A 115343-nucleotide genomic window follows, 5' to 3' on the forward strand; every position below is an offset into this window, starting at 1 on the left:
ACATGCTCGCCCAGCCTCGCGCTCAGTTCAAGAGGGTGGTGAGGCCACGCTTACGTTCCGCGTGATCGGCGCAGGCCTTCACCGTGTCGTGGCTCGGTAGGGATTGAGCGGTGCGCGAATGTCGGGTTCGCGGACAGTGATCTGTCGTTCTACGCCTCGCGGCTCTCGTGCAGGTCGTGCACGCGCAACGGGATCCGCGATCGCGGCACGCACCGGCGCCGGCAGCGGCGCGAGCTCCATGTCCTCGACCGCCATGTGCGGGCAGTCCGCGACGCTCGCGGTCGCCGCATCGACCGGCGCTTCGGTGTGCGCGCCTTCATCGCAGTGGTCGATGCGCAGGTGCGCCTTGGTTTCGGCAAGGTTCAGCATGTCAGGTTCTTGGAAGGGTGGCAACCACATCGTTTCGCGAAATGCTCCAAGCGAAGCAAAATGACCTCCAGGCCGTCCTCAAGGAAGAGCAATGAGACACCGTGACGATTCCCCCGACTGGATGTGGTCCAACGCCCTGGCGGCACTGGACCGCATGGAGCACTTGCATCGCGAGCTGTTCCAGCCGCGGCAGTCGCGCGCTGCATGCTGGGAGCCGCCCGCCGATGTGCTGGAGACCGCGCGCGAGTTGCTGATCTATGTCGCACTGCCCGGCGTGAAGGCGCAGGACGTGCGCGCCGTGATCGAAGCCGACGCGTTGGTGGTGAGCGGGCAGCGCGTGCTGCCGCAGGCATTGCGTACTGCCGTCATCCATCGTCTGGAGTTGCCGCAGGGCCGTTTCGAGCGCCGTATTCCGCTGCCGCCAGGGCGGTATTCGGCGGTCGATGTGGGCAGCGACCAGGGGTGCCTGGTGATCCGCCTGGAGAAAGCGTCATGAACGAGAGCGACAGCAAGGCCCGCGGCGAAGGCAGCGGCAGCGAGCCCATCCTGGTGGACTCCAGTGGCCGCGCCATCACGCCGGCAGAGGCCCAGCGGGCCGATGCGGCACCGCCGGCACTGCCCGAAGGGGTGCTGCCCATCCTGCCGATGCGCGACACCGTGCTGTTCCCGGGCACGGTGTTCCCGCTGATGGTGGGCCGCGAGGGCTCCACGCTGGCCGTGCAGCAGGCCCTGCGCGAAGGGCACCCGGTGGGCATCCTGATGCAGCGCGAGGCCGAGGGCGACGCCACGCCGGCCAACCTGCATGCCGTGGGCACCCTGGCCAACATCCTGCGCTACGTGACCCTGCCGGATGGAAACCACCACCTGGTGGTGCAGGGCCTGCAGCGCTTCCGGGTGCAGGAGTATGTGCAGGAGACGCCGTTCCTGGCCGCGCGTGCCGAACCGCTGGACGAACCCGAGGAAGAGGGGCCGGAGCCCGCCGCACGCCTGCTGCACCTGCAGCAACAGGCCATGGAAGCGCTGCAGTTGCTGCCGCAGACACCGCCGCCGCTGGTGGCCGCGGTGCAGCAGGCCAGCGCCGCCGGTGCCTTGGCCGACCTGGTCGCGGCCTACTCGGACCTGGACGCGGGCCAGAAGCAGGACGTGATCGAGACCATCGACGTCGTCGCGCGCGCCGACAAGGTGTCCGCCATCCTGGCCAAGCGCATCGAGGTGCTGCGCCTGACGCAGCAGATCGGCGAGCGCACCAAGAGCACGCTGGACGAGCGCCAACGCCAGGCCATCCTGCGCGAGCAGATGGCGTCGATCCAGAAGGAGCTCGGTGAGGGCGAGGGCAAGTCGCAGGAAGTGGCCGAACTGCGGCAGAAGATTGCCGAGGCCGGCATGCCCGAGGAAGTGCAGGAGGTGGCCGAGAAGGAGTTGCGCCGCTACGAGCGCATGCCCGATGCCGGCATGGAGGCGGGCATGGTGCGCACGTATCTGGACTGGCTGGTGGAACTGCCCTGGGCCGAGCCCGAACCGCGTGACATCGACATCAAAGCCGCGCGCCGGGTGCTCGATGAGGACCATTTCGGGCTGGACAAGATCAAGCAGCGCATCGTCGAGTTCCTGGCCGTGCGCAAGCTCGCACCCAATGGCAAGGCGCCCATTCTGTGCTTCGTGGGCCCGCCCGGCGTGGGCAAGACCTCGCTCGGGAAGTCCATCGCACGCGCCATGGACCGCCCGTTTGCCCACGTCAGCCTGGGCGGCGTGCACGACGAGGCCGAGATCCGTGGCCACCGGCGCACCTACGTGGGCGCGCTGCCGGGCAACATCATCCAGGCCATCCGCAAGGCTGGCGCGCGCGACTGCGTCATGATGCTGGACGAGATCGACAAGATGGGTCGCGGCATTCAAGGCGACCCGTCCGCCGCCATGCTGGAGGTGCTCGACCCGGCGCAGAACAACGTCTTCCGTGACAACTACCTGGGCGTGCCCTTCGACCTCAGCCGCGTGGTGTTCATCACCACCGCCAACACGCTGGAGACCATACCCGGGCCGCTGCGCGACCGCATGGAGATCGTGCAGCTGTCGAGCTACACCGAGAACGAGAAGTTCCAGATCGCGCGCCGCTACCTGGTGCCGCGCGAGCTGGAAGCCAACGGCATCACGGCCGAGCAGGTCGCGCTGGCCGACGACGTGATCTACGCCATCATCCGCGACTATACGCGCGAGGCCGGCGTGCGCAACCTGCAGCGCGAGATTGGCCGCGTGCTGCGCCACGCTGCCGTGCAGATCGCCGACGGCTCGGTCGCGCAGTTGAAGCCAGGTGTGCCTGACCTGAAGGGCATCCTGGGCCCCAAGCGCTTCGAGAACGAGATCGCCATGCGCACCAGCACCCCCGGGGTGGCCACCGGCATGGCCTGGACCCCGGTGGGTGGCGACATCCTCTTCATCGAGGCGACCAGCTACCCCGGCAAGGGCAATCTGATCCTCACCGGCCAGCTCGGCGACGTCATGAAGGAGAGCGCGCAGGCGGCGTTCTCGGTGGCCAAGCACCGCGCGCGCGAGCTGGGCATAGACGAGCAGCAACTCGGCAAGCTCGACATCCACGTGCACGTGCCCGCCGGTGCCACGCCCAAGGACGGGCCCAGCGCCGGCGTGGCGATGTTCACCGCCCTGGTCTCGCTGCTCATCAACCGCAACGTGCGCAGCGACACCGCCATGACGGGCGAAATCAGCCTGCGTGGCCTGGTGCTGCCCATAGGCGGCGTGAAGGAAAAGGTGATCGCCGCCGATGCCGCCGGCATTCAGCGCGTCATGCTGCCGGCGCGCAACCAGCGCGACTTCGAGGAGATCCCGCAGGAGGTGCGCCAGCGCCTGGAGTTCATCTGGCTGACCCAGGTGGACGAGGCCATTGCGGCTGCGCTGGAGCCCGTTGCCGACCGTTCCGCCGGGGGAGCGTCAGGAGCGGCGCAGTGATGGTCGTTGGTGCAGTGCTGCTGGCAGCCGTTGTTGCCGGCCTGATCTGGCTGGCGGTGCGCAGGTTCCAGCGCGGCAACCGGGCGCTGCATCTCCGACCCGCGAAGCTGAAGTCCGAACTCGCCGCCGAGGCGGCACTGGTCGAGAAGTTGTTGCGCATCGTCCGGTCCGGTGACGCAGCCGAAGGTCGCTTGTTCCAATGGCCGTTCAGCGGCAGGGAGGTCGAGGTGCTTGGCGAGGATTCCTATGTCGCCAACGTCCTGGCCGTCACCGGGCCGGCCACGAAGAATGCCGCGACCGCGAACTGTGATGCCGTGCTGGTGCCCTACCAGCCGAGACCGGACGAATGGGCGGTTGCCGTGGCGATCGGCCTGCCTGGCAGCTCCAGCATCAAGGTGGCCGGGCACCTGCCGCCCAGGAAGGTGGGCAGCTTGATGGACGCACTGCAGCGTCGGCAACTCGGCGAGCAGTCGACGTCGTGCAAAGGCATCGCGGGCGCCATGCTCAAGGGCAAGCGGTCGATCGGCTGGGTGCGGCTTCGTCTCGATTGGGATGCCGACCTGCGCGGTGAACAACAGGCCGGTCGGGCCGCGACGTCCTGACCGATCGCCAGCCGCGGCTCAGCCCATGGTGATCCGCAAGGTCGCGGCGATGGTCGGCGGCAGCGCGACGATGGCCAGCAGCATCAGCGCGCCCAGCAGCGACAGGTGCGGCGTAGCCGAGAGGCCGCTTTCCAGCGCGCTGACCGCGAGGCAGCCGAAGACCAGCACCGGCAGCGCCAGCGGCAGGATCAGCAGCACCACCAGGCTGGATGCCGAGCGCAGGCCGAGCGTGAGGGCGGCGCCGAGCAGGCCGAGCAGGCTCAGCACCGGCGTGCCGAGCAGCAGCGTGGCCGCAAGCAGCAGGGAACTGGTGGCGTCTAGATCGAACATCAGCCCGAGCAGCGGTGCTACCAGCATCAGCGGCAACCCGGTCCACATCCAGTGGACGATGGCCTTGCAGGCCACCAGTCCGGTCAGCGGTACGGCGCCGATCAGCCACTGCTCGAGCACGCCTTCGCTGGCGTCGACGCTGAAGGCGTGGCCCACGGTGGCGACGCAGGCCAGCAACGCGCAGGCCCAGATCACGCCCGGGCCGACCTGCCGCAGGGCGGTCGGATCGGGCCCGATGGCGATCGGAAATACCGTGACGACGGCTATGAAGAAGGCCAACGGCAGCAGCGCTTCGCTGGCACGGCGGCGCTGCAGGCGCCATTCGCGCTGCAATGCAAAGCCGTACGGCATGGTCATCACGCCAGCGCCGCTGCGGCGGTCCGCACGGCGCCGGACGGCAGCGGATCGAGGGTCCGGACCTGATCGATCTGGATGCCCGGTTCGACATGGCTGGCGAACACCGCGCAGCCGCCACGCTGCGCATGCTCGGTCAGCAGGGCGTCGAGCGCGCGCATGCCGTCGGTGTCGAGCGCATCGTAGGGTTCGTCGAGCAGCCACACCGGTGCGCCCACCGTCAGTGCCAGGCGTGCCAGCGCCGTGCGGCGCCGCTGACCCTGCGACAGGGTGCGCACGGCTCGACGCTCGAAGCCGTCCAGGCCAAGACGCGACAGCGCCGCGCGCCGGCTGGCCGCATCGCTGTCTATCCCGTGCAACTGCGCCAGGAACGCGAGTGCCTCGCCGACCCGCAGATCCCCGTTGGCGGCGTTGAGGTGACCGATGTAGTGCAGCGACGGTGCGCGCAGGCGGCGCTGGGTCTGGCCCGCCTCGTCGTGCCAGGCGATGCGGCCTTCGCTGATCTCGATCAGGCCGGCCAGCGCGCGCAACAGGGTCGACTTGCCGGCGCCGTTGGCGCCCCGGATCCAGCACAGCGTGCCTGCGGGCACGTCCAGCGAGAGTGGCTCGAACAGCGCGCGCCCGCCGCGCTCGCACACCACCTTGCTCAGGCGCAGGCGTGGCGCCACCGCATGGCTTGGGGCGGGTACTTGCCGGGTTTGGAGTGCAGGCGTGGGGTTGACGGGATGATCGACGTCGGCATTCATCGCGCTCGGCTCCGAAGGCCGTCCGAAGCGGGGATCATTGCACGATTCTATCGACCACCAGTTTGATGTCGCGCCCACCCAGCGGCACGGCTTCGACGCTGCCTTCCAGGTCGCCCGCGCTGGGCGCTGCGTTGCCGCTGCTGGAAATGCGCGCCACCAGGCGGACCTGTTCAAAGCTGGACAGCTTGCGGCCCTCGAGCATCGAGTTGGCATCGTCGAGCAGGAACTCGGCCGGCCAGGCGCCGGGCGACAGGCGCGCCGCGGCAATCGGCAGCGGCGGCCCGCTCATGGCGCGGGCGAACACGAACAGCCAGGCCCGATCCGGCACCCGCGACTGCAGCGCGCTGCTGACCTCGACACGACCGCTGATCGTGGTTGGTGTCTTCAGCGGTGGAGCTTGCTGCGCTCGACCGTCGGCGGGCATCGGCGGGTGGGCTGCGGGCAGCGATGGCATGTTCGGCTGCGCGCTCGCCATCCTGGTCTCGCTGGTCGGCCCGCCCATGGCCGGTGCGCCCGCCGCAGGCGCACCCATGACGGGCGGGCGTGGCGGTACCCGATCGCCCGACGCCATGGCCACCAGCGCGGTGGCGCGCGGGCGGTCCTCGCTGTCGGCGGGGATCAGCGCTTCCAGCCGGCGCCAGTGCTGCAAAGCCAGCGTGTTGTTGCCATGCTGGAACGCGCTGGCGCCGGCCATGGCCAGTGCGTTGAGATTGTCGGCGTCCTTCTCGAGCGCGGCCGCGATCAGCGCGTCGGCCTCGGCGGTGTAGCGCTTGCCTTGCTGCTCGACGACCAGGCTGGCGTGCTCGATCAGGGTGTCGGCGGGTTCGGCTTCGCGTGCGGCGGCCTCGCGGTACGCGCGGCTGGCCTGTTCCGGGCGGTCGACGCTGCGGTAGGTGCGCGCCAGCAGCACCCAGGATTCGGCCGTGGCTTGCTCGTCGCTGGCCAAGCGTTCGGCCAGCCGATCCGCCAGTTCGATCGTCGCCCGCAGTTCCTCCGCCGTATCGGCCGCGGCCTGGGTGGCCACACCGGCGGCGCCGCCGCCGAGCAGGCTGCCGGGTTCGCCGACCGCCAGGTAGCTGCCGATGACACCCAGCGGCAGCACCAGTGCGACCGCCAGCGCCGCCGGCCACGGCCGCGCCGCCGATGGGGTGGCGCTGCTGGGCTGTTGCTGCAACGTCGCATCGGCCTGGGCGTACAGGTTCTCCAGCCGGGCGGTGCGCTCGGCGTCGTCGATCTCGCCCGCCTTGTGCGCAGCTTCGACCTGCTGGCGCGCCGATTCGATCACCGCCAGCCGCGCCTGGTCGGCGTCGGCGCGCGGCGCCCGCTTCTCGCGCAGCAGCGGCCACAGCAGCAGGCCGATCGCCAGGGCCAGGGCGATGACGGCGACGATGACCAGTGCGATCATTTGGGTGGCTCCACGGCCTCGCGCAGGGCATGATCGAGCTGCCGGCGGCGCCGCTCGTCGACCGTGGTGACCGCGGCCGGATCGGGCGCCGTGTCGCGTCGCCGGCTGCGCAGCATCAGCGCCCAGATGCCGAAGCCCAGCAGCAGCAGCAGGAAAGGGCCGCCCCACAGCAGCCAGGTCGCCGGCTCGACCGGCGGCCGGTAGAGCACGAAGTTGCCATAGCGCTCGACCATGAAGTCGCGGATCTGCTTGGCGCTTTCGCCCTGGCTCAGGCGTTCGCGGATCTGGGCGCGCAGATCGACCGCCAGGTCGGCATGGCTGGCGGCGATGGTTTCGTTCTGGCACACCAGGCAGCGCAGTTCCTCGGCGATCTCCATCACGCGCGCTTCCAGCGCCGGGTCGGCGGCGATCGGTGTGGCCTCGCGGGCGCTGCCGGCGGCGGGCAACAGCAGGGCGGCAAGCGCCAGCAGCAGCGCGGCCAGCAGCGTGTGCGCCATGCGTATCGGGGCGGGGTTTGCTCGTGTGTGCATCTCAGGTCCCCTGCAACTTGCGCAGCAGCGGCATCACTTCGTTCTGCAGCACCAGCGGCGTGACCGGGCCGGTGTGCTTGTAGCGCACCACCCCGGCGCGGTCGATGACATAGGTTTCAGGCACGCCGTAGACGCCGAACTCGATGCCGAGCCGGCCGCTTTCGTCGTGGATCGATTCCAGATACGGGTTGCCGTGGTCGCTCAGCCACTTCAGCCCGTTGTCGCGCTTGTCCTTGTAGTTCAGCCCATACAGCTTCACGTTGCCGGTCTGTGCCCACTGGACCAGGGTCGGGTGCTCGACCCGGCAGGCCACGCACCAGGAGGCCCAGACGTTCAGCACCCAGACCTGGCCGCGCAGGTCCTGGGTGCCGAGCTGGCGCGCCGGGTCGTGCAGGGTGGCGGCGCGCACGTCCGGTGCCGCGCGGTCGACCAGCGGCGAGGGCACCTCGCGTGGATTCAGGCGCAGGCCGACGGCGAGGAACAGCGCGACCACCAGAAACACCAGCAAGGGCAGGAAGAACTTCAGCTTCCGCATGGCTTCACCTCGCCGCCGCGCCGGCCAGCTTGGCTGCAGCGGCTGCCTGCCGGCGCCGCACGACGACCCGGTAGCGCCGGTCGGCCGCGGCGCAGAAGCCGCCGAAGGCCATCAGCAGGCAGCCGAGCCAGATCCAGTTGACCAGCGGCTTGAGCTGCGCCCGCACGCTCCAGGCGCCGCCGCCGAGCGGATCCCCGAGCGCGACATAGACGTCGCGCGTGAAGCCGCGGTCCAGCGCCACCTCGGTCATCGGCATGCCGCTGGCCAGGTACACGCGGCGTTCCGGAGCCATGTCGCGCATCACGCGGTCGCCCTTGAGCAAGCGCAATTCCCCTCGTTGCCCCTCGTAATTTGGACCGTTCAGTGGGCGCACGCCGATGAACTCGAGCGTGTAGTCGCCGACGGCGACGGTCTGCCCGGGTTCCATGCGCACGTCCTTGGCGACTTCGTAGCTGTTCACCACCGTGACGCCGGCGATGAACATGGCAATGCCCAGGTGCGCCAGGAACATGCCCCAGAAGCTGCCGGGCAGGGTGCGCAGGCGCTGCATCCACACCCGCCGCGGACCGAGCCGCTGTCCCAGCGCCACCAGTGTGCCGAGCGCGACCCAGGTCGCCAGCAGCAGGCCGAATGCCGTCAGCCACCTGCCGCTGCCGGCGATCCAGGGGCCGAGCACGGCGACCAGCACGCTCACGACCGCGGCCCAGCGCAACTGGCGGGCCAGCGTCGGCACCTCGGTGCGGCGCCAGCGTGCCAAGGGACCGACCACCATCAACAGCATGGCGGGTGCCATCAGCGGCGGGAAGATGGTCTCGAAGTAGGGCGGGCCGACCGAGACCTTGCCGAGTCCGAGCGCGTCGAGCGCCAGTGGGTACAGCGTGCCGAGTGCCACCGAGATCGCGGCGACCGTGAGCAGCACGTTGTTCAGCAGCAGCGTCGCCTCGCGCGAACTCCAGTCGAACTGCGCGGCTTCGCCCGGCTGACGCAACTCGCTGGCACGCAGCGCGAACAGCAGCAGCGCGCCACCGGCCACGCAGGCCAGGAACAGCAGGATGTAGATGCCGCGCGTCGGGTCGCTGGCGAAGGCGTGCACGCTCGACAGCACGCCCGAGCGCACGATGAAGGTGCCGAGCAGCGCGAACGAGAAGGCGCCGATCGCCAGCAGTGCGGTCCAGGCGCGGAAGCCCTGGCGCGCCTCGGTCACGGCCAGCGAATGCACCAGCGCGGTGCCGAGCAGCCACGGCACGAAGGAGGCGTTCTCGACCGGATCCCAGAACCACCAGCCACCCCAGCCCAGTTCGTAGTAGGCCCAGAAGCTGCCGACCGCGATGCCCAGGGTTAGGAAGGCCCAGGCCACCAGCGTCCATGGCCGTGACCAGCGTGCCCAGGCGGTGTCGAGCCGGCCCGACCACAGGGTGGCGACGGTGAAGGCGTAGGCGACCACGAAGCCGACGTAGCCCATGTAGAGCAGTGGCGGGTGCGCGATCATGCCCGGGTCCTGCAGCATCGGGTTCAGATCCTGCCCATCAGCCAGCGCCGGGAAGTGGCGCTCGAACGGGTTCGAGGTCAGCAGCGTGAAGCCGAGAAAACCCGCCGACACGGCACCCAGCACCACCAGCACGCGGGCCAGCATGGCGCGGTCGAGCTGGCGCGAGAACACCGCGACCGCGACCGACCACAGCGCCATCACCAGGCCCCACAGCAGGATCGAGCCCTCGTGGTTGCCCCAGGTCGCGGTGATGCGGTACTCCAGCGGCAGGCGGCTGTTGGAATGCTGGCCCACCAGCGCCACCGAGAAGTCGTTCTGCACGAAGCAGGCGATCAGCAGACCGAACGCGGCGGCGACGAAGATGAACTGCGCCAGCGCCGCCCAGGGCGCCACGTCCATCAGGCGCGCGTCGCCGCGCCGCACGCCCCACCACGGCAGCGCGACCTGCGCCAGCGCGGCCCACAGCGCCAGCACCAGCGCCAGCTGACCCAGTTCTGCGGTCATTGCGGACCCCCTTCCTGGACCACCGTCTTGGCGGTGCGCGCCAGCGCCTCGGCGGCTTCCGGTGGCATGTAGTTCTCGTCGTGCTTGGCCAGCACCTGGGTGGCGGTGAAGCGACCGTCGGCACCCAGCTTGCCCTGCGCGACCACGCCCTGGCCCTCACGGAACAGATCCGGCAGCAGGCCGGTGTAGTCCACCGGCACGTCGCGCGCGTTGTCGGTGACCAGGAAGCTGATCTTCAGCGACTGCGTGTCGCGCACCACGCTGCCCTCGCGCACCAGGCCGCCGATGCGGAACGCCGTGCCCTGCGGCACCGTGCCCTGGTGCACCTCGGTGGGGCTGAAGAAGAACACCAGGTTGCTGCGGAACGCGTTCATCACCAGCGCCACCGCAGCGCCCAAGGCGAGCAGCGCGAACATGATGACCAGCAGGCGGCGATGGCGTGGTTTCATGGATCGATACCTTCATCCAGATCGCTGGCGCCGCGCAGCGCCGACCATAGGTCGATCGCCAGCACCAGCACGAACATCGCCAGCGAACCCAGCACGTAGGGTCCGTGGCCATCGAGACTCAGCCATGCCGGCATCAGGCGGTCCTCCACTGTGCGACCCAGCGTGCGCCGCGCAGGCCTTCCTGGCGCAGCACCAGCCGCCGCGCCCGCATCAGGATCACGGCGCCGACATGGCACCACAGGCCCAGCGTGCACAGCACCAGGCCCCAGGCCATGGTCGGCGCGATGGTCGAGGCGCGGCCGATGTTGATGGTGGCGCCTTGGTGCAGGGTGTTCCACCACATCACCGAGAAATAGATGATCGGCACGTTGACGACGCCGATCAGCGCGCACACGGCGGTAGTGCGTGCGGCGCGGCGCGGGTCGTCGATGGCGCCGTGCAGGGCGATGATGCCCAGGTACAGCAGCAGCAGGATCAGCTCCGAGGTCAGCCGCGCGTCCCAGACCCACCAGGTGCCCCAGGTCGGCTGGCCCCACAGGGCGCCGGTCCACAGGGCCAGGAAGGTCATCATGGCGCCGGTCGGCGCGATCGCCTGCGCCAGCGTGAACGCCAGCCGCGCATTGAAGGCCAGGCCGACCGCCGACCAGCCGGCCATCACCACATACAGCAGCATCGACAGCCAGGCCACCGGCACATGCAGGTAGAGGATGCGGTAGGACTCGCCCTGCTGGGCGTCGGTCGGTGCGATGAAGAAGCCGACCGCCAGCCCCGCCACGCCGAGCAGCAGCGCCAGCGCCCACAGCACGCGCGCCAGCGGCCCGGCCAGCGCATGGAAGCGCGCCGGTGCGGCATAGCGGTAGAGCAGGCTGCCGAAGCTCATGGCTCACTCGGACTCGCGGTGGACCGCCAGCGTGGGTGCGGCTTGCGTGGCCTGCGCCGTGGCGCCGGCTCCGGTCGGCTCAAGCTCGAACACGACGAAACCGCCACCGCGCCACACCAGCGTCAGGCCGGCGACGTCGACCTGGTTGTTGCCGATGAACGGCAGCAGGCGCGCGGCCAGCGTGTCGCCGCTGCTCTTGTCGTTCAGCGCCACCACGCGCAGCATCTGGCCGGGCAGCTTGGTCACGGCATAGGCTTGCTGGCCGCTGTCGCGCAGCCAGCCGTGCACGCCGCGCACCGAGCGGTGCACGTCGCCGGGATCGGTGAAGTCCTGGAAGCCGACCGCCAGCGCATCGGGGTGCATCTGCCCGAGCAGCAGGATGTCGCGCAGATGCAGCACCAGGATCGCCTTGCGATCCGGCACGATGCTGCGCAGCAGGCGCACGCCTTCGTCCTCGCGTGCCACCAGCGCCCGGGTGAAGGTGTCGAAGCGCTTCAGCGCCTGGGCATCGACCTCGCCCCAGAACGCCTGCTCGGTGCGCAACACGGCATCGCGCTGCTGGTTCCAGCGTGCCGGCACGAACAGCGGTTGCGCCAGGTGCTGGTTGAACAGCACGTCGGTCGCGCCCAGCACCTGCAACTGGCGACCGGTGTCCCACCAGCTCAGTACCGGCGTGCCGGCGGCGTGATGCCGCTTGAGCACATCGGCGAGTTCGCGCACTTCCTCCAGCGGCGCCGACAGTTGCAGCAGCGGGTCATCGACCCGGGCCCGCCAGTCCATGCGCACCAGGCCGTCCTGGCCGTTGGCGATGTCGAACTCGGCCAGCACCTTCTGATCGTCGGTCGCGATCACCTGCACGCGCTCCAGCGCCGGGCCCGGCGCCGCATCCGTTGCCGCATCAGGCGCCGGCGTGGCGGCCGCATCGGCCAGCGGCAGGCGTTCGTAGCGGTAGGGGGCGGGCGTGGTGCCGCGCTGCCGCGTCAGGAACAGCGCGCCGGAGGCCAGCAGCGCCAGCACACCCAATACAAGCAGTACACCGCGCAGGCGTGTCATGGCGCGCCTCCTTTCTACTTCTTCCGAACCCAGACTGCCCGACCGGCGGCTCTCGGCAAGCTGGCCGCCGGCTGGCAGGCACTCACGATCACTCGTCGGCGCTGCGATCCTGCGCCTCGCCCTTGCGCTTGCCGCGGCGCCGGCGCACCGGCACCAGGCTGCCGAGCAGCAGGCCGCCACCCGCCAGGGCCAGCCCGGCCGAGGTCAGGTCACCGTGGCCGAGCAGGGCGGTCAGGCCACCGGTCGACTTCTTGCTGGTGTCCTTGTTGAACCAGCCGGCCTTCTTCTGCGTTCCAGCCGCCGCCTCGAGCTTCTGCACGCGCTGCTCCATCTGGGCGCGTTCGCGCAGCACGGTGTCGTACTCGTTGATGATGGTCTGGTCCTTGATCAGGTCCGACCATCCGTGCGAGTAGGTCCAGCCGCCCGGGTTGACGTGCTGCAGGCCCTTCATGTAGCGCGCAATGTGCTGCTCCCACATCTCGGCGAAGGTGCGGTCGACGATGGTCGGGTTGTTGCCCTTGCTGAAGAACAGCGAGTTGAAGGCACCCGGCTCGTCCTTCTCCGGCTCCGGCAGCGCCGGGCGGTTGGTCTTCTGCCCGATCAGCAGGCCGTCGTCATACAGCTTCTGCACCACCTTGCGGGTCTCCTCGACCAGTTTCACGCCTTCCTTGATGCCGGAATCGGCCATGTCGAGGTAGGTGCGGGCGAAGCGCGGGCTGTGGCAGCCGCTGCAGGTGCCGACCCAGGCTTCCTTGCGCTCCTGGAACCAGGGGTGATCCAGGTTGTCGACGATGCTCTGGAACGGCAGGAAGCCCCAGCGCACCTTGCGCGTCACGTTGTGGGTGTACTGGCCCTTGTATTCCATGTGGCAGGTCACGCAGGTCGGGCCGATCTGGCCACCCTTGTCGATGGCATCCTGCAGGCGCGCGTTCCAGTTCCAGTCCTTGCCATGCGTCAGGTAGGCGGTGCCGTGCTTGGACAGCAGGAACTGCTCGTACTCGTTGTGGTCGACACCGTTGTGGCAGGTGCTGCAGGCCTCGGGCTTGCGCGCCTCGGTGGTGGCGAATTCGTGCCGGGTGTGGCAGCCGTCGCACTTGGCCTGGTTGTAGTGGCACATGGTGCAGCTCATCGCCACTTCACGCTGCTCGAGCGCGGCCCAGGAGGCGGTCTCGACGTTGGCGGTCCAGTCCACGGCGTGCGAGGGGTGGCCATCGGCCCATTGCTTCTGCGGCCAGATCTGGGTGTCGCGCTCGCTCTCGGCCTCGGCGAACTGGCGCACGTGGCAGCTGCCGCAGTCGGCGCGGCTGGGCAGCTTCAGTTCCGTCAGGTGGTTGCCGCTGTCCTTGCCGACGCCGATGTGGCAGTCGATGCAGCCGACTTCCTTCAACGGCGTGCCGGCGGCCAGCTTGCCCTGCTCACGCAGGTTTTCCTCCACCTCGGCGATGATGGATTTCTTGTACGCCCGGACGTCGCTTTCCGGCAGCGTGCGAATCTCGTCGAGCCGCGCGTGCACGCTCTTCTCCCAGGACTTGACCCAGCCGTGCGTGACCGCGCTGTGGCATTCCACGCACTGCTCGCGCGTGGACACGATGTCGGGCCCCTGGGACTTGTAGAACAGGCTCGGCGCCATGTACTGGGTGAAGGCGATCGGCTCCCACCACTTGGCGAACTTGCCCTTGTTGAGGTTGGCCTCCCAGCGCTTGGACAGGGCGTCGAACAGCTGCTTGGGCGTGGCCGAGCGATCCAGTTGCAGCGCCTTCAACTGCTCGTCAGGCACCGTGTCCCAGATTGCGGCCGATGCCATCGACGCTGCGAATAACAGCAGTAAAGCTGAAAGTAATCGGGCAAGTGTCTTGCGCATGGCCGTCTCCTCTTCTGGTTGGCTGTTCCTCTCGCTGGTTACGGACGATCTGCGGTCAGCCTTGCAGACCTTCCCCCGAGTTCAATGTAGGCTGCTTGGCGCAGGGTAGAAAGGACCATGCAATGGCACCTCCATGGAGCCATGCGGGTTTCGGGGGGGAATTCGAGGGTTAATCCCTAGAGCTAATGGCCCGGGGCGCGGCGTTTCAGGCCGATGGCGCGGGTGCCGCGGCCAGCAGGCGCTGCTTCAGCAGGCTCAGGCCGGCCCGGATCTCGTCTTCTTCCAGGGCCGCATAGCCGAGCACCACCACGCGCCGGCTGCGCTCGCGGCATTCGGGATCGCCGAGCCAGGAATTGCCGCTTTCCAGGCTGTAGATGCCCACGCCCACCGAGCGCGCGGCGCGCTCGACATCGATGGCCGCCGGCAGCGCCGCCGGCAGCTGCCACAGCAGATGCATGCCGGCCGCGCCGCCGCGCACGGTGTCGCTGTCGAACAGCTCCAGCAAGGTTGCGCGCACGGCATCGCGCCGGCCCGCATAGACCTTGCGCAGCCGGCGCAGGTGGTGTGCGAACTGCTCGCTTTCGAGAAAGCCCGCCAGCGCCGTCTGCGTCAGCAGGGGGGAACCGCTGGTCAGCAGGCCCTTCACGGTCACGGCGGCGCGGCGCAGGCGTGGTGGCACCACCATGTAGCCCATGCGCAAACCGGCCGCCAGGCATTTCGAGAAGGTGCCGAGGTAGATCACCCGGCCCGATTCATCCATGGCCTTGACCGCGGTCGGCGGCACGCTGTCGTAGTAGAAGTCGGAGTCGTAGTCGTCCTCGATCAGATAGCCGTCGTGGGCCTGCGCCCACTGCAGCCATTCGGCGCGGCGTGCCGCGGACAGCGCCACGCCGCTGGGGTACTGGTGCGCCGGTGTCAGGTACATCAGCCGGCACTTGGGCGGCAACTGGCCTGGCTGCGCGCCTTCCTCGTCGACCGGCACCGGGATCAGGCGCGCGCCGAAGCTGGCCAGCACGTTGGCCCCGCCCAGATAGCCGGGGCATTCCATGCCGACCGGCTGGCCCGCCGTGACCAGCAGGCGGGCGACCAGGTTGATGCCTTCCTGGCTGCCATTGATGATGATGATGTCGTCGGCGCTGCAGCTGATGCCGCGCGCCAGGCCGACATGCCGCGCGATCGCCGTGCGCAGGCGCAGCAGGCCGGCCGGATCGCCATAGCTGCCGTCGCTGCTCTGCAGTTCGCTCATGGCATCGTTGATCAGCTTGCGCCAGGCGACCACCGGAAACAGCCGCGCATCGGGGCGCCCGACCCAGAAGTCGTAGCGCAGTTCTCCCGTGTAGGGCGAGCGCGTGGCGTGCAGACGGGCGCCGAACGGCGCGACGGCTTCGCGGCCGATGCTTTCGGCGCCATGATCGGGCAACTGGCGCTCCTGCGCCACCAGCAGATCGGCCGCGCGCTCGGTGACAAAGCCGCCGCGCGGACCACGCATCTCGATGAAGCCTTCGGCGGCCAGGCGCTCGTAGGTCTGCACCACCGTGTTGCGCGATACGCCCAGGTCGTGCGCCAACTGCCGCGTCGCCGGCATGCGCGCACCCGCCGGCAGGCGGCCGCGTACCAGCAGCTCGACGATCTGGTCGAACAACTGATCCTGCAGGCTGCGCCCACGGCGGTTGAGGAGCTGGATCGGCAGTTGCATTGTGATCAGTCAAGATAGCTGATAACGAACCGTAACACCATGCGTGCCCGCCCGCATTCGGCCTGCGGCGCCTGGGGACAAGCGCCGTACCGCCCGGTTGGGCAGCAGGCGAGCCGGTGCAGTGCCTTTATATAATTCGCGCTCGCAGGGCGGGCCGGGGTCGCGAACAGGGCCGTACTCCCTGCGGATCGACGACGGGCGGCACCTTGCGGGTGCCGTTTGTTTTGTGGCTGCGGCGTCTACCCGGTACCCGCGGCGTGGGCCACGCGCTGGCGACCTGGCTGCAGGCCAGGGCGCTTCGGAAAGGTCTGGTTTGGACACCGTTTTGCTGGTCAAGGCCGCGATCATGGGCATCGTGGAGGGCCTGACCGAGTTTTTGCCGATTTCCTCCACCGGCCACCTGATCCTCACGGGCAGCCTGCTCGGTTTTTCGGACACCAAGGCCAAGGTGTTCGACATCGCGATCCAGACCGGCGCCATCCTGGCGGTGATCATCGTGTACTGGCGGAAGATCAGTGCGACCGTGACAGCGCTGCCGAGCAGCCGGCAGGCGCAGCGCTTCGCACTGAACGTCCTGATCGGTTTCCTGCCGGCGGTGGTGCTGGGGCTGCTGTTCGGCAAGGCCATCAAGGCCAATCTGTTCACACCTCAGGTGGTGGCCACCACCTTCCTCCTGGGTGCCTTCGTGATCCTGTGGGCCGAACGGCGGCCGCAGAGCACGGCGCGCATCCATGACGTCGACGACATGACGGCGCTGGATGCGCTGAAGGTCGGCCTGGTGCAGTGCTTCGCCATGATCCCGGGCACCAGCCGCAGCGGTGCCACCATCATCGGCGGTATGCTGCTGGGGTTGTCACGCAAGGCGGCGACCGACTTCTCCTTCTTCCTCGCCATCCCGACGCTGATCGGCGCCGGCGTGTACTCGCTCTGGAAGGAGCGCGCGCTGCTGTCCTGGGCCGATGCGCCGATGTTCGGCGTCGGCCTGCTGTTTTCCTTCCTCAGCGCCTGGGTCTGCGTGCGCTGGCTGCTGCGCTACATCTCCAGCCACAGCTTCGTGCCGTTTGCCTGGTACCGCATTGCGTTCGGCATCATCGTGCTGGCGACCTGGTGGAGCGGCGCGGTCACGTGGCACGATTGACGCTGGAAATGGCGATTGACCGCTTGCCATCTTCGGCCATCCGGCATGAGCATTGACTTTCATGGCTTCGATCGCACTCACCCGTTCGGTGACGTCGCTACGCACCCGAGCGCGCTGCGCTGGTCGCGCCCTGCGGCGTTGTTCGTCCGCGCAGGCGCGAGCCTGCGTCGTCCTCACGCCTTGCCTGGCACGCCCATCACGGCACGCTCGGGCATGCCAACTGCCGTTTCTGGGTTGAACGCATGAACTTCGCCGAAACGCTGGCCTCGCTGCCGCCGATCGGGCACCTGCGCGGGCTGGACATCATCGACGCCCAAGGCGCCGTGGTGCGCCACATTCCGGCCGAGCCGGGCAAGCTGGGCTCGCTGCGCGTCTACAACGCGCTGGCCGAGCGCTTTGGCGGCCGGCTCAGCGCCGAAGCCGTGGCCCAGGGCTTGGTGTGGTTCGCCGAACACGTGGCGGACGCCCGGGCGCATCCCGGATCGCACCCCAACATCGATCTGCTGCTGTGCCAACCCGAGGCGCACAGCGGCTGGCGCCTGGTGCCGCTGCCCGCCTGACGCGACCAGCCGGCCAGGCGGGCCGAGTGCGAACGGCGCGCCCGGCTTTACATTTCTTCAAGCACCAGTCACCGCGTCGTGCGATGGCGCCGTTAGGATGACGCGGCGCGCTGCGCGTGCCGTCGGCGGCGGGGAGATCCGGCATCGGCGGCGATGCGGGCGGCGCGCGGCGCGAGAACAAGATCTAACCATGTCCAGTCCCGATTCACACGACACCACGACCATCCCGCCGCCAGAACCGCCGCGCGGCCGCTGGCTCGGCCGCGTGCTGGCGCTGCTGTTCGTGCTGGCGCTGGCGGGAAGCGCCTGGTGGCTGGTGCAGCGCGCCAAGGCGCCGGCGGTGCCGGCCGCGGGCGCGCCGGGCGGCCCCGGCGGCGGGCCGGGCGGCATGATGGGCAGTGGCGGTGGTGGCTCGGCCACTGTCGGCGTGGCGCGTGCGCAGCAGGGCGAGCTGCCGATCGTCATCAACGCGCTCGGCACCGTGACCCCGGTGACGCAGGTGCTGCTGCGCCCGCAGGTGTCCGGCGTGCTCACCGAAGTGCTGTTCACCGAAGGGCAGACTGTGAGCAAGGGCCAACTGCTGGCGCGCGTCGACCCACGGCCGTTCGAACAGGCGCTGGCGCAGGCGCAGGGCGAGCGCACGCGCATCCAGGCGCAGCTGGCAGCGGCGCGCGTCACCCTGGGGCGCTACCAGACGCTGTGGAAGCAGGACTCGATCGCGCGCCAGGACGTCGACACGCAGGCGGCGCTGGTCAAGCAGCTCGAAGGCCAGGTGCAGAGCAGCAGCGCGAGCGAACAGAACGCGCGCATCAACCTGGGCTTTGCCCGCATCACGGCGCCGATCGGCGGCCGCATCGGCCTGCGGCAGGTCGATCCCGGCAACATGGTCCAGGCCGGTGGCGCCACCGGCATCGCCACGATCACGCAGATGGCGCCGATCGACGTCAAGTTCGCGGTGCCGCAGGACCGCGTGCCCGAGGTGCTGGCGGCGCAGCGTGCCGGCGCCGGCGCGGCTCTGCCGGTGCAGGCGCTGGGGCGCACGCGCGACGAACTGCTGGCCAGCGGGCGCTTCCTGACGCTGGACAACGTGATCGACACCGCCACCGGCACGCTGCAGGCCAAGGCGCGCTTCGACAATGCGCAGGGCCAGCTGTTTCCCAACCAGTTCGTCAACGTGCGCCTGCAACTGGGCGCCACGCCCGGCGTGCTGGTGCCGGTGACGGCGGTGCGCACCGGACCCCAGGGTGACTACGTCTACGTGGTCGATGCCGAGCGCAACGCCCACATGCGGTCCGTCAAGCGCGGTGGCGCGACGGTGGCGCAGGTGCTGATCGCCTCCGGCCTGCAGGCCGGCGAGACGGTGGTCACCGAGGGCGGCGACCGGGTGAAGGACGGCGGCAGGGTCACGCTGGCGGGCGAGCGGCCGGCGGGCCGCGCGGCGGGCGCGGCGCGCGCACCAGGCGGTGCGGCCAGCGCGGCGGCGTCGGCGACGGCCGTCGCAGCGCAGGTGGGCAGTGCCCCGGCATCGGCCACGGCGCCGACCGGTGCGGGCAGCGGACAGGCCATGCTCGATCGCCTGCCGCCCGAGCTGCGCGAGAAGCTCATGGCCATGCCGCCCGAAGAGCGCCGTGCCTACCTGCAGAAGCTGCGCGAGCAGCGCGCCGCCGGCGCAGGGCAGACCGGCGGCGGCAACTGATGGCAGCTGGACCATCGGCCTGAACGCGCATGAACCCGTCCCGCCTGTTCATCCAGCGCCCGGTCGCCACCGGCCTGTTCATGCTGGCGATCGTGCTGTCGGGGCTGCTGGGGCTGCGCCTGCTGCCGCTGGCGGCGCTGCCGCAGGTGGATTACCCGACCATCCAGGTGCAGACGCTGTACCCCGGCGCCAGCCCGGACGTGATGAGCCGCACCGTCACGGCGCCGCTGGAGCGCCAGTTCGGCCAGATGGCGGGGCTGGCGCGCATGGGCAGCACCAGCGCCGCGGGGGTGTCGATCGTGACGCTGCAGTTCGAGCTGGCGCAGTCGATGGATGCCGCCGAGCAGCAGGTACAGGCCGCCATCAACGCCGGCAGTGCGATGCTGCCGGCCGACCTGCCGGCGCCACCGGTGTACGCCAAGGTCAACCCGGCCGATGCGCCGATCCTGACGCTGGCCATCACCTCGGACAGCCTGCCGCTGCCCGAGGTGCAGAACATGGTCAACACACGGCTGGCGCAGCGCATCAGCCAGATCAGCGGCGTCGGGCTGGTCACGCTGGCGGGCGGGCAGCGGCCCGCCGTTCGCGTGCAGGGCAAGCTGGAGGCGCTGGCCAACATGGGCTTGGGGCTGGACAGCCTGCGCAGCGCCATCACCGGCAGCAACGTCAGCAGCGCCAAGGGCATGTTCGACGGCCCGCAGCGCTCGTACTCGATCAACAGCAACGACCAGCTGCTGACGGTGGAGCAGTACCGCGAGCTGGTGGTGGCCTGGCGCGCTGGCGCGCCGGTGCGACTGAAGGATGTGGCGGAGGTGATTCCGGGCTCGGAGAACAGCCGGCTCGGGGCCTGGGCAGGCATTAGGGATGACGGCGTGGCTGGCTCATCGCTCACGCCAGCCATCATCCTGAACGTGCAGCGCCAGCCGGGCGCCAACGTGATCGCCACCGTCGATGCGATCCAGAAGGAATTGCCGGCCTTGCAGCAAAGCCTGCCGCAGAGCGTGCAGGTGCAGGTGCTGGCCGACCGCACGCAGGGCATCCGTGCCTCTGTGCGCCACGTGCAGCTGGAACTGGTGCTGGCGGTGGTGATGGTGGTGCTGGTGATCTTCTTCTTCCTGCACAACCTGCGCGCCACGGTGATCGCCAGCATCGCGGTGCCGATCTCGCTGGTCGGCGCGGCGGGGGCGATGTATCTGCTGGGCTACTCGCTCAACAACCTGTCGCTGATGGCGCTGACGATTGCGACCGGCTTCGTCGTCGATGACGCGATCGTCGTCATAGAGAATATTTCGAGGCACCGCGAGATGGGCAAGTCGCCCTGGCAGGCCGCCATCGATGGCGCGGGCGAGATCGGCTTCACCATCATCTCGCTGACGGTGTCGCTGGTGGCGGTGCTGATTCCGCTGCTGTTCATGCAGGAGGTGATCGGCCGGCTGTTCCGCGAGTTCGCGGTGACGCTGGCGCTGACGATCCTGATCTCGGCCGTGGTGTCGCTGACCCTGGTGCCGATGATGTCGGCGCGCTGGCTGCAACCGCTGGATCAGGCCCATGGTCGCCTGGGCCGCACCATCCAGCGTGCAATCGATGGTGTCATCGCGCGCTATGACAGCGCCTTGCGCTGGGTACTGGCGCACCAGCCGCTGACGCTGCTGGTGGCGGTCGGCACGCTGCTGCTGACGGTGCTGATGTACTGGGCGATCCCGAAGGGCCTGTTTCCCACCCAGAGCACCGGGCAGTTGCAGCTGCGCGTGCAGGCTGCGCCGGATGTCTCGTTCGACCGCATGGCGGCGCTGCAGGCCGCCGCGGCCGAGGCCGTGCTGGCCGATCCGGCGGTGCGCACCGTCAGCTCGGTGGTCGGCGTCGACGCGGCCAACAACACCATGCTCGGCAACGGACGGCTGGTGGCCAACCTGGCGCCGCGCGGCTTCCTGGGTGAGTCGCAACCGGTCATCATGCAGCGCCTGCAGGCGGCCGCGCAAGCCGCGGCGCCCGGCGTGACAGTGCTGGTGCAGCCGACGCAGGACCTGACGGTGGACTCGGAGGGCGGCCCGACCGAGTACCGCTTCGCGCTCGAGGGCGTGGATACCGATCAGGTGAACGCCTGGGCCGTGCGCCTGGCCGAGCGCCTGCGCACGCTGCCCGAACTGCGCGGCGCCAGCACCGATGCCGGTGCCGAGGGCCGGGCAGCGTTTGTCGAAGTGGACCGCGACAGCGCCGCGCGGCTGGGCATCACCGCCAGCAGCATCGACGACGCGCTCTACAACGCCTTCGGCCAGCGCATCGTCTCGACCATCTTCACCGAGACCAACCACTACCGCGTGATCCTGGAGGCGCAGCGCGACGACGCGGCCAGCCTGCATGCCCTGATGAACCTGCCGCTGCGCACCAGCAGCGGCGGCACCACGCCGCTGTCGAGCATCGCGCGCATCAGCGAGCGGCCGGCGCCGCTGCAGGTGACGCGCGTGGCGCAGTACCCGGCTGCGACGGTGGGGTTCGATCTGGCGCCGGGCGTGTCGCTGGGCGCGGCGGTGCGTGTGATCCGGGCGGCGGCCCGCGCCGATGGGCTGCCGCAGGGCATCACACTGCACATGACCGGCTCAGCCGGCGCCTACGAGAGTTCGCTGTCGAACCAGGTGTGGCTGATCATTGCGGCGCTGGTGTGCGTGTACATCGTGCTGGGCGTGCTGTACGAGAGCTACGTGCACCCCTTGACGATCCTGTCGACGCTGCCTTCGGCCGGTGTCGGCGCGCTGCTGGCGCTGTGGCTGACCGGGCACCCGCTGGACGTGGTCGGCATCATCGGGCTGATCCTGCTGATCGGCATCGTGAAGAAGAACGCGATCATGATGATCGACTTTGCGCTGGACGCCGAGCGGCAGCAGGGCATGTCGGCGCGCGACGCCATCCACCAGGCGGCGCTGCTGCGCTTCCGGCCGATCCTGATGACCACGCTGGCGGCGCTGGCGGCGGCGGTGCCTTTGATGCTGAGCTGGGGCGATGGCGCGGAGTTGCGGCGGCCGCTGGGGATGGCGATTTTTGGCGGGTTGGTGTTGTCGCAGTTGCTGACGCTGTTCACGACGCCGGTGGTGTATTTGTGGTTTGACCGCGTGGGGGCCAAGTTTAGAAAACTGGAGATTTCTTCGCATGAGGTGGGGCATGTGGGGTGAAGTTCTGCATGTTTCGTTGGATGCGCTCCTGGCCGGGAATTGCGCCCGGCGGCGCACCTACTTTCTTTTGCTCTGCCAAAAGAAAGTAGGCAAAGAAAAGGCAGCCCCACTGGCCGTGGCCCCTTCGCTTCGCTGCGGGGCAGCCTGCGATGCTCGGTCATGGGGCGGCGCTGCGGAACTCACTTTGCGGCTACGCCGCGCCGTTCGGACAACCGCAGCGAGTCAGATCACGAAGCATGGCTTTGCTGCGCAAGCCATGCCCGCCCCACGCCCTGCGCTTCTCGGCACGGCCAGAGGGGAAGGGAGAAATGCCCCTCGGGCCATCGCTGCGCTCGGCCCAATCAACCAGGAATACGAGGCCGAGCGCAGCGATGGCCCGTATGGTCTTCGGCACCCTTCTGGATGCGCCGAGGAGCGCAGCGGGCGGGGTGAGCGAATGCACCGCAGGATGCATTCGTATCGTGGACTGACTCACCGCATCTGCCTGAACCGAGCGCTGCAAGCGCGCAGTGAGTTATGCGGCGTACCCCGCACGCGAGCACCGCAGGTTGCCCGCAGCGAAGCGAAGGGTCGCAGACAGTGGGGCGCACTTCTTTTGCCTACTTTTCTTGTGCGAGCAAGAAAAGTAGGTCGCCCGCCGGGGCGAAATCCCGGCCAGCAGCGCGACGAGGAGAGAGGACGCCAATGAACCTCTCCCGCCCCTTCATCCACCGCCCCGTCGCCACGGTGCTGCTCACCCTGGGCATCGCCCTGTCGGGTATCGTCGCCTACTTCCTGCTGCCGATCTCGCGCCTGCCGGCGATCGACTTTCCCTTCATCAGCGTCAACGCCAGCCTCTCCGGCGCCAGCCCGGCCGACATGGCGCGCGGCGTGGCGACGCCGCTGGAGCGCTACCTGGGCACCATCCCGGGCGTCAACGAGATGACCTCGTGGAGCAGCACGGGGCAGACCCGCGTGATGCTGCAGTTCGACCTGAACCGCAACATCGACTCCGCCGCGCGCGAGGTGCAGGCCGCCATCAACGCCGCCCGCGTCGACCTGCCGGCGACGCTGCGCAGCAACCCGACCTACCGCAAGCGCAACCCGGCGGCGCAGCCGTTCCTGATCCTGGCGCTGACCTCCGACACGCGCACGCCGGGCCAGATCTACGACGCCGTCAGCAACATCGTCAGCCAGCGGCTGGCGCAGGTGCCGGGTGTGGGCGACGTCGAGCTCGGCGGCGGCTCGCTGCCGGCGGTGCGCATCGAGCTGAATCCGTTCGCGCTGCACGAGCTGGGCGTCAGCAGCGAGGACGTGCGCGCCGCACTGCAGGCCAACAACGCCAACCGGCCCAAGGGCGTGGTGGAGGTGGGTGATGCCCAGGACGGTCGGGCACTGCAGGTGCTGACGCCGGCCCCCGGTCTGCGCGCCGCGAGCTACCGCGACCTGATCGTCGCCTCGCGCGGCGATGCGCAGGTGCGTCTGTCCGAGGTGGCGCGCGTGATCGACAGCGTGGAGGACACGCGCCGGCGCGGCATGTTCAACGGCAAGCCGGCGATCGTGGTCAACGTCACGCAGCAGCCGGGCGCCAACCTGATCGAGACCGCCGACGCCATCCTGGCGCTGCTGCCCGAGCTGCGCGCACAACTGCCGCAGGACATCGCGCTCGACGTCGCGATCGACCGCACCGGGACCATCCGCGCCTCGGTGCACGAGGTGCAGCTGACGCTGCTGATCTCGATCGTGCTGGTGGTGGTGGTGGTCGGGCTGTTCCTGCGCAAGCTGCGCTCGGCGCTGATTCCCGGCGTCGCCACGGTGGTGTCGCTGCTGGGCACCTTCGGGGTGATGTACGCGCTCGGCTACTCGCTCAACAACCTGACGCTGATGGCGCTGACGGTGGCCACCGGCTTCGTGGTCGACGATGCGATCGTGGTGCTGGAGAACATCTCGCGCCACCTGGAACGCGGGGTGCCGCGCCTGGAGGCGGCGCTGCGCGGCGCGCGCGAGGTCGGCTTCACGGTGCTGACCATCAGCCTGTCGCTGGTGGCGGTGTTCATCCCGATGCTGTTCATGGGCGGCGCGGTGGGGCGCATGTTCCGCGAGTTCGCGATGACGCTGTCGATCGCGGTGCTGATCTCGCTGGTGATCTCGCTGACCACCACGCCGATGATGTGCGCCATGCTGCTTAAGCCCGAACCGGCGGCGCGTGAGCGCCGCAGCCTGGCGCAGCGTGGCCGCGGCGCGCTGGCACGCGGACTGGCGCGGATGCAGGGCGCGCTCGAGCGCGGCTATGGCCACGCGCTCGACTGGTCGCTGGCGGCGCCCTGGACCGTGGTCGCGGTGCTGACGGTGGTGGTGGGGCTGAACGTCTACCTGTTCATGGCGGTGCCCAAGGGCTTCTTCCCGGAGCAGGACAACGGCCAGCTGCAGGGTGGCCTGCGTGCGGACCAGAGCATCTCGTCGAGCGCGCTGGCCGACAAGCTGCAGCAGGCGGTCGACATCGTGCGGCGCGACCCGGCGGTGGCCACCGTGGTCGGCTTCTCCGGCGGCGGTGGCGCCGGCGGCGGCTTCCTGTCGGCGGCGCTGAAGCCGGTGGCCGAGCGCACGGAATCGACGCGTGCGGTCATCAACCGGCTGCGCCCGCAATTGAACCAGATCACCGGACTGCGCGTGTTCCTGAATCCGGTGCAGGAACTGCGCATGGGGGGGCGCTCGAGCAACAGCAGCTACCAGTTCACGCTCAAGGCCGACAACCAGCAGGATCTGAAGACCTGGGTCAAGCGTCTGTCGGAGCAGATGAAGCTCGATCCGCGTCTGACCGATGTCGACGACGATCAGAGCGAGCACGGTGTCGAGACCTACATCGAGGTCGACCGCGACCGTGCCGCGCAGCTCGGCGTATCGACCAGCGCCATCAACAGCGCGCTCTACAACGCCTTCGGCCAGCGCAGCGTGGCCACCATGTACGCCGACATGAACCAGTACTCGGTGGTGATGGAATGGGCGCCCGAGTTCGCGCAGTCGCCAGTGACGCTGCGCGACGTCTACGTGCCGGCGGGGCGGGTGGCGACTGCGGCCCGTGATGCGGCCGGTGATGCGGGTGCCACCGGCAGCGTCACGGCCGCCGCTGCGATGCCGGCGAATCCGGCGCTGCGCAGTGCCTCCACCGGCCAGCCGCTGTCGGCGCAGCCGAGCCGCATGGTGCCGTTGTCGGCGTTTGCCAGCGTGCGTGAGCGCGCCGTGCCGACCTCGGTCTGGCACGATGGCGGCGAGCTGTCGAGCACGCTGTCCTTCAACCTGGCCGATGGCGTGTCGCTCGATGACGGCCGGCGCGCGGTGCGCGAGGCCGAGAACGCGATCGGGCTGCCCAACAACGTGCGTGGGCAGTTCAGCGGCGCGGCGGCCGAGGCGCAGAAGCAGCAGTCGGAGCAGCTGGTGCTGATCGTGGCCGCCATCGTGGTGATCTACATCGTGCTCGGCATCCTGTACGAGAGCCTGATCCACCCGGTCACGGTGCTGTCCACCTTGCCGGCGGCCGGCTTCGGCGCCGTGTTCGCGCTGCTGGCGATGCGCATGGAGTTCTCCATCATGGCGCTGATCGGCGTGTTCCTGCTGATCGGCATCGTCAAGAAGAACGGCATCCTGATCATCGACTTCGCGCTCGACGCCCAGCGCGCGCGTGGCTTGAGCGCGGCGCAGGCCGCGCGCGAGGCGGCGCTGCGGCGCTTCCGCCCGATCATGATGACCACGCTGGCCGCGGCGCTGGGCGCACTGCCGCTGGCGATCGGCTTCGGCGAAGGCGCCGCGCTGCGCCAGCCGCTCGGCGTCACCATCATCGGCGGCCTGATCGCCAGCCAGCTGCTGACGCTGCTGACCACGCCCGCGGTCTACGTGCTGCTCGACAAGCTGCGCCGCAAGCGCAGCTACGAGGCGCAGTTGGCGCGCGGAGTCGCCTGAATGCCGTCCATGAACACGAAGTCCCCCTACACCAGCACGACGGCCGGCGTGCACGAACGCCACGGTCGTGCGCGGCTGCTGATCAGCATCGCCGCAGCCAGCCTGCTGGCCGCCTGTTCCTTCGCGCCGACCACGCCGATGGAGCCGCTACCGGTGCCGCTGCACTGGAAGCACGCCGCGCCGGCCGAAGGCTGGGTCAGCGCAAGCCAGGCACGCGCCTGGTCGCAGGGCCAGTGGTGGCTGCTGTGGGACGACCCGGTGCTGCACCAACTGGTGCAGCGCGTCGAGCTCGACAACCAGAACCTGAAGCTGGCGGCCGCCAACGTGGCGCAGGCGCAGGCGCTGCTGCGCCAGCAGCGGGCCGAAGTGATGCCGCAGCTCGGCGGCCAACTCGGCCAGCAGCGCAGCGGCGGCGAGGATCGGCCGACGACCGGATCGGCCAGCCTCAGCGTCAATGCCAGCTGGGCGCCGGATCTGTGGGGCCGCATCCGCAACGCGGTCAGCGCGCAGGCCGCCAGCGTGCAGGCCAGCGAAGCCGACCTGGCCGCGGCGCGGCTGAACGCGCAGGCCAGCCTGGCCGAGGCCTACCTGGCGCTGCGCGCCGCCGATGCCGAGATCGCGCTGCTTCACGAAATCATCGCCGGCTACGAGCGCAGCGCCAGTATCACGCAGAACCGCTACGACGTCGGCGTGGTGCCGCGCACCGACACCTTGCAGGCGCAGGCCACGCTGCGCAACGCCCAGGCCACGCGCGTCGCGCTGCAGCGCAGCCGCGCCGGCTACGAGCACGCGATCGCGCTGCTGGTGGGCCAGGCGCCGGCCGGCTTCGTGCTGCCGGCCGCGCCCTGGGTCAGCGCCGCGCCGGCGGTACCGGCCGAGCTGCCCTCGCTGCTGCTGCTGCGCCGCCCCGACGTCGCCAGCGCCGAACGCGCGGTGACGGCGGCCAATGCGCAGATCGGCGTGGCGCGCAGCGCCTACTTTCCCAATCTCAGCCTCACCGCCAGCCTGGGCGCCGGCGGCGCGCACCTGGCCGACCTGGTGTCGGCGCCCAGCCTGCTGTGGTCGCTGGGCCTGGCGCTGGCGCAGAACATCTTCGACGCCGGCGCGCGCGATGCCCGCGTCGAGCAGGCCCTGGCCGCGCGCGAGGCCGCGGTGGCGCGCTACCGGCAGTCGGTGCTGACCGCCATGAAGGAGGTCGAGGATCAGCTCAGCGCGCTGGCCACGCTGGCGACGCAGACCGAGCACGCGCGCGTCGCCGCCGACGCCGCGGCACGCATCGAGCAGCAGCAGATGAACCGCTACCAGGCCGGCCTGAGTTCGTACACCGAAGTCGTGACCGCGCAGGCCAGCGCCTTGAGCGCGCGCCGCAACCTGCTGCAGCTGCAGCTGCAGCGCCAGCTGGCGGCGGTGGGACTGATCCAGGCCCTGGGCGGTGGCTGGCAGGCACCGTGGCCGCTGGCGCTATCGGAAGCCGGGGTCCACTGAGGGTCTGCACGCCAGCGCCCGGCACGCCGGGCCGGTTTCGGGTCCAATACGCGATTCACGAAGGAACCCCCATGCTGCTCGACGCCCAAGATTCCCAGCTGGTGCTGATCGACTTCCAGGCCCGCCTGATGCCGGCCATCCACGACGCGCCGGCGGTGCTGGCCAACGCCCGGCGGCTGGCGCAGATGGCCCGGCTGGTCGAGGTGCCGGTGTGGGCGACCGAACAGAATCCGGCCAAGCTGGGCGGCACCGACGAGGCGCTGGCGGCGCTGTGCGACCGCATCGTGCCGAAGATGGCATTCAGCGGCGCGCAGGAACTGCAGGCGCTGCTGGCACCCCCGGCGCCGGCGCCGCGCGGCAATGCGCGCAGCCTGCCCAAGCACCTGCAGAAGGCGCAGCCCGAGGCATCCGAACGCGCCACGGTGGTGATCGCCGGCTGCGAAACCCACGTCTGCCTGCTGCAGACCGCGCTGTCGCTGCTGGAAGCCGACTGGGACGTCTGGGTGGTGACGGATGCCTGCGGTTCGCGCACCGAGCGCAACCGCGATGCCGCCTACGACCGCCTGGCCGGCGCCGGCTGCGAACTGGTGACCACCGAAATGGTCGGCTTCGAGTGGCTGCGCGACTGCGAGCACCCGCAGTTCAAGGCGCTGCAGGCGCTGATCAAGTGAATTTCCATCCGCGCACCGGCCTGTCATGGCCGGGTTCGGGTTTTCTCCCGCACCATCACGCCCGCTTCAGGGCATAGTGCGTTCTGTCCAACAAGAACATCCGTGACGGCTGCCTGGCGGTCGTCAAGCACGGAGGTCAAGAAATCATGGTTTCAGCCAAGCAGCGGCGCCTGAGCCGCGACGCCACGCAACTTGCGGCCGCGGTGCCGCAGGTGATCGCGCACCGCGTGACCCGTACCCTGGCGCCGGGCGCGCTGCTCAACGGCCGCGACCAGCGCGAGATGGTGCTGATGAGCGCCGAGAAGGTGGCGGCGTTCTACGAATCCTGGGCCGCGATGTCGGCGCAGACCCTGGCCGCGCAGGGCCAGTTCACCATGTGGTGGATGCAGACCTGGTGGAAGGTGGCGCTGGGCGGCTGGATGAACCCGCCCACCTGGGGCCATCTGTCGTGGAGCGCGCAGCAGCGCCTGCTGAGTTCGATGCTGGACGTGACGCACCGCGGCATCGCGCCGGTGCGCCGCCGCGCGGTCGCCAACGCACGCCGGCTGAACCGCAGCGCACGCTGAGGGCGCCTCGGGCGCCGGTAACCCTGCACGGCGCGTTGGTTAGCGTCAGCTTGTCGCAAGACGTCCGTGACGATAATTAAGAATTCAGAAATCGGATGCCCGCCACCGCACGTGCCGGCGTGGCGGGCGTGGACCGCAGGCCAAGGAGACAAACATGACCAGCTACGACGAGTTCTATCGCCGCTCGATCGACGACCGCGACGCCTTCTGGGCCGACGAGGCCAAACTGATCGACTGGCAGACGCCGCCGCAGACCATCTGCGACTACAGCAATCCGCCGTTTGCCAACTGGTTCGTCGGTGGCACCACCAACCTGTGCCACAACGCCGTCGACCGGCACCTGAAGGACCGCGCCGATCAGCCGGCGCTGATCTTCGTCTCGACCGAAACCGACCAGGAGAAGGTCTACAGCTTCCGCGAACTGCACGCCGAGGTGCAGCGCATGGCCGCGGTGCTGCAGAGCCTGGGTGTCGGCAAGGGCGACCGGGTGCTGATCTACATGCCGATGATCGCCGAGGCGGCGTTCGCCATGCTGGCCTGCGTGCGCATCGGTGCGCTGCATTCGGTGGTGTTCGGCGGCTTCGCCTCCGGCTCGCTGGCCACCCGCATCGAGGACGCCGAGCCCAAGGTCGTCGTCAGCGCCGACGCCGGCTCGCGCGGCGGCAAGGCGGTGGCCTACAAGCCGCTCCTCGACGAGGCCATCAGGCTGTCCAAGCACAAGCCCGGTGCGGTGCTGCTGGTCGACCGCGGGCTGGTGCCGATGCAGCTGGTGGAAGGACGCGACCGCCTGTGGGCGGCCGAGCGCGAGCGGCACCTGCATGCCCAGGTGCCCTGCGAATGGGTCGACGCCACGCATCCCAGCTACACGCTCTACACCAGCGGCACCACCGGCAAGCCGAAGGGTGTGCAGCGCGATACCGGCGGCTACGCGGTGGCGCTGGCCTCGTCCATGAAGCGCATCTTCGACGGCCGCCCCGGCGAAACCTATTTCTCCACCAGCGACATCGGCTGGGTGGTGGGGCACAGCTACATCGTCTACGGCCCGCTGCTGGTCGGCATGGCGACCATCATGTACGAGGGCCTGCCGACCCGGCCCGACGGCGGCATCTGGTGGCAGCTGGTCGAGAAGTACAAGGTGACGGTGATGTTCAGCGCGCCGACCGCCATTCGTGTGCTGAAGAAGCAGGACCCGGCGTTGCTGACCAAGTACGACCTGTCCAGCCTGCGCACCCTGTTCCTGGCCGGCGAGCCGCTCGACGAGACCACCGCGCAGTGGATCAGCGGCGCGCTGCAAAAACCCATCATCGACAACTACTGGCAGACCGAGACCGGCTGGCCGATCCTCACCGTCTGCAACGGCGTCGAGCCGACGCCGACCAAGTTCGGCTCGCCCGGCAAGGCGGTTTACGGCTACAACGTCAAACTGCTCGACGACCAGACCGGTGCCGAGCTGACCGGCGCCAACCAGAAGGGCGTGGTCGCCATCGAGGGTCCGCTGCCGCCGGGCTGCCTGCAGACCGTGTGGCGCGACGATGCGCGCTTCGTCGACACCTACTGGTCGACGGTGTCGAACAAGCTGGTCTACAGCACCTTCGACTGGGGCATCCGCGACGAGGACGGCTACTACTTCATCCTCGGCCGCACCGACGACGTCATCAATGTCGCCGGTCACCGGCTCGGCACGCGCGAGATCGAGGAGGCGATCGCCAGCCACCCGAACGTCGCCGAAGTGGCGGTGGTCGGTGTCGCGGACCAGCTCAAGGGGCAGGTGGCGATGGCGTTTGCCGTGCTCAAGGATGCCAGCGTGCTGAACGACGAGCAGGCGCTGCTCAAGCTCGAGGGCGAAGTGATGAAGCTGGTCGATGGCTCGCTCGGCGCGGTCGCACGGCCGGCGCGCGTGCGCTTCGTCAACGTGCTGCCGAAGACCCGCTCCGGCAAGGTGCTGCGCCGCGCGGTGCAGGCGGTGTGCGAGGGGCGCGATCCGGGCGACCTGACCACCATGGAAGACCCGGCCGCGCTGCAGCAGATCAAGGACCTGGTGGCGGTTCCGGTCTGAACGGCGGCGCCGTGCCGCCCGATGCCGCGTCGTGGCTGCCGCCAACGTCAGGTGGCAGTCACGGTTCGGTGGCACAATCAATTCTGCGAAATTTCCCGGCCCTTCCCAGCCAGTCGCGTCCGCCAACCGGTTCAGCCGTGACGCGGAAGGTTTCACCACCAGCTCCAGCTCCCTGCAGGGGGGCGAAAGGTCAGCGCCAGTCATGAACGAGACGAAATCCGTCTACCAGACGTACCAGGGCAACACCTATCTCTTCGGCGGCAACGCGCCCTACGTCGAGGAGATGTACGAAAACTACCTCTCCAATCCCGGCAGCGTCCCCGATTCCTGGCGCGAATACTTCGACGCGCTGCAGAACGTGCCGGCCACCGACGGCAGCAACACGCGCGACGTGCCGCATCTGCCGGTCATCAACGCCTTCGCCGAGCGCGCCAAGGCCGGCGGCACCCAGGTGGTGGTGGCGTCCGGCGCCGACTCCGAACTGGGCCGCAAGCGCACCGCGGTTCAGCAGTTGATCGCGGCCTACCGCAACGTCGGCGCCCGCTGGGCCGACCTCGATCCGCTCAAGCGCGCCGAGCGCCCGCCGATTCCCGAACTGGAGCCGTCCTTCTACGGCTTCACCGACGCCGACATGGAAACGGTGTTCAACACCAGCAACACCTTCTTCGGCAAGGACACCATGACGCTGCGCGAGCTGCTGAACGCGCTGCGCGAGACCTACTGCGGCACCATCGGCGCCGAGTACATGTACGCCACCGACCAGGCCAAGAAGCGCTGGTGGCAGCAGAAGCTGGAGAGCGCGCGCACCAACCCGCAGCTCAATGCCGAGCAGAAGAAGCACGTGCTGGACCGGCTGACGGCGGCCGAGGGGCTGGAGCGCTTCCTGCACACCAAGTACGTCGGCCAGAAGCGCTTCTCGCTCGAGGGCGGCGAGAGCTTCATCGTCGCCATGGACGAACTGGTCAACCAGGCCGGCAAGGCCGGCGTGCAGGAGATCGTGATCGGCATGGCGCACCGTGGCCGCCTGAACGTGCTGGTCAACACGCTGGGCAAGATGCCGGCCACGCTGTTCGCCGAGTTCGACCACACGGCGCCGGAGGATCTGCCGGCTGGCGACGTGAAATACCACCAGGGTTTCAGTTCCGACGTGTCGACGCCGGGCGGCCCGGTGCACCTGAGCCTGGCCTTCAACCCTTCGCACCTGGAAATCGTCAACCCGGTGGTCGAGGGCAGCGTGCGCGCACGCCAGGACCGGCGTGGCGACGAGGAAGGCGATACCGTGCTGCCGGTGCTGGTGCACGGCGATGCGGCGTTCGCCGGCCAGGGCGTGGTGATGGAAACGCTGGCGCTGGCCGAGACGCGCGGCTACTACACCGGCGGCACGGTGCACATCGTCATCAACAACCAGATCGGCTTCACCACCAGCGACCCGCGCGACACGCGCTCCACGCTGTACTGCACCGACGTGGTGAAGATGATCGAGGCGCCGGTGCTGCACGTCAACGGCGACGATCCGGAAGCCGTGGTGCTGGCCACGCAACTGGCGCTGCAGTACCGCCAGGAGTTCAACAAGGACGTGGTGGTCGACATCGTGTGCTACCGCAAGCTCGGCCACAACGAGCAGGACACGCCGATGCTGACGCAGCCGCTGATGTACACCAAGATCGGCCAGCACCCCGGCACGCGCAAGCTGTACGGCGACAAGCTGGTCACCCAGGGCGTGCTGCCCGAGGGCGGCCCCGAGCAGATGGTGGCCACCTACCGCGCCGCCATGGACGCCGGCCGCCACACCGTCGACCCGGTGCTGACCAACTTCAAGAGCAAGTACGCCGTCGACTGGACGCCGTACCTCAACCAGAAGTGGACCGACGCCGCCGACACCGCCATCCCGCTGGCCGAGTGGAAGCGCCTGGCCGAGCGCATCACCACCGTGCCCGAGGGCTTCACGGTGCACACGCTGGTCAAGAAGGTGCTGGAAGACCGCGCCGCCATGGGCCGCGGCGACATCAACATCGACTGGGGCATGGGCGAGCACATGGCCTACGCCAGTCTGGTGGCCAGCGGCTACCCGGTGCGCCTGTCGGGCGAGGACTGCGGCCGCGGCACCTTCGTGCACCGCCATGCCGTGCTGCACGACCAGAAGCGCGAGAAGTGGGACGAAGGCAGCTATGTGCCGCTGCAGAACGTGGCCGACAACCAGGCGCCGTTCGTGGTCATCGACTCGATCCTGTCGGAGGAGGCGGTGCTCGGCTTCGAATACGGCTACGCCTCCAACGACCCCAACACGCTGGTGATCTGGGAGGCGCAGTTCGGCGACTTCGCCAACGGCGCGCAGGTGCTGATCGACCAGTTCATCGCCTCGGGCGAGGTCAAGTGGGGCCGCGTCAACGGGCTCACGCTGATGCTGCCGCACGGCTACGAGGGCCAGGGCCCCGAGCACTCGTCGGCGCGCCTGGAGCGCTTCATGCAGCTGTCGGCCGACACCAACATGCAGGTGGTGCAGCCGACCACGGCGAGCCAGATCTTCCACGTGCTGCGCCGCCAGATGATCCGCCCGCTGCGCAAGCCGCTGATCATCATGACGCCCAAGAGCCTGCTGCGCAACAAGGACGCCACCTCGCCGCTGGCCGAGTTCACCAAGGGCGGTTTCCAGACCGTGATCGCCGACCATGGCGAACTCAAGGTCGACAAGGTCAAGCGCGTCATCGTCTGCTCGGGCAAGGTGTATTACGACCTGGCCAAGAAGCGTGAGGAAAAAGGTGCCGACGACGTCGCCATCCTGCGCGTCGAGCAGCTCTACCCGTTCCCGCACAAGGCGTTTGCCGCCGAGCTGAAGAAGTACCCCCACGTGACGGACATCGTCTGGTGCCAGGACGAGCCGCAGAACCAGGGCGCCTGGTTCTTCGTGCAGCACTACATCCACGAGAACATGGCCGCGGGCCAAAAGCTCGGCTACGCCGGCCGTGCCGCCTCGGCCTCGCCGGCGGTGGGTTATGCGCACCTGCACCAGGAGCAGCAAAAGGCCTTGATCGACGCTGCCTTCGGTCGCCTGAAGGGATTCGTGCTGCAGAAATGACCGGGTCGGCACTGGGCGTTCGGCGTTGAGCGTCCAATGTCCACCAAGTTCAACGCCGATCCCTGAACACACTCATACAAGAACTGGAAAATTCAAAATGGCTATCGTCGAAGTCAAAGTTCCCGAACTGTCGGAGTCCGTGGCCGAGGCCACGCTGCTGCAGTGGAAGAAGAAGCCCGGTGAGGCTGTCAAGGTCGATGAGATCCTGATCGAGGTCGAGACCGACAAGGTGGTGCTCGAAGTGCCGGCGCCGGCCGGCGGCGTGCTGAGCGAGATCGTCGAGCCCGACGGCGCCACCGTGGTCGCCAGCCAACTGCTGGCCAGGATCGACACCGAGGCCGTCGCCGGTGCCGCCGCGCCTGCGCCCGCAGCTGCCGCGGCCGCGCCTGCCGCCAGCGCGGCTCCGGCAGCGGCCGCCGCACCCGCCACGGGTGGCAGCATGGCCGGTGTCGCCATGCCGGCCGCCGCCAAGCTGATGGCCGACAACCAGCTCACCGCCGGCAGCGTGCCCGGCACCGGCAAGGACGGCCGCGTCACCAAGGGCGACGTGCTGGCCGCCGTCGCCGGTGGCGGCGCCCAGGCGCCGGCCGCGATCCCGACCGGCGTGCCGACCAAGGCGCTGCCGCAGGTGGCTGGTCCGGCCACGCCCGATCTGGGTGACCGCCCTGAACAGCGCGTGCCGATGACGCGCCTGCGCGCCCGTATCGCCGAGCGCCTGCTGCAGTCGCAGGCCACCAACGCCATCCTGACCACGTTCAACGAAGTGAACATGCAGCCGGTGATGGACATGCGCAAGCGCTTCCAGGACAAGTTCGAGAAGGAGCACGGCGTCCGGCTCGGCTTCATGAGCTTCTTCGTCAAGGCGGCGGTGCATGCGCTGAAGAAATTCCCGGCCATCAACGCCAGCGTCGACGGCAACGACATCGTCTACCACGGCTATTTCGACATCGGCATCGCGGTCGGCTCGCCGCGCGGCCTGGTGGTGCCGATCCTGCGCAACGCCGACCAGATGAGCTTTGCCGACATCGAGAAGAAGATCGCCGAATACGGCAAGAAGGCCGCCGACGGCAAGCTCAGCATCGAGGAGATGACCGGCGGCACCTTCTCGATCAGCAACGGCGGCGTGTTCGGCTCCATGATGTCGACGCCGATCATCAACCCGCCGCAGTCGGCCATCCTGGGCGTGCACGCGACCAAGGAGCGTGCCATGGTCGAGAACGGCCAGGTGGTGGTGCGCCCGATGAACTACCTGGCGCTGAGCTACGACCACCGCATCATCGACGGCCGCGAGGCGGTGCTGGGTCTGGTGGCGATGAAGGACGCGCTGGAGGATCCGGCGCGCCTGCTGTTCGATATATAAGCAAGAGGAAAACACGGCCCACTTCGCGGGCCGTGTCCTCGTGGGCGGGCTTTGCCCGGTTGGAAGATATTCATCATGAGCAACAAACAATTCGATGTGGTCGTCATCGGCGCCGGCCCCGGCGGCTATATCGGCGCCATCCGCGCGGCGCAACTGGGCATGAGCGTCGCCTGCATCGACGAATGGAAGACCGCCGATGGCAAGCCGGCGCCAGGCGGCACCTGCACCAACGTCGGCTGCATCCCGTCCAAGGCGCTGCTGCAGAGCTCGGAGAACTACGAGCATGCCGGCAAGCACTTCGGCGAGCACGGCATCAGCGTCAGCGGCCTGAAGATGGACGTGGCCAAGATGATCGCCCGCAAGGACGCAGTCGTGAAGCAGAACAACGACGGCATCCTGTACCTGTTCAAGAAGAACAAGGTGACCTATTTCAACGGTCGCGGCAGCTTCGTCAAGGCGGTCGATGGCGGTTACGAGATCGCCGTCGCGGGCGACAAGCCCGAGACGCTGACGGCCAGGCAGGTCATCGTCGCCACCGGCTCCAGCGCGCGCGCGCTGCCCGGCGTGCCGTTCGACGAGCAGGTCATCCTCAGCAACGACGGCGCGCTGCGCATCGGTGCGGTGCCGAAGAAGCTGGGCCTGATCGGCTCCGGCGTGATCGGCCTGGAGATGGGCAGCGTGTGGCGCCGCGTGGGGGCCGACGTGACGGTGCTGGAGGCGCTGCCGACCTTCCTCGGCGCGGTCGACGAGCAGATTGCCAAGGAAGCCCGCAAGGCCTTCGACAAGCAGGGCCTGAAGATCGAGCTGGGCGTGAAGGTCGGCGAGGTCAAGGTCGGCAAGAAGGGCGTCAGCGTGGCCTACACCAACGCCAAGGGCGAGGCCGCGAGCCTGGAAGTCGACAAGCTGATCGTCTCGATCGGCCGCGTGCCGAACACCGAGGGTCTGAACCCCGAGGCCGTGGGCCTGAAGCTGGGCGAGCGCGGCGAGGTCGTGGTCGACGACGACTGCCGCACCAACCTGCCCGGCGTCTGGGCCGTCGGCGACGTGGTGCGCGGCCCGATGCTGGCGCACAAGGCCGAGGAAGAGGGCGTTGCCGTCGCCGAGCGCATCGCCGGCCAGCACGGGCATGCGGACTTCAACCTGGTGCCCTGGGTGATCTACACGAGTCCGGAGATCGCCTGGGTTGGCCGCACCGAGCAGCAGCTGAAAGCCGATGGCGTGAAATACAAGGCGGGCGTGTTCCCGTTCATGGCCAACGGCCGCGCGCGTGCGCTGGGTGACACCACCGGCATGGTCAAGTTCCTGGCCGATGCCACGACCGACGAGATCCTGGGCGTGCACATCGTCGGACCGATGGCCAGCGAGCTGATCGCCGAGGCCTGCGTGGCCATGGCCTTCCGCGCCTCGAGCGAGGACATCGCGCGCATCTGCCACGCGCACCCGAGCTTGAGCGAGTCGACCAAGGAAGCCGCGCTGGCGGTGGACAAGCGCACGCTGAATTTCTGAAAGCCGATCGGGCCGCCCGCGCCGCTTGGGGCGGTGCGCGGCCCTGGCGTGACCCGGTACCGGCAGATCCCTCTTGAGCAGCGTACGTCAGGCCTACGAGGCCGAGTTGAAGGCGCGGGGCTACCGCAGCGACCCGGCGCAGCTGCGCGCCGTCGCGGCGCTGCAGCGCTGCGCCGACGAGTGGGCGGCGTACAAGGTCAAGCGATCGAACGCCTTCAAGAAGCTGATCAGCCACCCGCCGATTCCCAAGGGCGTCTACATGTACGGCGGCGTCGGCCGGGGCAAGAGCTTCCTGATGGATTGCTTCTTCAACGCCGTGCCGATCCGCCGCAAGGTGCGGCTGCACTTCCACGAATTCATGCGCGAGGTGCACCGCGAGCTGGCCGGCCTGCAGGGCACGGTGAATCCGCTCGACGAGCTCGGCAAGCGCATGGCGGCCAAGTTCAAGCTGATCTGCTTCGACGAGTTCCACGTCGCCGACATTACCGACGCCATGATCCTGCACCGCCTGCTGGTGGCGCTGTTCGAGCATGGCGTGGGCTTCGTCACCACCAGCAACTTCAAGCCCGACGAGCTGTATCCGGGCGGCCTGCACCGCGACCGCATCCTGCCCGCCATCGAACTGCTGAACGCGCGCATGGAGGTGGTCAACGTCGACCATGGCGTCGACTACCGCCGACGCACGCTGGAGCAGGTGCAGCTGTACCACCAGCCGCTGGGCGCGCGCGCCGACGCGGCCATGACCGAGGCGTTCAACCAGCTCGCCGCGATCCAGGACGAGGATCCCGTCCTGCACATCGAATCGCGCCAGATCCGCGCCCGGCGCCGCGCCGGCGGCGTGGTCTGGTTCGATTTCAGGGAGCTGTGCGGCGGCCCGCGCTCGCAGAACGACTACCTGGAGATCGCCAGCCAGTTCCACACCGTGCTGCTGTCCGACGTGCCACAGATGTTCGTGCGTCACGCGTCCGAAGCGCGCCGCTTCACCTGGCTGGTCGACGTGCTGTACGACCGGCACTGCCAGTTCATGCTGTCGGCCGCCGTGCCGCCCGAGCAGCTCTACACCGAGGGCCCGCTGGCGCACGAGTTTCCGCGCACCGTGTCGCGCCTGACCGAGATGCAGTCGGCCGAATACCTTGCGCTGGAGCATCGCACCGTCGATACTCAGCTGACGTGATCCATCGGCCTGTCCTCATCCTGCTGGCGAGCGTGCTCGCCGCCTGCGCGCCGCTGCACAGCGCCGAGCAGCGCGCGCAGGCCGAAGCACAGGCCGAGCAGGCGGCGCAGCTGCTGCGCGCCGAGGCACCGGTGAGCAGCGCGGCACTGGCACGCTGGCTGATGCAGCAGCGCGCGCGCGTCGCACAGGCGCGCAGCGTCGCCCAGACCCGCTACGAAACCGAGGAAACGGCCTGCTGGCGCCGTTTCGCCGTCAACGACTGCCTGCGCAGCGCGCGGCTGGAGCGGCGCGCCGCGCTGAGCGAGTTGCGCCAGCAGGAACTGACGCTGAACGAGATCGAGCGCCAGCGCCGCACCGCCGAGCGCCTGCGCCAGCTGGACGAGAAGCAGCAGCGCGCGACCGGGCGCTGAGCCGGTTTCCGCCGTGATGCCCGCAGTGGACAACAACCTGCATTCCCCCGAGCGCCAGCTGATCGACCTGCGCATCGAGCATGCCGGCCTCGATGCGCGCATCGACCGCCTGGCCGAGCAGTCGCCGCTCGACCAGCTGCTGCTGCAGCGCCTGAAGAAGCGCCGGCTGGCGCTGCGTGACCGCATCGCCCGGCTGGAAGCGGCGCTGGACCCCAAGCAGCCGGCATGACGGCCTTGCAGCGCGCGGTGCAGGCGGCCTTCGACGCCGGCGGCCCGTTGGCGCGGACCAGTGAGCTGTTCCATCCGCGCGCCGGCCAGACGCAGCTGGCGCTGGCGGTGGCCAAAGCGGTCGAGGACGGCGGCGTGCTGGTGGCCGAGGCGGCCACGGGCGTCGGCAAGACCTTCGCCTACCTGGTGCCGGCCCTGCTTTCGGGCGAACGCGTGCTGCTGTCGACCGCCACCAAGACCCTGCAGGATCAGCTGTTCGGGCGCGACCTGCCACAGCTGGCGCAGGCGCTCGGCCTGCCGCTGCGCATGGCGCTGCTGAAGGGGCGCAGCAGCTACCTGTGCCTGCACCGGCTCGGCCTGGCGCGCCAGTCGCCGGACGCGCAGGAGCCGCGCGTGCGCCAGGCGCTGGCCAAGGTGGAGCGCTGGGCGCAGACCACGCGCACTGGCGATCTGGCCGAGCTGACGGGGCTGGATGAGCGCTCGCCGGTGATCCCGCTGGTCACGTCAACGCGCGAGAACTGCCTCGGCGCCGACTGCCCGCATTTCCGTGAATGCCACGTCAACCTGGCGCGGCGCCAGGCGATGGCGGCCGACGTGGTGGTGATCAACCACCACCTGTTCTTCGCCGACCTGGCGATCCGCGAGTCGGGCATGGCCGAGTTGCTGCCGACGGTGCGCGTGGTGGTGTTCGACGAGGCGCATTCGCTCAACGAGACCGGAATCCAGTTTCTTGGCCAGCAGCTGGCGACCGGGCAGCTGCTGGACTTCACGCGCGACCTGCTGGCCGTCGGCCTGCAGCAGGCCCGCGGGCTGGTCGACTGGACGGCGCTGGCCGGCGCGCTGGAGCAGGCCACGCGTGAGCTGCGCCTGACGGCGAGCGCGACCCGCGGATCGGTCCGGCTGCGCTGGGTCGACGCGGCGCCCGAAGGCGTCGATGCACACGCGTGGCAGCGCAGCCTGGCCCGGATCGACGAGGCGCTCGGCGCCACGGCGGCGGCGCTGGACACGGTGAGCGAGCTGGCGCCCGACTTCGTGCGGCTGCGCGAACGTGCGCTGCTGCTGGCCGAACGTGCCGAGCGCTTCGCCGTGGCCTGCGAGCCGGCGCTGGTGCGCTGGGTCGAGGTCGGCACCGGCCTGCGCCTGATCGAATCACCGCTCGACATCGCCGACGCCGTGCGCACGCGCCTGCTGGCGGCGCCCGACGCCGAGGAGCGCTCGCGCGCCTGGGTGTTCGTCTCAGCCACGCTGGGCGATGACGCGCGCCTCTCCTGGTTCACCGAGCCCTGCGGCCTGCAGGATGCCGAGGTGCTGCGCATCGGCAGCCCGTTCGACTACGCACGCCAGGCCGCGCTCTACGTGCCGGCGCAGATCGTGCGGCCGGGCGACCCGGCGCACAGCGGCCAGGTCGCGCAGCTGGCCGGCGATGCGGCCGTGCGCCTGGGCGGCCGCACCCTGGTGCTGACCACCACGCTGCGCGCGCTGCGCCACATCGGCGAGGTGCTGGCCGAGCGCTTCGGGCCGGGTTCGGGGCTGGAGGTGCTGGTGCAGGGCCAGTTGCCCAAGCGCGTGCTGATGGAGCGCTTCCGGCAGGGCAGCACAGGGGGGCAGCCAGGCTGTGTGCTGGTGGCGTCGGCCTCGTTCTGGGAGGGCATCGACATGCCCGGCGAGGCGCTGCAGCTGGTGCTGATCGACAAGCTGCCGTTCCCGCCGCCGGGCGACCCGCTGGTCGAGGCACGCTGCCGCCGCCTCGAATCCGAGGGCCGCAGCGCGTTCTCGGGTTACTCGGTGCCCGAAGCCGCCGTCGCGCTCAAGCAGGGCGCCGGCCGCCTGATCCGGCGTGAAACCGACACCGGCCTGCTGGTGATCTGCGACACCCGCCTGATCCAGATGGGCTACGGCAAGCGCCTGCTGGCCGCGCTGCCGCCGATGCGGCGCCTGGGCACGGAGGCGGAATTCGATGCGGCGCTGACGGCGCTGCTCGACGCTTCACCAGCGCAAGACGAAACGGTCGAGTAAACCAGGATCGAACGGCCGCGGAGCAGGCCAGTCCAGCGAACGCCGCGGACGGACCTGCGCCGGCCGCTGGCGTTGTCTCCCTTTGCGCAGCAAGAAGGGGGAAGCCGCGTCAGCGGCACAGGGGGATGCTCCGAATTCTGGGGAAGCGCCGTCAGGCGCTCAGGGGGTTGTCACCAAAGCTGCCACCACGGCTTGTCCGGCCCCCGGAAGCCGCGCGCCAGGTACTGGCTGTTGGGGTAGTTCTGGTCAAGCACGCGCCGGGCATCGTCGCGCAAGGCGGTCATCTCCAGCTTGTCGTAGGACTGCACCAGGATGTAGAGCGCCTCTTCAAGCGCCGGCGCGTCGCGGTAGTCGGCGATCGCCTGTTGCGCCCGGCTGATGGCGGCCACGTAGGCGCCGCGCGTGTAGTAGTAGCGCGCCACGTGGACGTCGTACTGCGCCAGCGCGTTCACCGTGTAGCGCATGCGCGCACGCGCATCCGGTGCGTAGCGCGAATCCGGGAAGCGCTTGACCAGTTCGTCGAAGGACTCGAAGGCCTCCTTGGCGGCCTTCTGGTCGCGCTCCGACAGATCCTGGCGCGCCAGGAAGGAGAACAGCCCCAACTCGTCGTTGAAGTTGATCACGCCCTTCATGTAGAGCGCATAGTCGATCGCCGGGCTAGCCGGGTGCAGGCGCATGAAGCGGTCCAGCGTGGCCAGGGCCTCGGCCTTCTGGCCGTCCTTGAACTGGGCGTAGGCCTTGTCGAGCTGCGCCTGCTGCGCCAGCGGTGTGCCGGCGGCGCGGCCTTCCAGCGCCTCGTAGAGCGGGATCGCCTTGTCGAAGGCGCCCGAGTTCAACTCGTCCCTGGCTTCGGCGTGGATCCGGTTGGGGCTCCAGCCGGCGGTCTTGTCCACCGGCTTGGATGAGCAGGCCGACAGCAGCGCCGCCAGCAGCAGCGCGGCGGCACCAGCGGCCGATAATCGGGCACCTCGCATCAGTGGCAAACCTCTTGAGTCAAGCTCGTCCGATTATATCGACCACCCCCCTGCCCGACGCCGGGGTGGCGGCGGCCTGGGAGGCCGACGAGGAGGGGCTGGAGCCCACGCCGGCGGCCGAGCTGCGCAGCCTGGTGGTGCCGGCCGAGCTGCACGGCACGCGGCTCGATCGCGCCCTGGCCAGCCTGGTGCCCGAGTTCTCGCGCAGCTATCTCAGCCAACTGGTGGGCGATGGCGCCGCGCGCGTCAACGGCACGGCGGCGGGCAAGCCGGCGCAGAAGGTGCGCGCCGGCGATGAGCTGCTGATCGAGCTGCGGCCGACACCGATGAGCCAGGCCTTCGTGCCGCAGGCCATGCCGCTCGATCTCGTGTACGAGGACGAGCACCTGGCCGTGATCAACAAGCCGGCCGGCCTGGTGGTGCATCCGGCGCCGGGCCACTGGAGCGGCACCCTGCTGAACGCGCTGCTGGCGCAGGGCGAGTGGGCGGCGCGGCTGCCGCGCGCAGGCATCGTGCACCGGCTCGACAAGGACACCAGCGGCCTGCTGGTGGTGGCGCGCACGCGCCCGGCCATGGATGCGCTGGTGGCGCGCATTGCGGAGCGGCGGGTCGCACGCGAGTACCTGGCGCTGGCGCACCGGCGCTGGACCGGTCCGGCCGAGCGCGTGGTGGATGCCGCCATCGGGCGCGATCCGCGCAACCGGCTGCGCATGGCGGTGGTCGATCTGCAGCGCCACCCGGGCAAGCCGGCGCAGACCAGCGTCGCGCTGCTGGGCAACGCCGAGCAGGGCTGCCTGCTGCACTGCCGCCTGCATACCGGCCGCACGCACCAGATCCGCGTGCACCTGGCGCAGCTGGGGCATCCGCTCGTCGCCGACGTACTGTACGGAGGCACACCGGCGGCCGGTATGACGCGCCAGGCCTTGCACGCGTGCCGGCTGGCGTTCGAGCACCCGGTGAGCGGGGTCGCGCTGGATTTCCAGGCGCCGCCGCCGGCCGATCTGGCGGCGGCGCTGCAGGCCTGGGGGCTTACAATCCCAAATGGCGGAATGACCCGCGCGGCCTGAGGCCGGGCGGCAGCAAGGGCGGCCAACCAGATCGGTACCCAGCCATTCCGCCATTGCAGCCGCGTGCGCGGCGTTCCGATTTCGTCGTGGGGTCAGGACGGCTGACCGGCCACCCCGCAGGCCACATCCCTTTGCATCGCCCGACGCCGTGAATTCAACGGAAGCCAAGCGCATCCTCGAAACCGCGCTGATCTGTGCCCAGCAGCCCATGCCCGTGCGCGAGCTGCGCGTGCTGTTCGCCGACCAGCTTGGCGCCGACACCGTCAAGAACCTGCTGCTCGAGCTGCAGGACGAGTGGACGCAGCGCGGCGTCGAACTGGTGCAGGTGGCCAGCGGCTGGCGCTTCCAGAGCCGACCCGAGATGCGTGAGTATCTGGACCGCCTGCACCCCGAGAAGCCGCCGCGCTACACCCGCGCGACGCTGGAAACCCTGGCCATCATCGCCTACCGCCAGCCGGTGACGCGCGGCGACATCGAGGACATCCGCGGCGTCACCGTCAATTCGCAGCTGATCAAGCAGCTGGAGGACCGCGGCTGGGTCGAGGTCATCGGCCACCGCGAGACCGTGGGTCGCCCCGGCCTGTACGCCACCACGCGCCAGTTCCTGGACGATCTGGGGCTGGAATCGCTCGACCAGCTGCCGGCGCTCGAATCGGCCTCGGAGCAGGCTGCCAGCATGTTCGAGACGCTGGGTCCGGTGGCGAGTGAGCCGGCAGACGCTGACCCAGGTGTCGATGAACCGGCTGTGGACGCGCCGGCCAGCGGCGCCGCAGGCGATCAGGCATTGCAGCCCGAGCGCGACACAGCCGAGCCGCCGCCAGCAGTGGCCGAGCCGGCGGCAGCGATCGATGAGATACCGGAGGCCACCGGCATTCGCCTCGCCAGCGACGATGCCGTTACGGCCGACGCCGATGCTGCCGACGCCACGACGGCGGCGCTGCCCGTGGAAGCCGCCGCCACATCACGGGCCCTGGCCGACCCACCACCACCCGACCCCGACATGCCATGAACGCCGACGAGCCGACCGCGCCGCAGCCCGCAGCACCCACCGACGAACCGATCCCGGCCACTGTGCCGCCGTCGCCCGACGAGCAGTTGCCGGAAGCCGCGCCGGGCGCGGATGAATCGGCGCCGGCGGCCGAGGCTGGCCCAGCCACCGGCGCGTCAGAAGCCGAGCAGCCGGTCGGCTTCGACGACCTGGTCTCCGGCCGCTTCGACAGCGACGCCGAGGCCGCGCCGACTGCCCCTCCCAAGCGCGTGCTGCTGCCGCAGCCCGAGCAGCCGAAGCTGCACAAGGTGCTGGCCCAGGCCGGCCTGGGCTCGCGACTGGAGATGGAGCAACTGATCCTGCAAGGGCGCATCTCGGTCAACAACCAGCCGGCCCACATCGGCCAGCGCATCCAGTTCGGCGACCAGGTCAGGATCAACGGCAGGCCGATCAAGCTGCGCATCGCACCGCCGCCGGCGCGCGTGCTGGCCTACCACAAGCCGGCCGGCGAGGTGGTCACGCACGACGACCCGCAGAACCGCCCGACCGTGTTCCGCAAGCTGCCGCGCCTGCAGCAGGGCAAGTGGCAGTCGGTCGGCCGGCTCGACCTGAACACCGAGGGCCTGCTGCTGTTCACCAATTCGGGCGAGCTGGCCAACCGCCTGATGCACCCGCGCTTCGGCCTCGAGCGCGAATACGCGGTGCGTGTGCTGGGCGCGCTGACCGAGGAGAAGAAGCAGCAGTTGCTGGACGGCGTGGCGCTGGACGATGGGCTGGCGCAGTTCGGCTCGATCAAGGAAGAGGGCGACAGCGAAGGCGCCAACCAGTGGTACCGGGTGACCATCTCCGAGGGCCGCAACCGCGAGGTGCGGCGCATGATCGAATCGGTGGGCCACGCGGTCAGTCGGCTGATCCGCATCCGCTACGGCGCCATGATGCTGCCGCGCGGCTTGCGGCGCGGCATGTGGATGGAACTGGGCGAGCGCGACATCCGGGCGCTGGGCGAAGCCTCGGGCACACCGGAGCGGGTGCTGCGTGGCGCGCCCGAACCCCGGCCGCAGCCGCAGGACAAGCAGCGGCGCGGCCGCGGCGACCGCGCACGCGGCGCCGGGCCGCGACCCAATGTGTCGGGCGGCCGGCCGCAGGGCGACGGGCCGCGCCAGGCCACCGGCGGCCAGCGCCGCCGCGATGGCGGTGCCGGTGCGCAGCCGGATCCGATGAAGACCTCGCTCGGCTACATCGGTGCCGACAGCTATGCGCGCCAGCGCGCGCAGCGCGGTGCATCCGGTGGCCCCGGACGCGGCGGCCCGGGCGGCGGCAAGCGGCGCGGCGGCGGTTCGGGCGGCCGGCGCGGCTGACGCATCGACCTTCCAGGGCCGGCGCGCATCGAGGGCGCCGGTTAAAATCAATGGCTTTGCCTCGTGCGGCAAACGCCTTTCACATCAATCAGGAAAACCCACTCCATGGCTATCGAACGCACCCTCTCCATCATCAAGCCCGACGCCGTCGCCAAGAACGTGATCGGCCAGATCTACGCCCGCTTCGAAGGCGCAGGCCTGAAGATCATCGCCGCCAAGATGGCTCACCTGTCCGAGCGTGAGGCCGGCGAGTTCTACGCCGTGCACAAGGAGCGTCCCTTCTTCAAGGACCTGGTGTCCTTCATGACCTCCGGCCCGGTGATGATCCAGTGCCTGGAAGGCGAGAACGCCATCGCCAAGAACCGCGAGCTGATGGGCGCCACCGACCCCAAGAAGGCCGACAAGGGCACCATCCGCGCCGATTTCGCCGACTCGATCGACGCCAACGCCGTGCACGGCTCTGACGCGCCCGAGACGGCCGCCGTCGAAGTCGCGTTCTTCTTCCCCGGCCTGGCCATCTACAGCCGCTGATCGACGCTTGCCGGCGGCCTGGGCGCAGCGCATGACCACACCCGTCAACCTGCTCGACCTCGACCTGGAGGGCCTGGCCGCCTATTGCGAGTCGCTGGGTGAAAAGCGCTTCCGCGCCACCCAACTGTTTCGCTGGATCCACCAGCGCGGCGTGTCCGACTTCGACCGGATGAGCGATCTGGCCAGGTCGCTGCGCGAGAAGCTGGCCGGCCAGGCCGTGGTGGCGGCGCCGCCCGTGATGAGCCAGCACGAGTCGAAGGACGGCACCATCAAGTGGCTGTTCGACGTCGGCGGTGGCAATGCCATCGAGGCCGTCTTCATCCCCGAGGATGATAGGGGCACGCTGTGCGTGTCCTCGCAGGCCGGCTGCGCGGTCGGCTGCCGCTTCTGCTCGACCGGGCACCAGGGCTTCAGCCGCAACCTGACGACCGGCGAGATCGTCGCCCAGCTCTGGTTTGCCGAGCATTTCCTGCGCCAGCACCTCGGAACCGAGGAGAGGGTCATTTCCAACGTGGTGATGATGGGCATGGGCGAGCCGCTGCAGAACTACGACCGTCTGCTGCCGGCCTTGCGCGTGATGCTCGACGACCACGGCTACGGCCTGTCGCGCCGGCGCGTCACGGTATCGACCTCGGGCGTTGTGCCGATGATCGAGCGGCTGGCGCGCGACTGCCCGGTGGCGCTGGCGGTGTCGCTGCATGCGCCCACCGACGAATTGCGCGACCACTTGGTGCCGCTGAACCGCAAGTACCCGATCGACGAACTGCTGCGCAGTTGCATCGCCTACCTGGCGAGTGCGCCGCGCGACTTCATCACTTTCGAATACTGCCTGCTCGATGGCGTCAACGACGCGCCTGAGCAGGCCGAGGCGCTGGTCGAGCTGATGCGCCGCTACGCCGCCGACGGCCTGAAGGCCAAATTCAACCTGATTCCGTTCAACCCGTTCCCGCAGTCGGGCCTGAAGCGCTCGCCGATGGCGCGCGTGCAGGCCTTCGGCAAGCTGCTGAACGAGGCCGGCATCGTCACCACCGTGCGCAAGACGCGCGGCGACGACATCGACGCCGCCTGCGGCCAGTTGGCCGGCGACGTGCAGGACCGCACCCGCGTGCACGAGCGCATGGCGCGCCAGCGCACCGTGGTGCTGCACCCGGTGCGGCCGGCGTCCGGGCCGCGCTAGGAGGGTGACGATGCTGCAGGCGAACTTGGGTTGGCGCGGATTCAGGCTGCTGGCGCTGCTGTTCGGGCTGCTGAGCCTGTCCGGCCTGCTGCTCGGCTGCGCCAGCCCGCCCGGTGCCGACGATGCGTCGGCCGGCCTGCTGACTGTCTCCGACGACAGTGAGGCGCGCAAGCGCGCCCAGGCGCGGCTGGCGCTGGCGGCCGGCTACTACGAGAACGGCCAGTACACGATCGCGCTGGACGAGCAGAAGAAGGCCGTGCAGGCCGATCCCGGCTTTGCCGATGCGCACGACCTGGGGGGCCTGATCTACATGGCGCTGGGCGACGGCCAGCTGGCGCAGCAGCAGTTCCAGCGTGCGATCGCGCTCAACCCGCGCGCCGCCAACGCCTGGCACAACCTGGGCTGGCTGCAGTGCGAGCAGGGCCAGCACGAACGGGCCACCGAGTCGTTCGAGCGCGCGCTGGCGGTGCCGAGCTACCCCGAGCGCGCACGCACGCTGATGGCGCAGGGCATCTGCCATGCGCGTGCGGGCGATGCGGCGCGCGCCGAGGCGACGCTGATGCGTTCCTATGAGCTCGATCCGGGCCATCCGGTCACCGGCTACAACCTGGCGCAGCTGCTGTACCGGCGCGGCGACGTCGGCCGCGCGCAGTTCTACATCCGCCGCCTCAACAACAGCGAGCTGGCCAATGCCGAATCGCTGTGGCTCGGCATTCGGGTCGAGCGGCGGCTGAACAACCGCCAGGCCATGGAGCAGCTGGCGGCCCAGTTGCGCCGGCGCTTCCCCCAGTCGCGCGAGCTGCTGGCCTATGAACGAGGAGCTTTCGATGAGTGAAGCAGGCGCCACCGAAGTGGCTGCCGGGGGCCTGGCGCCGAGTGCAGGCGCGCCGTCGGCCGGCAGCATGCTGCGCCAGATGCGCGAGGCGGCCGGCGTCGATCAGACCTTGCTGGCCAGCGCCATGAAGGTGTCGCTGGCGAAGCTGGAGGCGCTGGAGAACGACCGCCTGGACCAGCTGCCCGACGTCACCTTCGCGCGCGGCCTGGCGGCGGCGATCTGCCGTGCCTTCGGCGTCGACCCGGCGCCGGTGCTGGAGCGCATGCCGGTGTCGGCGCCCGGCCTGCGCCCGCAGCACGGCAACATCAACCAGCCGTTCAAGCGCAGCGGCGACCGGCCGGCGTCGATGCTGTCGAGCAGCTTTTCCAAACCCCTGCTGATCGCCGTGGCCGGCCTGCTGATCGCTGCCGCGGCGCTGTGGCTGCTGCCGACGCTGCCGATCCAGCTGGGCGGCGTCGAACCCGAGTCGCCGCCCGTGGCCGCCGACGGCACGGTGCAGGAAAGCGCGACGCCGGTCGCCGAACCGGTGCCGGCCGAGCCGCCGGTTGCGGCGACGGCCGAGCCGCCGGCGCCCGTGCCCGCGCCCGTGGTGCCCGAGCCGGCGGAGCCGCCGACGCCGACCGAGGTGCTGAGCTTCGCCGCCACCGGCGAGACCTGGGTCACGGTGCGTGATGCGGCGGGCAAGCCGCTGATCAATCGCGCGCTGGCCAAGGGCGAGGTCATCGCCCTGAATGGCGAGTTGCCGCTGTCGGTCACCGTCGGCCGCAAGGATGCGGTCACCGTGAAGGTCAAGGGCGAGCCGTTCGACATCAAGTCGCTGGGGCGCGGCACGGTGGCCAGATTCCAGGTGCAGTGATGAGTGTGGATGCCTTGAACACCGTGGCGCGCGAGGACGCGCCGATCGAGATCGTGCGGCCGGCGCCGCGCCGCACGCGCCAGGCCCGCGTGGTCTGGGGCAAGCGCGTGGTCACCGTGGGCGGCAGCGCGCCGGTGCGCGTGCAGTCGATGACGAACACCGACACGGTGGATGCGATCGCCACGGCCATCCAGGTCAAGGAACTGGCCGTGGCGGGTTCCGAGCTGGTGCGCATCACCGTCAACACCCCCGAGGCGGCGGCGCAGGTGCCCTACATCCGCGCGCAACTCGACCGGATGGGCATCGACGTGCCGCTGATCGGCGACTTCCACTACAACGGCCACCGCCTGCTGACCGAGTTCCCGGACTGCGCGCAGGCGCTGTCCAAGTACCGCATCAACCCCGGCAACGTAGGCCGTGGCGCCAAGCACGACCTGCAGTTCGGCCAGATGATCGAGGCCGCCCTGAAATGGGACAAGCCGGTGCGCATCGGCGTCAACTGGGGCAGCCTGGACCAGGACCTGCTGGCCGGCCTGATGGACGAAAACGCCCGGCGGCCGGAACCCTGGGAGGCGCGCCAGGTGATGTACGAGGCGCTGATCCAGTCGGCCATCGGTTCCGCAAGCCAGGCGGTCGATCTCGGCATGGATCCGGCGCAGGTGATCCTGAGCTGCAAGGTCAGCGGCGTGCAGGACCTGATCGCGGTCTACCGCGAACTGGCGCGCCGTTGCGATTACCCCTTGCACCTGGGCCTGACCGAGGCCGGCATGGGCACCAAGGGCACGGTGGCGTCGACTGCTGCCATGGCGATCCTGCTGCAGGAAGGCATCGGCGACACCATCCGCGTCAGCCTGACGCCGCAGCCGGGCGAGGCGCGCACGCAGGAGGTGCTGGTCGCTTCCGAGATCCTGCAGTCGCTCGGCCTGCGCGCCTTCGTGCCCAGCGTCACCGCCTGCCCGGGTTGCGGGCGCACCACCAGCACCGTGTTCCAGGAACTGGCCAAGCAGATCGACGACCACCTGCGGGCGCAGATGCCGGTCTGGCGCGAGCGCTACCCCGGCGTCGAGAAGCTGAAGGTGGCGGTGATGGGCTGCATCGTCAACGGTCCCGGCGAATCGAAGCACGCCGATATCGGCATCAGTCTGCCTGGCACCGGCGAGGCGCCGGCCGCGCCGGTCTACATCGACGGCCAGAAGGCCATGACGCTGCGCGGCGAGCACATCGCCGACGAGTTCCACGCCATTGTCGAGCGCTACATCGAGCAGCGCTTCGGACACACCGACGGCCAGTGACTGGCCGCTCGCCGCGGCGGGTCACGAGCGATTGAACGACGCCAGCGCTGGGATGCGCGCTGGGGCTTTCACTGGGTGCCTACTTGACGCCGGGCGAGGCCGGCATCACCGGAGCCGCGGCGGTCGTGGTGCCGGGGCAGCTTTTCTGGACCATGGTCTTCTGAACGGCCTCGTACTCGCCCTTCAGCCGCCCATACTCGGCCTCCTGCTCCTTGGTGCCGCCCAGCGCGAACAGCGCCGGCCAGAACAGGATCACACCCACGCCGGTGATCTTCTTGTCGTTGCTGGCCGCTTCATCCAGCCGGCCACCCAGTTGCTTGACGCGGGCGCCGATGCGCAGCGACTCGGCGGCGAGCTGGTTGCAGTCGTACGCCTGGTACTGCAATGGCGAGACTTCGACGGTGGCGACGTCCTTGGATGCGGTGGAGCAGGCGCCGAGCCCGACGGCCGTGATGACCATCACCGACAACAGAGTCTTCTTCATCTTCTTCCTCCGAACAGGATGGGATGGTCGCGCATCGTAAATTTCGTAACGACGGCCAACAATCTGCCATTCGATATAGGAGGGTGCGGATGCCCGGGGGGCGGGCAAGGATTCTTGTGGCGTGGCTGGGCGGGTGGCGTGTCAGCTTGTGATGGCCGACCGTTGCGGATCGTCCGGTTTGCCGCCGCTGTGCCCGGCTTGCGGCTGGCTTCTGGTATCGTCGCGCACGCCGCGCCGTCGACGCGCGCCGCCGAACTGGAAAGCGCCGGACACCGCCGGGACTGATGCTTTCAAATACCCCAGGTATGAGCAAACCTCACCAGATCACCGCCATCAAGGGCATGAACGACATCCTGCCGCCGGACTCGGCGCGCTGGGAATGGCTGGAACACGTGGTGCGCCGCGTGATGGCCGCGCATGCCTACCGCAACGTGCGCACGCCGATCATGGAGCTCACGCAGCTGTTCACGCGCGGGCTGGGCGAGGTCACCGACATCGTCGAGAAGGAGATGTACTCGTTCCAGGACCGGCAGGACAAACACGGCGACGCCGACCACCTGTCACTGCGGCCCGAAGGCACGGCCGGGCTGGTGCGTGCGGTCGCCGAGCACAACCTGCTCTACGACGGCGGCAAGCGGCTGTACTACCTGGGCCCGATGTTCCGGCGCGAGCGCCCGCAGCGCGGCCGCTACCGGCAATTCCACCAGGTCGGCGCCGAGGCGCTGGGCTTCGGCGGGCCGGAAGTCGATGCCGAGATGATCCTGCTGGCGGTGGCGCTGTGGCGCGAGCTGGGAATCACCAACTGGCGGCTGGAGCTCAACAGCCTGGGCCAGCCCGACGAACGGCGCCAGCACCGCGCAGCGCTGATCGCCTACTTCGAGCAGCACCAGGAACAGCTTGACGAGGACGCGCGCCGGCGCCTGCACAGCAACCCGCTGCGCATCCTCGACACCAAGAACCCGGCCATGCAGGCCCTGGTCGAGGGCGCGCCCAAGCTGATCGACTACCTGGGAGAGGCTTCGCAAAAGCACTTCGCCGCCGTGCAGGCCATCCTGCAGGCCAGCGGCATCGAGTGGCGCATCAACCCGCGCCTGGTGCGCGGGCTCGACTACTACAACCTGACGGTGTTCGAGTTCATCACCGAAAGCCTGGGCGCGCAGGGCACCATCTGCGGCGGCGGGCGCTATGACTACCTGATCGAGCAGATCGGCGGCAAGCCGGCACCGGCGGTGGGCTGGGCGCTGGGTGTCGAGCGCGTGCTCGAGCTGCTCAGGGAAGAAGGTGTGCAGGTGCCCGAGCCGGCGCCCGACGCCTACGCCGTCATCACCGGTGCCGATGCCGTGGCGCCGGCCATGCGCTGCCTGCAGGCGCTGCGGGCGCAGGGCGTGGCGGTGCAGATGCACGCCGCACCCGGTGCCGGCGATGCCGGCATGGGCAGCATGAAAAGCCAGTTCAAGCGCGCCGACGCCTCGGGTGCGCGCTATGCCCTGATTTTCGGTGCCGACGAGCTGGCTGCCGGCGAAGTCACCGTCAAGGCGCTGCGCGATGGCGGCGGCGCGCAGGTACGCCAGCCGCTGGCCGATCCGGCGGCCTGGGCCGGCAGCCTAAAATCCCCGGCTGATTCCAAGCACTAATCATGGCGACACAACACCTCGACCTCGAAGAACAGGAGCAGCTTGACCAGCTCAAGCACTTCTGGAACCAATGGGGCAACCTGATCACCTGGTTGCTGATTGTCGTGCTGGGCGCGTACGCGGCCTGGAACGGCTGGCAGTACTGGGAGCGTCGCCAGGCAGGCCTGGCGGCAGTGCTGTACGACGAGCTCGAACGCAGCGCCCAGGCCGGCGAGCTGACGCGGCTGGAGCGCGCGCTGGCCGACATGAAGGACAAGTACGGCGGCACCGCCTACGCGGCGCACGGTGCGCTGTTGGCGGCCAAGGTGCTGTACGAGAAGGACAAGCCGGCCGAGGCCAAGAGCGCGCTGGCCTGGGTCGCCGACAAGGCGCCCAGCGATGGCTTGAAGGCCATCGCGCGGCTGCGCCTGGCCTCGGTGCAGACCGGCGAGAAGGCCTATGACGAGGCGCTGAAGACGCTGTCGGCGAGCTTTCCGACCCAGTACATGGCGCTGGCCGCCGACCGGCGTGGCGACGTGCTGCTGCTGCAGGGCAAGCGCAGCGAGGCGGCAACCGAATTCGGCAAGGCCTATCAGGGCCTGGGCAGCGACAGCGGCGACTACCGCCGCCTGGTCGGCATCAAGCTGAACGCGCTCGGCATCGACCCCGAGGCCGGTGCCAAGGCCGGGGCGACGTCATGAGGCGCGCTGGCCGCGGACCGCTGAGCCGGCTGGGCCTCGGCGCCGCGCTGGCCGCGGTGACGCTGCTGGCCGCCTGCGCTGGCGGCTCGCCGCGACCGACACCGGCCGAGCTGCCGGCCAACATCGCCATGATCGGCGTACGCCAGGCCTGGACGGCGCGCGTGCCGGCGGTGACCTACCCGCTGCAGCTCAGCGTGCAGGGCAACCAGGTCGCGCTGGCGGGCGGCGATGGCAGCGTGATCACGCTGGACGCTGGCACTGGCCGCGAGACCGGCCGCGCCAGCGTCGGCGCGCCGCTGTCGGCCGGGGTCGGCAGCGACGGCCGCGTGCAGGCCGTGGTCACCCGCAGCAACCATGTGGTGGCTTTAGCGGGCGGGCGCGAGTTGTGGCGCCATCGCCTGGCGACGCAGAGCTACACCGCGCCGCTGGTGGCCGGCGGGCGTGTGTTCGTGCTCGGCGCCGACCGTTCGCTCACTGCGCTGGATGGCCGCAGCGGTGCGCCGCTGTGGAAGCTGCAGCGTCCGGCCGAGCCGCTGGTGCTGCGTCAGGCCGGCGTGCTGCTGCCGTTCGGCAACACGCTGCTGGCCGGCATGGCCGGCCGGCTGGTGGCTATCGATCCGGACAACGGCAACGTGCGCTGGGAGGCGCCGCTGGCATCGGCACGCGGCACCAACGACGTCGAGCGGCTGATCGACCTGGTCGGCGGCGTCAGCCGGCAGGACAGCGTGGTGTGCGCGCGCGCGTTCCAGGCTGCGGTCGGCTGCGTCGACGCCGCCAGCGGCAACCTGCGCTGGACCCGTCCGGCCGGCGGCGCCACCGGCGTGGCCGGTGACGGGCAGCGCCTGTACGGCACCGAATCGGACGGCCGCGTGCTAGCCTGGCGCGCCGACACCGGCGACCGGGCCTGGGTCAGCACATTGCTGCAGTGGCGCCAGCTCACCGGACCGCTGGTGCTGGGCCGCTCGGTCATCGTCGGCGATGGCAACGGCCTGGTCCACATGCTGTCGCGCGAGGACGGCAGTCCGCTCAACCGCCTGAGCACCGACGGCTCCGGCATCGCCGCGACGCCGGTGGTGGCCGGCAACACGCTGGTGGTGGTGACCCGCAACGGCGGCGTCTACGGCTTCGTGCCGGAGTAAGCGCTCGAGGCGCTGACGCCCTTTCTCCCTGAAAGGGGATAACGCGGGTGGCCAGGGAAACCCCGGCCACGGCGTTTCCGTGTGGCCTGCTCCACGGGGCCACTTGATTTTTCGGGCCTGCTGCGCGGCCTGGCAGTGGGCGGTATAGGACAATCCTGCGCATGAAACCCGTTCTGGCCATCGTCGGCCGCCCCAACGTCGGCAAGTCGACGCTGTTCAACCGGCTCACCCGGAGCCGCGACGCGATCGTGGCCGATTTCGCTGGGTTGACGCGCGACCGCCACTACGGCCAGGGCCAGCTCGGCAAGCGCGGCTATATCGTGATCGATACTGGTGGTTTCGAGCCGACGGCCGAGTCCGGCATCTTCAAGGAGATGGCCAAGCAGACCCGCCAGGCGGTGGCCGAGGCCGACGTGGTGATCTTCGTGGTCGACGCGCGCGGCGGCCTGTCGGCGCAGGATCACGACATCGCCGACTACCTGCGCCGCCTGGGCAAGCCCAGCCTGCTGGTGGCCAACAAGGCCGAGGGCATGCGCGAAGGCACGCAGCTGGCCGAGTTCTACGAGCTCGGCCTGGGTGAGGTGATCCCCGTGTCCGCGGCGCACGGGCAGGGCGTGCGCAGCATGCTGGAGGCGGCGCTGGACCAGCTGGATCTGCCGGACGCCGAGAGCGATGACGAGGTGGCCGACGATGGCGTCATCCGGCTGGCGGTCGCCGGCCGCCCCAACGTCGGCAAGTCGACCCTGATCAACACCTGGCTGGGCGAGGAGCGCCTGGTCGCCTACGACCAGCCGGGCACCACGCGCGACGCCATCACCGTGCCGTTCGAGCGGGCGGGGAAGAAGTTCGAGTTGATCGACACCGCCGGCCTGCGCCGCAAGGGCCGGGTGTTCGAGGCGATCGAGAAGTTCTCGGTCGTCAAGACGCTGCAGGCCATCGAATCGGCCAACGTGGTGGTGCTGCTGCTGGATGCGACCCAGGGCGTGACCGAGCAGGATGCGCACATCGCCGGCTTCATCCTCGATGCCGGCCGCGCCGTGGTGCTGGCGGTGAACAAGTGGGATGCGGTCGATGCCTACCAGCACGAACTGGTGCAGCGCTCGATTGAATCACGCCTGGCGTTCCTCAAGTTCGCCGAGCTGCACTTCATCTCGGCCATCAAGCGCCAGGGTCTGGGGCCGCTGTGGGGCTCGATCGCCAAGGCGCACAAGGCCGCCACCGCCAAGCTGCCGACGCCGCAGCTGACCCGGCTGCTGCTGGAGGCGGTGCAGTTCCAGGCGCCCAAGCGCGTCGGCATGTACCGGCCCAAGCTGCGCTACGCGCACCAGGGCGGCATGAACCCGCCGGTGATCGTGGTGCACGGCAATTCGCTCGAGGGCGTCACCGATGCCTACAAGCGCTTTCTTGAAGGGCGCTTCCGCCAGGCCTTCGAGCTCACCGGCACGCCGCTGCGTGTCGAGATGAAGACGGCGCGGAACCCCTACGCCGAAAAGGACTCGTAAGCAGCGCCCATGGCGGCGAATACACGGGCTTGCAGCCGAATTTCGCCAATCTGTCACCTGCCTGTCTCTTGCGCTGGGGCGGCTCACCCCCATGTGGTAAGTTCCCATCCTCTCAACCAACAACGTCTCGAACACGGAGAATATCGTGAGCAATAAAGGGCAGCTTCTACAAGACCCGTTCCTCAACACCCTGCGCCGGGAGCACATCCCGGTGTCGATCTACCTGGTGAACGGCATCAAACTGCAGGGTCAGATCGAATCCTTCGACCAGTACGTGGTGCTGCTGCGCAACACCGTGACGCAGATGGTCTACAAACACGCCATCTCGACCATCGTGCCGGGCCGCGCGGTCAATTTCCAGGCGCTGGCGGAGAACCAGGCGGCCGAGACCAAGTAAGCCGCTGGACTCGCCCGCGCGCCTGACCGATCCCCGGTCGTCGGGCGGGCACGACAGCCCGTATCCGCATTGCTGAACGACACGACATCCGAACACCCCGCCGCCGTGCTGGTGGGCGTGGACTTCGGCGTGCCGCACTTCGACGATGAGCTGGAGGAACTCGGCCTGCTGGCCGAGACCGCCGGCCTGCACCCGGTCGCGCGCCTGACCTGCCGTCGCAAGGCGCCCGACGCGGCGCTGTTCGTCGGCAGCGGCAAGGCCGAGGAAATCCGCCTGCTGGCCGAAAGCGAAGGCGCGCAGGAAGTGCTGTTCGACCAGGCGTTGAGCCCGGTGCAGCAGCGCAACCTCGAGCGCGCCATCGGCCTGCCGGTCAATGACCGCACCCTGCTGATCCTGGAGATCTTCGCGCAGCGCGCGCGCAGCCACGAGGGCAAGCTGCAGGTCGAGCTGGCGCGCCTGCAATACCTCAGCACGCGCCTGGTGCGCCGCTGGAGCCACCTGGAGCGCCAGCAGGGCGGCATCGGCGGCCGCGGCGGGCCGGGCGAGACGCAGATCGAGCTCGACCGCCGCATGATCGGTGATGCCATCAAGCGCACCAAGGACCGCCTGGTCAAGGTCAAGCGCCAGCGCCAGACCCAGCGGCGGCTGCGCGAGCGGCGCGAGACCTTCGCCATCTCGCTGGTCGGTTACACCAACGCCGGCAAGTCGACGCTGTTCAACGCGCTGGTCAAGGCGCGTGCCTACGCCGCCGACCAGCTGTTCGCCACCCTCGACACCACCACGCGCCAGCTGTATCTGGGCGAGGCCGGGCGCTCGGTCTCGCTGTCTGACACGGTCGGCTTCATCCGCGACCTGCCGCACGGCCTGGTCGAGGCCTTCGAGGCCACGCTGCAGGAAGCCGCCGACGCCGACCTGCTGCTGCACGTGGTCGATGCGGCGAACCCGAACTTCCATGAGCAGATGGCCGAGGTGCAGCGCGTGCTGCACGAGATCGGTGCTGCCGAAGTGCCGCAGCTGGTGGTGTTCAACAAGCTCGATGCCCTGAGCGCCGAGCGCCGCCCGCGCGCGCTGCAGGGCGAGATGACGCACCTGGGCCGTCGCCTGGACCATGTGTTCGTCAGCGCGCGCAGCGGCGAAGGCCTGCCGCTGCTGCGTGCCGAACTGGCCCGGCGCGTCGAGGCGGCCGCGCAGGCGGGGCCGGCGATCCCTGTTCCAGACCAGCGCCTGGTGTCGATTGGGCACAATGATGGGTTGCACAGCCGAGACACTGACGAATGAATGACCGTTTCAGCGCCCCGCGTCCGGCCCGAGGGCCGTCGCGCCTTCGGGGCATGTTCAACCTGAACGATCCGCGCTGGGGCCGTGGCGAAGACGCGTCCGGCCAGGACGACCAGCGCCCGGACGACCAGCCGCCGCCCGAGCCGCCGCGCCAGCCGCCGCAGGACCCGCGTGGCCGTGGCCCGAACCAGGGCCCGCCCGACCTCGATGAGCTGTGGCGCGACTTCAACCGCAAGCTGAGCGGCCTGTTCGGTGGCCGGGGCGGCCGCGGCGGTATCGGCGCTGGCCGCGGCGGCGGAGGCTTCCAGCCGCCCGACATGAAGAACGCCGGTCTCGGTGCCGGCGTGATCTCGGCCATCGCGGTGCTGATCTGGCTGGGCTCGGGCTTCTTCATCGTGCAGGAAGGCCAGCAGGCCGTCATCACCCAGTTCGGCAAGTACCATTCCACCGTGGGTGCCGGCTTCAACTGGCGGCTGCCGTTCCCGATCCAGCGGCACGAGACCGTGCGCGTGACCCAGATCCGCTCGGTCGACGTCGGCCGCGACGCCATCATCCAGGCCACCGGCCTGCGCGAATCGGGCATGCTGACCTCGGACGAGAACATCGTCGAGATCAAGTTCGCGGTGCAGTACCGCCTGAACGACGCGCGCGCCTACCTGTTCGAGAGCCGCAACCCCGACGACGCCGTGGTGCAGGCCGCCGAGAGCGCGGTGCGCGAGGTGGTCGGCCAGATGAGCATGGACACCGCCATGGCCGAGGAGCGCGACCAGATCGCGCCGCGTGTACGCGAGCTGATGCAGACCATCCTGGATCGCTACAAGGTTGGCATCGAGGTGGTGCAGGTCAACATGCAGCAGGGTGGCGTGCGTCCGCCCGAGCAGGTGCAGGCGGCGTTCGACGACGTGCTGCGCGCCGGCCAGGAGCGCGAGCGCGTGAAGAACCAGGCCCAGGCCTACGCCAATGACGTGGTGCCGCGCGCGGTCGGTACCGCCGCGCGCCTGACGCAGGAAGCCGAAGGCTACAAGGCCCGCATCGTGGCGCAGGCCGAAGGTGATGCGCAGCGCTTCACCTCGGTGCTGACCGAGTACCAGAAGGCGCCGCAGGTCACGCGCGACCGCATGTACCTGGATGCCATGCAGCAGATCTACCAGGGCGTGAACAAGGTCATCATCGACAGCCGCTCGGGCGGCAATCTGATGTACCTGCCGCTCGACAAGATCATGGCCGCCGCGGGTGGCAGCGCACCCGCCGCCGCACCGGCCCAGAGCACGCCGGCGCCGGCGCCGGCCGCCCAGAACCCGGCGCCGGTCGACGCCCGTGCGCGCGATGCCGCGCGCAGCCGCGAACGCGAAACCCGCTGACAGGAGATGAAAGCCGCGTCATGAACAAAGTCGGATTCATCGGCACCACCGTCATCGTCGTGCTGGCGCTGCTGGCCTCCACCATGTTCGTGGTGGACCAGCGCCAGTTCGGCATCGTCTACCAGCTCGGCCAGATCCAGAAGGTGATCACCGAGCCGGGGCTCAACTTCAAGCTGCCGCCGCCGTTCCAGAACGTCAACTACATCGACAAGCGCCTGCTGACGCTCGACAGCATGGACACCGAGCCGATGCTGACGGCCGAGAAGCAGCGCGTGGTGATCGACTGGTTCGTGCGCTGGCGCATCACCGATCCGGGCGCCTACATCCGCAACGTCGGCCTGGATGAAAGCGCTGGCGCCATGCAGCTCAACCGCGTGGTGCGCAACGCCTTCCAGGAAGAGGTCAACCGCCGCACCGTGCGCGAGCTGATCTCGACCCGGCGCGAAGCCGTGATGGCCGACGTCAAGCGCGAGCTGATCGAGGTCGTCAAGGGCGAGAAGCCCTGGGGCATCGACATCGTCGACGTGCGCATCACGCGCGCCGACTACGTCGAGTCGATCACCGAGTCGGTGTACCGACGCATGCAGGCCGAGCGCGAGCGCGTGGCCAACGAGCTGCGCGCCACCGGCGCCGCCGAGGGCGAGCAGATCCGCGCCGACGCCGACCGCCAGCGCGAGGTGACGGTGGCCAACGCCTACCGCGACGCCGAGAAGGTGCGCGGCGAGGGCGATGCCACGGCGACCCGCATCTACGGCGAGGCCTTCGGCAAGGATGCGCGCTTCGCCGAGTTCTACCGCAGCCTGGATGCCTACAAGGCCAGCATCGGCCAGAAGGGTGATGTGCTGGTGGTCGATCCGGCCTCGTCCGACTTCTTCCGCAACCTGCGCGGCGCGCCCGACAGCCGCTAGCGGCACGGAAAGCCGATCGCGTGGACGGCGACACGCTGCTGGCGGCGCTCGGCCTGGCGCTGATCATCGAGGGCCTGCTGCCCTTCCTGGCGCCGCGCGGCTGGCGCCAGGCCTTCACCCAGCTGCTGCAGATGCAGGACGGGCAGATCCGTTTCTTCGGCTTGCTGGCACTCGCCGGCGGGTTGGCATTGATCTGGCTGGCGACCTGAGTTTCCGGACTGAAGGCCGCGGAGCAGGCCGAACCGGCGACAGCCGTGGCCTCCACTCGCGCCGGCCACTGGCTGTGTCGCTCCGCCCACAGGAGGGGGCAAGCACCATCAGGCGCTCAGGGGGGTGCTCCCTATAATCACGTTTTTAACAGCCTGCGCGAAAGCTGCTGCCCGTCATGTCCGCCTGGCTTCTGCCGGATCACATCGCCGACGTCCTGCCTTCCGAAGCCCGGCACATCGAGGAACTGCGCCGCCAACTGCTCGACACCGCACGTGGCTACGGCTACGAGTTGGTGATCCCGCCGCTGATCGAGCACCTGGAATCGCTGCTCACCGGCGCCGGTGAGGCGCTCGGCCTGCGCACTTTCAAGCTGGTCGACCAACTGTCCGGCCGCTCGCTCGGCCTGCGCGCCGATACCACGCCGCAGGTGGCACGCATCGATGCCCACCTGCTGGGTCGCCAGGCCGTCACGCGCCTGTGCTATTGCGGCCCGGTGCTGCACACGCGACCCGAGCGTCCGCACGGCACGCGCGAGCCGCTGCAGTTCGGCGCCGAGATCTACGGCCACGCCGGGCGCGAGGCGGACCTGGAAATCCTCACGCTGGCGCTCGACTGCCTGCGCGCCGCCGAGGTCGGCGAGGTGTCGGTGGACCTGGCCGACGCGCGCATCGTGCGCGCGCTGCTGGCCGGCGTGATGGTCGATCCGCAGGTGCTGACCGAGGTGCACGCCGCGCTGGCGGCCAAGGACGCCAGCGAGCTGGCGCGGCTGACGCGCGATTTCCCGAGCACCTCACGCGCGGGCCTGCGCACCCTGGTCGGGCTGTACGGCGGCGCCGAGGTGCTGGACGAAGCCGAATCCGCGCTGGCCGGCGTGGCGGGGGTGCCGGCGGCGCTGGCCAACCTGCGGTGGCTGGCGTCCTCGCTGGACGGCGCCGCAGTGAGCTTCGACCTTGCGGATGCGCGTGGCTGGGGCTACTACACCGGCGCCCGCTTTGCCGTCTACGCCGAGGGCGCGGGCGACGCGCTGCTGCGCGGCGGCCGCTACGACGGCGTCGGCGCCGTGTTCGGACACAAGCTCGACCGCGAGCGCCCGGCGGTGGGTTTCAGCCTCGACGTCAAGCAGCTGGTGCGCGTGGCCGCCAGCCGGCCGCTGCGCGCCGCCATCTGCGCGCCCTGGGGCGACGCGCCCGGCCTGCTGGCCGCCGTGGCGGCGCTGCGCCGCCTGGGTGAAACCGTGGTCTGCGTGCTGCCGGGCCAGGAAGAGCAGATCGATGAATTCCATTGCGACCGCGAACTGATCGAAGTCGGCGGGCAGTGGGTGGTGCAGGCGATCGGATAACGCATGGCCGATGACAGATAACGAATGACGAAGCGCCGATGCGCGCAGGACCATCCGTCATTCGCCATGGATGCCGCGCAGCGGCGAAGCCGTTTCTCATCCAACACACGAATCAACAGGAACCCAGAGCAAGAGATGAAACCCACCAATGGACGCAACGTCGTCGTCGTCGGCACCCAGTGGGGTGATGAAGGCAAGGGCAAGCTGGTCGACTGGCTGACCGAGAGCGCGCAGGGCGTGGTGCGCTTCCAGGGTGGCCACAACGCCGGCCACACGCTGGTGATCGACGGCGTCACCACGGCGCTGCACCTGATCCCGAGCGGCATCATGCGCGCCGGCGTGACCTGCTACATCGGCAACGGCGTGGTGCTGTCCTGCGCCAAACTGCTGGAGGAAATCGAGGGGCTGGAGAAGGCCGGCGTCAAGGTGCGCCAGCGCCTGCGCATCAGCGAAGGCTGCCCGCTGATCCTGCCGCTGCACGCGGCCATGGACGTGGCGCGCGAGGCTGCGCGCGAGAGCGGCGGCAGCGAGAAGATCGGCACCACCGGGCGCGGCATCGGCCCGGCCTACGAGGACAAGATCGCCCGCCGCGCGCTGCGCGCGCAGGACCTGAAGCATCCCGAGCGCTTCGCCGCCAAGCTGCGCGACCTGCTGGCACTCTACAACCACGAGCTGACTGGCTTCCTGAACTCGGGCCAGATCGCCTTCAGCGAGGCGCTGCAACCCTACCTGAAGGACGGCGTGCTGCAGTTCGAGCCGATCTACGACGAGGCGATGCGCCAGGCCGAGGCGATCAAGCCGATGCTGGCCGACGTCTCGCGCGAGCTCAACGAGGCGCACCAGCACGGTGCCAACCTGCTGTTCGAGGGTGCGCAGGGCACGCTGCTCGACATCGACCACGGCACCTACCCCTTTGTCACCTCCAGCAACACCGTGGCCGGCAACGCGGCGGCGGGCGCCGGTGTGGGCCCGAGCCTGCTGCACTACGTGCTGGGCATCACCAAGGCCTACTGCACGCGCGTCGGTGGCGGGCCGTTCCCGACCGAGCTCGACTGGCAGACCCCCGGCACGCCCGGCTACCACATGAGCACCGTCGGCGCGGAGAAGGGCACCACCACCGGACGCAGCCGCCGCTGCGGCTGGTTCGACGCCGCGCTGCTCAAGCGCAGCGCGCAGGTCAATGGCCTGTCGGGACTGTGCATCACCAAGCTCGACGTGCTCGACGGCCTGAAGGAACTGCAGTTGTGCACCGGCTACGAGCTGGACGGCGAGCAGATCGACATCCTGCCGCTGGGTGCCGACGACATCGCGCGCTGCAGGCCGATCTACGAAACCATGCCCGGCTGGAGCGAGAGCACCGTCGGCGTCACGCGCTACGAGCAGCTGCCGATCAATGCGCGGCTGTACCTGCAGCGCATCGAGCACGTCACCGGCGTGCCGATCCACGTGATCTCGACCAGCCCGGACCGCGACCACACCATCATGGTGCGGCATCCGTTCCTGCCCTGACGCCGCGCCACAGCCCTCGCTTCGTGCGATGCCAGCCCATCAACCACCTGCCAGACCAGCCATTCACTCAGGAGCGCACCCGATGTTGACCGAAGACGGCAAGCACCTTTACGTCAGCTACGACGAGTACCACAACCTGATCGAGAAGCTGGCGATCAAGGTGCACCTGTCGGGCTGGCGCTTCGACACCATCCTGTGCCTGGCGCGCGGCGGCATGCGGCCGGGCGACATCCTGAGCCGCGTCTTCAACGTGCCGCTGGCCATCATGTCGACCAGTTCCTACCGGGCCGAGGCCGACACCGTGCAGGGGCACCTCGACATCGCGCACTACATCACCACGCCGCAAGGCCAGATCGCCGGCAAGGTGCTGCTGGTCGATGACCTGGCCGACACCGGCATCACCCTGCAGGCGGTGGTCGAGCGCCTGCGCACCAACTACAAGCCGATCACCGAACTGCGTACCGCGGTGATCTGGACCAAGGGCAGTTCCAGCTTCAGCGCCGACTATTCGGTCGAGGACCTGCCCACCAACCCCTGGATCCACCAGCCCTTCGAGGGCTACGACAACCTCACGCCGGACAAGCTGCTGGCGAAGTGGAAGGTGTAAAGCGGCGTCGGTAACCTGGGCAGCCGGGTCCATCGGCGGCCCGCGCGCACCAGACCCTGATGCCAGCGGGTTTGCGCATTCCAGGGACAATGGCTCGTCGGCGCCCGGTCCGACCGCTTCGATCCGGCAATGCGGTCGTACGGTGCCTGTACGGACTCTGCCATGCTGCTGCTCGATGCCCTCAGTCCCGCCCCGCGCTGCGTGCGCATGTTCCTGGCCGAGAAGGGCTTGGTGCGGCCGATGCGGCAGATCGACGTGTTCAGCGGTGAGAACCGCGAGCCGCCCTACCTGGCGCACAACCCGGCGGGGCAGACCCCGGCGCTGCTGCTCGATGACGGCAGCTGCATCGCCGAGTCGGTGGCGATCATGGAGTACCTGGAAGAGCTGCACCCCGAGCCAGTGCTGATCGGCGCCACGCCACGGGAGCGTGCCGCGACGCGCCAGTGGCAGCGCCGGGCCGAGCTGAACATCACCGAGAACATCCACAACGCCTATCACTACGCCGAGGGCCTGGCGCGTTTCGAGGACCGGATACCGGTTGCGCCGGAAGCGGCGGCGGGGCTTAAGCAGGTGGCGCAGGACCGCATCGCCTGGCTCGACGCGATGCTGGGCGACATGCCGTTCCTGGCTGGCGAGCGCTTCACGCTGGCCGATATCTGGCTGTACGTGTGGCTCGACTTCGCCGGTTCGGTCGGCCAGCCGTTCGACCGCGCACTGCCCAGGCTCGGGCCCTGGTTCGACCGCGTGGCTGCCCGGCCCTCGGCCAGTGCCAGCCTGCATCCCGGCTGCAAGCCGGGTGGGGTGCGCGGCTGATTCTGCCCGCTTCCCCGTGCGGTATCAGTCGCCGCCGGCGTTGGTGCCTTCGGCCGGCTTGCGCGCACGCGCCAGCAGCGGCTCCAGCAGGTCCATCGGCAGCGGAAACGCAATCGTGCTGGTGCGGTCGCCGGCCACCTCGACCAGCGTCTGCAGGTAGCGCAGCTGGATCGATTCGGGTTGCTGCATCAGCGTCTGCGCCGCCTGCATCAGCTTCTCGGAGGCCTGCTGCTCGCCCTCGGCGTTGATGATCTTGGCGCGGCGCTGGCGCTCGGCCTCGGCCTGGCGCGCGATGGCGCGGATCATGGTTTCGTCCAGGTCGACCTGCTTGATCTCGACCGTCGACACCTTGATGCCCCAGGCGTCGGTGTGCTGGTCGAGGATGAGCTGGATGCTGCGGTTGAGCTTGTCGCGCTCGCTCAGCATCTCGTCGAGCTCGTGCTGGCCCAGCACCGAGCGCAGCGTGGTCTGCGCCAGCTGGCTGGTGGCTTCGCGCGCATCCTCGACCTGGATCACCGCCTTCTCCGGATCGATGATGCGAAACAGGATCACCGCGTTGACCTTGACCGGCACGTTGTCGCGCGAGATCACGTCCTGCGGCGGCACGTCCATCACGATGGTGCGCAGGTCGATGCGCACCATCTGCTGCATGACCGGGATCAGCACGATGATGCCGGGGCCCTTGACGGCCTGGAAGTGACCGAACAGGAAGATCACGCCGCGCTGGTATTCGCGCAGGATCTTCAGCGAAGACAGCAGGATGGCCAGGACGACCACCACGATGACGGCGGCGGCGGGAAAGATCATGACAGCGTCTCCTCTGATGGGGTTGCGGGGCGCACGCGCAGCACCAACCCCTGCATGCCGGTCACGGCCACGCGCTGGCCGTGCGTGAGCGGCGTATCGGTCACGGCCTGCCATTGCTCGCCGTGCACGTGGACGAAGCCCTCGCGGTCGAAATCGGCGACGACGCGGCCGACCGCGCCGATCATCTGTTCGCGCCCGCTGACCACCGGGTGCCGGCGCGAGCGCAGCGCCATCCAGACGATGCCGGCCAGCACGCCAGAGGCCGCGATCGCCATGCCGACCACGGTCGGCAGCGCCAGGCCATAGCCGGGCATGTCGCTGCGCATCAGCACCACCGAGCCGATGACGAAGGAGATCACGCCGCCGATGCCGAGCACCCCGTAGGTGGGCAGGAACAGCTCGGAGGCGATCAGGATCACGCCCAGCAGGATCAGCCCCAGGCCGGCGAAATGCACTGGCAGCATCTGCAGCGCGTACAGCGCCAGCAGCAGGCAGATCGCGCCGACCACGCCGGGCAGCACCACGCCCGGGTGCGTGCCTTCGATCACCAGTCCGGCCAGGCCGACCAGCAGCAGCAGGTAGGCCACCGACGGGTTGGCGATCACGGCCAGGAACTGGCTGCGCCAGTCGGGCTCGATGCGCTCGACGGCGGCGCCGCTGGTGCGCAGCGTGAGCGCGCCGGCGGCGGTCTGCACGCTGCGGCCGTCCACCGCGGCCAGCAGGCTGGAAACGTCGGGCGCGGTGAGGTCGATCACCTTCAGCTTCAGCGCCTCCTCACTGGACACGCTGACCGCCTCGCGCACCGCCTTCTCGGCCCAGTCGGCGTTGCGGCCGCGCTGCTCGGCGAGCGCGCGGATGTAGGCCACGGCATCGTTGGTGGCCTTGCGCATCGCCGTGTCTTCGGCGGGCGCCTGCGCGGCCTGCTCGCCGCTGGCGCCGGGCATCGGCCGGGTGGCGCGGCCGATCAGCGAGATCGGCGTCGCCGCGCCGATGTTGGTGGCCGGCGCCATGGCGGCGACGTGGCTGGCGTAGAGGATGTAGGTGCCGGCGCTGGCGGCGCGCGCACCCGGCGGCGAGACGTAGCCGACGACCGGCACGCGTGAGGCCAGGATCGCCTTGATGACGTCGCGCATCGAGTCGGCCAGCCCGCCCGGCGTGTCGATCTCCAGCACCACCGCCTCGGCCTGCTGCTGGTTGGCCTGCTCGATGCCGCGCACCACGTAGTCCGCGCTGGCCGGGCTGATGGCGCCGTCGATGCGCAGCACGACGGCGTTCGGCGTCGCCGACCAGGCCAGCGACGCGAACACGCACAGGCTGCACGTGACCAGCAACTGCATGATCCAGCGGAACCATTCGTATCGCCATGCCATCATGCGCCCATCAAAGCACGAATGCGCGAAGCCCGCAATCAGGCTTCGCCGACAGGGTTGTTGTCGTGGCTGCCAGGATCGCGGCGCTGGATGGCGGCGATCGCTGGTCGAGCAAGCCGGCCCGGCGCAGCCACGGGCGCTGGCATACCATTGCCGCATGACCGATTCCCGCACCGCCCTCATCCACCACGACTACCAGCCGCCGGACGGCTTTGCCGCCCCGCAGCCGGGCGTGTTCAAGGCTTCCACCGTCATCTTCCCCAGCGTCGCGGCCATGCGCCAGCGCGACTGGAAACACAAGAACGGCTACACCTACGGCCTGCACGGCACGCCGACCACCTTCCTGCTGGAGGAGCGCATTGCGGCGCTGGAAGGCGGGCTGCAATGCGTGCTGGTGCCCAGCGGCCTGGCGGCGATCGCCAACGTGGCGCTGGCGCTGCTGAAGACGGGCGACGAGGTGCTGATTCCGGACAATGCCTACGGTCCCAACAAGGCCCTGGCCGAGGGCGAGCTGGCGGCCTGGGGCATCACGCACCAGTTCTACGACGCCATGAATCCGGCCGACCTGGGTGCGCGCATCAACGAGCGCACGAAGCTGGTGTGGCTGGAGGCCGCCGGCTCGGTGACGATGGAGTTTCCCGACCTGCGCGAGCAGGTGCGCATCTGCAAGGCGCGCGGCGTGACCAGCGCGCTCGACAACACCTGGGGCGCCGGCCTGGCATTCAATGCCTTCGACCTGGACGGGGCGGGCCTGGGTGTCGATGTGTCGGCGCATGCGCTGACCAAGTACCCCAGCGGCGGCGGCGACGTGCTGATGGGCGCCGTCACCACGCGCGACGAAGCGCTGCACCTCAAGCTCAAGCTGACCCACATGCGGCTGGGCTTCGGCGTCGGCGCCAATGATGCCGAGGCCGTGCTGCGCGCGCTGCCCAGCATCGCCTTGCGCTACCACGCGCAGGACCGGGCGGCGCGCGAGCTGGCGCGCTGGTGCGCCGGGCAGCCGCAGTTCGCGCAGGTGCTGCACCCGGCGCTGCCCGAGGCGCCGGGCCACGCGCACTGGCGACAGCTTTGCGGCGCCGCCGATGCACGCGGCACGGGTGCGGCGGCGGGCATCTTCAGCGTGCTGGTCGATGCGCGCTACGGCATCGCGCAGGTCGATGCCTTCTGCGACGCGCTCAAGCTGTTCAAGCTCGGCTACAGCTGGGGTGGACCGGTCAGCCTGGTGGTGCCCTACGACCTGGCGGCCATGCGGCCCGGCTGGCCGGCGCACCTGCAGCGTGGCACGCTGGTGCGCTTTTCCATGGGGCTGGAAGCGGTCGAAGACCTGCGGGCCGACCTGGCGCAGGCGCTGGCGGTTGCGGTGCCTGCCTAAGTCCCGTCTGATACGTGGTTCTTGATGTCTTGACGTCGATGCCGAACGCTGGGTGGATGCGCGGGTTCTGATGGACTCCCTGTCGCAAATCGTGCTGGGCGGCGCGGTCGCCGCCGCCATCGCGCCGCCCCGGCACCGCCGTGCCGCGCTGCTGGCTGGCGGCGCGCTCGGCACCCTGCCGGATCTGGATGGTTTCGTCATCGCGCTGTTCACCGACGATCCGGTGCAGCTCATGACGCTGCACCGTGGTGCCTCGCACTCGCTGCTGGTGCTGCCCTGGGTCGGGTGGTTCATCTGGCGGCTGTTCCGCCGGCGCGGTGGCCGGGTGGCCGAGGCACCGCACGCCTGGCTGTGGGCCATCATGGCGGTGCTGATCACGCACCCGCTGCTGGACGCCTTCACCGCCTACGGCACGCAGCTGCTGTGGCCGCTGCCGCTGCCTCCCATCTGGTGGTCGACCGTGTTCATCATCGATCCGCTCTACACGCTGTGGCTGCTGCTGGCCTGCGTCGTTGCCTGGATCGGGCGCGAGCGGCTGCTGGCGCGCCGGGCGCTGCTGGCCGGGCTGCTGCTGTCGACCGCCTACCTGGGCTGGTCGGTGCTGGCCAAGTCGGCGGTCGAGCGCGCGGCCGCGGCGGCGCTGGCGCCGCTCGGCCTGCAGCATGCGCCGCGCTTCTCGATTGCCACGCCGTTCAACACCCTGCTGTACCGCGTGGTGGTGATGACGCCGGACGGCTACCTGATCGGCGACCGGTCGCTGGTGGCCGACCGCGGGCCGATGCGCTTTGCTGCCCATTCGTCCGACACGGCGGCCTTGCAGGCAGCCAGTGGCATCGCGGCCGTGCAACGGCTCAACTGGTTCAACGGCGGCAGCATGCGCGCGCAGCAGCGCAGGGACGTGCTGGTCCTGAGCGACCTGCGCATGGGTCTGGAGCCGGCCTACAGCTTCAATTTCGCGGTGGCTCGCCGACAGGGCGCACGCTGGGAGGCCATGCCGCCGGAGCGGGCGCCCGTGGGTAAGGGCGCAGCGCTGTTTTCGCGCGCCGGCGTCGGTGACGTCTGGCGCCGCACCTGGCGGCGCATCTGGAACGAGCCGGCCGGCTAGGGTGTCCGCCGGTTGCCATCCGGACCGGCTGCCGCTATGCTGCGCCGCCACCGCCCTTGCAACCGATCGCCGTTATGCCGAACAGTGCCCCGGAACCTCCCCCTGCACCGATCCCGCCGGCGCCGCAACCGCCGAGCGGCAGCAGCTACCAGCCCTACGTGCCGCCGCCGTCCACGGTGCCGCAGGCGGTGATGCAGCCGCTCGGGCTGATTGATCCGCTGCGCTGGCTGGCCAAGGGCTGGCGCGACTTCAGCGCCGCGCCCGGCATCGGCCTGTTCTACGGCGTCTGCTTCTGGCTGATGGCGGCGCTGCTGGCGCTGGTGTTCCGCAATCGGCCCGAGTACGTGATGTCGATCGCCTCCGGCTGCCTGCTGGTGGGGCCGTTCCTGGCGCTGGGCCTGTACGAGGTCAGCCGCCGGCGCGAACAGGGCATCCAGCCGACCTTGAGCAGTTCGCTGACCTGCTGGGACAAGCACATCCGCAGCATGGGCATGCTGGTGCTGGTGCTGATCGTGCTGGAACTGCTGTGGGGCCGCGCCTCGCTGGTGGTGTTCGCGGTGTTCTTCAACACCGGCATGCCGTCGACCACCGGTGTGCTGCAGGCCATCTTCAATCCCGAGAACCTCGAGTTCGTATTGGTCTACCTGATGGTGGGCGGCATCTTCGCGCTGCTGGTCTATTCGACTGCGGTGGTGTCGATCCCGATGATCCTGGACCGGGACACCGATGCCATCAGCGCCGCCATTACCAGCATCCGCGTGATGTTCGCTAACCCGCTGGTGATGCTGTGGTGGGGCTTGCTGATCACGCTGTTGATCGCGCTGGCGGTGCTCAGCTGGGGTCTCGGTTTTCTCCTCATCGGGCCGCTGCTGGGCCATGCCAGCTGGCACGCCTACCGCGGCGCGGTGCGCTGGCAGGGGCCGGCTGCGCCCGTGCCCAGCGCCGGGCCACCACCGGCGCCGACGCCGGCTCCCGCGCCCGCGTGATGCCCGGCGACTCCGAATCGGGCCTGTGGCAGCGGCTGCTGCGCTGGTGGCAGGACCGCCGGACCGATCAGCGTGCCGGCGAAGGCAGCAACGGCGTGGACTGGCTGGAAGAGAAAGATGAAGCGGGCGCAGCCGGGGAGGCTGGCGCGGACGCGAACGGCAACGGTGGTGATGGTGGTGATGGCGGCGGAGATGGCGGCGGCGACTGAAGCGGCACCGCGCGCAACCGCGGTTGCCGCTCATCTCACGTAGTGCACCCCGCTGAACCGGCTGCGAAAGGCAGCCACCTCGTCGGCGACTGAAGGCGGCGCATCGGCCTGCAGCGCCCGCTCGATCAGCCGTGCCAGCGCGGGCATGTCCGACGGCCCCATGCCGAGCCGCACGATCTCCGGCACGCCCAGGCGCAGGCCGTTGACGTCGCCTGCTACCGGATCGATCGGCAGGCCGATGCCGCAGGCCAGCAAACCCGAACGGGCCATGTGGCGGGCCGCACGCTGCCCGCCGCTCCAGCGTGCGGCCCGCAGCGCCAGCTGGTGCGAATCGGTGGCGCCGCGCCCGATCGCGTGCACCGGCAGGCCGAGCGCGTGCAGCGCCTGGGCCAGCGCGCGCGCCGTGTCCTGCATCGCGCGTGCGTAGTCCTGCCCATGCACGCGCCAGTCGATCAGGCTGCGCGCCAGCGCCGCCACGCGGCCGGCGTCGAAGTTGGCGGTGAGGCCGGGGTAGGCGATGGCATCCAGCCGTTCAGCCAGCTGCGCCTCGTTGGTGACGATCAGGCCGCCCGCCGGTCCGCCCAGGCTCTTGTAGGTGCTCATGGTCATCACGTGCGCGCCTTCATCGAGCGGATTCTTCCAGGCGCGGCCGGCGAACATGCCCGACAGGTGCGCGGCGTCGAACATCAACCAGGCGCCGACCTCGTCGGCGATGGCGCGCAGGTCGGCCACCGGGTGCTCGAACAGGTTCAGGCTGCCGCCGGCGGTGATCAGCCGCGGCCTGGCCTCGTGCGCCAGCCTGCGCAGCGCGTCGACGTCGATGCTGTAGCGCTCGGCATCGATCGGCGCCGCGATGGTGTCGAGGCCGAACCAGCCGGCGGCGCCGGCGCGGTGGTGGGTGACGTGGCCGCCGATGTCGGGCGGCGGCGCGATGATGCGGTCGCCGGCGCGGCAGCAGGCCATGAACACGTACAGGTTGGCCAGCGCGCCGGAGGCCACGCGCACCTCGGCGTAGCGGGCGCCGAACACCTCGGCCGCCAGCTCGGCCGCCATCACCTCGATCTGCTCGATCGCCTCCAGCCCGACCTCGTACTTGTCGCCCGGGTAGCCAAGCGAGGCACGTGTGCCCAGGCCGCACGACAGCAGCGCCTCGGCCCGCGGGTTCATCACGTTGCTGGCCGGATTCAGGTTGATGCCGCGTTCGTCGTGGATGCGGTGGTTGTCGGCGATCAGCGCATCGAGCTGCGTGATCAGCTCGGTGGCCGATTGCGCCTCGGTGCACTGTGCCAGCGCCTGCACCGTGGACTCGGACGGCGCTGGAACCCAGGGGCGGACGGCGAGTTGCGGCATGGTGTGGCTCAGAAGATGTGAATGGATCGGGCGTGGTCGAGCGGATCGTCAAAATGGTGCCCATCGAGGCGCAAAGCGCAGACGTAGCTCGTGCTACGGCGAGCATTTGCAACGACGAGTGGCGCAGTTTTGGCGGTACGAGCGGCCATGACGGGTTCGTTCATACCTTCTCAGGCCGCGGCGGCGGCCTCGGATTCGGACTGGAGAATGGCGACGGCGGCCCGCGCCAGCGCCGGCTGCGAGCGGTCGGCCAACGGCACCGGCAGCGCCTGGTCGAAGCGGCTGAAGTTGCGCCGGGTCGAGGCCGCATAGCCGGGATCGTAGTGGCGCGCCAGCAGTTCGCGCACCACGGTTTCGGTCTGGCCGGCCGCCACCTTGGCCTTCCAATCGTCGATGACGGCGTGGCCGCGCAGTGCCACCAAGGTGTCGAGCCGCTGGCAGAAGAACTCGGGGTCGCTGACGAAGAAGGGGTAGTCCTCCAGCAGCAGCGCCACGCGCTCGTCATCGGACAGTTCGATGCGCAGGCAGGGGCTGGCGCGCATGGCCTCGACCAGCGCATCGGGCAGGGTGCGGTTGCCGACCTTCTTGCTCTCGGCCTCGACGTACACCGGCCGGGCCGCGTCGAAGTCGCGCAGTGCCTGCCACACCAGCGTCTCGAAGCGCTTTTGCGACGGCTGCGGCTGGCCGGGGATCAGGCCCAGCACCGAGGCGCGGTGGCTGGCCAGCGCCTCCAGGTCCAGCACCTGCGCTCCGGCGGCGGCGAGCGCGTGCAGCAGCCGCGTCTTGCCCGAGCCGGTAGGCCCGCACACCACGCGGTAATGCAGCCGCGCCACCTGCCGCGGCAGGTCGGCGCGCAGGGCGGCCCGGAACGCCTTGTAGCCGCCCTCGACCAGCGTCACGCGAAAGCCGATCTGCCCCAGCACCAGCGCCAGCGCGCCGCTGCGCTGGCCGCCGCGCCAGCAGTACAGCAGTGGCTGCCAGCTCCTGGGCTGGTCCATCACCGCGCGCTCGATGTGGGCGGCGATGTTGCGTGCCACCAGCGCGGCGCCGAGCTTGCGCGCCTCGAACGGGCTCGCCTGCTGGTACAGCGTGCCGACGCGCGCACGCTCGTCGTCGTCCAGGCTGGGCCAGTTGACGGCGCCGGGCAGATGGTCGAGCGCGTATTCGCTTTCGCTGCGGGCGTCGATGACGGCATCGAACCCGTGCAGCCGCTGCAGCGCGTCGGCGGCGGTGATGCCCTGGACGCTCACCGCAGCAGCTTCCGCAGCTCGGGCCACACATTGCCCAGGATGATCGGATGCGCCTCGGCGGTGGGGTGGATGCGGTCGGGCTGGAACAGCTTGAGCGCATCGGGCCGGTCGGCCACGCCCTGGAGGAAGAACGGCACCAGCGCGGCGCCTTCGGCCTTGGCCACCTTGGCATACAGCGCGTGGAAGCGCTTGCCGTAGTCGGCGCCGTAGTTCGGCGGCATGTGCATGCCGGTCAGCAGCACCCTGGCGCCCGCCTTCTGCGCCGCCTGCGTCATGGCGGTCAGGTTGGCCTCGGTCATGTCGAGCGAGAGGCCGCGCAGCGCGTCGTTGCTGCCGAGCTCGATCACCACCACCGCCGGCTGGTGGTTCTTCAGCAGCGCTGCCAGGCGCGAGCGGCCGCCCGAGCTGGTGTCGCCCGAGATGCTGGCGTTGACGACCCGGGCGGCGATCTGCTCGGCCGCCAGCTTCTGCTCCAGCAGCGCGACCCAGCCGCTGCCGCGCGCGATGCCGTATTCGGCGCTGAGCGAATCGCCGACGACCAGGATCGTCTTCGGCTCAGCGGCCCACGCGATCGATGCCGATGACCCGGCGATGCCGGCGGCGACAGCGGAGCGGATAAAGTTGCGGCGCTTCAAACGAAAACCTCTTCATGACGGAACCCACGCCCGGCCACGCGCCCGACGCCCCTCGCTCCCCCATCGTCGCGGTGGAGCATGTATTCAAGTCGATCACCGACTCCACCGGCACACTGGATATTCTGCGCGATATCCACTTCAGCCTGGCGCCGCGCGAAACCGTGGCCATCGTCGGCGCGTCGGGTTCCGGCAAGAGCACGCTGCTGTCGATCATTGCCGGCCTCGATACCCCGACGCGCGGCACCGTGCGTCTCGATGGGGCCGACCTGTTCGCGGTTTCGGAGGACGAGCGCGCCGCCATCCGTGCGTGCAAGCTCGGCTTCGTGTTCCAGAGCTTCCAGCTGATGGGCAACCTGAGCGCGCTGGAGAACGTGATGCTGCCGCTGGAACTGGCCGGCCGCCGTGACGCGCGCGCCGCCGCCACGGCGATGCTGGCGCGCGTCGGGCTGTCGGAGCGGCTGAACCATTACCCCAAGGTGCTGTCGGGCGGCGAGCAGCAGCGCGTGGCGCTGGCGCGCGCTTTCGTCGTGCAGCCGGCCGTGTTGCTGGCTGACGAGCCGACCGGCAGCCTGGATTTCGCCACCGGCGAGAAGATCATGGAGCTGATGTTCGAGCTCAACCGCGAGCAGGGCACGACGCTGGTGCTGGTCACGCACGACCGCGCCATCGCCGCGCGGTGCGCGCGGCAGCTGACGGTGGAAGCCGGACGCATCGCCGACGACAGCAGCCGGGAAACCGACTGAGGCGGCATGTCGCGAGGCGGGTGCTGGCCGCGCCAACTCGCCGCTCCGATCAGATGGGCGCTGACAGACGGTGTGGCGCTGCTTGTCGATTCACTCGACGCGCCGCACCACGCTGACGCCGCGCTCCTGCCACAGCGACTCCAGCTTCATCGGCTCGTCCAAACGCTGCAGCCGGTCGGTTCGGGTGAAGGCCAGTTCACCCGGCGCGGGCACGCCCTGCGGCACGGCTTGCCGCAGGTAGAAGCCGGTGCTGGGCCAGTGCGTCTGCCATTGCACGGCCTGCACCGGCGCACCGGGCTGCGTCGCCATCCAGCCGCGGGCGAACTCGGCGCCGCGCTTGATCGGGCCCTGCAGCGCCTCGCCCCACCAGGGCGCGCCGAAGCCTGCCGTGGCCAGCGTCAGTGCCCAGGCGGCGAGCGCGAAGCGCGGCAGGAAACTCCATCGACGTGTCGCCAGCAGCCCCAGCAGGGCAACCGCCGCCACGGCGTAGGCGAGCAATGGCCCCCAGGGCGGTGGTGCGCCCTGCAGCAGGGCGGCGTACAGCGGGTTGCGGACGTCGATCCAGCCGGAACCGAGCAGCCACGGCAGCAGCGCCAGCGTCAGCAGCAGGGTGACCAGCCCGGTCCACAGCACGGCGCGCAGGGTGCGACCGGCCTGGTCCCATACCTGCACCGTCAGCAGGGCCAGCGCCGGCCCCGCATACAGGCTGTAGTGCGGCAGCTTGGTGCCAGACAGGCTGAAGAACGCCAGCACGAAACCGGCCCAGACCAGCAGGTAGCGCGTGTAGGGCTCGCGCCACAGGCTGCGCAGGCGCACTAGCACCCCCAGCCACAGCGGTGACCAGGGCAGCCACATCAGCGGAGTCACCAGCAGGTAGTAGCCCAGGCTGCCACCGTGGCCCTCCATCGGGCCGGAAAAGCGGCCGACGTTGTGCTTGAGGATGAAACCTTCGATGAAGGCCATGCCGTGGCGCTGCCAGGCGTAGGCGTACCACGGCAGCGCCACCGTCAGCATGATCAGCCAGGCCCAGGGGTCCGACAGCGCGCGGCCCAGCGCGCGCCAGTCGCGCCGCGAGGTGGTCCAAAGGCCGAGCGCGGCGGCCGGGATCAGCAGCGCCACCGGGCCCTTGGTCAGCAGCCCGAGCCCGATCCACAGGGCCGAGCGGCGCAGCGGTGCGCGCGCGCCGTGCTCCAGGTGGCGCCACAGGTCGAGCGCACTCAGCATCAGCAGCAGGTTGAGCAGTGCGTCGGCGGTGGCCGCGCGCGCCAGCGCCCAGGGGCCGAGCGCGGTGACCATGATGGCGCCTGCCAGCAGCGCCTTGTCGCGTCCCATGCGCGGCACCACGAAGGCCACCAGCGCCAGTGCCGAGAGCCAGGCGCACAGCGCCGAGGGCAGCCGCACCGCCCACTCGCTCGGGCCGAACAGTGCCATGCTGGCAGCCTGCAACCAGTAGACCAGGATCGGCTTGTCGAAGCGCGGTGCGCCGTTGAGCGTGGTGTGGCCGAAGTCGCCGCTGGCCAGCATTTCGCGCGTGGCCTCGCTGAACGCGCCCTCGTCGACGTCGTACAGCGGTGCGTCAAGCCCCAGCAGCAGGGGCAGCGCCAGCGCCAGGGCGTACCCGGCCCAGCGCCAGCCGCTGCTCGATGCCGGGGCTGAACGGTCAGGTGGTCCGGGGACCGCGGCGGTGCTCATTCGGTGCCCGCGTCTGGCGGGGGTAGGCGACTCATCGACCGGGCGCCAGTTCCTGTCGCGTCGCCGGCTGCGCAAGCGGCGCCCGTGCGGCGCGCCAGCGCAGGGCGCCGCTGATCGCGGCCACAGTGACGACCAGCCACTTGGCCCAGCCGCCCTCGGGATAGCCGGTGTTGGTGAAGGTCCAGATGAGCGCGCAGCCGAGCTCGAACAGCGCCACGCCGCGCTGCTGCACCGGCCGGGCAAACCAGGCGGCCCAGGAAGCCCGGCGCTCCAGGGCGGCTGCCAGCGTCGCCGCCAGCATGCCCAGGCCGCTGCCGACCAGCACGTCGGCGGGCCAGTGCGCGCCGACCGCCACGCGCGACAGGCCGATGGCGAGGCCGAAGCCCAGTGTCAGCGGCAGCAGCGGCAGGGTGAGCACGGCGTGCTGCTCCGAGCGCCGCACATGCGACCAGATGAACCACAGCAGGCAGGCACCCGCCACGGCGGCCAGGGTGTGACCGGAGGGCATCGAGCCGGCGTGGATCACCGGCTTGCCGATCACCATCACCTGCTCGTGCGGCAGTGCGGCCATCGGGCGGGCCGAATGCCAGAACTCGCGCGGGATGCGGGTGAACAGCGTGCTCAGCAGGATGCAGGGCGCCAGCAGGGCGGGGCCGATGCCGGATCGCCGGTCCGCCGCCAGCACCAGCATGCTGATCGGCCAGCCGAAACCCAATACCGTCAGCCCGGCCCAGAACGATGCCGAACTGGCGGCCAGACCATGGTTGAGCGTCTTGAACAGCGCCTGGTTGGCCGGCTGGGTCGACAGCAGCAACCCAGCGCCGGCGGCGAGCAGGGCGAGCATGGCCCAGCGCCACAGTTCGGGCGGCGCGTCGGCGCGGGAGGTGAGGGGCATGTAAGGGTTTGGCAAGCACCGTGCGTCGATATGCGCGTGCGGCGTTCACCCCGGCACTGTGCATGGCCATCATGAAAGTATTCTTAAGATTCTGTGACGTCAGGCCGTTGGCGCGGATTTACAACTGGAATGCCAGCGTCGCCACGATGCCCTCGCCGATGTCGCGCAGCCAGCTCGGCGGCCTGGCTGAGGCCGGCTCGCCCGCGGCGGCGGTGCTGACGATCCAGCCGGCCAGCCAGTCGATCTCGGTGCGGCCGTAGAAGGCGGCCATGGCTTCGTAATTGATGAACAGGCTGCGGCTGTCGAGGTTGGCCGAGCCGCACAGTGCCAGCACGTCGTCGACCACCACCGCCTTGGCGTGCAGCATGGTCGGCAGCAGGCGCACGTCGGCACCGGCCTCGACCAGCGTGCGCAGCGCGCGGCCGCGCGCCCAGTCGGCCAGCCGGTGGTTGGAGTGCGCCGGCAGCAGCAGGGTGATCTGCAGGCCGCGCTTGGCGGCTAGCACCAGCGATTCCAGCAGGCCCTCGTCAGGCACGAAATAGGGCGTCGCCAGCAGCAGGCGTTGCTCGGCGTGGAAGGCCGCCGACAGCAGCAGCGCGTGCAATGTGTCCTCGTGGAAATCCGGCCCGCTCGGCACCCACTGCGCCAGCGCCAGTTCGGTCGGCAGCTCGGCCTCGGGCGGGCCGTCGGTCGGTGGCGGCGGCAGCGGCGTGTCCTCGTCTTCCGCGTCCTGGCGCGCGAAGCGCTCGGCATAGCCCAGGCGCAGCGCCTTGCGGGCGCCGCGCGCCAGGCGCCAGTCGCCATCGAACAGCGCCTGCGCCTGCGCCGCCAGCGCGCCTTCGGCGACGAAGCTCAGGTCCAGCCAGGCCGCTTCGCCGGTGCGGCCGATGAAGTACTCGTTGGCGATGTTGCGGCCGCCGCTCCAGACGTGTGCGCCGTCGACGATCATCAGCTTGCGGTGGTTGCGCAGGTTGACGCGCCCGCGCCCCGGCAGGCCGAGCGCCGGCACGAACAGGCGCGTGCGCACGCCGGCCGATCTGAGCAGCGCGTCGTGGCTGCGCGCGCTCTTCAGGCTGCCGATGCTGTCGATCAGCAGCCGCACCCGCACGCCGGCACGCGCGCGTGCGGCCAGGGCGGTGGCGACGGTGGCGCCGACCTCGTCGTCGGCCAGCACGTAGGTGCACATGTCGAGCGTGCGGCGCGCCGAGCCGATCAGTGTCTGCAGTTCGGCCAGCGCGGCCTCGCCCTCGGCCTGGAAGCGCACCGCCGCCTGCGGCCGGGCGCCGGCCACGCCCAGCGCCGCCAGCAGGCGCGTGGCCCACAGGGGCGCCAGTGCCGCCCACGGTCCGGCCGGCGCGGGCTGGCGCTGGGTGCGCGGACGCACCGACTTGCGGGTGCCGAACACCAGGAACAGCGGCAGGCCCAGGTAGGGAAAGGCGGCGATGCCGATCACCCACGAGAGCGCCGCGTAGGGGTGGCGGCGCTGGCGCCGCATGCGCGTGACCACCACGTAGGTGAGCAGCCCGGCGGCGACGAAGGCCAGGTGCTCGAGCGGCGTCAGGGCAGGCAGGCGGATCATCGGGCGGCGGATACGGAATGCGCGGCGGTGACGTGCTGGCGGCTCATGCCTGCGGCGGCTTGCGGTCTGCGCGGCGCAGGGCACGGGCGCCTGTGTCCGCGCGCGATGGCTCGATCTGCCCGGTACCGTCTGCCGGACTGGCGTCCGTGGCGCCGAAGTGCGCACGCAACGCGGCCAGCAAGGCCTCGGTGTAGGCGGGCAGGTGCTCGCCGGCGCGCACCAGCGCGTGGCGTTCGCGCCAGCGCCAGGCGTCGGTCAGCTCGATCAGCGCCAGTCCCATGCTGTCGAGGTTGCGCCGGGCGGCGCTTTCGGGCACCACGCCGATGCCCACGCCGCCGCCGATCATGCGGCACATGGCGTCGAAGCTGGACAGCTGGATGCGCAGCTTGAGCGGATGCCCAAGCCCCTCGGTGATCCGCGTCAGGTAGGCCTGCAGCGTGCTGCCCGCATGCATGCCGATGTAGTCGTGCGACAAGGTATCGGCGAAGGCGATCGACTTGCGCCGCGCCAGCGGGTGCCGGCGCGCGGCCACCAGCACCAGGCGGTCGGTCGAGAAATGGATGGCGCGCAGCCCCGCGGTGTCGACCTCGCCGGCGATGATGCCGACATCGGCCTGGCCCTCGCGCACGCCGCGCGCGATGTCGGCGTTGGGCTTTTCCTGCAGTTCGATGTTGATGCGCGGGTTGGCGGCCAGGAAGGCCGGCAGCAGTTCGGGCAGGAAGTCCATCACCGCCGTGGTGTTGGCGAACATGCGCAGGTGGCCGCGCAGGCCGCCGCCGTATTCCCGCAGTTCGGTGCGCAACTGCTCGGTCTGGCGCAGCATGCCGCGCGCATGGTGCAGGAAGGCCTCGCCGGCCGGCGTCAGGCTGACGCCGCGCGCCTCGCGCTGGAACAGGGCCAGGCCGGCCTGCTGCTCCAGCGCCTTCACGCGCGCGCTGGCCGCCGCCAGCGACAGGTGCTGGCGGGCGGCAGCGCGGGTCAGCGCGCCTTCCTCGGCGGCGCGCACGAACAGGCGCAGATCGGTGAGGTCGAAATGCATGGCGGACATGGGCAAGCCTCGCGTGGAGCAGGAGCGCCTGGGTATCGTGGTGGATGCCGAACCAGCCACAAGCCTTCGGATTATCCGAAACCTTGTTATCGAAATAGCCGATTGTGCATTTGTCGAATGCGGGTGAACATCGGGACATGGAGACAAGCACACAACAAACACTCGATACCGATGCCATCGCTCACCTGCAGCAATGGATCGGACGCTGCGAAGCACTGCACGACGACATTGCCGCCGCCCCGCTGCGCGGCCTGTCGGCCACGCTGGATCGCGACGATCCCGCACCGCAGCGAGGCACCGTCGTGCCGCCGCTGGGCCACTGGCTGTATTTCCTGCCGCAGGCGCCGCAAAGCCAGATCGGGCCCGACGGGCACCCGAAGCGCGGCGGCTTCCTGCCGCCGGTGCCGCTGCCGCGCCGCATGTGGGCCGGCGGCCGCCTGAACTGCGAGCCGGGCAACCCGCTCAAGGTGGGCGATGCGGCGCACAAGATCTCGAGCATCGAATCGGTCAAGCACAAGAGCGGCCGCTCGGGCGAGATGATCTTCGTGCTGGTGCGCCATGAGGTGCACAACGCCCAGGGCCGGTGCCTGACCGAGGAGCAGGATATCGTCTATCGCGCGGCCGCCCAGCCGGGTGAGAAGGCGCCCGAGCCGACGCCCGCCGCTACCAGCGCGCCCTGGCGCCGCCAGATCACGCCGGATGACGTGCTGCTGTTCCGCTATTCGGCGCTCACCTTCAATGGCCACCGCATCCACTACGACCGCCAGTACGTGACCCAGGTCGAGGGCTATCCGGGCCTCATCGTGCACGGCCCGCTGATTGCCACGCTGCTCACCGACCTGGTGCGGCGCCGCGTGCCGGACGGCTTCATCAAGCGCTTCGAGTTTCGCGCCGTGCGGCCCACCTTCGACCTGCATCCGTTCTTCGTCAATGGCGTGCCATCAGCGGACGGCAAGAGCGTCAAGCTGTGGGCGCACGACCATGAAGGCTGGCTGACCATGCAGGGTTCGGCCGAACTGGCCTGAAATCCGGCGTCTGCAAGGCGCTGCAAGTCCCCCGTCAACCTCCAGAGAGAAAGCCAATCCATGTCCACTGCCGCTTCCGACAACTACCAGGATATCCGTGACGCCGTGCGCGCGCTGTGCGCCCAGTTCCCCGACGAATATCACCGCAAGATCGACGAGGTGCGTGGCTATCCCGAGGAGTTCGTGCAGGCGCTGACCGAAGCCGGCTGGATGGCGGCACTGATCCCGCAGGAGTACGGCGGCTCGGGCCTGTCGATGGCCGAGGCCTCGGTGATCATGGAGGAGATCAACCGCTCGGGCGGCAACTCCGGCGCCTGCCACGGCCAGATGTACGTGATGAACGCCATCGTGCGCAGCGGCAGCGAGGAGCAGAAGCAGAACTACCTGCCCAAGATCGCCAGCGGCGAGATGCGCATCCAGTCGATGGGCGTGACCGAGCCCACCACCGGCAGCGACACCACCAAGCTCAAGACCACGGCCGTGAAGAAGGACGGCCGCTGGGTCGTCAACGGCCAGAAGGTGTGGATCAGCCGCATCCAGCACAGCGACATGATGATCCTGCTGGCCCGCACCACGCCGCTGGCCGAGGTGAAGAAGAAGTCCGAGGGCCTGAGCTGCTTCCTGGTCGACCTCAAGAGCGCCATCGGCAACGGCCTGACGGTGCAGCCGATCCTGAACATGGTCAACCACGAGACCAACGAGCTGTTCTTCGACAACCTCGAGATCCCGGAGGAGAACCTGCTCGGCCCCGAGGGCAAGGGCTTCAAGACCCTGCTCGACGGCCTCAACGCCGAGCGCACCCTGATCGCCGCCGAATGCATCGGTGACGGCTACTGGTTCATCGACCGCGCCAGCAAGTACGCTAACGAACGCGTTGTTTTCGGCCGCCCGATCGGCCAGAACCAGGGCGTGCAGTTCCCGATCGCCGAGGCCTTCATCGAGGTCGAGGCGGCCAACCTGATGCGCTGGAAGGCCTGCGAGAAGATCGACGCGCACCAGAACGCGGGTGCCGAGGCCAACATGGCCAAGCACCTGGCCGCGAAAGCCTCGTGGGAAGCGGCCAACGTGTGCCTGCAGACCCACGGTGGATTCGGGTTTGCGTGCGAGTACGACATCGAGCGCAAGTTTCGGGAGACGCGGCTGTATCAGGTGGCGCCGATTTCGACCAACATGATCTTCAGCTATGTGGCCGAGCACCTACTGGGCCTGCCGCGGTCGTTCTGAAGGGGCCCGGCGTGCGTGGGTTCTCGACTCCCTCACGCTACTGGGGGATGACTCGGGCGTTGGCTGTTCCGTCGTTCCCGCGAAGGCGGGAATCTATGGGTGCTTGATGGGGTTGGATAGGCTGCTGACCGGGAATTCGCCCCGGCGGGCGACCTACTTTTCTTTGTCTCGCAAAAGAAAAGTAGGCAAAAGAAAGGCGACCCCACTGGCCGTGTCCCCTGCGCTTCGCTCCGGGGCAGCCTGCGATGCTCAGGCATGGGGCGGCACTGCGAAACTCACTGCGCGGCTACGCCGCGCCGTTCGGACAACCGCAGCGAGTCAGAGCACGAAGCATGGGCATGCTTCGCTGCCCATGCCCGCCCCATGCCCTGCGCTTCTCGGCACGGCCAGAGGGGGTGGCCAATCCGCACGGACCGTCGCTTCGCTCGGCCTGTTCTCCCATTACCGCAAACACAGCGAGGCCGAGCGTAGCGATGGCCCGTACAGGTTTCAATTCCCCTCTGGATGCGCCGAGGAGCGCAGCGGGCGGGGTGAGCGAATGCACCGCAGGATGCATTCGCATCGTGATCTGACTCGCTGCGGTTGTCCGAACGGAGCGGCGAAGCCGCGCAGTGAGTTCTGCGGCGCACCCCGCACGCGAGCACCGCAGGTTGCCCGCAGCGAAGCGGAGGGACGCAGCCAGCGGGGCGCACTTCTTTTGCCTACTTTTCTTGTGCGAGCAAGAAAAGTAGGTGCGCCGCCGGGCGCACATCCCGGCCAGCAGCGCATCCTCCACCAGCAAGCAACCGTCACAGACAAATGAACAACCCCAGACCCCTCGACGGCATTACCGTCATCTCCCTCGAACACGCCATCGCCGCCCCCTTCGCCAGTCGCCAGCTGGCCGACCTGGGCGCACGCGTGATCAAGGTCGAGCGCCCCGGCGTGGGCGACTTCGCGCGCGCCTACGACACCCGCGTGAAGGGCGAAGCCTCGCACTTCGTCTGGACCAACCGCAGCAAGGAAAGCCTCACGCTCGACCTGAAGAACCCCGACGCGCTGGCCGCGCTGATGGACTTGCTGCAGGGTGCCGACGTGCTGCTGCAGAACCTGGCACCGGGCGCTGCCGCGCGCATGGGCCTGTCGTGGGAGGCGCTGCACGAAAAGCACCCGAAGCTGATCGTCTGCGACATCTCCGGCTATGGCGAGGATGGCCCGTACCGCGACAAGAAGGCCTACGACCTGCTGATCCAGAGCGAGGCCGGCTTCCTGTCCATCACCGGCACGCCCGACACGCCGACCAAGGCCGGCTGCTCGATGGCCGACATCGCCGCCGGCATGTACGCCTTCACCAGCATCCTGTCGGCGCTGCTGCTGCGCGCCAAGACCGGCGAGGGCAGTCACATCGACGTCTCGATGCTCGAATCACTGGGCGAATGGATGGGTTACCCGATGTACTACGCCTACGAAGGCGCCACGCCGCCGCCGCGCACCGGCGCCGCGCATGCCAGCATCTATCCGTACGGCCCGTTCCCGGCCGGCGACGGCGGCACCGTGATGCTGGGGCTGCAGAACGAGCGTGAGTGGAAGGTGTTCTGCGAAGTGGTGCTGCAGGACGCGGCGCTGGCGCAGGACGAGCGTTTCGATGCCAATTACAAGCGCAACAGCAACCGCGACGCATTGCGCGCACTGATCGTGGAAGCGTTCGCCAGGCTGAGCACGGCCGAGGTCGAGGCGCGGCTGGATCAGGCGCAGATCGCCAACGCGCGCATGAACGACATGGCTGGCCTGTGGGCGCACCCGCAACTGAAGGCGCGCGAGCGCTGGCGCCAGGTCGAGTCGCCGGCGGGCGAGATTCCGGCGCTGCTGCCGCCCGGCCGCAGCAACGCCTTCGACTACCGCATGGACGCGGTGCCGCGGGTGGGCGAGCACTCGGAAGCGATCCTGCGCGAACTGGGTCGCAGCGCCGAGCAGATCGAGGCGCTGCGCGCGGCCAAGGCGATCTGACCCCCGGCGGGACTGCGCTTTTTTCGCGATCTCTAGACTCACTGGTACCACGAGGGTCATCCATCATGAGCACTGCATCGCCCGCCGCCGAACTGGCGGCCTTTGCTGCCGAACTGCGCTTCGACGCCATTCCCGAGCCGGTCGTGCGCTTCACCGAGAACCTGCTGGTCGACTGGTTCGGCTCGGCCGTCGCCGGCCATGGATCGCGGCCGGTCGAGAGCATCGCCCGCTTCGCGCAGAGCATGGGGCCCGCCGACGGACCGAGCGAGGTGCTGATCAACCGGCGCGGCAGCTCGCCCTGGCTGGCGGCGATCGCCAACGCCGCCGCCTCGCATCTGGCCGAGCAGGACGACGTGCACAACGGCTCGGTGTTCCACCCGGCCACGGTGGTGTTTCCGCCGGCGCTGGCGGTGGCCCAGGCCATCCGCGCCAGCGGCCAGCGGCTCATCGCGGCCAGCGTGGCGGGCTACGAGGTCGGCATCCGCGTGGGTGAATTCCTGGGCCGCTCGCACTACAAGGTGTTCCACACCACCGGCACCGCCGGCACGCTGGCCGCCGCCGCTGCGGTGGGCAACCTGCTGGGGCTGGACGGCAAGCAGATGCTGCACGCCTTCGGCTCGGCCGGCACGCAGTCGGCCGGCCTGTGGGAGTTCCTGCGCACCGCTGCCGACAGCAAGCAGCTGCACACGGCGCACGCGGCCGGTGCCGGCCTGATGGCGGCCTTCCTGGCGCACGACGGCTTCACCGGTGCGGCCGACATCTTCACCGGCGCCAAGGGCATGGCGGCCGGCATGAGCAGCGACGCTGACCCGACCCGCCTGACCGATGGCCTGGGCACCCGCTGGGCCACGGCCGAGACTTCGTTCAAGTGGCACGCCAGTTGCCGCCACACGCACCCGGCCGCCGATGCGCTGCTGCAGGTGATGCAGGCGCACGGCCTGAAGCCCACTGACATCGCACAGGTGGTCACACACGTGCACCAGGGCGCGATCGACGTGCTGGGGCCGGTGGTCGACCCGAAGACCGTGCATCAAAGCAAGTTCAGCATGGGCACGGTGCTGGCGCTGGTGGCGCAGCACGGCCACGCCGGCCTGACCGAGTTCGACCGTGATTACCGCAGCGCACCAACGCAGGCGTTGCGTGACAAGGTGACGATGGTGCTCGACGAGGAGGTCGACGGCGCCTACCCGCAGCGCTGGATCGGCAAGGTCACGGTGACGACCACCGACGGCCGCACCCTGCACGGCCGCGTCGACGAGCCCAAGGGCGATCCCGGCAACACGCTGAGCCGCGACGAGCTGGCGGCGAAGGCGCTGCGGCTGGCTGCGTGGAGCCGCGGAGCCGACGCGGCGGAGATGCAGGCTGCCGTCGATGCGCTGTGGCAGGTCGCGAGCTGGCCGCGCGTCGGCCGCCTGCTGCCGGTGAAGGCATGAGCGCGCTGGAGCACCCGCTGGCGACGGCATGCAGCCTGCTGTTCGTTCCGGGCGACCGCCCGGAGCGTTTCGCCAAGGCGCTGGCCAGTGGCGCCAGCGCTGTCATCATCGACTGGGAAGATGCGGTCGCGCCGAACGCGAAATCCGCTGCGCGTCAGCAACTGGCGCAGGCGTTGCCCCAGCTCGACGCCGCCGAACGCGCCCGCTTGGCGTTGCGCATCAACGCCGCCGGCACGCCCTGGCATGCCGATGACGTCGCTGCGCTGGGCGCGCTGGCGGCGCAGGGGCTGCGGGCGGTGGTGGTGCCGAAGGCCGAGCAAGCCGCGGCGCTGGCGCCGGTGGCTGCGGCGCTGGGGCCGGGCGGGGTGCTGCTACCGCTGATCGAATCGGCGGCCGGGCTGGACGGCGTGCGCGAGATCGCTGCGGCGCCACAGGTGGCGCGGCTGGTGTTTGGCCATCTCGACTTGCAGGCCGACCTGGGCCTGGCCTGCGGACCGGATGAAGAGGAACTGGTGCCCGTGCGCCTGCAGTTGGTGCTGGCCTCGCGCCTGGCTGGCCTGCCGCCGCCGGTGGACGGTGTCAGCACCGAGACCAGGGACCTGGCGCTGGTGCAGTCGCATGCCGCCCGCTCCTTGCGCGGCGGCTTCGGCGGCAAGCTGTGCATCCATCCGGCGCAGGTGGCGGCGGTGCACGCGGCGTTCGCGCCGTCGGCTGAACAGGCCGAATGGGCGCGCCGTGTCGTCGCCGGTTTCGAGGCCGCGCAGGGCGGCGTGTTCAGCATCGACGGGCGCATGGTGGATGCGCCGGTGGTCAAGCTGGCGCAGCAGGTGCTGGCGCGGGCCGAACGGCTCGGAGTGGCCGCGCATGGCTGAGCAGCGCCTGCAGCGCTCCGAGCTGGCGGTGCCGGCGACCTCGGAGCGCTTCTTCCTCAAGGCGCGCGACGGCGACGCCGACGTGATCTTCCTGGACCTGGAGGACGCCGTCGGCGACCGGCATAAGGAGGCCGCGCGCGCGACGGCGATCCGCGCGCTGCAGCAGATCGACTGGCGCGCCAAGACCATGGCGGTGCGGGTCAACGGCTTGGACACGCCGTGGGCGCTGCGCGACATCGTCGACGTGGTGTCGCACTGCCCGCGGCTCGACCTGGTGTTGCTGCCCAAGGCCGCGAGCGCCTTCGACGTGCGCTTCGTCGAGCAGATCCTGACCTTGATCGAGCGCGAGCAGGGGCGCGGCAAGCGCACCGGCATCGAGGTGCTGATCGAGACCGCGCGCGGCGTCGCGCACGCCGAGGAGATCGCCGCCGCCTCGCCGCGGCTGGAAGCCATGATCTTCGGCGTCGGCGACTACACCGTCGACATGCGCACCCACGACGTGGTGTTCGGCAAGCCGAGCGCGCGCTATGCGGTGCTGACCGAGCCGGCTGCGGACGGCATGCGCGCCGCGCACTGGAACGACCAGTGGCATTTCGCGATGGCGCGCGTGGCCAACGCCTGCCGTGCCCACGGCCTGCGGCCGATCGACGGCCCGTATGCGGACTTCGGTGACACCGACGGCTACCGCGCCTCGGCGCGGCGTGCGGCGGCGCTCGGCTTCGAGGGCAAGTGGGCTATCCACCCGTCGCAGGTGGCGCTGGCCAACGAGGTGTTCTCGCCCGCAGCCGAGGAGATCGCCTGGGCGCGGCGCATCGAGCGCCTGCTCGATGAGGCGCAGGCGCGCGGTGACGGTGCGGTGGGCGATGGTGGCGTGCTGATCGACATGGCGCACGGCAAGCTGGCGCGCGAGCTGCTGCAGCGTGCCGCCCTGATCGAGAAGGCAAGCGAACAGGCGGTGCGCGCATGAGCGAGACAGTGCAGCACGGCGCTGGCGCAAGGACCGACAGCGCGCAGTTGCCGCTCGAAGGCGTGCGCGTGCTCGACATTGCGACCTTCGTTGCCGCGCCGTTCGCCGCCACCGTGATGGCCGACTTCGGCGCCGACGTGATCAAGATCGAGCAGCCCGGCGAAGGCGATCCGCTGCGCAAGTTCGGCACCCCGGTTGAGGGCGCCGATACGCTGGTGTGGCTGTCGGAGGCGCGCAACAAGCGCTACATGACGCTGGATCTGCGCACGCCCGAAGGTGCCGACATCTTCCTGCGCCTGGTCGCGCAGGCCGACGTGGTGATGGAGAACTTCCGTCCCGGCACGCTGGAGCGCTGGGGCCTGGGCTACGAGCGGCTGGCGGCGGCCAATCCGCGCATCGTGCTGCTGCGCGTCAGCGCCTACGGCCAGACCGGGCCGTTCCGCGAGAAGCCCGGCTTCGCGCGCGTGGCGCACGGCTTCGGCGGGCTGGCGCACCTGGCCGGCATGGCCGACGGCCCGCCGGTGGTGCCGGGATCGACCTCGCTGGCCGACTACATCTCGGGCCTGTGGGGCGTGATCGGCGTGCAGATGGCACTGCGCGTGGCCGAGCGCAGCGGGCGCGGGCAGGAGGTCGACATCGGCCTGTACGAATCGATCTTCCGCCTGCTGGACGAACTGGCGCCGGCCTACGCGATGTTCGGCGAGGTGCGCGGGCGCATGGGCGCCGACGTGCCGCACGTGGTGCCGCACGGCCATTGGAAGACGCAGGACGGCCAGTGGGTGGCGCTGGCCTGCTCCAGCGACAAGATCTTCGAGCGCCTGGCACGGCTGATGGAGCGGCCCGATCTGGTCAATACGGACCGCTTCCGCACCGGCGCCCAGCGCCTGGCCGGCCGTGCCGAGGTGAATGCGCTGATTGCCGACTGGATCGGCCGGCAGCCGCTGGCCGAGGTGCTGCGGCGCTGCGACGAGGCCGGCGTGCCCTGTGGCCACATCATGGCGATCGACGACATCTTCGTCCATCCGCAGTATGTGGCGCGCGGCAACCTGCAGACGGTGCACGACGAGCGTGCCGGCGAGGTGGTGGTGCCCGGCGCGATCCCGCGGTTGTCCCGCACGCCGGCGCGCTTGCGCCACCTGGGCGGCGCGCTTGGTGCCGATACCCGGCAAGTCCTGCAGCAACTGCTCGACATCGGTGAGCTGGAATTGCGCCAACTGAAGGATCGAGGCGTGGTCTGACTATGATCGACCGGACAGGGCGCACGAGGCAACGCTCGGGTTTTTACCCTTGGCGGGCGGTACTGCGGCGCCAACAATGGTCAGCGCATCTGATTTCGTGTGTTTTTTTTCGTTCTTGAAGGAGTCGTTATGAAGAAACTGATCCGCACCGGCCGCCGTGGCCTGCTGGCCGCCGCCTCGCTGCTTGCCTTGACGGCACTGCCGTTCGGCGTCGCCGCGCAGGCACCCATCGTGATCAAGTTCAGCCACGTGGTGGCCGAGCAGACCCCGAAGGGGCAGGGCGCGCTGAAGTTCAAGGAGTTGGCAGAGAAGAAGCTGCCGGGCAAGGTGCAGGTCCAGGTGTTCCCCAGTTCGCAGCTTTTCGGTGACGCCAAGGAGATGGAGGCGCTGCTGCTCGGCGACGTGCAGCTGATCGCGCCCTCGCTGTCGAAGTTCGACCGCTACACCAAGAAGATCCAGCTGTTCGACCTGCCGTTCCTGTTCGACGACATCGCGGCGGTCGACCGTTTCCAGGGCAGCCCGGCCGGCCAGGAGCTGCTGAAGTCGATGACCAACCGCGGCCTGCTGGGCCTGGCCTACTGGCACAACGGCATGAAGCAGCTGTCCACCGGCAAGGATCAGCTGACCCGGCCTGAGCACGTGAAGGGGCTGAAGTTCCGCATCCAGGCTTCCGACGTGCTGGAGGCGCAGTTCCGCGCGCTCGACGCCAACCCGCAGAAGATGGCCTTCGCCGAGGTCTACCAGGCGCTGCAGACCGGCGTGGTCGATGGGCAGGAGAACACCTGGTCCAACATCTACTCGCAGAAGTTCCACGAGGTGCAGAAGACCATCGCCGAGACCAACCACGGCGTGATCGACTACATGGTGGTCACCAACGCGAAGTGGTGGAACGGCCTGGCGCCGGACATCCAGAAGGGCCTGTCCGAGGCGATGGCCGAAGCCACCGCGCATGCCAACAAGATGGCCGATGACTTCAACATGCGCGACAAGGACCTGATCGCCAAGGCCGGCAAGGCCAAGATCCAGCCGCTGTCGAAGGAGGACGTGGCGGCTTGGCGCAAGGCGATGGAGCCGGTGTGGAAGAAGTTCGAGGGCGCGATCGGCAAGGATCTGATCGACGCGGCCCTGAAGTCCAACAAGTGATTCCGTCCAGATAGCAACAACAAGCTTGGGGCTGGCCAGGTGCCAGCCACATACTCATCATGCGTTGGTACGACAAACTCGAGGAGGGGCTGCTCGCGCTGCTTCTCGCAGGGATGACCGTGCTCACCTTCGTGCAGGTGGTGGCGCGCTACGTGTTCAACTACAGCTTCGTGTGGGCCATGGAGCTCACCGGGGTGCTGTTCGCCTGGCTGATCTTCGTCGGCATGAGCTACGGCGTGCGCGTCGGCGCGCACATCGGCATCGACGTCATCACGCGCCGGCTTGGCCAGGGCACGGCACGCGTGGTCGGCATAGTCGCGGCAGCGCTGTGCTTCGTCTACGCCTGCATCCTCGCCTATGGCGGCTGGAATCTGATGACACGAATCAAGGAGGTCGGCATCCTGATGCAGGACCTGCCGATCGAGCAGTGGATTCCACGCGTCGTGCTGCCGGTGGGATTCGCCCTGCTGGCCCTGCGTTTCCTGCACATCTTCTGGCGCCTGGCGACGGGGCAGAGCGCGCACCTGCTGGGCGACGAGGCCGAGGACGCACTCAAGATGCAGGATGAACTCTCGGAGTCCCAGCCATGAACACCGTCGTGCTTTTCGTGCTGCTGTTCGTCTTCATGTTCATGGGCGTGCCCGTGGCGGTGTCGCTCGGCCTGTCCTCGCTGGTCGTGATCATGGCGTTCGCCGACGATTCGCTGGCCTCGCTGGCGCTGAAGATGTACGAGACGTCGGAGCACTACACGCTGCTGGCGATTCCGTTCTTCATCCTGGGCGGCATGTTCCTGACCACCGGCGGCGTGGCGCGGCGCATGATCCGCTTCGCCAACGCCACCGTCGGCCACCTGCGCGGCGGCCTGGCGATGGCCTCGGTGATGGCCTGCATGCTGTTCGCCGCGGTGTCCGGTTCGTCGCCGGCCACGGTGGTGGCGGTGGGCTCGATCGTCATCGCCGGCATGGTCCGGGGCGGCTACCCGAAGCCGTTCGCGGCGGGGGTGATCTGCAACGCCGGCACGCTGGGCATCCTGATCCCGCCCTCGATCGTGATGGTGGTGTACGGCGCCGCCACCGAGACCTCGGTCGGCGACCTGTTCATGGCCGGAGTGGTACCCGGCATCCTGCTCGGCCTGCTGCTGATGGTGGCGATCTACTGGCGCGCCCACAAGCTCGACCTGCCGCGCCAGCCACGCGCGTCGTTCGGGGAGGTGGTGACGGCGGCGCGCGAATCGCTGTGGGGCCTGCTGCTGATCTTCATCATCCTGGGCGGCATCTACGGCGGCGTGTTCACGCCGACCGAGGCGGCGGCGGTGGCGGCGGTGTACGCGTTCCTGATCGCGGTGTTCGTCTACCGCGACATCAAGTGGAGCGGCGTGCCGCACGTGCTGATCGAGTCGGCCAAGGTGACGGTGATGCTGATGTTCATCGTCGCCAATGCGCTGCTGTTCGCGCACGTGCTGACCACCGAACGCATCCCGCAGATGATCGCCGAGACCATCATCGGCATGGGCATGGAGCCGTGGCAGTTCCTGATCGTGGTCAACATCCTGCTGCTGGTGGCCGGCATGTTCATGGAGCCGACCGGCATCATTCTGATCCTGGCGCCGATCCTGTTCCCGATCGCCATGCGGCTGGGCATCGATCCGGTGCACCTGGGCATCATCATGGTGGTCAACCTGGAGATCGGGCTGGTGACGCCACCGGTCGGCCTGAACCTGTTCGTCACGTCCGGTATCACCAGCATGTCGGTCAGCGATGTGATTCGCGCTGCCTTGCCCTGGACGCTGCTGCTGCTGGCCTTCCTGGTCATCATCACCTACGTGCCCTGGATCTCGCTGGCGCTGCCGAACTTCTTCAAGTAAGGCCGGGCGGCCCCGGTTCGGGGCCGTCCCTTGCTTGCATCGCCGGGCGAGGTGCCCGGCGATGTCGTTTCAGCGTGACCCCGGGGCCGGCGTCTTGGGCTGGTAGTCGCAGCAGGCCGCCACCGCGCATTCCCAGCAGCGCGGCGTGCGCGCCACGCAGACGTAGCGGCCGTGCAGGATCAGCCAGTGGTGCGCATGGTTCAGGTACTTCCCGGGCACGCGCCTGAGCAGGCCTTGTTCCACCTGCAGCGGATTCTTCCCCGGCGCCAGGCCGGTGCGGTTGGCGACGCGGAAGATGTGCGTGTCGACCGCCATGGTCGGCTCGCCAAACGCCACGTTCAGCACCACGTTGGCGGTCTTGCGGCCGACGCCGGGCAAGGCCTCGAGTTCCGCGCGCGTGCCAGGCACCTGGCCGCCGTGGCGCTCGACCAGGATGCGGCAGGTCTGCATCAGGTGTTTCGCCTTGCTGCGGAACAGGCCGATGGTCTTGATGTGGTCCTCGAGCCGTTCCTGGCCCAGATCGATGATCTGCTGCGGCGTGTTGGCGACCGGAAACAGCCGCCGCGTGGCCTTGTTCACGCCGACGTCGGTGGCCTGCGCCGACAGCAGCACGGCGGTGAGCAGCTCGAACACGCTGGTGTATTCGAGCTCGCTGGCCGGCAGCGGGTTGGCGGCCTGCAGGGTGGCGAAGAAGGTCTCGATCTGGGCGGGGGTCATGCGCGGCAGTGTACTGAAGCGATTGGCGACAATAAGGCGTCCAACCCAAGAACTGCACCATGAGCCTGCCCTTCGCCCAACGCCTCGACAACGTCGAAACCTCCGCCATCCGCGAGCTGTTCAAGCTGCTCGGCAAGCCCGGCATCATCAGCTTTGCCGGCGGCTTTCCCGACAGCGCGATGTTCGATGTCGACGGCATTCGCGAGGCCGCCAACAAGGCGTTGGCAGATGAGCCTGGCGCGGCCCTGCAATACGGTGCCACCGAGGGCTACCAGCCGCTGCGCGAGCAGCTGGCGAAGTTCATGCAGAGCAAGGGCGTGGCGGAGCTGGCGCCAGAGCAGCTGATCGTCACCACCGGCAGCCAGCAGGCGCTGGACCTGCTGGGCAAGTGCCTGGTCGATCCGGGCAGCAAGGCGATCGTCGAGGGGCCGACCTTCCTGGCCACGATCCAGTGCTTCCGGCTCTACGGTGCCGAGCTGGTCAGCGCGCCGATCGATGGTGATGGTGTGCAGGTGGATGAGCTGGAGCGGCTGATCCAGCAGCACCGGCCGAAGTTCGTCTACCTGATTCCCACCTTCGGCAACCCCAGCGGCGCCATGCTGAGCCTCGCGCGGCGCAAGCGCGTGCTGGAACTGGCGGTGCAGTACCAGACGCTGATCGTCGAGGACGATCCCTACGGTGATCTTTATTTCGATGCGCCACCGCCGCCCAGCCTGCTGGCGCTGAGTGCGCAGGTGCCGGGCAGCCGCGACTGGCTGGTGCACTGCGGCAGCTTGAGCAAGGTGCTCTCGCCCGGCCTGCGCGTGGGCTGGATGGTGGCGCCGCCCGAGCTGCTGGCCAGGGCTACCATGTGCAAGCAGTTCAGCGATGCGCACACCAGCACCTTCGCCCAGGCCACCGCCGCCCAGTACCTGGCCGCCGGCCGCATGCCGGCCACGCTGGCGCGCGTGCGCGAGGTCTACGGCGCGCGCGCCAGGACCATGGGCGCTGCGCTGCGCAGCGAGCTGGGTGACGCGATCGACTTCGTGCAGCCACAGGGCGGCCTGTTCGTGTGGGCACGCCTCACGGGTGCCGGCGGCAAGCTGGGCGATGGCAACGTCTTTGCCAAGCGGGCGATCGAGCAGGGCGTTGCCTTCGTGCCCGGCGCGCCGTTCTACTGCGCCAACCCGGACACCAGCACGCTGCGGCTGTCCTTCGCCACCGCGGCCGAGGACAAGATCCGCGAGGGCATCGGGCGCCTGGCCAGGGCACTTAATCAGGACTGAGCGGGCCTTCGAGCCGGCGATGATCGCGGTCTTGCAATCGCCCGCGCAAACCCCCATGTGAGCGGCATGAAGACATTGCAAGCCCCCACCCGAACTGCCGTCGTGCTGGCGCAGTTGCTGGAGCGGCTGGATGCCAGCCGCGAAGCCGTCGACGCCCACCAGTACCGCACCGTGGCCGCGCGCCTGGCCGCCATGCTGGCCGACCCCGAGGTCGACTGGCAGCCGCTGCTGGCGCAGAGCCCGACCGCCACGGCCCTGTATGAAAACCTGCACTATGCGGATGCCGGCCTGTGCCGGGCGCCGCTGGATGCGGCCATGCGTGCCGAACTGAGTGCGCGTGAGTTGATCGAGGCCGCGCGGCGCAAGCCTTCGCCCGACACCGCGGCGCCGGACGCCGCACCCGCCGCCTGAACCGGAAGCACGCCATGAGCGAAACACTGCACATCGTCTGCCCGCACTGCCACACCACCAACCGCGTGCAGAAGGCGCAGCTGGCCAGCGCGCCCGACTGCGGCAAGTGCAAGCAGGCGCTGTTCACCGGCCATCCGGTGGCGCTCGACGACGAGGCGGCGTTCGAGCGCCACGTCACGCGCAGCCAGATCCCGGTGCTGGTGGATTTCTGGGCGCCCTGGTGCGGCCCCTGCCGCATGATGGCGCCAGCCTACGAGCAGGCCGCTGCCTCGCTGGAGCCGCATGTGCGCGTCGCCAAGGTCGACACCGAGGCCGCGCAGGCGCTCGGCGCGCGCTACAACATCCGCAGCATCCCGACCCTGGCGCTGTTCGTCGACGGCCGCGAGGTCGCGCGCCAGCCGGGCGCGCTCACCAGCCCGGCGCAGATCGCGCAGTGGGCGCGGGCGCAGTTGCCGCGTTGAGGGCGGCGGGCACGGCTGGTCTGCCGCCGGGCCGTGGCGCTGGCACAACGCAGTGCGTTTGCCGACATCATCGTTCTGCCTCGTCCAGGACCAGATCCGTGGGGAGTTGCCGGATAATTGATGCTTCGAAACAACGAAATGCGCAGGAGGCGGTGATGGATTTCACGTTCAAGACAAACTGGGTTTCCAGGCTGGCGCGGCCGGCACTGGCAGTGGCGTTGCTGGGCAGCGGGGCGGCTTGGGCGCAGCCCGTCTCCAACCCCGGGTTCGAGACGGGAGCGTTGCCCCCTTGGGTTGCCACGTTTGCTGGAGGCAGCAATGGCGCTTTTGTCGGTACCTCACAGGGGGCGGTTTTGCCGCACACGGGCAGCTATTTCGCCTGGGCTTATGACAACGACGGCATCGGCAGGCTGTCGCAGAACGTCACCACCGTCGCGGGAGGCACCTACACCGTGTCCGCCTGGGTGGCGCGGACAAACGTGGATCCCGCCAACGTGGCCAGCATCCGGCTGGGCGCGGCCAACACGCCAGTGGCGTGCACGATGGGGGCGGCCGGGGTCTGGGCGCAGTGCACGGGCAGCTTCACGGCGGCGGCCGCGTCCGAGCGCCTGGATCTGCTGTTCGGGACGGCGTCCGGGGCCGGAACCATCGCGTTTGACGACGTGACGGTCACACAAACCGGTGGCGCCGCGGCGGTGCAACCCGTGCCCACGCTGAGCGAATGGGTGCTGCTGGCGCTGGCGGCGGCGGCCGGCGGCCTGGGCCTGCGGCGGCTGCGTCGAAACGGCTGAGCGCGCCAGAGGCGGCTCAGACGGGCGTGCGCGCGGGCGCACGCTTTTTTTTTGGGCTCAGCGCTTGACCTCGTCCACCAGCGCGCGGAACTCGTCGATGTCCTCGAAGCTGCGGTAGACGCTGGCAAAGCGCACGTAGGCCACCTTGTCGAGCTTCTTCAGCTCGCGCATCACCAGTTCGCCGATGCGGCTGGATGCGACTTCGCGCGCCGCCAGGTTGAGCAGCTTTTCCTCGATGCGCTCGATGGCGGCGTCGATCTGCTCGGTGCTGACCGGGCGCTTGCGCAGCGCCAGGTCGAGCGAGGCCTGCAGCTTGGCGCGCACGTAGGGCACGCGGCGGCCGTCCTTCTTGACCACGGTGGGGAAGCTGACGTCCGGCCGCTCGTAGGTGGTGAAGCGCTTGGCGCAGTGCGCGCACTGGCGCCGCCGGCGGATGAAGCCGCCATCGTCCGAGACGCGGCTGTCGACCACCTGGGTTTCGGTGTGGGCGCAGAAGGGGCAGCGCATGGCTTGATGGCGGAGTGACTGCGCGGCAGGCGCGGCTTCAAAGGTGATGAAATGAAAATGACCGGGACGGTGCCGGTCATTCTGTCACGCTCGCCGCTTTGGCGGCGTCATCTCGTCACTCAGCCGCCGTAGACCGGGAACGCCCTGGTCAGCTCGGCCACCTTGGCGCGCACGGTGGCCAGGTTGGCTTCGTCGCGCGGGTTGTCGAGCACGTCGGCCACCAGGTTGGCGGTGGCGCGCGCCTGCTCGTCCTTGAAGCCGCGCGTGGTCATGGCCGGGGTGCCGATGCGCACGCCGCTGGTGACCATCGGCTTTTCGGGGTCGTTCGGGATCGCGTTCTTGTTGATCGTCATGTGGGCGCTGCCTAGCACGCTTTCCGCTTCCTTGCCGGTGATGCCCTTGGGGCGCAGGTCGACCAGCATCACGTGGCTCTGCGTGCCGCCGCTGACGATGCGCAGGCCGCGCTCGGTCAGCGTCTCGGCCACCACCTGGGCGTTCTTCTTCACCTGCAGCGCGTACTGCTTGAATTCGGGCTGCAGCGCTTCCTTGAAGGCGATTGCCTTGGCGGCGATGATGTGCATCAGCGGGCCGCCCTGCAGGCCGGGGAATACGGCCGAGTTGATGGCCTTCTCGTGCTCGGCCTTCATCAGGATGAAGCCGGCGCGCGGACCGCGCAGGCTCTTGTGGGTGGTGCTGGTCACCACGTCGGCGTGCGGCACCGGATTGGGGTAGCAGCCGCCGGCGATCAGGCCGGCGTAGTGCGCCATGTCGACCATGAAGATGGCGCCGATGTCCTTGGCCACCTTGGCGAAGCGCGCGAAGTCGATCTCCAGGCTGTAGGCACTGGCGCCGGCGATGATGAGCTTGGGCTTGTGCTCGTGCGCCTTGCGCTCCATGGCGTCGTAGTCGATCGCTTCCTTGGCGTCGAGCCCGTAGCTGACCACGTTGAACCACTTGCCCGACATGTTCAGCGACATGCCGTGCGTCAGGTGGCCGCCCTCGGCCAGGCTCATGCCCATGATGGTGTCGCCGGGCTTGAGGAAGGCCATGAGCACGGCGATGTTGGCGCTGGCGCCGCAGTGCGGCTGTACGTTGGCGGCCTCGGCGCCGAACAGCTGCTTCACGCGGTCGATGGCCAGTTGCTCGGCCACGTCGACGTGCTCGCAGCCGCCGTAGTAGCGGCGGCCGGGGTAGCCCTCGGCGTACTTGTTGGTCAGCTGGGTGCCGGCGGCGGCCAGCACGGCGGGCGAGGCGTAGTTCTCGCTGGCGATCAGCTCGATGTGGTCTTCCTGGCGCTGATGCTCGGCCTGGATGGCGGCCCAGATCTCGGGATCGGTGTTGGCGATGGTGTGGGTGGAACGGTTGAACACGGCAGTCCTTCGAGAAGGTGCTCCCTTGGTGCGGCAAGGGCTGCCCAGGCGAACGGCTGAACACGCCACGAGCGCCACGCGCAAGGGCGGTGCGCTTCCCCGTGGTGGTCGGCGGTCGATACCGCCAGTGGTCCACGTCGGCACCGCAAGAATAACGGCCGGTGCCTATCGCCAGTCGCGCACCGGGCGAGTTTATCCGACCGCCGGACGGCCAGCCGGCGACGCGGAATCCCGTGTAGAGCGCCGGGCGCTTGCGCCGGCGCGGTGCTCAGAGCGTGGCGACCTTGACCGGGGTGCGGTCGCTGCTCGGTGCGGCTGGCTCGCTCGGCACCGTCGCGGCGCGCAGCGCCGGCGTGTTGTCGTTCAGCGAGACCGACTTGCCCCTGGCGACCTGGTTCAGGCGCGCGTGCTCGCCCAGCACCTTGGCCGCATAGCCGCCGTCGGACGCCAGGTTGGCGGCGCCCACGTACCACTTCAGGCCGGCCTCGACCGAACCGGCGCGCGTGATGTATTCCTTCAGGATCTTCACGCCCACACGCAGGTTGGACTTCGGATCGAAGGCGGCGTACTGGCCACCGAAGTGCTGGTACTTGTCGGTGTGGATGTGGGTCATGACCTGCATTAGGCCCTGCGCGCCGACCGGGCTTTGCGCGAACGGGTTGAAGCTCGACTCGATTGCCATCACCGCCAGCACCAGGGTCGGTTCGACCCGGTTGGCGCCGCCGATCTCGTAGGCTTCCGCCACCAGCGCGGACACCGGTTCCGGCGCGACGCGGTATTTCTTGCTGATCCACAGCGCGACGTTGGCCTGCTCGCGCGGCAGGTCCTTCGGGTTGGCGGCGGTGGCACGCTCGATCGCCGTCGGCTCGGGCGTGATGCCGAGTGCCGCCACCTGGCGCGCGCTCAGCCATTCGGCCAGACGCTGCTCGCCCTGCTGGCGCAGGTCGGGCCGGGTGCCCAGCAGGGCCACGCTGACGACGACGACGATGCCCACCAGGGCCAGGCCGTTGTGCGTGATCTCAAACAAACCTTCGGCGACATCGCCGAGAAAGGTCTTCAGGCCGCGACCCAAGGCGGCCAGTGGTGCAGACGCTGTCATAGCGCTCCTTCGCATGATGCGAGGCAGTAGGCAGCCAGTCGGGAACGTCGTTCTCGAACGAGGACGATGTCCTAGAAGCTGGCGACTGCGGGTCGCATCCGGGGGTCCAAGAGCCGCGTTGCTTGCGCCTGTGACAACTGGCGCCTGGTCGAATCTAGGGCAATGCGGCGTGCCGGAATCGGCGGAAAAACTCTCAAATGTCTACTGAATCAATCGAGAACATGGCATTCTAGGGTCGCAGCAAATATAGGGTCAACCCTAATAATTGGAGTCCAGATTCTATTTTTGGCATAAGAAATCGCCTACAGAGCCCGCTTGCTCGCATCTTCGGAGCAGCATCGGCCACGCGCGTCGGCGTCTGCAAGACAAGGGTTGGACTGATTGAACATGACAATCCGCGGGCGGCAACAATTGATATTCACCACTGGCCCGCGGGGCCATGCTGACCTACAGTGAAGTCGTCCAAGCTACTTGGACTCAGGGCTGACAGAAGCCGGTCCGCGGTAGTCGATACCGCGACATGGCCCCTCTCCAGCCGTTGATCGAAGGCAATCTTTTGCCTTCCCGCAGCCGGAAACAACAAGCTTTCCGATGCGGAACCAGGCAGACCACGACGCTTTTGTCACGCTGCCTGAAAGCCCGGCGGGCAGGCTGCAGGCCGAAACGCCGGGCTTTCTCGCGTCTGGAGCCAGCGTCGGCTTGGGAGTTGACCGGCGCGGTCTTGTCGTCGCCGGCTCGGCCGACGCGTTGATCGGGCTGAGGCGACAATTCACAGCGTCATGTCCGGCCCATCGCAGTCTTCCGCTCCCGACGTCCCCGACGTTTCCGCGCCCGGGCTCGCGCCCGCCGCCATACCTGCGGCGCCCCCAGCGCCCGCCACCGCCGTTCACAAGCGGCGCTGGCTGCCCGCCAATCGCTGGCTGCGCGGCACGCTCTACGGCGTCGCCAGCCTGTTCGGGCTGTGGCTGCTGAGCTGGCTGGCGCTGCCGCCGCTGCTCAAGTGGCAGGGCGAGAAGATCGCCGGCGAACAACTGGGCCGCGCGGTGCGCATCGGGGCCGTCGAGTTCAAGCCCTGGACGCTGGAGCTGAGCCTGCACGACGTCGCCGTCGCCGGCGCCGATGGCGCGCCGGATCAGTTCAGCATCCAGCGCATCCATGGCGACCTCGAGCTGGAGTCGATCATCCGCCTGGCGCCGGTGCTCGATGCGGTCCAGATCGAATCGCCGGCCCTGCGCCTGACGCACCTGGGCGAGGGCCGCTACGACATCGACGACATCCTGGCCAGGCTGGCCGAGCGCCCGCAGCCATCCGAACCGGGCGCGCCGGCGCGCTTTGCGCTCTATAACATCGAGCTGAAGGATGGCCGCATCGACTTCGACGACCGCAGCGTCGGGCGCCAGCACGAGTTGCGTGATCTGCAGCTGACCTTGCCCTTCATCAGCAACCTGCCGGCGGAGCGCCAGATCAAGGTGCAGCCGCAGCTGGCCTTCGTCGCCAACGGCAGTGCCTTCAATTCCAGCGCCGAGGCGCTGCCGTTTGACCCCTCGCGCCAGACCGATGCGGCGTTACGTCTGCGTGAACTGGACCTGGCACCTTATTTGGGCTACATCCCGGCGGGGCTGCCGATCCGGCTCAAGGCCGCCATGGTGGATGCCGACCTGCAGCTCGGCTTCGAGCAGACCCCCAAGCCTTCGCTGCGCCTGGGTGGCACGCTCACGGTGAGCGGGTTGAAGTCGGTCGACGCCCAGGGTGCCGACGCGCTGGCCTTCGACGGACTCAAGCTGCAGCTGGGCGAGGTGCGGCCGCTGGAACGCAGGCTGCACCTGGCCGCGGTCGAATTGAGCGGCCCGCAGCTGACGGTACGGCGTGACCAGAGCGGGCAGATCAACCTGCTGGTCGCGCCGGGCGCCGAGGCGGCGGTGCTGCCTGCAGCCCCTGCGAGTGCGGCCGCCACTGCCGCGCCGGCCGCCCCCGCAGCCAGCGCAGCGAAGGTTGCGGCGGCACCCGTACCCGGTTGGGAAGTCGCCATCGACAAGCTGAGCGTGCACGGTGGCACGGTCGACTTCCTTGATGACAGCACCGCGAACGGCGACACGCCCGCCGCCGCGCTGCGCCTGAACGAGTTCGAGCTGCAGGCGGCGACCATCGGCTGGCCGTTCGCGCAGCCGCTCAGCTTCAGCGGTTCGGCGGCGCTGGTCGGTACCGAAGGGCTGACGCCCACCGTGCCGGCAGCCAGCCCGCCGCGCACGGCTCAGGCGCGGCGGAAGACCCGGCGCAAGGGCAAGCCCGACCCGGTGAAGCCCGTGCCCGAAGCCACCGTCACGGCGCGCCCCAGCGTGCCGTCGATCGAGTTCCAGGGCAGCGCCGGCGCGCAGAGCGCCGAAGTCAACGCGCGTGTCGCCGGCATCCCGCTGGCGCTGGCAGCGCCGTATCTGGCACCGCACCTGGTGCCGCGGCTGACCGGTGACCTCGATGCCCACGTTGGCCTGCAATGGGCGCCGCCCAAGGCCAGCGACCTGCCGCATGAGATCAAGATCGCCGCCGAACAGCTGACGCTACGCCAGCTGATGCTGGCCGATGCGCCGAGCAGCGCCGATGCCAGGCCGGCTGGCGGGGCGCGTGCGGTGCCAGCGCGCAAGCGCCGCGACGGCGGTGACGGCCCGCTGGCCAGCATCGACCGGATCGATCTCAGCGACGTGCTGGTCGATCTGCGTACCCGTGCCGTCAGCGTCGGCAGGCTGGGCCTGCAGTCGCCGCGCACCGTCATCTCACGCGATGCCGACAAGAAGTGGATGGTCGAAGCCTGGTTGCGCCAGCCGGCCGGCGACGACAAGCCGGCCGACGCACCCAAGCCACGCACAGGCCCCAACACCGACTTTCCCTGGAAAGTGGTGGTGAATGAACTCGCGCTGGTCGATGGCACCATCGGCTGGCATGACGGCGTACCGGCCAGCCCGGTCGAAGCCGAGCTGACGCAACTGCAGCTCGATGTGAAAAAGATCGACCTGAGCGGCAAGCAGGCCGTTCCGGTCAATCTGTCGGCGCGCATCGGTGCCGGCCGTGCCGAGCCGGGGCGGCTGTCCTGGCGTGGCCAGTTCGGCCTGACGCCGGTTGCTGCGCAGGGCGCGGTGGAGGCGCAACGGCTGCCGGTGCATGCCTTCGAGCCTTATTTCGGTGACGCGCTGAACGTCGATCTGCTGCGCGCCGATACCAGCTTCAAGGGCCAGGTGGCGTTCACGCAGACGGCGCAGGGCCCGCGCGTGCGCGTCAACGGCGATGCCAGCGTGGAAGAGCTGCGCACCCACAGCCGGCCCGGCACTGCGGCCGCCCCGGATGCGCAGCAGCCGCCCGCCGCCGAGGCCGGCGCGGGTTCGAGTACCCGGCGCGACCTCGGCGGCACCAGCACGACCACGGCCCAGGCAGCGGCGCGGCCGGTGGCGGCGGGCAATGGCGCGCGCGGCGGCCTCGGTGAGGAACTGCTGAGCTGGAAGGCGCTGCGCCTGGGCGGGCTCGACGTCCAGCTCGAACCCGGCAAGCCGGCGCAGATCGAGGTCAAGGACACCCTGCTGTCGGATTTCTACGCGCGCCTGATCATCCATCCCAACGGCCGCATCAACCTGCAGGACGTGATGAAGTCGGCGGAAGGCGATGCAGCCAGCGCGGCGCCGCCGCCAGCGACGACGGCGCGCGCACCGGCGCCGTCGATGATGCCGGCAGCCGGCGAGTTCAGTGGCGAGGCGGCGTCGGGGAGCGCGCCGCCGGCCAGCGCGGCGCCGCCGGTGGTGCGGCAGGTGGATCCGATGGCGCCGGTGATCCGGGTCGGCCCGGTGCGGCTGGCCAACGGCAAGGTGTTGTTCTCCGATCGCTTCATCCGTCCCAACTACTCGGCCGACCTGACCGAACTCAACGGCAGCCTGGGCGCGTTCAGCTCGATCGCTCCGGCGGGCGCACCGCAGATGGCCGAGTTGCAGCTCACCGGTCGCGCCGAAGGCACGGCGGCGCTGGAAGTCAGCGGCCAGCTCAACCCGCTGGCCAACCCGCTGGCGCTGGACATCAAGGGCAAGGTCACCGACCTGGAGCTGCCGCCGCTGTCGCCGTACTCGGTCCGCTACGCCGGCCACGGCATCGAGCGCGGCAAGCTCAGCATGGAGGTCGAGTACGAGGTGCAGCCCGACGGGCGTCTGACGGCCAGCAACCGGCTGGTGCTGAACCAGCTCGAGTTTGGCGAGCCGGTGCAGGGCGCGCCCGCCAGCCTGCCGGTCAAGCTGGCGACCGCGCTGCTGGCCGACAGCAAGGGCGTGATCGACCTCGACCTGCCGATCAGCGGCTCGCTGAACGATCCGCAGTTTTCCATCGGCCCGATCATCTTTAAGGCCGTGGTCGGCCTGATCGGGCGCGCCATCACGGCGCCCTTCACCCTGCTGGCGCGCGCGCTCGGCGGCGGCGGAAGCGATGACCTGTCGCACGTGGCCTTCGCGCCGGGCAGCGCGCAGCTCGGCCCGAAGGCGCGCGAGCAGCTCGACAAGATCGCCAAGGCGCTGGCCGACCGCCCGCAGCTGAAGCTGACCGTGGTCGGCACCGCCAGGCTGGACGTCGAGCGTGCCGGCTACCGGCGCGAGCGGCTGCAGGCGCTGGTGGCGGCGGAAAAGCGGGGCGATGCCGGCAGCAGGACGACGGACACGCCGGCGTCCACGGCATCGGCGCCACAGGTGCCGGCATCCGCGGCCAGCGCGCCGGCCTCGGCCGCACCCGGGGTGGCGGTTTTTGACGCCGAGTACCCGGAGCTGCTCAAGCGCCTGTACCGCCGCGCCAACATTCCGGAGCGGCCACGCAACGCCATCGGCATGCTGCGCGACGTACCGGTGGACGCGATGGAGACCATGCTGATGGCGCACATCGAGGTCACCGAGGACGCCATGCGCCAGCTGGCGGTGCAGCGCGGCACGGCCGTGAAGGACTACCTGGCCGGCAAGAACCTGCCGGCCGAGCGCCTGTTCCTGGGTGCGGCGCGCACCGGTCAGGCCGCCGCCCAGGCGGGCAGCGACGCTGCTTCCGCGGCGGCGCCGGCAGAGCCGGGCAGCGCCGCGCCGCCCAAGCAGACGCCGTGGTCGCCGCGTGCTGAACTGGCGCTGGCGGCTCGCTGAAGGCGTCGACAGGCCCTGACGCGAAAACCGGGCGAAAATACGGTGTTGCGGCGCGCCACGTCGGCGCGCCTTGCTCTTGTCTGAAACTGTCCCAAAGCATGTTCCCCTTTTCCCGCGATTCCAAAGACCCGCAGCCCGAGCAGCCGGCCGCCGCACCCAAACCGGCCGAGGCCCACCCGCTCGATGCCTTGACCGGCGGCGTGTTCTCGGCCGCGACCTCGGGCGAGCGCGCCCAGCGCGTGCGCGAGTGGCTGGCGACCGAGCCGACGGCCGAGCAGATGCAGGAAGTCTTCAAGGAGCTTTCGGCCAAGGATAAGGGCGCTTCGAAGGCGCTGCGCGAGAAGCTCGACGAGTTGCGCCGCGCCAAAGGCCAGGAAGCCGTGGCCGCCGAATGGCAGGCCAAGGCGCAGGCCCTGCTGCAGGCGCCGCGCCTGAACATCGCCGATGCCATGGCCTGGCAGCGCGATGCCGCCCGCGCCGGCGCGCCGCTGTCGCGCGAGCCGTTGGCCGGCCTGCGCGCCGAACTGGCGCAGCGCATCAAGGCGGTGGAGGACGTGCAGCAGCGCCTGATGGTGCAGCGCGAGGCGGCCGTGCTGCTGGCCCAGCGCATCGAACTGCTGTCGACCAAGCCGCTGGCCGATGCCCAGGCGCAGCAAGCCGGCCTGGCCGGCGATGTCGAGCACTGGCGCGCGCAGGCCGCCGAACTGGCGGCCGACCCGCACTGGGGCAGTGTCGATGCACGCTACGCACCGCAGCTGGAAGCCGCGCAAAGCCAGCTCAGCGCGGTGTGGGACGCCTTCGCAGCCGCGCTCACCCAGGCCACCGCGGCGGCGCAGGACGCCAGCGCGCCGCTGCCGCCGGTGCCGGTGTGGGCCGACGAGTTGCGCGCCGCGCGTGGCGAGGCGGCGCCCGAGCCTGTTGCCGACAAGCTCGCCAAGCCGAAGATCGACCCCGAGCAGCGCGCCGCCGCCAGCAAGGCGGTGGAAGCCGGTGTGATGTTGCTGGAGCAGGCGGTCGCCGCCGGCCATACCAAGAACATGCACAGCGCGACCAACGCGCTGCGCGCTTCGCTCAAGACGCATGGCCGCCTGATCGACGACGCGCTGGAAGCGCGCGTGCATGCCGCCCTGGTCTCCGCCGGCGAACTGGAAGGCTGGCAGCGCTGGAGCGCCGACAAGGTGCGCGAGCAGCTCGTGGCCAAGGCCGAGGCGTTGCTGGTCAAGCGCCGGATCAAGGGCGTCAGGGGCGCGCCGGTGGCGAAAGACGAGTCGGGGGTGCCCGAGGCGGCTGAGGCCGCAGCGCCCGCGGCGCCCGAACCCACCGCCATCACCGAAGCGCCTGCTAGTGCTGCGGCGGAAACACCTGTGCTCCGTGAGGAAGCCGCAGGAGCGCCTGGCAGTGAAGCGGCGCCTGCGGACGCACCGGCGCCAGCGGTCGATGCCGGCAGCGAAGCCCTGTTGCAGGAAGAAGCCGCCACCCCCAGCGCCGACGCCGCCGATGCAGCGGCCGAGCCAGAAGCCGAGCCACCAGCCGCCGCACCCGCCGTCGAACCCGGATACGAACTGGTCCCCGCCATGGGCGGCCGCAAGCTGCAGGACGCCATCCGCAAGCTGCGCGAGGAGTGGAAGACCGCCGACCAGGGCGGCGCGCCCAACCACGCGCTGTGGAAGCGCTTCGACCGCGCCATCAACGCGGCGCACCGCTTCGTCGAGGAATGGATCACCGAGGTGCGCGCCCAGGCGGCCCAGCACCGCGAGCAGCGCCTGGCGCTGATCGAGCAGGTCAAGGCCTGGAGCGCCGGCCAGCCGGGCGGCGAGGGCACCGACTGGAAGGCCTTCAACCGCCAGATCCACCAGTTCTCCGAGCGCTGGCGCAATGCCGGCCACCTGTCGGAAAAGCAGTTCGCCGAACTGCAGCCGCTGTGGAAGGAGGCCATCCACCAGGCCGCCGTGCCGCTGGAAGTCGAGCAGAAGCTGAGCACCGGTCGGCGCCAGGCCTTGATCGCCGAGGCGGAACAACTGGGTGCCGCGCCGCAGCTGCGCATCGACGCCGTCAAGGCGCTGCAGCAGCGCTGGCAGACCGAGGCGCAGGCGGTGCCGCTCGACCGCAAGCAGGAACAACGCCTGTGGGACCAGTTCCGCAAGCCGATCGACGAGGCCTTCAACCGCAAGAGCGCCGAGCGCGAACGGCAGCAGGCCGCGATGAGCGCGCACGACCGCGCCGTGCTCGAGGCCGCCAAGGCGCTGGAAGCCGCTAACGCCAGCGGTGACGTGCAGCAGATCCGCGCCGCCATGGCGGCGTTGGAGGCGGCCACGCGCGGCGAGGCGCCGGTTGCTGCTGAGCCGAAGACCGACGTGGCAGAACCTGAGGCGCGTCCGGAGGCAGCGCTCGACGCCGCTGAACCGGAATCAAGCGATGCGGTTGCTCAGTCGCCGGACGGCGAGGCGAGTGACGACAGCGCTGAAGCCGCACCGGCTCCAGCACCGAAGGCGGTGCCCGCCAAGCCGTTGGTCGCCATGCGCGGCGACGACCGCCCGGGCGCGCGTCGCGCCGAACCGGCGGCGCCTGGTCGCGGAGGCGGCAAATTCGGCGACCGCCGCGATGGCCGACCCGGTGGCCGGGATGCGCGCGGCGGTCCCGGCGCCGAACGAGGCGGCCGCTTCGGCGATCGCCGTGATGGTGGTCGCTTTGGTGACCGTGGTCCGCGCGACGACCGCAATCCGCGTGGACCGCGCCTGGGCGACGCCGCCTTCCGCGCCCAGCGCGACGCAGTCGAGCAGGCCCAGGCGCAGTTGCGCAAGCTCGCCGCGCAGGCGCACGGCGAAGCGCTGACCCAGTTGCTGGGCGCCTGGCAGCAGCGCCAGCCCGATCAGGTGCCGAGCGCGCAGGAGTTGGGCCGCGCCGTCACCGGTGGCACCCGCAACACCTGGGCCCAGGCGTTGCAGGCGGCCCCGCAAGGCAATGCCGCCGAATCGATGCTGCGGCTGGAGATGGCGGCCGAGGTGCCGACGCCGGCCGAGCATCTCGACGCGCGCCGTGCGCTGCAGCTTCAGCTGCTGACGCGCCGCAACAACCCGGCCCCCACGGAAACCTGGAGTCAGGATGCCGCCGCCGTGCTGGCCGCGCCGCATGACGAGGCGACCGCGCGGCGCCTGCAGAATGCGCTGAAGGCGCTGCTGCGCAAATAGGTTGGCGGTGTGCGCAGCGAACCCGAGCACGACGGCGCCACCCAGCCGCTGCCGCTTGTCGGGGTTCATTTCATTCACCTCCAACCTGCCCGCGTGACCCGTCGTGCAGGTCGGAACCGCACAGCGATTCCGATGCGGGCCTGACGTTACCCCCGTGATCCCCCGCTGGCTCGAACACCGCATCCCGCCGCCGGTCATCGACCTGAGCTGCGCGGGGCTGATGTGGTGGCTGTCCACGCTGGTGCCGGCAGCGCAACTCTGGCCACGCGGCGGTGCCTGGTGGGTGTGGGTGCTGGCGGCGGGCCTGGCGCTGGCGGGTGGAGCCGTTTCGCTGGCCGGCCTGCGTGAGTTCGCCCGGGCGCGCACCACCTTCAACCCGCTCGCGCCCGACCGTGCCAGTGCCCTCGTCACCACCGGGATCTACCGCTTCACGCGCAATCCCATGTACCTGGGCATGCTGCTGGTGCTGATCGGCTGGGGTCTGTGGCTGGGCAACGCCGCCGCGCTGGTGGTCGGGCCGCTGCTGGCCGTGCTGAGCTTGAACGCGCTGCAGATCAGGCCGGAAGAGCGCGTCATGCAGGCGCGCTTCGGCGAGGTCTACACGCGCTACCGAGCGCGCGTGCGGCGCTGGCTTTGAGCAGGGTTCAGGCGACCGGGTAGGTGCCGGGGCGGAAGATGCTCTTGTCCACGGTCTCGATGCGCGTGTGGCCGCAGAAAGCCATGGTCAGGTCGAGCTCCTTGTGGATGATTTCCAGCGCCTTGGTCACGCCTGCCTCGCCCGCGGCGCCCAGGCCCCACAGGAAGGCGCGGCCGATGTAGGTACCACGCGCACCCAGCGCCCAGGCCTTGAGCACGTCCTGGCCGCTGCGGATGCCGCTGTCCATGTGCACCTCGATCTGCTGGCCGACGGCATCGACGATGGCGGGCAGCGCGGCGATGGCCGAGGGCGCGCCGTCGAGCTGGCGGCCGCCGTGGTTGCTGACGATCAGGGCATCGGCGCCCGAATCCACCGCCAGGCGCGCATCCTCCGGCTCCATGATGCCCTTGATGATGATCTTGCCGCCCCAGCGCTTCTTGATCCACTCCACGTCGCCCCAGTTCAGGCTCGGGTCGAACTGGTCGGCGGTCCAGGCGCCTAGGTTGCTCATGTCGGTCACGCCCTTGACGTGGCCGTGGATGTTGCCGAACTTGCGCCGTGAGGTGCCCGCCATGCCCATGATCCAGCGCGGCTTGGTCGCCAGGTTGATCAGGTTGCCGATGGTCGGCTTGGGCGGGGTGGACAGCCCGTTCTTGATGTCCTTGTGGCGCTGGCCGAGGATCTGCAGGTCCAGCGTGATCACCAGCGCGCCGCAGCCGGCGGCCTTGGCGCGGTCGATCAGGCGCTCGATGAAGTCGCGGTCGCGCATCACGTAGAGCTGGAACCAGAAGCCCTTGCCGGCGTGTTCGGCCACGTCCTCGATCGAGCAGATGCTCATGGTCGAGAGCGTGAACGGCACGCCGAATTTCCTTGCTGCGCGCGCGGCGGCGATCTCGCCGTCGGCGTGCTGCATGCCGGTCAGACCGGTCGGCGCCAGCGCCACCGGCATCGTGACCGGCTCGCCGATCATGGTGGTGGCGGTGCTGCGGCCTTCCATGTTAATGGCCACGCGCTGCTTGAACAGGATGCCCTGGAAGTCGGCCTGGTTCGCTCGATAGGTGCCCTCGGTCCAACTGCCGGAATCGGCGTAGTCGTAGAACATGCGCGGCACGCGGCGCCTGGCCAGCAGACGCAGGTCTTCGATGCAGGTGATCTTGCTGAGGTCGGTCACGGTGGCTGTCCTTGCTGAACGAGGCGTTATGGTAGCGCTACGCGCGTACTGGCTAATCCGACTTACCGCGTTCGTTTCAGCTCTAAGAGTGGACGCCAAGCCCCGCAGAAATGCTTGCCAGCCCCCCCCGCTGTTGGGCGACTAGATGCCAACTGGAGCAGGAGCAGCCGGACAATCAACGCGTATAGCGCTGTCTTGTAAGCTGCCGCGACAGTTCTGATGCGGCTCCAGGGTTGCGACCGCTGCATGCTCCACCAGCGGCAAACTGGGGCATGTGTCGGCCGCCACGATCCGATAGTTCTGATTGTCGAGCGACAACTCAACGTCGGTGTATGGCTGCTTGTTACGCTCGCCATCCGTTACCGCCGTGCTCTTGTACTGATAGCGGCATACCAATGTATTGGAGCCGGCCATACCCGCCAGCCGTACCCAACCGCTCCATGACTCCCCTTCGTCAGCCGGTACGACGCAGATGTAGTATCGATAGTCAACGATCACTGTGCCTTCGATATTCTGGTTGATGGCGCTACCGATGCGGCAGTTCACGTCTGTCCGTATCTCGTTGACCGGAGCGCCAATATTCTGCACTACGACATTACTTGGCCAGGCAATGGACGTTCTCGCGCGAGATACGTAGCCGGCCACGACGTAACCAGTAACTTCATCGCAATCGGTGTCATTGATCTGACCAGCCGACGTAATCTCCTTGCGGCATTGGTGCACCACGGAGCCACTCTCGTTGCTAAAGATGATCGAGTAGCCGCCAGCTGGGTCGTTGTATGCACTCCTGTTGCCACCCAGATCGACTGCAGGAAACGGGATGTTGAGGTGACGGTTTTTTGGCATCTTGATCTGAGTTGCTCCGCCCAATGGAGGAGTAAAACCCAAACCACCTGTCATGGCCAATTCCATCTTTGCGATGACCGAGCTCAGTATGACGGACTGCCCCTGACCGGCACGATCGGTCCATGACACCGTCACTCGCAGCGGCCGCAGGGTATCCGTGCCCTCGCCCCCCAGTTTCAGGGTGCGCGTGTACTGTGTATTGGCATAGTCGACATAGTCGATGATGTCGGACCTGCTTTCAGGCAGATCGTTCCAGCCAAAATGACTCCATGACCAAGCGACGGGTGGATCGGCTGTAGGGTCGCTGACCGAAGCGATCTGATGAAATGAGCGCACCGCCTCGATGCGCTCCTGCGCCAGTCGTGTGGCTTCACCACGATGCCTAGATGCATCGGCCTCACGCGTCAGGGTGGATTGCAGACCAGCCAATCCGAGCAGACCTGCAGACACCACCACCAAGGTGACCAATGCTTCCAGGATACTGAAGCCCCCCTGTCTTGCTCCTGACGGAGCCGAACGAATAGGCCTGCGTGTGATGCGCCTCATAGCTGACTCCAGTCTCTCCAACTGCCCGGCACCTTGACCATGCTGCCGCTGGCGCGACGCGCATTGGCGAGAATCCCGTCGCTGTACTTGATGGTTCCGTTGCCATTGCTCTTTTGGTCCTTGCACGTGGCGATGGCGCCATTGATGTCTGCGTTTCCGGTGCCCAGATCGTTCAGATTTGAACTGTTCGAGAAAATCATGGCGTTGATGGTGATGTTGCCGTTGATGTCGAATATCTTGGGCGTGACGATGATGACTGGATCGGACTCAGTGCCGAGCGTGGGGTTGCCGTCGGGCCCGATAGGAAATCCTGAACTGTTGTTGAACCACACCCCGTCGGGGTAGTAGAGTGCACGCGCACCTTCCGCATAAGCCTCTTTGGTTTTCTTGCCGCAGTCGGTAGAGTTCGAGCACGAAATCACCGTCGTTGTCGGCGAATCCCGGTATTGCTCGATGGTGGAACCGAAAAAACTCTGAAATACCGCCGATTTGCTGCAATCCGGGTCGCTGGCAGACAACTCGGCCAAGGATGAGTCTCCAGGTACCAGTGCGTTCTCGATGGGTACACCCGGTATGGTTATCAAGGTCACGCTGTTCTTGATATCAACGGGCTCGCCCAGTGGCTTTTCGCCGATGGATGTTCCGGCATTGACCAACATTCCGTTCGACGCCACCGAGGTGTTGACGATGTTGTAGGAACCCCCGGGCTTGCATGAACCGCCGCAGGTCAACGGCGCAAACGGACCGCCCACCATGCCTGGTCGCAGCTTGACAGCAACCGATGCAATCGCCATGGCATCCGCGTTGCCAGAGTTTGCAGGGGTATCAGGCGTTGGCGGGGTGCAGACATCAACTGCGGCGGTGCAGCCAACGGCAGTGATCCGTACGGTTTCCCAATGGAACTTGTTCGGATCCTGAGTATCGGCGTTGTCTTTCTCGGGTTCGAAGTGGACAGTAAAGTGCGGTGCGCTGCCGCTGTGAGCCGGGTCATTGGGAGGGGTATCCGGATCGTTTGTTGGAGGACAGCTGCAGTTCAGACTGCCATTTCCAGGATCAATGCTGCAGCCTGGCAGTGCAGTGCGGTACTTAGGCTTATCGGCTTCAGTGGCGGTCACCGGTAGGCCACTTATTGGGTCTGTGGGAAATTTGACATAGCGCGCGCGGAACGAGTCGCTGGCAGTGACGTCATCCCCACAGGTTGTGTTGATCTTGCTGCCATGGTTGAGCATGCCGATCGCCCACTCAAGGCCTGCCTCGGCCATCTCGTGGGCGCTGGCGGCACGCATCTGATTCGCAGAGGTGCGCTGCTCGAAGATCACGCTGCGGTTCAGGTACAGCACGACGATGGAGGCGGCAAGCAGCAGCAGTGTCGTGATCGCGAGAGAGCCGACGCCGCGCTGTCTGCAAGGGGCCGCGTTGATGGGAATTCGGTGGGTGTTCATCATGGGTCGCTTTCAACTGCAGTTGCCGACACGGTCGTTGCGCACGCGTACCGCCGTTTCCAAGCGCCGCTTCACGTTGGCGTCGGATGGCGCCTCAGCTTCGATGGTGATGTCGTAACGTCGCTCGGTCAGGCACTCGGTGTTCGGGGTTGCCGCCGGAATCTTCTGCATGCCGATGTCGATCTTGTTCTTGGATTCGATGATGTTGAAGCTGATGACTTTGGCCACCGCCGGATCGGTCAGATCCTGGGTGGTCTGACCGATCGTCATGCGGATGCGGTAGTCGTCGGTCAGCGCGAACCCGGCGGCACTGGCGGCACCGGCCGGCGCGTCAAACTGATAGGAAATATCGCTGGTGCCATCTAGAGTGATGCCTTGGTGGGGGTTGTTGTCAACGCTGCCCATCTTGGGGACCGCTTGATCCCAATAGCTTGCTCGTCGCAAGTCTCTCGTGATCAGTTCCGCCGCGGAGCGCAGGTTCTGGTTCAGCCGCGCCTCCAGCAGCAGGCGGCGGCTGGCGTCGAGGTTGGAGAGAAACAGGCTGGTGGCGCCGACGATCAGCAGCAGGCCGATGGCGATGCCGACCAGCAGTTCGACCAGCGTCAGGCCGTACTGGCTTCGCTGCGGGTGTCTGCGGCGCGGTTGCTTGGTTAGGTTGTGGGGCATCGCGCGTAGCCTCCCCAATCGCTGGTTGGAGCGCAGATCAATGTGCGCCCCATGGTGTTGACGACGACATTGAGCTGATTGCTCACGACCGAGTTGCTGATGGTGAAGGTCGCCGCCGCCGCGCTCAGGCCGCGGAACGCGGTGAAGGTGACGGTGCCGGCCGTCATGCTGGTCGATGTTGGCAGGCTGGCGACGTTCTTGATGGTGGTGTCGCCCCTGGCGATGGCGTAGCTACCCGTGGTGGCAGTCAGTCTGACATCCGCGTTGTGGCTGATGGATTCGGAGTGGGCGAACTGGAGATCCGCGCTCAGCTCGTTGGCCAGCCCCTCGACCCGCCGCCGGTTGATCAGGTCGTTGAACGATGGCACGGCGATGGTCAGCAGGATGGCGGCAATGACTACTACCACCATCAACTCGATGGCGGTCACGCCGAGTTGCTGCTTGCGTGTCATTTTTTCCAGCATCCGTCGGGCGTGTAGGAGATATTTCCCTTGTCAGCAACCACTTTCATTGGCGTGCAATTGCTATCTTTGGCCTGGCTGCCCTGAGCTGTCGCAGTAGCGGTATAGCCGGTGGCTGATTCGCCGGAAACTGCCAGCGTGTAGTACCCACCGGGTGTCGGTGTGGACGGCTTGGGTGCCCGTAGATCGTCCAGTGAGCCAGCGTAGGTGGTCTCATCGGACCGATAACGCTCCTGCGCCTGCTGCAAGGCGCCGAGCGCTGCAATGGCTTCGGAACGCCGCGCCTTGCGGATCGAGTCGGTGTACGCGGGGTAGGCGATCGCGGCCAGGATGGCCACGACGGCGACCACGATCATGAGTTCGATCAGGGTGAAACCTGATTGCATGCGCAAGCTACGCTGTGCCGCGCGGCGATGTTGTTCTGCTCCCATGGCGTGAAGTGTGCCAAATTGCATCCAACATGTGAATAGTTGTGACGCCGGTTATCGGCGGAAACTGACCGCTCGTCTGGCAACTGTGGCCAGTGCTCGCCGGACGCGATCGAGATGGCCTGAGCAAGCTGGATGGTCCGTGGTCAGCACGAAGGCAGACCGCCAAAGCGCTGCCCCGGCGTGCACAGGCGGGTGCGGCCCATCAGATTGGTGATGGCATGCACGGTGTGGCCGCGCGGCGTGGAGAAGGCGACGGTGCCGGTGGGCGTGAAGGTGCCTCGCATCGGGTCGATGCGGCGCTCGGCGGTGCCGTGGTTGCTGATGGTGACGCGTGCATCGGGCGCGAAGTGGGTCACGAGCAATGGTGGTTGGCCGTTGTCGCAGACGCTGCCGGAACCAAGGCAGGAACAGGTGCCGTCGCCACTGCGATAGATCGCGTAGCACGCGCCTGCATCAGCGCTCTCGACCTTGATGCGCACGCCCTGGCCGGTTTGCACGGCTTGCGAGCGCGCCCACTGCAGGTGGCTGGCGTACTGGTGGGCAGCGCCTTCAAGTCGGCGCTTGTCGGTGAAGTCCTGGTAGGACGGGATGCCGACGGCCGCGAGGATGGCGAGTACCGCGACCACGGTCAGCAGTTCGATCGCCGTGATGCCGCGGCTGGCGAGCAGGTGTCTGGCCTGACGGATCATCCGGCACCTCCCTGGTGGATTGCAGTGACTGGTTCACTGGCAATCTAGGCCGGGCAGGTGTGGGGTGGGTCACCCGCACAGGGGATGCTTGAGTGGTGAATATTGCCCTTGCGCGGCGCAGCGATCTTGGGTGGGGTTGCTGCAGTTTGCCGAATCGGTCCGTTGCAAGGGCAGGAGGCAGGGCCGTTCCGTCATTCCCGCGCGAGCGGGAATCCATGCCACGTCGGGAAAGCCGGTGGACTCCCGCTTGCGTGGGAACGACAGGAGAAGCCGTCTCGAAACGAGGCCCGACTCAGCCGCGCGCCATCGTGCGCAGGGTAACGAACTCTTCGGCGCTGGTCGGATGGATGCCGATCGTGGCGTCGAACTGGGCCTTGGTGGCGCCGCATTTCAGTGCCACAGCAAAGCCCTGCACGATCTCGCCGGCGTCGGCGCCGACCATGTGCAGGCCGACCACGCGGTCGCTGGCGGCATCGACGATGAGCTTGACCAGGGTGCGCTCGCTGCTGCCCGACAGCGTGTGTTTGAGCGGCTTGAAGTCACCGCGGAACACCTGGATGGCGCCGAAGCGTTCGCGCGCCTGCTGCTCGCCCAGGCCCACGGTGCCGATTGGCGGGTGCGTGAACACGGCGGTGGGGATGTTGTCGTAGTCCATCGTGCGCGCCGACTGCCCGGGCGCAGGGCCGAACAGGTGGTCGACCAGCACCATGGCCTCGGCCAGCGCCACCGGGGTGAGCTCCATGCGGCCGACCACGTCGCCGAGCGCGTACACGCCAGGCACGCTGGTGGCGAAGTGCTCGTCAACCTCGATGGCACCGCTCTCGGCCTGCCGCACGCCCAGCGCCTCCAGGCCCAGGTTGCGGACGTTGGCGCGGCGGCCCGTGGCGTAGAGCACGACGTCGGCGTCGAGCTGGGCGCCGTCCTTCAGCGTGAGGCGGCGCGTGCCGTCGGGCAGCGCCTCGATGCGCGCGACGTCGGCGTTGACGCGCACGTCGACGCCGTGCTTGCACATCTCGTCGGCGGTGAAGGCGCGCACCTCCTCGTCAAAGCCACGCAGGATCTGCTCGCCGCGGTACAGCAGGGTGACTTCGGCGCCGAGGCCGTGGAAGATGCTGGCCATCTCGCAGCCGATGTAGCCGCCGCCCACCACCACCAGGCGGCGCGGGAGCACCGGCAGGTCGAACATGTCGTCGGAGGTGACCACCAGGTCGCAGCCGGGGAACTCGGGCACGAAGGGCGTGCCGCCGGTGGCGATGAGGATGTGCCGGGCGCTGTGCCGCGTCGTCTTGCCGTCATCGCTCGTGACCTCGACCGTGTGGGCATCGAGCAGGCGGCCGTGGCCTTGCAGGCGCAGCACCTGGGCGTTGGTCATCAGGCCTTCGTAGATGCCGTTCAGGCGCGTGATTTCCTTGGCGCGGTTGGCCTTGAGCGTGGCCCAGTTCAGCGTGGGTGGCTGCGCGATCTCCCAGCCGTAGCCGGCGGCCTCGGTGAAGCCCTCGGCGTAGTGGGCGCCGTAGCTGTAGAGCTTCTTCGGGATGCAGCCGACGTTGACGCAGGTGCCGCCCATGCGCCCGCTCTCGGCCATGCCGACGCGCGCGCCGCGCTGCGCCGCGAAACGCGCCGCGCGCACGCCGCCCGAGCCGCCGCCGATGACGAAGAGGTCGTGGGTGTGGTCTGCCATGGTGTTCCTGGGTCCTGTGTGGGGTGTCGGTAGGCGCGGCGGAAGCCGCGAAGGGTGGTGGTGTTTGCGGCTGCCGCCGCGCCTACAGGAGTATCTGCAAGTGTAGGCAAGCCGGGTTGGTTGGGGCGCGGTCCTTGTCGGGTCTTGCTGTGCTCAACCGCAACCTGCATATTCGATGCTCAACCCCTTGGTCAACGCGCCGCCGCGCCGCGCACCTCGATGTGGCGCTCGTCGTGCACGCGGCCCTGTACGTCGCGCAACTGCACCAGGTGGCGGCCGGGCCAGGGCAGCCATTGGGCTTGTTCGCCGCGGCCGATCTCGCGTGCGCCGATCCACCAGTGCAGGCTGGCGGACGCGGCGCCACCGGTGTCGGCGCGCAGGCTCAGGCGCTGGCGTGCGGGCGGGATGTCGGGGTCGAGTGCCAGGATGGTGCCGTCCTGCGGCGTGGTGATGCGCGCTGGTACCGCTGACGCCGTGGGCTGCAGGCCCTCGCCCGTGGCGCCGGATGCGGTCAAGGTGCGGGGTGCGTCGCCGTCGACGGCGAACAGGGTCTGCTCGGTGCCGGGCAGGAACCATTCCCGGCGCGCCGCTTCCAGCCCGTCGCCGAAGCGCACTGGCGCCTCGATCAGCCCGGCCGGCGGGCCTGGTGCGCGTGAGGGCATGCGTGCGTGCAGATGGCGCATCAGCGCGGCCCACACCGGCGCGGCGCCGCTGGTGCCGCTGACGTCCCACATGGGGGCGCCGCCGGCATTGCCGATCCAGACGCCGACGGTGTAGCGCTCGGAGAAGCCGACGGCCCAGTTGTCGCGCATGTCCTTGCTGGTTCCGGTCTTGACGGCGCTCCAGAAACGCGTGGCCAGGATCGAGTCGGTGCCGAAGGTGGGCGCGCGTGCGTTGCGGTCGGCCATGATGTCAGTGACGATGAAGGCAGCGGCGGGGTCGAGGATCTGGGCGCAGTTGGATGCCTGGCCCCGACCCTGACCCGTCCCCAGCGGGGGCGGGAGTGGGGCTTGCAAACGCACTTCGCACAAACGCCCGCCATTGGCCAGCGCCCGGTAGGCATTGGTCAGCTGCAGCAGCGGCACCTCGGGGCTGCCCAGCGCCAGGCTGTAGCCGTAGTAGCCGCCGCCCTCGCGCAGGCCGATGCCGAGCGCCTGCAACTGGCGCGCGAAGGCGTCGGGCGAGACCATCACCAGCGCGCGCACGGCCGGCACGTTGAGCGAGGCCGCCAGCGCGGTGCGCGCCGACACCCAGCCCTTGAAGCGGCGGTCGTAGTTCT

99 protein-coding genes and 1 riboswitch (1 of these 100 running past the window's edge) are annotated in these 115343 nt (G+C 69.1%); of the genes, 62 read left to right on the forward strand and 37 right to left on the reverse strand.

The features are described 5' to 3' along the window. Positions 1-78 precede the first annotated feature (78 nt). On the reverse strand, positions 79-369 hold the full coding sequence (locus PK606_RS03185; RefSeq protein ID WP_324560606.1) for a phage gp6-like head-tail connector protein: 291 nt from the start codon (positions 367-369) through the stop codon (positions 79-81). A gap of 91 nt (positions 370-460) precedes the next feature. On the opposite strand from PK606_RS03185, the gene PK606_RS03190 reads away from it, so the two are divergent. From PK606_RS03190 to PK606_RS03200, 3 genes are read left to right on the forward strand one after another with little or no spacing between them, the layout of a single operon-like run. Continuing rightward, positions 461-865, forward strand: a complete 405-nt coding sequence (locus PK606_RS03190; protein WP_324560609.1) for an Hsp20/alpha crystallin family protein — start codon at positions 461-463, stop codon at positions 863-865. Next, entirely contained in the window at positions 862-3330 is a 2469-nt protein-coding gene (lon, locus tag PK606_RS03195) for an endopeptidase La (protein ID WP_324560612.1), read from the forward strand. The genes PK606_RS03190 and lon overlap by 4 nt, the downstream gene beginning before the upstream one ends. After that, positions 3330-3932 carry a hypothetical protein gene (locus tag PK606_RS03200; protein ID WP_324560614.1) on the forward strand — a complete coding sequence of 201 codons (603 nt, stop codon included), beginning with the start codon at positions 3330-3332 and terminating at the stop codon, positions 3930-3932. The genes lon and PK606_RS03200 overlap by 1 nt, the downstream gene beginning before the upstream one ends. A gap of 18 nt (positions 3933-3950) precedes the next feature. Here the strand turns inward: PK606_RS03200 and ccmB are convergent, their stop codons facing one another. The 12 genes from ccmB to pdxR form a co-directional block, all read right to left on the reverse strand. After that, positions 3951-4619 (reverse strand): heme exporter protein CcmB, encoded by a 669-nt coding sequence (gene ccmB, locus PK606_RS03205; RefSeq protein ID WP_324560617.1) that lies wholly within the window; start codon positions 4617-4619, stop codon positions 3951-3953. Continuing rightward, positions 4619-5362 (reverse strand): heme ABC exporter ATP-binding protein CcmA, encoded by a 744-nt coding sequence (gene ccmA / locus PK606_RS03210; RefSeq protein WP_324560620.1) that lies wholly within the window; start codon positions 5360-5362, stop codon positions 4619-4621. The genes ccmB and ccmA overlap by 1 nt, the downstream gene beginning before the upstream one ends. A 34-nt stretch (positions 5363-5396) precedes the next feature. Beyond that, on the reverse strand, positions 5397-6767 hold the full coding sequence (gene ccmI, locus PK606_RS03215) for a c-type cytochrome biogenesis protein CcmI (RefSeq protein ID WP_324560623.1): 1371 nt from the start codon (positions 6765-6767) through the stop codon (positions 5397-5399). Continuing rightward, on the reverse strand, positions 6764-7264 hold the full coding sequence (locus PK606_RS03220) for a cytochrome c-type biogenesis protein (RefSeq protein WP_324560626.1): 501 nt from the start codon (positions 7262-7264) through the stop codon (positions 6764-6766). Before PK606_RS03220 ends, ccmI begins: the two co-directional genes overlap by 4 nt. Positions 7265-7298: 34 nt before the next feature. After that, positions 7299-7832, reverse strand: coding sequence for a DsbE family thiol:disulfide interchange protein (locus PK606_RS03225; protein WP_324560629.1), 534 nt, complete (start codon positions 7830-7832; stop codon positions 7299-7301). Between the two features lie 4 nt (positions 7833-7836). Further along, on the reverse strand, positions 7837-9825 hold the full coding sequence (locus PK606_RS03230) for a heme lyase CcmF/NrfE family subunit (protein WP_324560631.1): 1989 nt from the start codon (positions 9823-9825) through the stop codon (positions 7837-7839). Then, complete coding sequence (gene ccmE, locus PK606_RS03235) at positions 9822-10274, reverse strand: cytochrome c maturation protein CcmE (RefSeq protein ID WP_324560634.1); 453 nt, start codon at positions 10272-10274, stop codon at positions 9822-9824. The genes PK606_RS03230 and ccmE overlap by 4 nt, the downstream gene beginning before the upstream one ends. After that, positions 10271-10408 carry a heme exporter protein CcmD gene (locus PK606_RS03240; RefSeq protein WP_324560637.1) on the reverse strand — a complete coding sequence of 46 codons (138 nt, stop codon included), beginning with the start codon at positions 10406-10408 and terminating at the stop codon, positions 10271-10273. The genes ccmE and PK606_RS03240 overlap by 4 nt, the downstream gene beginning before the upstream one ends. Then, the gene (gene ccmC / locus PK606_RS03245) at positions 10408-11154 is read right to left on the reverse strand and encodes a heme ABC transporter permease CcmC (protein WP_324560639.1); all 747 of its coding nucleotides are present in this window, start codon (positions 11152-11154) and stop codon (positions 10408-10410) included. Before ccmC ends, PK606_RS03240 begins: the two co-directional genes overlap by 1 nt. A 3-nt stretch (positions 11155-11157) precedes the next feature. Then, positions 11158-12207 carry a hydroxylamine oxidation protein HaoB gene (haoB, locus tag PK606_RS03250; RefSeq protein ID WP_324560642.1) on the reverse strand — a complete coding sequence of 350 codons (1050 nt, stop codon included), beginning with the start codon at positions 12205-12207 and terminating at the stop codon, positions 11158-11160. A gap of 88 nt (positions 12208-12295) precedes the next feature. Then, the gene (locus tag PK606_RS03255; RefSeq protein WP_324560643.1) at positions 12296-14011 is read right to left on the reverse strand and encodes a multiheme c-type cytochrome; all 1716 of its coding nucleotides are present in this window, start codon (positions 14009-14011) and stop codon (positions 12296-12298) included. Between the two features lie 262 nt (positions 14012-14273). Further along, positions 14274-15764 carry a MocR-like pyridoxine biosynthesis transcription factor PdxR gene (gene pdxR / locus PK606_RS03260; protein ID WP_324560646.1) on the reverse strand — a complete coding sequence of 497 codons (1491 nt, stop codon included), beginning with the start codon at positions 15762-15764 and terminating at the stop codon, positions 14274-14276. Positions 15765-16077: 313 nt separating this feature from the next. Here pdxR and PK606_RS03265 point away from each other — a divergent pair, with 313 nt between their 5' ends. From PK606_RS03265 to yoaA, 16 genes are all read left to right on the forward strand, one after another. Beyond that, positions 16078-16902: an undecaprenyl-diphosphate phosphatase gene (locus PK606_RS03265; protein WP_324560648.1), complete on the forward strand. Its 825-nt coding sequence runs from the start codon at positions 16078-16080 to the stop codon at positions 16900-16902. A gap of 242 nt (positions 16903-17144) precedes the next feature. Further along, a complete protein-coding gene (locus PK606_RS03270; RefSeq protein WP_324560651.1) occupies positions 17145-17462 on the forward strand; it encodes a DUF2322 family protein in 318 nt (105 codons plus the stop codon). A 190-nt stretch (positions 17463-17652) separates the two neighbouring features. Then, on the forward strand, positions 17653-19158 hold the full coding sequence (locus tag PK606_RS03275; protein WP_324560654.1) for an efflux RND transporter periplasmic adaptor subunit: 1506 nt from the start codon (positions 17653-17655) through the stop codon (positions 19156-19158). A gap of 29 nt (positions 19159-19187) precedes the next feature. Continuing rightward, complete coding sequence (locus PK606_RS03280; RefSeq protein WP_324560656.1) at positions 19188-22325, forward strand: efflux RND transporter permease subunit; 3138 nt, start codon at positions 19188-19190, stop codon at positions 22323-22325. A 684-nt stretch (positions 22326-23009) separates the two neighbouring features. Continuing rightward, a complete protein-coding gene (locus PK606_RS03285) occupies positions 23010-26261 on the forward strand; it encodes an efflux RND transporter permease subunit (RefSeq protein WP_324560659.1) in 3252 nt (1083 codons plus the stop codon). A 9-nt stretch (positions 26262-26270) separates the two neighbouring features. After that, the gene (locus tag PK606_RS03290; protein WP_324560662.1) at positions 26271-27746 is read left to right on the forward strand and encodes an efflux transporter outer membrane subunit; all 1476 of its coding nucleotides are present in this window, start codon (positions 26271-26273) and stop codon (positions 27744-27746) included. Between the two features lie 71 nt (positions 27747-27817). Further along, complete coding sequence (locus PK606_RS03295; RefSeq protein ID WP_324560665.1) at positions 27818-28417, forward strand: isochorismatase family protein; 600 nt, start codon at positions 27818-27820, stop codon at positions 28415-28417. Positions 28418-28563: 146 nt separating this feature from the next. Further along, a complete protein-coding gene (locus PK606_RS03300; protein ID WP_324560667.1) occupies positions 28564-28983 on the forward strand; it encodes a polyhydroxyalkanoate granule-associated phasin in 420 nt (139 codons plus the stop codon). A gap of 82 nt (positions 28984-29065) precedes the next feature. Then, on the forward strand, positions 29066-31039 hold the full coding sequence (locus PK606_RS03305) for a propionate--CoA ligase (protein WP_324560855.1): 1974 nt from the start codon (positions 29066-29068) through the stop codon (positions 31037-31039). 202 nt (positions 31040-31241) lie between these two features. Continuing rightward, positions 31242-34115 carry a 2-oxoglutarate dehydrogenase E1 component gene (locus tag PK606_RS03310; RefSeq protein WP_324560669.1) on the forward strand — a complete coding sequence of 958 codons (2874 nt, stop codon included), beginning with the start codon at positions 31242-31244 and terminating at the stop codon, positions 34113-34115. A 97-nt stretch (positions 34116-34212) separates the two neighbouring features. Then, on the forward strand, positions 34213-35475 hold the full coding sequence (gene odhB, locus PK606_RS03315; protein ID WP_324560672.1) for a 2-oxoglutarate dehydrogenase complex dihydrolipoyllysine-residue succinyltransferase: 1263 nt from the start codon (positions 34213-34215) through the stop codon (positions 35473-35475). Positions 35476-35550: 75 nt separating this feature from the next. Further along, positions 35551-36981, forward strand: coding sequence for a dihydrolipoyl dehydrogenase (gene lpdA / locus PK606_RS03320; protein WP_324560675.1), 1431 nt, complete (start codon positions 35551-35553; stop codon positions 36979-36981). Positions 36982-37054: 73 nt separating this feature from the next. Then, positions 37055-38155, forward strand: a complete 1101-nt coding sequence (gene zapE, locus PK606_RS03325; protein WP_324560678.1) for a cell division protein ZapE — start codon at positions 37055-37057, stop codon at positions 38153-38155. Continuing rightward, positions 38152-38565, forward strand: a complete 414-nt coding sequence (locus tag PK606_RS03330) for a hypothetical protein (protein ID WP_324560681.1) — start codon at positions 38152-38154, stop codon at positions 38563-38565. The genes zapE and PK606_RS03330 overlap by 4 nt, the downstream gene beginning before the upstream one ends. Before the next feature lie 25 nt (positions 38566-38590). Continuing rightward, complete coding sequence (locus PK606_RS03335; protein WP_324560856.1) at positions 38591-38794, forward strand: YdcH family protein; 204 nt, start codon at positions 38591-38593, stop codon at positions 38792-38794. Beyond that, entirely contained in the window at positions 38791-40809 is a 2019-nt protein-coding gene (gene yoaA / locus PK606_RS03340; protein WP_324560684.1) for a DNA repair helicase YoaA, read from the forward strand. Before PK606_RS03335 ends, yoaA begins: the two co-directional genes overlap by 4 nt. 170 nt (positions 40810-40979) lie before the next feature. Here the strand turns inward: yoaA and PK606_RS03345 are convergent, their stop codons facing one another. Next, positions 40980-41783 (reverse strand): outer membrane protein assembly factor BamD, encoded by an 804-nt coding sequence (locus tag PK606_RS03345; protein WP_324560858.1) that lies wholly within the window; start codon positions 41781-41783, stop codon positions 40980-40982. A 14-nt stretch (positions 41784-41797) separates the two neighbouring features. Between PK606_RS03345 and PK606_RS03350 the strand changes: the two genes are divergently transcribed. The 8 genes from PK606_RS03350 (at position 41798) to ispG (ending at position 49887) form a co-directional block, all read left to right on the forward strand. Then, complete coding sequence (locus PK606_RS03350; RefSeq protein ID WP_502920779.1) at positions 41798-42850, forward strand: RluA family pseudouridine synthase; 1053 nt, start codon at positions 41798-41800, stop codon at positions 42848-42850. Between the two features lie 148 nt (positions 42851-42998). Continuing rightward, a complete protein-coding gene (scpB, locus tag PK606_RS03355; protein ID WP_324560687.1) occupies positions 42999-43859 on the forward strand; it encodes an SMC-Scp complex subunit ScpB in 861 nt (286 codons plus the stop codon). Beyond that, positions 43856-45196, forward strand: a complete 1341-nt coding sequence (locus tag PK606_RS03360) for a pseudouridine synthase (protein WP_324560690.1) — start codon at positions 43856-43858, stop codon at positions 45194-45196. Before scpB ends, PK606_RS03360 begins: the two co-directional genes overlap by 4 nt. A 105-nt stretch (positions 45197-45301) precedes the next feature. Further along, on the forward strand, positions 45302-45727 hold the full coding sequence (ndk, locus tag PK606_RS03365; RefSeq protein ID WP_324560693.1) for a nucleoside-diphosphate kinase: 426 nt from the start codon (positions 45302-45304) through the stop codon (positions 45725-45727). A gap of 31 nt (positions 45728-45758) precedes the next feature. Next, on the forward strand, positions 45759-46904 hold the full coding sequence (gene rlmN, locus PK606_RS03370) for a dual-specificity RNA methyltransferase RlmN (RefSeq protein ID WP_324560696.1): 1146 nt from the start codon (positions 45759-45761) through the stop codon (positions 46902-46904). A gap of 10 nt (positions 46905-46914) precedes the next feature. Continuing rightward, positions 46915-47739 (forward strand): type IV pilus biogenesis/stability protein PilW, encoded by an 825-nt coding sequence (gene pilW / locus PK606_RS03375; RefSeq protein ID WP_324560698.1) that lies wholly within the window; start codon positions 46915-46917, stop codon positions 47737-47739. Further along, a complete protein-coding gene (locus tag PK606_RS03380) occupies positions 47732-48595 on the forward strand; it encodes a helix-turn-helix domain-containing protein (protein WP_324560701.1) in 864 nt (287 codons plus the stop codon). Before pilW ends, PK606_RS03380 begins: the two co-directional genes overlap by 8 nt. Beyond that, entirely contained in the window at positions 48595-49887 is a 1293-nt protein-coding gene (ispG, locus tag PK606_RS03385) for a flavodoxin-dependent (E)-4-hydroxy-3-methylbut-2-enyl-diphosphate synthase (RefSeq protein WP_324560704.1), read from the forward strand. Before PK606_RS03380 ends, ispG begins: the two co-directional genes overlap by 1 nt. Positions 49888-49966: 79 nt before the next feature. On the opposite strand, the gene PK606_RS03390 is transcribed toward ispG, so the two are convergent. Next, a complete protein-coding gene (locus tag PK606_RS03390; RefSeq protein ID WP_324560707.1) occupies positions 49967-50371 on the reverse strand; it encodes a hypothetical protein in 405 nt (134 codons plus the stop codon). A 305-nt stretch (positions 50372-50676) separates the two neighbouring features. Here PK606_RS03390 and hisS point away from each other — a divergent pair, with 305 nt between their 5' ends. From hisS to PK606_RS03455, 13 genes are all read left to right on the forward strand, one after another. Further along, entirely contained in the window at positions 50677-52005 is a 1329-nt protein-coding gene (hisS, locus tag PK606_RS03395) for a histidine--tRNA ligase (RefSeq protein WP_324560710.1), read from the forward strand. Between the two features lie 2 nt (positions 52006-52007). Then, positions 52008-52685, forward strand: a complete 678-nt coding sequence (locus PK606_RS03400) for a YfgM family protein (protein WP_324560713.1) — start codon at positions 52008-52010, stop codon at positions 52683-52685. Beyond that, complete coding sequence (gene bamB, locus PK606_RS03405; protein WP_324560716.1) at positions 52682-53824, forward strand: outer membrane protein assembly factor BamB; 1143 nt, start codon at positions 52682-52684, stop codon at positions 53822-53824. Before PK606_RS03400 ends, bamB begins: the two co-directional genes overlap by 4 nt. A gap of 161 nt (positions 53825-53985) precedes the next feature. Then, entirely contained in the window at positions 53986-55326 is a 1341-nt protein-coding gene (der, locus tag PK606_RS03410) for a ribosome biogenesis GTPase Der (RefSeq protein ID WP_324560719.1), read from the forward strand. Between the two features lie 145 nt (positions 55327-55471). Continuing rightward, entirely contained in the window at positions 55472-55723 is a 252-nt protein-coding gene (gene hfq / locus PK606_RS03415) for an RNA chaperone Hfq (protein ID WP_324560722.1), read from the forward strand. Positions 55724-55792: 69 nt separating this feature from the next. Further along, complete coding sequence (hflX, locus tag PK606_RS03420; RefSeq protein ID WP_502920780.1) at positions 55793-57001, forward strand: GTPase HflX; 1209 nt, start codon at positions 55793-55795, stop codon at positions 56999-57001. Then, positions 56998-58362, forward strand: a complete 1365-nt coding sequence (gene hflK / locus PK606_RS03425; protein WP_324560724.1) for an FtsH protease activity modulator HflK — start codon at positions 56998-57000, stop codon at positions 58360-58362. The genes hflX and hflK overlap by 4 nt, the downstream gene beginning before the upstream one ends. A gap of 20 nt (positions 58363-58382) precedes the next feature. Continuing rightward, complete coding sequence (gene hflC, locus PK606_RS03430; protein ID WP_324560727.1) at positions 58383-59270, forward strand: protease modulator HflC; 888 nt, start codon at positions 58383-58385, stop codon at positions 59268-59270. A gap of 20 nt (positions 59271-59290) precedes the next feature. After that, complete coding sequence (locus PK606_RS03435; protein ID WP_324560730.1) at positions 59291-59479, forward strand: DUF2065 domain-containing protein; 189 nt, start codon at positions 59291-59293, stop codon at positions 59477-59479. A 176-nt stretch (positions 59480-59655) separates the two neighbouring features. Next, complete coding sequence (locus PK606_RS03440) at positions 59656-60819, forward strand: ATP phosphoribosyltransferase regulatory subunit (protein ID WP_324560733.1); 1164 nt, start codon at positions 59656-59658, stop codon at positions 60817-60819. A gap of 135 nt (positions 60820-60954) precedes the next feature. Next, positions 60955-62328 carry an adenylosuccinate synthase gene (locus PK606_RS03445; protein WP_324560735.1) on the forward strand — a complete coding sequence of 458 codons (1374 nt, stop codon included), beginning with the start codon at positions 60955-60957 and terminating at the stop codon, positions 62326-62328. Positions 62329-62410: 82 nt separating this feature from the next. Then, a complete protein-coding gene (locus tag PK606_RS03450) occupies positions 62411-62935 on the forward strand; it encodes a phosphoribosyltransferase (RefSeq protein WP_324560738.1) in 525 nt (174 codons plus the stop codon). Between the two features lie 162 nt (positions 62936-63097). Next, entirely contained in the window at positions 63098-63748 is a 651-nt protein-coding gene (locus PK606_RS03455) for a glutathione S-transferase family protein (RefSeq protein ID WP_324560741.1), read from the forward strand. Positions 63749-63772: 24 nt separating this feature from the next. Here the strand turns inward: PK606_RS03455 and PK606_RS03460 are convergent, their stop codons facing one another. Further along, positions 63773-64555 (reverse strand): slipin family protein, encoded by a 783-nt coding sequence (locus tag PK606_RS03460; protein ID WP_324560744.1) that lies wholly within the window; start codon positions 64553-64555, stop codon positions 63773-63775. Next, on the reverse strand, positions 64552-65928 hold the full coding sequence (locus PK606_RS03465; RefSeq protein WP_324560747.1) for an NfeD family protein: 1377 nt from the start codon (positions 65926-65928) through the stop codon (positions 64552-64554). The genes PK606_RS03460 and PK606_RS03465 overlap by 4 nt, the downstream gene beginning before the upstream one ends. Before the next feature lie 154 nt (positions 65929-66082). Between PK606_RS03465 and PK606_RS03470 the strand changes: the two genes are divergently transcribed. The 4 genes from PK606_RS03470 (at position 66083) to PK606_RS03485 (ending at position 69597) form a co-directional block, all read left to right on the forward strand. Beyond that, the gene (locus PK606_RS03470) at positions 66083-67297 is read left to right on the forward strand and encodes a PLP-dependent transferase (protein ID WP_324560750.1); all 1215 of its coding nucleotides are present in this window, start codon (positions 66083-66085) and stop codon (positions 67295-67297) included. Between the two features lie 70 nt (positions 67298-67367). Further along, positions 67368-68402: a metal-dependent hydrolase gene (locus tag PK606_RS03475; RefSeq protein WP_324560753.1), complete on the forward strand. Its 1035-nt coding sequence runs from the start codon at positions 67368-67370 to the stop codon at positions 68400-68402. Between the two features lie 191 nt (positions 68403-68593). After that, entirely contained in the window at positions 68594-69388 is a 795-nt protein-coding gene (locus PK606_RS03480; RefSeq protein ID WP_324560864.1) for a DUF2189 domain-containing protein, read from the forward strand. Beyond that, positions 69388-69597, forward strand: coding sequence for a hypothetical protein (locus tag PK606_RS03485; RefSeq protein WP_324560756.1), 210 nt, complete (start codon positions 69388-69390; stop codon positions 69595-69597). The genes PK606_RS03480 and PK606_RS03485 overlap by 1 nt, the downstream gene beginning before the upstream one ends. Positions 69598-69627: 30 nt before the next feature. Here PK606_RS03485 and glyA (PK606_RS03490) read toward each other — a convergent pair whose 3' ends face one another. The 3 genes from glyA (PK606_RS03490) to PK606_RS03500 all read right to left on the reverse strand — a co-directional run bounded on the left by glyA (PK606_RS03490) (position 69628) and on the right by PK606_RS03500 (position 72790). After that, positions 69628-70947, reverse strand: a complete 1320-nt coding sequence (glyA, locus tag PK606_RS03490) for a serine hydroxymethyltransferase (protein ID WP_324560760.1) — start codon at positions 70945-70947, stop codon at positions 69628-69630. A gap of 170 nt (positions 70948-71117) precedes the next feature. Then, on the reverse strand, positions 71118-72197 hold the full coding sequence (mnmH, locus tag PK606_RS03495; protein ID WP_324560762.1) for a tRNA 2-selenouridine(34) synthase MnmH: 1080 nt from the start codon (positions 72195-72197) through the stop codon (positions 71118-71120). Further along, the gene (locus PK606_RS03500; protein WP_324560866.1) at positions 72194-72790 is read right to left on the reverse strand and encodes an arylesterase; all 597 of its coding nucleotides are present in this window, start codon (positions 72788-72790) and stop codon (positions 72194-72196) included. The genes mnmH and PK606_RS03500 overlap by 4 nt, the downstream gene beginning before the upstream one ends. A 56-nt stretch (positions 72791-72846) precedes the next feature. Here PK606_RS03500 and PK606_RS03505 point away from each other — a divergent pair, with 56 nt between their 5' ends. After that, positions 72847-73575: an ABC transporter ATP-binding protein gene (locus tag PK606_RS03505; RefSeq protein ID WP_324560764.1), complete on the forward strand. Its 729-nt coding sequence runs from the start codon at positions 72847-72849 to the stop codon at positions 73573-73575. Positions 73576-73665: 90 nt separating this feature from the next. Here the strand turns inward: PK606_RS03505 and PK606_RS03510 are convergent, their stop codons facing one another. From PK606_RS03510 to PK606_RS03525, 4 genes are all read right to left on the reverse strand, one after another. After that, the gene (locus PK606_RS03510; RefSeq protein WP_324560766.1) at positions 73666-75267 is read right to left on the reverse strand and encodes an ArnT family glycosyltransferase; all 1602 of its coding nucleotides are present in this window, start codon (positions 75265-75267) and stop codon (positions 73666-73668) included. A 31-nt stretch (positions 75268-75298) separates the two neighbouring features. After that, positions 75299-76162: a phosphatase PAP2 family protein gene (locus tag PK606_RS03515; RefSeq protein WP_324560768.1), complete on the reverse strand. Its 864-nt coding sequence runs from the start codon at positions 76160-76162 to the stop codon at positions 75299-75301. 118 nt (positions 76163-76280) lie between these two features. After that, on the reverse strand, positions 76281-77741 hold the full coding sequence (locus PK606_RS03520; protein ID WP_324560770.1) for a phospholipase D-like domain-containing protein: 1461 nt from the start codon (positions 77739-77741) through the stop codon (positions 76281-76283). A gap of 43 nt (positions 77742-77784) precedes the next feature. Continuing rightward, positions 77785-78780, reverse strand: coding sequence for a LysR substrate-binding domain-containing protein (locus PK606_RS03525; protein ID WP_324560867.1), 996 nt, complete (start codon positions 78778-78780; stop codon positions 77785-77787). Positions 78781-78926: 146 nt separating this feature from the next. On the opposite strand from PK606_RS03525, the gene PK606_RS03530 reads away from it, so the two are divergent. The 10 genes from PK606_RS03530 to PK606_RS03575 all read left to right on the forward strand — a co-directional run bounded on the left by PK606_RS03530 (position 78927) and on the right by PK606_RS03575 (position 90541). Further along, positions 78927-79814, forward strand: coding sequence for an HTD2 family dehydratase (locus PK606_RS03530; protein WP_324560772.1), 888 nt, complete (start codon positions 78927-78929; stop codon positions 79812-79814). A 60-nt stretch (positions 79815-79874) separates the two neighbouring features. Continuing rightward, on the forward strand, positions 79875-81038 hold the full coding sequence (locus tag PK606_RS03535; RefSeq protein ID WP_324560774.1) for an acyl-CoA dehydrogenase family protein: 1164 nt from the start codon (positions 79875-79877) through the stop codon (positions 81036-81038). A gap of 798 nt (positions 81039-81836) precedes the next feature. After that, entirely contained in the window at positions 81837-83024 is a 1188-nt protein-coding gene (locus PK606_RS03540) for a CaiB/BaiF CoA transferase family protein (RefSeq protein ID WP_324560776.1), read from the forward strand. Positions 83025-83089: 65 nt separating this feature from the next. Then, positions 83090-84457, forward strand: a complete 1368-nt coding sequence (locus PK606_RS03545) for an MmgE/PrpD family protein (RefSeq protein ID WP_324560778.1) — start codon at positions 83090-83092, stop codon at positions 84455-84457. After that, positions 84454-85329 (forward strand): HpcH/HpaI aldolase/citrate lyase family protein, encoded by an 876-nt coding sequence (locus PK606_RS03550; RefSeq protein ID WP_324560780.1) that lies wholly within the window; start codon positions 84454-84456, stop codon positions 85327-85329. Before PK606_RS03545 ends, PK606_RS03550 begins: the two co-directional genes overlap by 4 nt. Continuing rightward, positions 85322-86296: an HpcH/HpaI aldolase/citrate lyase family protein gene (locus PK606_RS03555; protein WP_324560782.1), complete on the forward strand. Its 975-nt coding sequence runs from the start codon at positions 85322-85324 to the stop codon at positions 86294-86296. Before PK606_RS03550 ends, PK606_RS03555 begins: the two co-directional genes overlap by 8 nt. Further along, on the forward strand, positions 86293-87534 hold the full coding sequence (locus PK606_RS03560) for a CaiB/BaiF CoA transferase family protein (RefSeq protein ID WP_324560784.1): 1242 nt from the start codon (positions 86293-86295) through the stop codon (positions 87532-87534). Before PK606_RS03555 ends, PK606_RS03560 begins: the two co-directional genes overlap by 4 nt. A 129-nt stretch (positions 87535-87663) precedes the next feature. Continuing rightward, positions 87664-88677, forward strand: coding sequence for a TRAP transporter substrate-binding protein (locus tag PK606_RS03565; protein ID WP_324560786.1), 1014 nt, complete (start codon positions 87664-87666; stop codon positions 88675-88677). 59 nt (positions 88678-88736) lie between these two features. Further along, positions 88737-89267, forward strand: a complete 531-nt coding sequence (locus PK606_RS03570) for a TRAP transporter small permease (protein ID WP_324560788.1) — start codon at positions 88737-88739, stop codon at positions 89265-89267. Then, entirely contained in the window at positions 89264-90541 is a 1278-nt protein-coding gene (locus PK606_RS03575) for a TRAP transporter large permease (protein WP_324560790.1), read from the forward strand. Before PK606_RS03570 ends, PK606_RS03575 begins: the two co-directional genes overlap by 4 nt. 69 nt (positions 90542-90610) lie before the next feature. Here PK606_RS03575 and nth read toward each other — a convergent pair whose 3' ends face one another. Continuing rightward, complete coding sequence (nth, locus tag PK606_RS03580) at positions 90611-91258, reverse strand: endonuclease III (RefSeq protein ID WP_324560792.1); 648 nt, start codon at positions 91256-91258, stop codon at positions 90611-90613. Positions 91259-91323: 65 nt separating this feature from the next. Here nth and PK606_RS03585 point away from each other — a divergent pair, with 65 nt between their 5' ends. From PK606_RS03585 to PK606_RS03600, 4 genes are all read left to right on the forward strand, one after another. Next, positions 91324-92523 carry an aminotransferase-like domain-containing protein gene (locus PK606_RS03585; RefSeq protein WP_324560869.1) on the forward strand — a complete coding sequence of 400 codons (1200 nt, stop codon included), beginning with the start codon at positions 91324-91326 and terminating at the stop codon, positions 92521-92523. 66 nt (positions 92524-92589) lie between these two features. Beyond that, positions 92590-92934 carry a hypothetical protein gene (locus PK606_RS03590; RefSeq protein WP_324560794.1) on the forward strand — a complete coding sequence of 115 codons (345 nt, stop codon included), beginning with the start codon at positions 92590-92592 and terminating at the stop codon, positions 92932-92934. 14 nt (positions 92935-92948) lie between these two features. Then, complete coding sequence (gene trxC / locus PK606_RS03595) at positions 92949-93395, forward strand: thioredoxin TrxC (protein WP_324560795.1); 447 nt, start codon at positions 92949-92951, stop codon at positions 93393-93395. 155 nt (positions 93396-93550) lie between these two features. Further along, on the forward strand, positions 93551-94186 hold the full coding sequence (locus tag PK606_RS03600) for an IPTL-CTERM sorting domain-containing protein (RefSeq protein ID WP_324560797.1): 636 nt from the start codon (positions 93551-93553) through the stop codon (positions 94184-94186). A 57-nt stretch (positions 94187-94243) separates the two neighbouring features. Here PK606_RS03600 and nrdR read toward each other — a convergent pair whose 3' ends face one another. From nrdR to PK606_RS03615, 3 genes are all read right to left on the reverse strand, one after another. Next, positions 94244-94693: a transcriptional regulator NrdR gene (gene nrdR / locus PK606_RS03605; protein ID WP_324560799.1), complete on the reverse strand. Its 450-nt coding sequence runs from the start codon at positions 94691-94693 to the stop codon at positions 94244-94246. A 119-nt stretch (positions 94694-94812) separates the two neighbouring features. Next, on the reverse strand, positions 94813-96063 hold the full coding sequence (glyA, locus tag PK606_RS03610; protein ID WP_324560801.1) for a serine hydroxymethyltransferase: 1251 nt from the start codon (positions 96061-96063) through the stop codon (positions 94813-94815). A gap of 35 nt (positions 96064-96098) precedes the next feature. Then, a riboswitch (ZMP/ZTP riboswitch) is annotated at positions 96099-96252 on the reverse strand. Between the two features lie 79 nt (positions 96253-96331). Further along, positions 96332-97162, reverse strand: a complete 831-nt coding sequence (locus tag PK606_RS03615) for a transglycosylase SLT domain-containing protein (RefSeq protein WP_324560803.1) — start codon at positions 97160-97162, stop codon at positions 96332-96334. Between the two features lie 779 nt (positions 97163-97941). On the opposite strand from PK606_RS03615, the gene PK606_RS03620 reads away from it, so the two are divergent. The 3 genes from PK606_RS03620 (at position 97942) to PK606_RS03630 (ending at position 106131) form a co-directional block, all read left to right on the forward strand. Then, entirely contained in the window at positions 97942-102306 is a 4365-nt protein-coding gene (locus PK606_RS03620) for a DUF748 domain-containing protein (protein ID WP_324560805.1), read from the forward strand. A gap of 98 nt (positions 102307-102404) precedes the next feature. Then, on the forward strand, positions 102405-105494 hold the full coding sequence (locus tag PK606_RS03625; protein WP_324560807.1) for a DUF349 domain-containing protein: 3090 nt from the start codon (positions 102405-102407) through the stop codon (positions 105492-105494). Positions 105495-105648: 154 nt separating this feature from the next. After that, positions 105649-106131 (forward strand): methyltransferase family protein, encoded by a 483-nt coding sequence (locus PK606_RS03630; RefSeq protein WP_324560809.1) that lies wholly within the window; start codon positions 105649-105651, stop codon positions 106129-106131. Between the two features lie 7 nt (positions 106132-106138). Here PK606_RS03630 and PK606_RS03635 read toward each other — a convergent pair whose 3' ends face one another. The 9 genes from PK606_RS03635 to pbpC form a co-directional block, all read right to left on the reverse strand. Continuing rightward, on the reverse strand, positions 106139-107302 hold the full coding sequence (locus PK606_RS03635) for an alpha-hydroxy acid oxidase (protein ID WP_324560811.1): 1164 nt from the start codon (positions 107300-107302) through the stop codon (positions 106139-106141). A 141-nt stretch (positions 107303-107443) separates the two neighbouring features. After that, positions 107444-108616 (reverse strand): type IV pilus modification PilV family protein, encoded by a 1173-nt coding sequence (locus PK606_RS03640; RefSeq protein WP_324560813.1) that lies wholly within the window; start codon positions 108614-108616, stop codon positions 107444-107446. 74 nt (positions 108617-108690) lie between these two features. Then, positions 108691-110139 carry a PilX N-terminal domain-containing pilus assembly protein gene (locus tag PK606_RS03645; RefSeq protein WP_324560815.1) on the reverse strand — a complete coding sequence of 483 codons (1449 nt, stop codon included), beginning with the start codon at positions 110137-110139 and terminating at the stop codon, positions 108691-108693. Between the two features lie 9 nt (positions 110140-110148). Continuing rightward, the gene (locus PK606_RS03650; RefSeq protein ID WP_324560817.1) at positions 110149-110802 is read right to left on the reverse strand and encodes a PilW family protein; all 654 of its coding nucleotides are present in this window, start codon (positions 110800-110802) and stop codon (positions 110149-110151) included. Beyond that, positions 110787-111254, reverse strand: a complete 468-nt coding sequence (locus PK606_RS03655) for a GspH/FimT family pseudopilin (protein ID WP_324560819.1) — start codon at positions 111252-111254, stop codon at positions 110787-110789. Before PK606_RS03655 ends, PK606_RS03650 begins: the two co-directional genes overlap by 16 nt. After that, positions 111251-111694 (reverse strand): type IV pilin protein, encoded by a 444-nt coding sequence (locus tag PK606_RS03660; RefSeq protein WP_324560821.1) that lies wholly within the window; start codon positions 111692-111694, stop codon positions 111251-111253. The genes PK606_RS03655 and PK606_RS03660 overlap by 4 nt, the downstream gene beginning before the upstream one ends. 143 nt (positions 111695-111837) lie before the next feature. Further along, positions 111838-112383, reverse strand: coding sequence for a GspH/FimT family pseudopilin (locus PK606_RS03665; protein WP_324560823.1), 546 nt, complete (start codon positions 112381-112383; stop codon positions 111838-111840). A 292-nt stretch (positions 112384-112675) separates the two neighbouring features. Further along, the gene (gorA, locus tag PK606_RS03670; protein ID WP_324560825.1) at positions 112676-114064 is read right to left on the reverse strand and encodes a glutathione-disulfide reductase; all 1389 of its coding nucleotides are present in this window, start codon (positions 114062-114064) and stop codon (positions 112676-112678) included. A 191-nt stretch (positions 114065-114255) separates the two neighbouring features. Then, positions 114256-115343 carry the 3' portion of a penicillin-binding protein 1C gene (pbpC, locus tag PK606_RS03675; RefSeq protein ID WP_324560827.1) on the reverse strand. 1156 nt of this gene lie beyond the right edge of the window, so 1088 of the gene's 2244 nt are visible here — the last part of the coding sequence; its start codon lies off the right edge, out of view; the stop codon is at positions 114256-114258.

Source organism: Ottowia sp. (assembly GCF_035444425.1).
In the GTDB taxonomy this organism is placed as follows: Bacteria; Pseudomonadota; Gammaproteobacteria; order Burkholderiales; family Burkholderiaceae_C; genus Ottowia.

What these genes read in the sequence shown, in the direction of transcription:
- PK606_RS03600 (WP_324560797.1), top strand. Translation starts at nt 93,551, where the DNA reads ATGGATTTCACGTTCAAGACAAACTGGGTTTCCAGGCTGGCGCGGCCG.
- PK606_RS03660 (WP_324560821.1), bottom strand. Translation starts at nt 111,694, where the DNA reads ATGGGAGCAGAACAACATCGCCGCGCGGCACAGCGTAGCTTGCGCATG.
- PK606_RS03565 (WP_324560786.1), top strand. Translation starts at nt 87,664, where the DNA reads ATGAAGAAACTGATCCGCACCGGCCGCCGTGGCCTGCTGGCCGCCGCC.
- PK606_RS03515 (WP_324560768.1), bottom strand. Translation starts at nt 76,162, where the DNA reads ATGCCCCTCACCTCCCGCGCCGACGCGCCGCCCGAACTGTGGCGCTGG.
- odhB (WP_324560672.1), top strand. Translation starts at nt 34,213, where the DNA reads ATGGCTATCGTCGAAGTCAAAGTTCCCGAACTGTCGGAGTCCGTGGCC.
- PK606_RS03285 (WP_324560659.1), top strand. Translation starts at nt 23,010, where the DNA reads ATGAACCTCTCCCGCCCCTTCATCCACCGCCCCGTCGCCACGGTGCTG.
- PK606_RS03220 (WP_324560626.1), bottom strand. Translation starts at nt 7,264, where the DNA reads ATGGCGCACACGCTGCTGGCCGCGCTGCTGCTGGCGCTTGCCGCCCTG.
- lpdA (WP_324560675.1), top strand. Translation starts at nt 35,551, where the DNA reads ATGAGCAACAAACAATTCGATGTGGTCGTCATCGGCGCCGGCCCCGGC.
- PK606_RS03310 (WP_324560669.1), top strand. Translation starts at nt 31,242, where the DNA reads ATGAACGAGACGAAATCCGTCTACCAGACGTACCAGGGCAACACCTAT.
- PK606_RS03345 (WP_324560858.1), bottom strand. Translation starts at nt 41,783, where the DNA reads ATGCGAGGTGCCCGATTATCGGCCGCTGGTGCCGCCGCGCTGCTGCTG.
- PK606_RS03225 (WP_324560629.1), bottom strand. Translation starts at nt 7,832, where the DNA reads ATGCGGAAGCTGAAGTTCTTCCTGCCCTTGCTGGTGTTTCTGGTGGTC.
- PK606_RS03550 (WP_324560780.1), top strand. Translation starts at nt 84,454, where the DNA reads ATGAGCGCGCTGGAGCACCCGCTGGCGACGGCATGCAGCCTGCTGTTC.
- PK606_RS03620 (WP_324560805.1), top strand. Translation starts at nt 97,942, where the DNA reads ATGTCCGGCCCATCGCAGTCTTCCGCTCCCGACGTCCCCGACGTTTCC.
- PK606_RS03445 (WP_324560735.1), top strand. Translation starts at nt 60,955, where the DNA reads ATGAAACCCACCAATGGACGCAACGTCGTCGTCGTCGGCACCCAGTGG.
- PK606_RS03295 (WP_324560665.1), top strand. Translation starts at nt 27,818, where the DNA reads ATGCTGCTCGACGCCCAAGATTCCCAGCTGGTGCTGATCGACTTCCAG.
- nrdR (WP_324560799.1), bottom strand. Translation starts at nt 94,693, where the DNA reads ATGCGCTGCCCCTTCTGCGCCCACACCGAAACCCAGGTGGTCGACAGC.
- PK606_RS03450 (WP_324560738.1), top strand. Translation starts at nt 62,411, where the DNA reads ATGTTGACCGAAGACGGCAAGCACCTTTACGTCAGCTACGACGAGTAC.
- bamB (WP_324560716.1), top strand. Translation starts at nt 52,682, where the DNA reads ATGAGGCGCGCTGGCCGCGGACCGCTGAGCCGGCTGGGCCTCGGCGCC.
- PK606_RS03240 (WP_324560637.1), bottom strand. Translation starts at nt 10,408, where the DNA reads ATGCCGGCATGGCTGAGTCTCGATGGCCACGGACCCTACGTGCTGGGT.
- PK606_RS03275 (WP_324560654.1), top strand. Translation starts at nt 17,653, where the DNA reads ATGTCCAGTCCCGATTCACACGACACCACGACCATCCCGCCGCCAGAA.
- PK606_RS03300 (WP_324560667.1), top strand. Translation starts at nt 28,564, where the DNA reads ATGGTTTCAGCCAAGCAGCGGCGCCTGAGCCGCGACGCCACGCAACTT.
- yoaA (WP_324560684.1), top strand. Translation starts at nt 38,791, where the DNA reads ATGACGGCCTTGCAGCGCGCGGTGCAGGCGGCCTTCGACGCCGGCGGC.
- PK606_RS03475 (WP_324560753.1), top strand. Translation starts at nt 67,368, where the DNA reads ATGGACTCCCTGTCGCAAATCGTGCTGGGCGGCGCGGTCGCCGCCGCC.
- PK606_RS03535 (WP_324560774.1), top strand. Translation starts at nt 79,875, where the DNA reads ATGTCCACTGCCGCTTCCGACAACTACCAGGATATCCGTGACGCCGTG.
- PK606_RS03540 (WP_324560776.1), top strand. Translation starts at nt 81,837, where the DNA reads ATGAACAACCCCAGACCCCTCGACGGCATTACCGTCATCTCCCTCGAA.
- PK606_RS03470 (WP_324560750.1), top strand. Translation starts at nt 66,083, where the DNA reads ATGACCGATTCCCGCACCGCCCTCATCCACCACGACTACCAGCCGCCG.
- PK606_RS03545 (WP_324560778.1), top strand. Translation starts at nt 83,090, where the DNA reads ATGAGCACTGCATCGCCCGCCGCCGAACTGGCGGCCTTTGCTGCCGAA.
- rlmN (WP_324560696.1), top strand. Translation starts at nt 45,759, where the DNA reads ATGACCACACCCGTCAACCTGCTCGACCTCGACCTGGAGGGCCTGGCC.
- PK606_RS03270 (WP_324560651.1), top strand. Translation starts at nt 17,145, where the DNA reads ATGAACTTCGCCGAAACGCTGGCCTCGCTGCCGCCGATCGGGCACCTG.
- PK606_RS03290 (WP_324560662.1), top strand. Translation starts at nt 26,271, where the DNA reads ATGAACACGAAGTCCCCCTACACCAGCACGACGGCCGGCGTGCACGAA.
- hisS (WP_324560710.1), top strand. Translation starts at nt 50,677, where the DNA reads ATGAGCAAACCTCACCAGATCACCGCCATCAAGGGCATGAACGACATC.
- PK606_RS03525 (WP_324560867.1), bottom strand. Translation starts at nt 78,780, where the DNA reads ATGCATTTCGACCTCACCGATCTGCGCCTGTTCGTGCGCGCCGCCGAG.
- PK606_RS03560 (WP_324560784.1), top strand. Translation starts at nt 86,293, where the DNA reads ATGAGCGAGACAGTGCAGCACGGCGCTGGCGCAAGGACCGACAGCGCG.
- PK606_RS03510 (WP_324560766.1), bottom strand. Translation starts at nt 75,267, where the DNA reads ATGAGCACCGCCGCGGTCCCCGGACCACCTGACCGTTCAGCCCCGGCA.
- PK606_RS03625 (WP_324560807.1), top strand. Translation starts at nt 102,405, where the DNA reads ATGTTCCCCTTTTCCCGCGATTCCAAAGACCCGCAGCCCGAGCAGCCG.
- PK606_RS03590 (WP_324560794.1), top strand. Translation starts at nt 92,590, where the DNA reads ATGAAGACATTGCAAGCCCCCACCCGAACTGCCGTCGTGCTGGCGCAG.
- ccmC (WP_324560639.1), bottom strand. Translation starts at nt 11,154, where the DNA reads ATGAGCTTCGGCAGCCTGCTCTACCGCTATGCCGCACCGGCGCGCTTC.
- hflC (WP_324560727.1), top strand. Translation starts at nt 58,383, where the DNA reads ATGAACAAAGTCGGATTCATCGGCACCACCGTCATCGTCGTGCTGGCG.
- PK606_RS03230 (WP_324560631.1), bottom strand. Translation starts at nt 9,825, where the DNA reads ATGACCGCAGAACTGGGTCAGCTGGCGCTGGTGCTGGCGCTGTGGGCC.
- PK606_RS03380 (WP_324560701.1), top strand. Translation starts at nt 47,732, where the DNA reads ATGAGTGAAGCAGGCGCCACCGAAGTGGCTGCCGGGGGCCTGGCGCCG.
- PK606_RS03505 (WP_324560764.1), top strand. Translation starts at nt 72,847, where the DNA reads ATGACGGAACCCACGCCCGGCCACGCGCCCGACGCCCCTCGCTCCCCC.
- PK606_RS03460 (WP_324560744.1), bottom strand. Translation starts at nt 64,555, where the DNA reads ATGATCTTTCCCGCCGCCGCCGTCATCGTGGTGGTCGTCCTGGCCATC.
- nth (WP_324560792.1), bottom strand. Translation starts at nt 91,258, where the DNA reads ATGACCCCCGCCCAGATCGAGACCTTCTTCGCCACCCTGCAGGCCGCC.
- ccmE (WP_324560634.1), bottom strand. Translation starts at nt 10,274, where the DNA reads ATGAAACCACGCCATCGCCGCCTGCTGGTCATCATGTTCGCGCTGCTC.
- PK606_RS03400 (WP_324560713.1), top strand. Translation starts at nt 52,008, where the DNA reads ATGGCGACACAACACCTCGACCTCGAAGAACAGGAGCAGCTTGACCAG.
- haoB (WP_324560642.1), bottom strand. Translation starts at nt 12,207, where the DNA reads ATGACACGCCTGCGCGGTGTACTGCTTGTATTGGGTGTGCTGGCGCTG.
- PK606_RS03465 (WP_324560747.1), bottom strand. Translation starts at nt 65,928, where the DNA reads ATGATGGCATGGCGATACGAATGGTTCCGCTGGATCATGCAGTTGCTG.
- ccmB (WP_324560617.1), bottom strand. Translation starts at nt 4,619, where the DNA reads ATGACCATGCCGTACGGCTTTGCATTGCAGCGCGAATGGCGCCTGCAG.
- PK606_RS03185 (WP_324560606.1), bottom strand. Translation starts at nt 369, where the DNA reads ATGCTGAACCTTGCCGAAACCAAGGCGCACCTGCGCATCGACCACTGC.
- gorA (WP_324560825.1), bottom strand. Translation starts at nt 114,064, where the DNA reads ATGGCAGACCACACCCACGACCTCTTCGTCATCGGCGGCGGCTCGGGC.
- PK606_RS03615 (WP_324560803.1), bottom strand. Translation starts at nt 97,162, where the DNA reads ATGACAGCGTCTGCACCACTGGCCGCCTTGGGTCGCGGCCTGAAGACC.
- PK606_RS03360 (WP_324560690.1), top strand. Translation starts at nt 43,856, where the DNA reads ATGAACGCCGACGAGCCGACCGCGCCGCAGCCCGCAGCACCCACCGAC.
- PK606_RS03485 (WP_324560756.1), top strand. Translation starts at nt 69,388, where the DNA reads ATGCCCGGCGACTCCGAATCGGGCCTGTGGCAGCGGCTGCTGCGCTGG.
- ccmI (WP_324560623.1), bottom strand. Translation starts at nt 6,767, where the DNA reads ATGATCGCACTGGTCATCGTCGCCGTCATCGCCCTGGCCCTGGCGATC.
- glyA (WP_324560760.1), bottom strand. Translation starts at nt 70,947, where the DNA reads ATGCCGCAACTCGCCGTCCGCCCCTGGGTTCCAGCGCCGTCCGAGTCC.
- PK606_RS03555 (WP_324560782.1), top strand. Translation starts at nt 85,322, where the DNA reads ATGGCTGAGCAGCGCCTGCAGCGCTCCGAGCTGGCGGTGCCGGCGACC.
- PK606_RS03190 (WP_324560609.1), top strand. Translation starts at nt 461, where the DNA reads ATGAGACACCGTGACGATTCCCCCGACTGGATGTGGTCCAACGCCCTG.
- PK606_RS03665 (WP_324560823.1), bottom strand. Translation starts at nt 112,383, where the DNA reads ATGATCCGTCAGGCCAGACACCTGCTCGCCAGCCGCGGCATCACGGCG.
- PK606_RS03645 (WP_324560815.1), bottom strand. Translation starts at nt 110,139, where the DNA reads ATGATGAACACCCACCGAATTCCCATCAACGCGGCCCCTTGCAGACAG.
- PK606_RS03520 (WP_324560770.1), bottom strand. Translation starts at nt 77,741, where the DNA reads ATGATCCGCCTGCCTGCCCTGACGCCGCTCGAGCACCTGGCCTTCGTC.
- lon (WP_324560612.1), top strand. Translation starts at nt 862, where the DNA reads ATGAACGAGAGCGACAGCAAGGCCCGCGGCGAAGGCAGCGGCAGCGAG.
- ispG (WP_324560704.1), top strand. Translation starts at nt 48,595, where the DNA reads ATGAGTGTGGATGCCTTGAACACCGTGGCGCGCGAGGACGCGCCGATC.
- PK606_RS03200 (WP_324560614.1), top strand. Translation starts at nt 3,330, where the DNA reads ATGGTCGTTGGTGCAGTGCTGCTGGCAGCCGTTGTTGCCGGCCTGATC.
- hflK (WP_324560724.1), top strand. Translation starts at nt 56,998, where the DNA reads ATGAATGACCGTTTCAGCGCCCCGCGTCCGGCCCGAGGGCCGTCGCGC.
- PK606_RS03390 (WP_324560707.1), bottom strand. Translation starts at nt 50,371, where the DNA reads ATGAAGAAGACTCTGTTGTCGGTGATGGTCATCACGGCCGTCGGGCTC.
- PK606_RS03575 (WP_324560790.1), top strand. Translation starts at nt 89,264, where the DNA reads ATGAACACCGTCGTGCTTTTCGTGCTGCTGTTCGTCTTCATGTTCATG.
- der (WP_324560719.1), top strand. Translation starts at nt 53,986, where the DNA reads ATGAAACCCGTTCTGGCCATCGTCGGCCGCCCCAACGTCGGCAAGTCG.
- PK606_RS03280 (WP_324560656.1), top strand. Translation starts at nt 19,188, where the DNA reads ATGAACCCGTCCCGCCTGTTCATCCAGCGCCCGGTCGCCACCGGCCTG.
- ndk (WP_324560693.1), top strand. Translation starts at nt 45,302, where the DNA reads ATGGCTATCGAACGCACCCTCTCCATCATCAAGCCCGACGCCGTCGCC.
- pdxR (WP_324560646.1), bottom strand. Translation starts at nt 15,764, where the DNA reads ATGCAACTGCCGATCCAGCTCCTCAACCGCCGTGGGCGCAGCCTGCAG.
- pilW (WP_324560698.1), top strand. Translation starts at nt 46,915, where the DNA reads ATGCTGCAGGCGAACTTGGGTTGGCGCGGATTCAGGCTGCTGGCGCTG.
- PK606_RS03480 (WP_324560864.1), top strand. Translation starts at nt 68,594, where the DNA reads ATGCAGCCGCTCGGGCTGATTGATCCGCTGCGCTGGCTGGCCAAGGGC.
- trxC (WP_324560795.1), top strand. Translation starts at nt 92,949, where the DNA reads ATGAGCGAAACACTGCACATCGTCTGCCCGCACTGCCACACCACCAAC.
- PK606_RS03255 (WP_324560643.1), bottom strand. Translation starts at nt 14,011, where the DNA reads ATGGCATCGGCCGCAATCTGGGACACGGTGCCTGACGAGCAGTTGAAG.
- PK606_RS03440 (WP_324560733.1), top strand. Translation starts at nt 59,656, where the DNA reads ATGTCCGCCTGGCTTCTGCCGGATCACATCGCCGACGTCCTGCCTTCC.
- PK606_RS03650 (WP_324560817.1), bottom strand. Translation starts at nt 110,802, where the DNA reads ATGCCCCACAACCTAACCAAGCAACCGCGCCGCAGACACCCGCAGCGA.
- PK606_RS03455 (WP_324560741.1), top strand. Translation starts at nt 63,098, where the DNA reads ATGCTGCTGCTCGATGCCCTCAGTCCCGCCCCGCGCTGCGTGCGCATG.
- PK606_RS03655 (WP_324560819.1), bottom strand. Translation starts at nt 111,254, where the DNA reads ATGACACGCAAGCAGCAACTCGGCGTGACCGCCATCGAGTTGATGGTG.
- PK606_RS03570 (WP_324560788.1), top strand. Translation starts at nt 88,737, where the DNA reads ATGCGTTGGTACGACAAACTCGAGGAGGGGCTGCTCGCGCTGCTTCTC.
- ccmA (WP_324560620.1), bottom strand. Translation starts at nt 5,362, where the DNA reads ATGAATGCCGACGTCGATCATCCCGTCAACCCCACGCCTGCACTCCAA.
- PK606_RS03530 (WP_324560772.1), top strand. Translation starts at nt 78,927, where the DNA reads ATGGAGACAAGCACACAACAAACACTCGATACCGATGCCATCGCTCAC.